We start from the raw sequence: 115,343 nt of genomic DNA, 5'->3' as shown, positions 1-115,343 counted from the left end.
GGGGACAAGGAAGAACTAATTGGAATACTAGTAGTAGCGGAAGGAGCGAGGGATAAACGCATACAAAATAATTTGATTAAGACCCTTTCATCTGTTTTGCAAATAGCTCCACATCGAATAGTGATACAAGAAATGGAAATGGAGGATAAATAATATGAATATAAAAAAGAGATCAGTTTGGTTTTTAACTTTAATCAGTTTAGCAGCGGTAGTGACGGTTTTCTACTTATCAGATCGACCATCCCCTTTTGATGGAATCGCCTTATTTTCCAATGATACATTAGAGGATGTAGAATTAGTGGAAACATCCTCTACGAACGAAGAATCATTTGCGGCTAATAGTAATGCATTCGAAGAGATGAGAATGGAAGTACTAGAAAAACGTAGCCAACTTCGTGAAACTTTAACAACTAAAGTCGGTTCCAATGATTTTACTGCAGAACAAAAAGATGAAGCATTTAACCAAATTGAAGAATTAGTAAAAATTGATTCGACAGAAGCGATGTTAGAGCTAATCATTAAATCGTTAGGTTATGACGATGCGCTCGTACGCATCGAAGACAATGATGTATTAATAGATGTTGTTGCGAACGAACAATCTACTAAAAAAGCTTCAGATATTATTTATGCTGTAAAAAGAGAATGGCCACAAGCATATAATGTGGAAGTAAAATTCAACGGTTTATAATAAAAAAGTGCCTCTAGCAGGCGCTTTTTTCATTCTTTCGTGAAGATTTCCTTCGTAGCTATTTCAAATTATCGTAAAAACGTCTAAAATGGGAAGAGTAAGTATTAATAATGTATATAAAAGGGAGATAAGTCACATGAAAATCCAGGAAATCAGAGAAATTATTAAATTGATTGATCAATCCTCATTAGACGAATTTTTATATGAATCAGATGGTACCAAAATTAAATTAAAGAAGAATGAAAAAGGAACTGTCTCGACTTTTGGACAAACATTTGAAAGTTCTACTGTAGTGGAACAACCGAATATGGTGGAAGTACAGACACAACCAGTAAGCGAAGTGAAAGAGGAAGTAGTGGTAACGGAAGTAAAACCTGTTGCGGTGGATAGCTCGCTACATAAGATTATCTCACCAATGGTTGGTACTTTTTATCAATCTTCTTCCCCGGATACGGAAGCATATGTACAAGTTGGAAGTAAAATAAATGCAGACTCCATCGTTTGTATCGTAGAGGCAATGAAACTATTTAACGAAATTGAAGCGGAAGTAGAGGGTGAAATCGTAGAAATTCTCGTGAAAGACGGTCAACTAGTTGAATATGGTCAACCGTTGTTCCTCGTAAAAGGAATTTAAGTCAAAATATAAACGAGGAAAGGGGTATAAAGAATGAAAAAAGTATTAATCGCCAATCGTGGTGAAATTGCGGTTCGAATCATACGTGCGTGTAAGGAGTTAGGGATTGAAACGGTAGCTGTATACTCCGAGGCAGATCGCGAAGCCCTTCACGTCCAAATTGCAGATGAAGCATATTGTATCGGACCAAGATTATCCAAAGATTCATATTTAAACTTTTCAAATATTATTAGCGTAGCGAAACTTACTGGTTGTGAAGGTATTCACCCTGGTTACGGATTTTTAGCAGAAAACGCAGAATTTGCAGAGCTATGTGAAGAATGTGATATTAAATTCATCGGACCAACTTCTGGGGCAATTAGAAGTATGGGGATTAAAGACGTTGCAAAAGAGACTATGCAAAAAGCAGGTGTACCAACAGTTCCAGGTTCAAAAGGAATTGTGGAAACAGAAGAAGAGGCACTAAATGTGGCGAGAGAAATTGGCTTCCCTGTTATTATTAAAGCAACAGCTGGCGGTGGAGGAAAAGGAATTCGCGTAGCAAAAGACGAAGAAGACCTTATTAAAGGTATTAAAATTACACAAAAAGAAGCAGCCGCAGCATTTGGCAATCCAGGTGTATATTTAGAAAAATACATTGAAGTCTTTCGCCATGTAGAAATTCAAGTACTTGCGGATGGACATGGCAACGCAATTCATCTTGGAGAACGAGATTGCTCTATTCAACGCCGTATGCAAAAACTGGTAGAAGAAGCACCTTCCCCAGCATTATCAGCAGAACTTCGCGCCGAAATGGGAGAAGCTGCTGTAAAAGCAGCACTTGCGGTTGGCTATGAAAGTGCGGGTACGGTAGAATTTATATTTGATCATATCCATCAAAAATTCTACTTCATGGAAATGAATACCCGTATTCAAGTAGAACATCCTGTTACGGAAATGATTACTGGTGTAGACTTGATTAAACAAATGCTACTCGTTGCGTCAGGTGAAAAATTAGCATACAAACAAAGTGATATTAAATTGAGCGGTTGGTCAATTGAATGCCGCATAAATGCGGAAAATCCTGCGAAAAACTTTATGCCATCCCCAGGATTAGTAGAGTTTTACTTACCACCTGGTGGTCTAGGGGTTCGTGTTGACTCGGCTGTTTACCCAGGTTATAACATTCCGCCATTTTATGATTCCATGGTGGCAAAACTAATTACTTACGGGGAAACGCGAGAAGAAGCAATCGCTAAGATGAAGCGTGCACTTTCCGAGTTCGCAATTGAGGGAGTAGAAACAACAATTGCTTTTCATGAAAAACTCATGAATCATGAAGTGTTTGTATCTGGAGATTTTGATACGAAGTTTTTAGAAAAATACGATGTGATGAATTCGTAAAAGGAGTGTTCTAAATGACAGAAAATACCGAACAAAAATTTGTTCAAATGACTCCTGAAGGAAAAGAGAACTTAGGAACAATAGAAATTGCTCCCGAAGTAATTACAGTAATTGCTGGTATTGCAACGAATGAAGTAGAAGGAATTGCTGGAACTCGCGGTAATTTTGCTGCGGGTGTTGTAGAACGACTAGGAAAAAAAGTCCATGGTAAAGGGATTAAGACAGAAATCACAAGTGATGGATTGTTTATCGATGTCTATTGTTTAGTAAAATACGGTGCTTCTGTTCCAGTTGTTGCAAGAGAAGTACAGTCCCAAATTCGTCAGGCAATCGAGAATATGACGAGCCTTACACCTAAAGAAGTGAACGTTCATATTACCGGTGTGCAATTTGAAACAGCAGAATAATAGGAAAAGTGCAAGCGCCTATGTTAGAGGAATACAGTCTAAGTTCGCGTCATCGTGTTGCAACGCCTGCATGACCTGCATCCTGCAGGCCTCCAACAGGCAAATGTGAATGTGGTAGGTCTGCAAAGTACGCCACATCCTGTGGCAAAGCAGACATGACCCGCTTCGTGCGGGCCCGGGAGGTAGTTCCTCAGCCACCACAAGCGATTTTGTTTGCGACGAGCTGTGCGCAGGAGCAACGTTCTTCTGCGACGAGCTGTGCGCAGGAGCAAGGCGCTGAAGCTAGATCAATACTGAGTAAAAAAGATTAAACTTTCTTATCTTTTAAGAAAAGAGTCATCCCAGGGTGGCTCTTTTCATTTTTTCTATCTTCTCCTACGCATTCTGGAGGGAAATATGCTATTATTGTTCTTTAGATAGCTACATTTAAAGGAGAACTTATTCATGAAACGAAGACAAGCAAGAGAGCTAGCATTGCAAGCACTATTTCAGTTAGACAATCACGAAATTTCCATAGAAGAGGCAATTGGCCATATTACTGAAAAACAAGATCCATTTTTAACTCAATTAGTCAGTGGGACAATAGATCATAAAGAAGAAATAGACGCTTCCCTAATAGACAAGTTAGAAAACTGGTCACTCGCTAGATTACCTAAAATTGAACGAACAGTTCTTCGTATTGCGGTATATGAATTATTATATACTGAAGAAACACCAGCGAAAGTAGTTATTAACGAAGCACTAGAAATTTGCAAAGTATTCGGTGACGAAAAATCTAGTCGTTTCGTAAATGGCGTATTATCCAAATATACAGAGCAGTAATCTATTTGAAATGAAGGAGCGTTAATCGTGACAAATCATATAATTGATGGTAAACAAATCGCAAGTCAAGTAACAGAAAAAGTAAAAGAACGTGTCGAACGTTTAAAAGACCAAGGTGTCACACCAGGTTTAGCGGTTGTATTGGTTGGTAATAATCCAGCTTCTCAAACTTACGTTAACAACAAAACAAAAACATGTGAAAGACTAGGCATGTATTCTGTCATGATTGAGTTAGAAGAGAATATTTCAGAAGAAGCACTTCTAGCACATGTAGAGGCATTAAATAATGATAACAAAATACACGGTATTTTAGTCCAATTACCTTTACCAAAACAAATCGACGAGGATCGTGTAATTGCTGCAATCTCTCCTCTTAAGGATGTGGACGGTTTTCATCCAGAAAGCGTTGGTAAAATGATGATTGGCCAACAAACTTTTCTTTCCTGTACGCCATTTGGCATAATGAAGCTGTTAGAATACAGTGATGTAGAAATAGCAGGAAAACATGCGGTTATTATAGGGAGAAGTAACATCGTGGGGAAACCGATGGGACAACTGCTATTACAAAAAGATGCAACCGTAACGTATTGCCATTCCAAAACGAAAGATTTACATACATTTACAAAACAAGCGGATATTTTAGTGGTAGCTACTGGGCATGCGAAAATGATTGATGCAAACTTTATTAAAGAAGGCGCAGTTGTTATCGATGTAGGTATTAATCGTGATGAAAATAACAAACTTTGTGGCGACGTTGATTTTGCATCTGCACAAGAAGTTGCATCTAAAATCACTCCAGTTCCTGGTGGAGTAGGACCAATGACAATTGCTATGCTGATGGAAAATACATGCTTAGCGGCTGAAAATACCCTAAACAACTAATACTAAGAAAGCTGTTTTTCGACAGAAAGACAGCTTTTACATTGTTGAAAGTCTGAGGAGTTGTTTCGTTCGTGACATCACATACATACTTAACTGTAAAAGCATTAACTAAATACATAAAAAGAAAATTCGATGCGGATACCCATTTGCGTGATGTGTACGTAAAAGGAGAGCTTTCCAATGTGAAAGTCCACTCAAGCGGACATATTTATTTTACATTGAAAGACGATGCTGCAAGAGTCACTTCCGTCATGTTTGCGATGAATGCAAGAACGCTCAAATTCACTCCTGAAAGCGGTATGAACGTACTTATTCGCGGTGATATAAACGTCTTTGAAGCAGCAGGGCAATATCAGCTCTATGCATCTAGTATGCAACCAGACGGCATTGGAGAACTTTTCCTCGCTTTTGAACAATTAAAAAAGAAATTGGAAAAAGAAGGATTATTTCATCCCGATCGTAAAAAGCCGATTCCCACTTTTCCTAAAAAAATTGGAGTAGTTACGTCGAAAACCGGAGCAGCTATTCGAGACATTCTAACCACTTTAGAACGTAGATACCCGATTAGCGAAGTAGTAGTGTTTCCGAGTATTGTTCAAGGACCACAAGCAGCACCATCGATTGTAAAATCTATTGAACAAGCAAATAGCCTACTTTCAATCGATGTACTCATTGTGGGACGAGGCGGAGGATCTATTGAGGATTTATGGGCATTCAATGAGGAAGTTGTAGCGAGGGCAATTGCTAATAGTGAGATTCCAGTTATTAGTGCTGTTGGCCATGAAACGGATACAACTATTGCTGACTTTGTTTCCGATTTACGGGCACCAACCCCAACAGCAGCTGCAGAAATGGCAGTACCAAGCAAAGAAAATCTAATGAAAAATATTTTATCTTATCAATCTGCCTGCTTACACTTCGTAACCAAAAAATTAGCAGATGAGAAAAATAGATATAAGCGTGCGATTGAATCTCCTGTGCTTGCAACTCCTGAAAAGTTATATCGTCCTTTTATTGAGAGATATGTACGTGCAGAGCAACAACTACAGAGAGAAACTAGTCGTTTATATAAAGATAAGAATCGTTATTTTACGCAAATGCAAAATAGATTTATCCAACTTTCACCTCAGAAAGTAATAGATCAACATCAAAAATCAGTACAATCAATTACAAACCAACTTAATCAAGTGACGTTATCAATATTTGAAAAAAATCGAGGGCAATTTATCGCCTCTATTCGTACGTTAGAAGCGTTAAATCCATTAAAAATAATGGATCGTGGATATAGTATTACGTATAAAAACGAGAAATTAGTAAAAACAGTGGCTGATGTGCAGCAAGGTGATTCGATCATTGTTACTTTATCAGACGGCCGTCTCGAAGCGATTGTTCAAGAAGTAGATAAAAATGAGAGAGGGGACTAATTTTTATGACTAAAAAAGAAATTCCATTTGATGAAGCAATGCTACAATTGGAAAATATTGTTCGTCAACTAGAACAAGGGGATGTTCCATTAGAAAATGCTATAGAATTGTATCAAAAAGGCATGGAACTATCCAAACTTTGTAGTGATAAACTACAAAGTGCAGAAAAGCAACTTGTCTCTTTCATGGGAGAAACGACAGAAGAAGCTGGTACCGCAAATGAGTGAAGCACTACAAACATTCATCCAAACCAATCAGCCAATTATTGAACAAAAGCTATCTACATTAATAAAAGAGATTAATGCCCCTGAAACATTAAAAGAAGCAATGGAATATTCACTTCAAGCGGGTGGAAAAAGAATTAGACCGCTTTATACACTTGCAGTATTAGAAGAACTGAACATAAATAGTGAAGATGCTGCTACCGTTGCTAGTACGATAGAAATGATTCATACGTATTCCCTTATTCATGACGATCTTCCAGCAATGGATGATGACGATCTTCGAAGAGGAAAACCAACGAATCATGTGGTTTTTGGAGAAGCACTCGCTATTTTAGCAGGGGATGGGCTTCTAACACTTGCGTTTGGTATACTAGCGCGACTTCCTGATTTAACCGCAATTCAGAAAATAGAATTGATCGATCGTCTAAGCTATGCGGCAGGAGCGGAAGGCATGGTTGGTGGACAAGTACTAGATATATTAGGTGAGGGCAAATCGTTAACACTTGATGAACTAGAAAAAGTTCATATAAATAAAACCGGGGCCCTTCTATCCTTTAGCATATTAGCCGGTGGAATTATTGCAAATGCTTCGGAAGAAATTATGAAAGCATTACAAACTTATGCTTTCCATATTGGCTTAGCATTTCAAATTCAAGATGATATTTTAGATATCGAAGGCACTTCAGAGCAACTCGGGAAAACTGCGGGGAAAGATGTATTAAGTGAAAAAAATACGTATCCTTCTATTTTAACGCTTGATGGCGCAAAAGAGCAGTTGCAAAAACAATATGAGTCAGCAGTTGTTGCATTAGAAGAAGTAAATATGCACAAAGGCATTCTTGTTGAATTTGCGAATTATATTACCAAAAGATCGAACTGACAGCGTAAAGCTTTGTTTTAATGGGATTTATTGATATTATATTAAATAGCTGTAAAGAAGGAAATCTTAAAAGAAGGTGTGTGATGGCAATGGATTTAACTTCAATTTCTAGCCCATCCTTTTTAAAAAGTTTAGATAATGAACAATTAAAGGAATTAAGTGAAGATATTCGATCGTTTTTAATAGAGAAATTATCTGTAACGGGTGGTCATATTGGACCAAATCTAGGTGTTGTAGAATTGACAATTGCACTTCATAAATCGTTCAATAGTCCAGAAGATAAGTTTCTTTGGGATGTTGGACATCAAGCATATGTGCATAAAATTTTAACAGGGCGAGCAGATCAGTTTGATACGCTACGTCAATTTAAAGGGCTTTGTGGCTTTCCGAAAAGAATTGAAAGTGAGCATGATGTGTGGGAGGCGGGGCATAGCTCCACATCTCTTTCTGCTGCTATGGGAATGGCAAAAGCGCGCGATTTACAAAACAAAAAGAATTTCGTTGTACCGATTATTGGTGACGGGGCACTAACAGGTGGAATGGCATTAGAGGCGCTCAATCATATTGGGCACGAGAAAACAGATATGGTTGTTATTTTAAATGATAACGAAATGTCAATTGCTCCCAATGTAGGCGCTTTGCATAATGTACTTGGAAAGCTACGTACACACGGCACGTACAATAAAGCAAAAGACGATTTAGAATATTTACTGAAAAAAATCCCAGCTGTTGGTGGAAAACTTGCAGGAACTGCAGAGCGAGTAAAAGATAGTTTAAAATACTTACTTGTATCTGGTGTATTCTTTGAAGAAATGGGTTTCACTTATTTAGGTCCAATTGATGGACATAATTTTGAAGCATTAGAAGAAAACTTAAAAAATGCGAAGAAAATGAAAGGGCCAGTCCTCCTACATGTTATTACGAAAAAAGGTAAAGGGTATAAACCTGCCGAACAAGATAAAATCGGTACTTGGCACGGAACTGGTCCATATAAAACGGAAACAGGTGCTTTTGTTAAATCAGTAACTAATGCACCTTCTTGGAGCGGTCTGATCGCGGAAACTGCTAGGAAACTTGCACGTACAGATAAACGCATAGTTGCCATTACTCCTGCAATGCCTGTTGGATCTAAATTGGAAGGATTTGCTTCCGAGTTTCCAAATCGCATGTTTGATGTAGGAATTGCGGAACAACATGCGACTACTATGGCGGCAGGAATGGCTGCGGATGGAATGAAACCATTTTTAGTTATTTACTCGACGTTTCTACAAAGAGCATATGATCAGGTGCTTCATGATATTTGTCGTCAAAACTTGAATGTAGTGATTGGTATTGACCGTTCTGGGTTAGTAGGAGCAGATGGGGAAACTCACCAAGGAGTTTACGACATTTCCTTTTTACGTCATATGCCTAATATGGTCATCATGATGCCAAAAGATGAAAACGAAGGACAACATATGGTGAAAACGGCATTTGAATATGAAGATGGTCCGATTGCTCTCCGTTATCCAAGAGGAAATGGATTAGGTGTGCCAATGGACGATCAATTGAAATTAATACCTATTGGTTCATGGGAAGTATTAAAAGAAGGCACACAAGCTGTCATCTTAACGTTTGGTACAACGATTACAATGGCAATGAAAGCAGCAGAACAACTGGCAGAAGCGAATATTTCGGTCGAAGTCGTGAATGCCCGTTTTATCAAACCACTGGATGAACAAATGTTAGTGAGTTTACATGAACGTAATATACCAATTATTACAGTGGAAGAAAGTGCACTTCAAGGTGGATTTGGAAGTGCAGTTCTAGAATTTTTCAACGAGCAAAATCTACAACCAAATGTAAAAAGAATTGGAATACCTGACGTATTTATCGAACATGGTGATGTTAACCAATTATTAGAGGAAATTCATATTACGACGGAAGATATCGTAAAGCTAGTGAGCACCTCAGTAAATGAAGGTTCAAGGCATATTACATCATGACAAAAATACCGAAAGAGCGTGTAGATATACTATTAGTGGAACAAGGTTTATTTGAAACGAGAGAAAAAGCAAAGCGTGCTATTATGGCGGGGCTAATATATAACAAAGAAGAACGTGTAGACAAACCAGGAGAAAAATTAGGAATCGATTCTGTTTTAACCGTAAAGGGTCAAGTATTGAAATATGTAAGCAGAGGTGGTCTAAAGCTTGAGAAGGCGTTAGAGCAATTCGATCTTACCGTTCAAGACAAGATTATGTTAGATATCGGTTCCTCTACTGGTGGATTCACAGATTGTGGGTTACAAAATGGTGTAAAGTATGCATATGCACTAGATGTGGGAAGCAACCAATTAGCATGGAAAATTCGGCAAGATCCTCGTGTAACTGTTATGGAGAAAACGAATTTCAGATATTCGACTCCTGCAGATTTTGGAGAAGGTCTACCTTCGTTTGCTTCGATCGATGTATCTTTCATTTCATTGAAATTAATTTTTCCAACGTTAAAAACAATTTTGGTTCCGAACGGCGATGTGATAGCTCTTGTTAAACCGCAGTTCGAAGCAGGGAAAGACCGCGTTGGAAAAAAAGGTATTGTAAGAGATCCAGCGGTACATGTAGATGTATTAAGTGATATTGCGGGCTTTGCGGAAACACAAAATTTCCAATTAAAGAATGTTTCTTTTTCACCGATAACTGGTGGGGAAGGTAATATCGAATTTCTTTTTCATTTAATAAGCGTAGATGAGGGGCAAGTTATCCCTCATGAAATAGATTTTACAAAGCTCGTCAATGTTGCACATAATTCTTTCAAATAATTCGCGACTCTACACGAGAGTCGCGTTTTTTCTTGTGACTTTTAAGTTGAAGTGCTAATGTATAAAGTAAATAGTATAAATATACAATGAGGTGACCTATTTGAATAAAGGGCAAAGGCATATACGGATTCGTGATATTATTGCCAATAATGAAATTGAGACACAAGACGATTTAGTCGACTTTTTAAAGAATACAGGATATAACGTGACACAAGCTACTGTCTCTAGAGATATAAAAGAACTACATTTAGTAAAAGTTCCACTACCAAATGGTAGATACAAATATAGTTTGCCTGCCGACCAACGATTCAATCCTACACAGAAATTACGTCGTGCATTAACGGATGCTTTTGTTAGTATCGATGGAGCAAGTCACTTTTTAGTCATGAAAACGTTACCTGGAAACGCACATGCAATTGGTTCGTTAATTGATTATTTAGATTGGACAGAAATACTTGGAACGATTTGCGGAGATGATACTTGCTTAATCTTATGTCGAGAAGTAGCGGATAGCGAAATCGTCAAAGGCAGACTCTTAGAGATGCTATAACTTCACTCAGCTAACAAAAAATGCTGATCATTTGAAATTTGGCTAAGCCTCGGGCGGATGTCACAGATATTGAAAGGAGTAGAAGCGGACAGTCTAAATTCCCGACGTCCTACTCTTGCGCAAAGCTCGTCACAAAAGAACTTTTGTCAAAACGACTGAATGACCTACATATTTGTAGGCCTTAATTGCAATTCAAAATCTGGACGCAATTACGCCGAGGCGAAATTGATAAAAAGAGGTGAGGTTTGTTGTTAAAGGAATTATCCATTAAAAACTTTGCGATTATTGATGAACTCACGGTTAGTTTTGAAGAGGGATTAACCGTATTGACTGGTGAAACAGGAGCAGGTAAATCTATAATTATAGATGCGGTACATTTATTATGCGGTGGAAGAGGTTCGCAAGAGTTTATTCGCCATGGAGAAAAAAGGGCAGAATTAGAAGGATTGTTTATCATTTCTAACCCAAAGCATGGTGTTTTCAAAAAAATGATGGATGTCGGGATCGACATAGACGAAGAGTCCATTATTTTAAGAAGGGATATAAATGATTCCGGTAAAAGTGTTTGTCGAGTAAATGGGAAACTTGTCACAATAGGTATGCTAAGAGAGATTGGCGCGTCGTTAATCGATATTCATGGCCAACATGAAAGCCAAGAATTGATGGACGACAAAGCGCATATCCATCTGCTGGACCAATTTGCTGGTGAAGATTTAAAACTTGTAAAAGAATCGTATAAAGAATTATTTGTCAAATATAAAAAATGGAAAAAAGAGCTTGCTACTCTAACAGAAAATGAACAACAAATCGCCCATAAAATAGATTTATATACTTTTCAAGTAGATGAAATTGAAGAGGCCGGTCTAGTTATTGGAGAGGAAGAACAGCTTTCAGAAGAGAAAAAGAAGCTGCAAAATTTCCATAAAGTTTTCGATAAAATGGGAAATGCTTACGAAGCTATTTTAGCCGAGTCAAGAGGATTAGATTATATCGGCACAGCAATGGCTGAATTACAAGATATAGCCGATGTCGATAAAAATATGCACGACTTAAGTGAAAACGTATCAACCGCATTTTATATGTTACAAGATGCTGCATACCAGCTAAAAAATGAATTAGATGAAATGGAATACGATAGCAACCAATTACAACTTGTAGAAGATCGGTTAGCCTTAATCCAAACATTGAAAAGGAAATATGGAGCTTCCATTGAAGAAGTTTTACAATATAAGGAACAAATCGAGTATAGTTTAGGACAACTCGTAAATAGAGATGAACAAATCCAAAAAATGGCCGATAAAATTAATCAAATTGAAAAGGACCTGGAATTAGAAGCGACCGATTTAACGCATAAGCGAAAAGTTGCTGCGAAACAACTAAGTAAAGCAATTATGGAACAATTGCAAGAGCTTTATATGGAAAAGGCTACCTTTTCAGTTATGTTTCATGAACCAACGAAAACGGCCTATAATGAAAATGGATTAGATGAATTGTCTTTTTATATTTCCACAAATGTAGGAGAACCACTAAAAGCATTAACCAAAATTGCTTCTGGTGGTGAGCTATCTCGTATGATGCTAGCATTGAAAAGTATTTTCTCCAAACATCAAGGTCTTACGTCGATCATATTTGATGAAGTGGACACAGGGGTAAGCGGAAGAGTAGCACAGGCAATCGCAGAAAAAATTGCAGGAATTGCTACAAATTCACAAGTATTGTGTATCTCCCATTTACCGCAAGTTGCGGCAATGGCAGACCAACATTTAATGATTAAAAAAGAAGTCAATGGCAATCGTACATTTACAGTACTAGAAGAAGTAATAGGTGATAAGCGAGCTGAAGAACTTAGTCGTATGATGTCTGGTGCAGAAATCACAAGTACGACGTTTCAACATTCAAAAGAGCTATTAAAATTAGCAAATGATCGGAAGAAAATATTACGAAATGTACGAAGACCTTAACGCATAGGTCTTCTTTTTTTATGAAAATAAACGGGGCCTTGCCTGAAGGAGATTCGCAGGATGCAAGTAATGCAGTCCTTGCGACAATTTTTTTTGCGAAGAGCTTTGCGCAGGAGCACGATGTTGCGAACTTAGAATGTATTCCTCTAACATAGGCGATTGCGCTTTTGTTATTATCAATTATTTACCTCACATAGAGTTCTTTCTACGGGACATAGTATTTGTATAGGAGGTGAAATATGAAAAAAACCTATCGTAAATGGTCGCTAATGCCAATGCTTTTCATTACTTTATTCTTTGCGAGCAACCCTACTTTTGCAGAGCAAACCTCGGTCGTCCCACTTGGTCAATCAATACAAATTGATCTTCAATACGGCGCTGTATTCCTCAGTCACGATGTTATGCTAACGGATGAAGAATGGTTGCGCGCTGGTGATTCCATTCACCAAATTAATGACCAAAAGATAACAAATGTAGAGGAAGTAAAAACGCACGTAAAAAACAAAGAACAAATTATTATTCAGTATGAGCACAATAAAAAAATGCATACAAAAGAAATTACTTCCGAACAAACACTAAAACTTCTTCCCTTTTTACGTGATGCAACAGAAGGAATTGGCACATTGACTTATTTTGACCCTGCTACAAAAGAATTTGGGGCACTTGGTCATCAAATTGTCGACCATGCGACAGGAGTAACTCCCAAGTTTTCTGAAGGATCTATTTATTTATCTTCGATTGAACAAATAAAGAAAAGTATCCCTGGTCAACCAGGATATAAAATTACCTCGCATGAGGCAAATACTTCGCCAATTGGCGGTGTCGAAGAAAACAATGTGTATGGCATATTTGGTAAGTTAGAGGATAACGCTTTAGTAAATATTCCATTGCAACAAGTAGAAATTGCAGACGTAGAAACAATAATGTCAGGTGAAGCAATTATGCGAACATCGATCGATGGTGAAAAAGTGCAGGACTTTACGATAAATATTTCTTCGGTCGATGGACATCTTTTTCAATTTACTGTTACGGATAAATCACTCATACAAAAAACAGGCGGAATTTTACAAGGTATGAGTGGAAGTCCGATCATCCAAAAAGATAAACTAATCGGTGTAGTAACACATATGTATGTGGACAAACCTAAAAATGGTGCGGCACTTGCAATTACCGAAATGATGAAAAAAAATCCATGAAATTGATTATGCAGGGTAGACCAAAAAATTTGGTCTACCCTTTTTCGGAAGATAAAGTTACAATGGACATATAGAGAAATCGACTAAATTGTCGAAATAATTATTTAATTATCAAAAAAGGTAGAAACTGTAATAGGAAAGACTTATTTTTAGCAAAAATAAAGGAAGTAGTCTAAAAATAGCGAATAGTACAAAAGTCAAAAAATACAAAGGTGGATGAGTATGATGGAAAAAATTAAAATTGCAATTGTAGATGACAATAAGGACTTACTACGGACAATGGGATCTTATTTTGATCAACATCCAGAAATAGAGGTAATAGGTACTGCAAGTAATGGAAAACTTTGCTTAGAGTTATTAGAAACAACAAAACCCGACGTCCTTTTACTAGATATTATTATGCCTCATCTAGATGGGATTGCTGTGTTAGATAGCTTACAAAAAAATAATCAATTGAACGGTATTCAAATTATTATGTTAACTGCCTTCGGTCAAGAAGACGTCATGAAGCAGGCAGTCGATTTAGGGGCATCCTATTTTATGTTAAAGCCGTTTGAATTTGATCGTCTTGTAACGCAAATAAAACAAGTTGCTGGCAAAAAAGAATTTATCCAAGACATTCCTGTCAAGTCAAATCCTGAAAAAGAAGCAGCACAAAGTAAACGAATGATCGATCATACGATTACAAACGTTATCAAAGAAATTGGCGTACCGGCACATATTAAAGGGTATTCTTATTTACGCGAAGCGATTCAAATGGTATATACGGACGTTGAATTGCTTGGCTCCATTACAAAAGTATTATATCCAGAAATCGCTAAAAAATTTCAAACGACTCCATCTCGTGTAGAGCGTGCAATCCGACATGCAATCGAAGTAGCATGGAATCGTGGAAACTACGAAACTATTTCTAAAATGTTTGGTTATACGGTGCATCATCTAAAGTCAAAACCTACCAATAGTGAGTTCATCGCGATGATCGCAGATAAAATTCGTATGGAGAATATGGCTAGCTGAGAGGGTTAGACCGTAGTTTATAGTTGTGTATAAGCCAACCAATTTCTAAAATTTTAACTAGATTCTAATTCAAATCCTATAAACTACTACCAACAAAGCCAACGAATAAGTCGATTCGCTGGTTTTTTTTTGCTTAGAAAATTATTAAATCTATTTGCATGTGTATTATTTCCTCTAAACAACATAACCATTTTATTTGGTATATTTTCAGGTGTATTTTATTGATTTAGCGACATAAAGTCGTAGAAAGAAGTGAAAGTTCTGCCTTTTGTCCTAAAATGAACAATGTTAGATGCAACCAAACGCCTGTATTTTACGATAAGCTTTCAGTATTTTGTAAGTAAGTTAGGTATTAATATGGAAATTCATCTAACCCTCTATTTTTTTCATACGCTAATTTCAATTAGACGTATAATAAAGTTGGAGAGGAAGTGGGAACTTGATGATTATAGAACAGAATGAAGAAATTACATTATCGGAAGAGAATGGACGTGTTTTCATAGCGATAACTAATGATGGATATAACTTAAAGAAATTTGATGAATTGACACGCAAGCATACACGTCTAAAGGTATCAAATTTTTTAGCTTTAAAAAAAGCGTTAGAACATAAATCCCATGATCCTATTGAGGTAGGTAGCTGGATAGAAAGCATGGAGTTAGAAATAAGTGAAGATAAAATGGAAGCACTCCTTACAATTTTTGAATCACAGACATATATCCAGGAAAACTTAGCTGAAATTCATTCAAACATTCAAAAAGTATTACAGGAACAGCGGATTATTTATGGACATAGACCAATCGATTTACTCTCAGTAAAGTCAGGAAAAACATACATAGTTGCAAAAGGATTGCCTCCTGAAAAAGGGGAAAATGCTAAAGTGACATATTTAGACCAAGCAGAAAAAAAGCCTGTCGTTAAAGAGGATGGTAACACTGACTTTTTTGACATGAATTTTATCGTCGAAATAAAAGAAGGGTCATGGTTAGGGGAAAAAATGCCACCTCAAAAAGGTGAGGATGGGATAAATATATTCGGGGAAAGCGTACCTGCTGAACTGGGCGACGATATACAGTTAAAATATGACACGAAAAGTGCATATGAAGTGGAGGAAGACGGAAAAACTGTGCTTCGTTCTAAAACCAATGGAATTATAGGGGTAGTGAATGGGGTGCTATCCGTTCAAAGACATCTCGTTATTGATGGTGATGTTGGGTTAGAAACAGGAAGTCTAACATTTGATGGATCGATTCGAGTCAAAGGGACGGTTATGGCAGGATATTCAGTCATTGCATCAGGGGATATTTCAATCGAAGGAAAAGAAGGAGTAAATGCCGCGGAATTGATAAAATCAACAGAAGGAGATGTCTATATTAAAGGAGGCATTTTCGGTCGTGGTGTAACAAAAGTCGAAGCCTACAAAAATATTTTTATTAAGCATGCGAATGAATGTACTTTAGAAGCAAAAGAGGATATACACATTGGGTTTTATACCCTTGGTTCTATTATTGCAGCCAACCAAATATTAGTTGATGAACATAAAGGGAAAATTATTGGTGGCAAAACGATAGCAGTCAATTCGATTACTGCTGCATATTCTGGTAATAGTTTGGAAAGAAAAACAGAATTGATTGTCCAAGGTATTGATCGAAAAATACTAAAGGAAAATGCAAAAGAGAAAGCGGAAGAAATGATAAAGTTACAAGAAAAAATTTCGAATTTGAACGTCCAAATAAGTCACTTCAATCAATTAAAAAATGCCATGACTGTTCAACAAATAGCAGTATTTGAACAAACAAAGCAAAAATATAACCATTTGCAAGTGGAAATAAAAGAAATAGATGCAGAAATTCAACGAATATTAAGAACGTTACGCCAACCAAAAGATTATCATATTCATATTACAAAAGAAGCGAATGCTGGGACGATTATTCAAATTGGCTATAAATCATCCGTATTATCTAGTCCGACAAAAGGAAAATTTAAAATAGAAAATGGGGAGTTAAATGTCTAATATACCCGTATATGCGCATCGTGGAGCCCCAAATAGGGCTGTCGAAAATTCTATGAAAGCTTTCAAACGTTCGATCTTACTAGGAGTCGATGGGATTGAAATAGATTTACAGCTATCCGCAGACGGTGTTGCTTTCGTTACGCATGATATTGATTTTTTTCGATTAGCTGGAAATAGTCGACGTATTACGGATATGAGAGCAGAAGAAATTTTGCAGCTTAAATTAGGAAGTCCGCTTTATCGAAAATTTTGGTACAGTCGCGTGATGACATTCGACCAATTTTTACAATTAGTAGCACCTACTGGTATAAAATTGAGTATTGAACTAAAGGAATCATTTTTAGGAAAAATAGAAAAAATTATTGAAGTCGTTGAAAAAACAAAAGGTATAGCAGATGTCCATTTTTCTTCGTTCGAATTTAGTATATTGCAAACGATTCATACGATGGGGTTGAATGCAAAAACAGCTTTCATCGGAAGAAAAAACTCCGATTGGGATTATGTTTTATCTATAAAAAAATGGGATGCAATCCATTTAAACAAAAAATTTTATGATTCGGAACTAATGCACAAAATTTGGAGCGCAGGATTTCCGATTCGTTTTTATAATGTAAAAGGAAATGAAAAATACATCGTTCATCCACATGAATCCGTTATTGGCTGGATCACTGACTTTCCAGAAAAAATCATACAGCGACAAAAAAGGAATCTGACTTAAAAAGTCAAGATTCCTTTTTCTTTTGAAATCGTGGAGCTACTTTTCCATTTTTTCGATCCCTGTTCAATAGAAATCCGGCAAAGAAGCCTAGGCCTAGAACAGTGAAAATAATTCCGCTAATAAATTGTACGGCCAAGCCTCCAATAGGAAGAATTTGTAATCCGAAAAACGTATCTCTCATTAATTTAATTCCAAACGCTGCTAAAATACCAGGAATTAATAACACGATTAAAGCCGCTAAACGACCCATTTTCTTCACTCCTGTTCCTACAATTTTAATTTTACATGCAAGAATATGATTGTCAATGAAAGAAACTTACGTTATGATAAATGAGAAGTGCAATAAGTTGCGAAAAAGAAAACGGGGGTGTGCATATTTTTGCAAAACATACTCATTGTAGGTGCAGGTAAAGGTGGATATGCACTTCTGAAGTTGATTGAACAAGCTGATTACTTACAAGTAACAGCAATCGTTGATATCAACGAAGAAGCTCCTGGAATGATTTACGCAAAAGAGCAGCAAATTCCAACGTATTCAGATTGGAAACCTCTTTTATCCGGAAATATTCAAATTATCATTGATGTAACAGGGCAAAAAGAAGTGTTTCAACACCTTCTTGCAGATAGTCCTGCTACAGCAGTTGTTATACCGGGTGAAATTGCAAACTTAATCGTTACTTTGTTAGAAGAAAAAAATGATTACATTCAAATTATTGACCGTAAAAAAATGATGCAAGAGCTGATTTTTAACTCTATCGAAGAAGGTATGATCGGGATTGATCACCGAGGTATCGTCAATTTTTTCAACAAAAGTGCTGAAAGAATGACAAAAATGCCAGTAGTACAAGCAATTGGTAAGCATGTGCATGAAGTAATAAGTTTAAGTGAATTACCGAGAATATTCGAGACTGGTAGTGTCGAATTGAACAAAGAACTCACTCTTGAAAGCGGTACCAAAATTGTTACGTCACGGTATCCGATGGTCAATGAAGAGGGAAAAAGAGTCGGCGCATTTGCAGTATTTAAGGATATTACAGAGGTGCTTAGACTTGCTGAAGAGATTACTAACTTAACTGAAATACAAAAAATGTTAGAGGCAATTATCCATTCGAGTGATGACGCTATTTCTGTAGTGGATGAAGAAGGTAGAGGAATCCTTATTAATCCTGCATATACTCGAATTACTGGTTTCAGCGAAGGAGAAGTGATCGGCCGGCCGGCAACTGCGGATATTTCAGAAGGGGAAAGTATCCATTTAAAAGTGTTGCAAACAAAAAAACCGATTCGTGGGGTGAATCTTCGAGTTGGAAAACAGAAAAAAGAAGTGATTGTAAATGTTGCTCCAATTCTTGTGAATAGCGTGTTAAAAGGGAGTGTCGGTGTCATTCATGACATGACTGAAATGCGCGGACTTATGAAAGAGTTGGATCGTGCAAAAACGCTTATACGTACATTGGAATTATCGTATTCACTAAAAGATATTTCGGGAACATCGAAACAGATAATTTTTGCGATTGATCAAGCAAGACTAGCGGCAAGTGTACCTGTTACCGTCCTCTTAAGGGGAGAGGTTGGTTCGGGGAAGGATTTATTTGCCCATGCAATTCATAGTGAAAGTGACAGAGCGCTTCATCCATTTATCCGTGTAAATTGTAGTGCTTTAGAAGAACAATTATTGGAAAAAGAATTATTTGGCTTTGAAGAGAACGGTTTAAGTCAAGCGGGACTATTCGAGAATGCTGTAAATGGTACTATTCTCTTGGACGAAGTTGGGGAACTTACGAAAAAGACGCAAGCAAAATTGCTCCGCGTTTTGAGGGAAAATGCCATTATTCGGGTTGGAGGAACTTCTTCTATTTCCGTAAATGTACGAATCATTGCATCTAGCAGTTTAAATTTAGAAAAAGCTATGCGTGAAGGCGAGTTTAGAGAAGATCTTTATTTCCAATTAAATCGAATGCCTATTCATATTCCTGCACTAAGGGAGCGAAAAGAAGACATTCCGCTTATTGCGGAACATTTACTTGTGAAGCTTAACCAAGAATTTGGCCGGAATATAGAAGGATTCACGGAGGACGCGATGAAAAGTTTACTTGACTATGATTGGCCAGGAAATGTCCGTGAACTCGAAAATATCATCAGTCGTTCTATGATTTTCTTGCAGCCGAATGATCGATTTGTCGAAGAACAGCATTTACCAAAATCGATGCTTGTTTTAGAAAATAATGGCGACAAGGATGAAGAGCTAATTGGTACGCTTGCAGAACAGATGGATGAGATGGAGAAGAAAGTGTTAGCTCGTGCGCTTAGAGCTTGTGGTGGCAATAAATCGCAAACTGCTAAAAAACTTCAGATTTCGCTACGTACTTTATATTACAAGCTAGAGAAATATCATTTAGTCTAAAATGGGTGTTACGTTCAAGCTACAAGGGGTATTTATTATATAGATTAACAATCATTTAACTACTGGGAGGAATTACACATGAAAATTTTCAAATATATGGAGACTTACGATTATGAGCAATTAGTTTTTTGCCAAGACAAAACATCTGGGTTGAAAGCGATTATTGCAATTCACGACACTACGCTTGGACCAGCACTTGGTGGAACTCGTATGTGGAATTATGCGTCCGAAGAAGAGGCAATTGAAGACGCTCTGCGCTTGGCAAAAGGCATGACATATAAAAATGCTGCTGCAGGTCTAAATCTTGGTGGTGGGAAAACAGTTATTATTGGTGATCCACTTAAAGACAAAAATGAAGAAATGTTCCGTGCTTTTGGTCGTTTCATCCAAGGGTTAAATGGTCGTTATATTACAGCGGAAGATGTAGGTACAACTGTAGCGGACATGGATATTATTCATGAAGAGACGAATTATGTTACAGGTATTTCTGAAGCATTTGGTTCATCGGGTAACCCATCGCCAGTAACTGCTTACGGTGTATATGTAGGAATGAAAGCGGCGGCAAAGGAAGCATTTGGTTCTGATTCACTAGAAGGTAAAACAGTGGCAGTACAAGGTGTAGGAAATGTTGCATACACATTATGCGATTATTTACACAAAGAAGGTGCAAAACTAATAGTAGCGGATATAAACCAAACGTCTGTTGATCGTGCTGTAAATGCATTTGGTGCTATTCAAGTTGGAGTAGATGAAATCTACGCACAAGATGCAGATATTTTCGCACCATGTGCACTAGGTGCAATTATTAATGATAATACAATTCCACAACTAAAAGCAAAAGTAATTGCAGGTTCTGCCAATAACCAATTAAAAGATACAAAACATGGCGATATCATCCATGAGATGGGCATTGTTTATGCACCGGACTATGTTATCAATTCAGGTGGCGTTATTAACGTAGCGGACGAGTTATATGGCTATAATCAAGATCGTGCAATGAAACGTGTTGCTGGAATATATGATACAATTGAAAAGATTTTCGCTATTTCTAAAAGAGATGAGATTCCAACATACGTTGCGGCAGACCGACTTGCGGAAGAACGCATTGAACGTGTAGGAAAATCTCGAAGCCAATTTTTACAAAACGGCAAACATATTATTACAAATCGATAATATCAATTACGCCTCGGAGTAATTGCGTCCAGATTTTGAATCGAGCTTGAGGCCTACAGGATGTAGGTAATACAGTTGTTGCGACAAATGTTCTTTTGCGAAGAGCTTTGCACAGGAGCATAGAACTTTTGCGACGAGCTTTGCACAGAAGCATAGATCTTTTGCGACGAGCTTTGCACAGGAGCATAGAACTTTTGCGACGAGCTTTGCGCAGGAGCATAGAACTTTTGCGACGAGCTTTGCGCAGGAGCAGGACATCGCGAACTTAGACTGCCTACTTTGACTCCTTTCAAAACCTGTGACATCCGCCGGAGGCTTTATCTTCATTCAGCGGGCATTTGAGCGCTAGTGGAACAGTAAACAAAACGTATTCATGAGGTGGGATTCTTCTGCTAAATGAAGAAAAAATAGACGAAATATATGCAAAATAATAGATAACCAAATGATGATGGGCCGACTTTGAAAAAAGCGGCCTTCTTCGTTCAAAATTGGTTCTGTTTAGTATTAAGGAGGCTAATTCGTTGGCAAAAGAATATGATGTAGTCATTATCGGTGGCGGTACAGGCGGGTACGTCGCTGCAATTCGGTCGGCTCAATTAGGGTTGAAAACAGCAATCGTCGAAAAAGGTAATCTTGGAGGTACATGCTTACATAAAGGATGTATTCCGAGTAAGGCATTGCTCCGTAGTGCAGAAGTGTATACAACTACGAAAAATCATGCAGCCGACTTTGGTGTAAACACAGCGGAAGTGACACTGGATTTTCAACGTGTACAAGCACGGAAAGAATCGATAGTGAGTCAATTACACCAAGGTGTACAGGGGCTAATGAAAAAAGGTAAAATAGATGTATATGAAGGTACAGGAAGAATGCTTGGGCCATCTATCTTTTCTCCTTCACCAGGTGGTACAATCTCTGTTGAAATGAATAATGGCGAAGAAAACGAAATGCTCATCCCGAAAAATGTAGTAATCGCTACAGGTTCAAGACCACGTACTTTACCGGGTCTAACAATTGACGGGACATTTGTCATGAGTTCAGATGAAGCTCTTGCAATGACCGAGCTGCCAAAATCAATCCTAATAGTCGGTGGTGGTGTCATTGGAATCGAATGGGCATCCATGTTAAATGACTTCGGAGTCGAAGTGACGGTGGTTGAGTATGCAGATCGTATTATACCTACGGAAGACAAAGATATTTCTAAAGAAATGCAAAAGTTACTAACAAAAAAAGGTATCACCTTTGTTACAAGTGCAGGAGTGCTTCCGGAAACATTGAAAATAGAAGGCGATCAAGTAACAATTTCAGCAGAACTAAATGGGGAAAATAAAACATTCACTGCTGATAAAATGCTCGTATCTGTTGGCCGTCAAGCGAATGTAGAAGGTATTGGCATTGAAAATACCGATATCGTTGTAGAAAAAGGATTTGTCCAAGTATCTGAAACATTCCAAACAAAAGAATCTCATATATATGCTATTGGCGATGTAATCGGTGGGCTTCAGTTAGCGCATGTAGCAAGTCATGAAGGAATTACTGCTATTGAGCATATCGCTGGTAACGACATCTCACCTATTGATTACGCATTAGTTTCTCGTTGTATCTATTCGAATCCCGAAAGCTCTAGCGTCGGGATTACAGAACAGCAAGCAAAAGAACAAGGATTCGATGTAAAGGTTGGTAAATTCTCATTTAAAGCAATCGGAAAAGCGCTTGTTTATGGCGAATCAGATGGTTTTGTAAAAATCGTTGCAGATAAAGCAACGGATGATATTTTAGGTGTTCATATGATTGGACCTCATGTAACGGATATGATTTCGGAAGCAGGTCTAGCTATGGTTCTGGATGCAACTCCTTGGGAAATCGCACATACGATTCATCCACACCCAACACTTAGTGAGGTAATGGGAGAAGCAGCACTTGCTGTAGATGGTAAAGCTATTCATATGTAAAAGGAGGAATTCTATATGACAACAAATCGTCACGCAGAATTAGGGTTAACAAATGAAGATGTGTTGAAAATGTTCGAAACGATGCTAATGGCACGCCGTATCGATGAACGTATGTGGTTATTAAACCGCGCAGGTAAAATTCCTTTTGTTATATCTTGTCAAGGACAAGAAGCAGCACAAGTAGGAGCAGCATTTGCTCTTGATAATACAAAAGACTATATTGCACCATATTACCGTGATATGGGGGTTGTTTTACACTTTGGTATGACGGCAAAAGATCTAATGTTATCCGCTTTTGCAAAAGCGGAAGATCCAAACTCTGGCGGACGCCAGATGCCAGGTCATTTTGGACAAAAGAAAAATAGAATTTTAACTGGCTCTTCACCGGTTACTACACAATTACCACATGCAGTGGGAGTTGCTTTAGCTGCAAAAATTGAAAAGAAAGATTTTATTACATTTGTAACACTCGGAGAAGGTTCTTCTAACCAAGGAGATTTCCACGAAGGACTTAACTTTGCAGGAGTTCATCAATTACCATGTATCACAATGGTTGAAAACAATAATTACGCAATTTCTGTACCATTTGAACGACAAGTAGCGAGTAAAACCGTTGCGGATCGTGCTTCTAGTTACGGAATGCCTGGTGTGAGGGTAGATGGAAAAGATCCAATTGCTGTTTATAAAGTAGTAAAAGAAGCTGCTGATCGTGCTCGTAATGGAGAAGGCCCAAGTTTAATCGAAGCTGTAACCTATCGTTTAACTGCTCACTCCTCTGATGATGATGATCGTCAGTACCGTACAGCGGAAGATATTGCAGAAGGTAAAGCATTAGATCCACTTATTACATTTGCAAAATATTTACGAGAAAATGATATTTTGACGACTGAACTAGAAAAAGAGATAAATGATCGCATTATGAAGGAAGTAAATGAGGCAACTGATTATGCAGAAAACGCACCGTATGCTGCTCCTGAAGATGCATTAAAGCACGTATATGCAGAAAAAGATGGGGGGAACGCATAATGGCAATCATGTCTTATATCGATGCAATAACACTTGCAATGAAAGAAGAAATGACTCGCGATGAGCGCGTGTTCGTTCTAGGTGAAGACGTAGGTCGAAAAGGCGGGGTCTTCAAAGCGACGAATGGCCTTTATGATGAATTCGGTGAATATCGAGTTTTAGACACACCCCTTGCGGAATCTGCCATTGCAGGAGTTGGAATTGGTGCTGCGATGTACGGGCTTCGTCCTATTGCGGAGATGCAGTTTGCGGATTTTATTATGCCTGCAGTGAACCAAATAATTTCAGAAGCGGCGCGTATTCGATACCGTTCGAATAATGACTGGACTTGTCCGATCGTTATTCGTGCCCCGTTCGGTGGTGGTATTCATGGTGCGCTTTATCATTCGCAATCAGTGGAAGCAATTTTTGCGAACCAACCGGGATTGAAAATTGTTATTCCTTCAACTCCTTATGATGCAAAAGGGTTACTAAAAGCGGCAATTCGCGATGAAGATCCTGTAATGTTCTTTGAGCATAAACGAGCTTATCGTCTTATTAAAGGGGAAGTTCCAGAAGAGGATTATACTATTGAAATAGGTAAAGCGGACGTAAAACGTGAAGGCGAAGACATTACTGTTATTACGTATGGTCTTGCTGTTCACTTTGCTTTACAGGCAGCAGAACGTTTAGAAAAAGATGGAATCTCCGCACACATTCTAGATTTACGTACGATATATCCTTTAGATAAAGACGCGATCATTGAAGCAGCATCTAAAACAGGTAAAGTACTTCTTGTTACAGAAGATAACAAAGAAGGCAGCATTATTAGCGAAGTAGCAGCAATCATTGCAGAAAACTGTTTATTTGATCTAGATGCACCTATTATGCGACTTGCTGGTCCCGATATTCCGGCTATGCCATATGCGCCTACTATGGAAAAATTCTTTATGATCAATCCAGATAAAGTTGAAAAAGCGATGCGCGAGCTAGCGGAATATTAACTCCATTCAGCAAAAAAAACACTTTGCCGAATAAAGTTAATAATGCCTCCGGCGGATGTCACAGATTTTGTAAGGAGTTAATCGTGCATACACGATTCAAAATCTGGACGCACTGTTTTCTGCGACGAGCTTTGCGCAGGAGCAATAACTTCTGCGCAGCTGAACGAAGAGAAGCGGAAGCAATACGCCAAGGCGAATTTGATAAGGAGGGACTTACATGGCTTTAGAACAAATCAAAATGCCTCAGCTTGGAGAAAGCGTTACAGAAGGTACAATCGAAAAATGGTTAGTAAAACCAGGCGATCACGTAAACAAGTATGATGCACTTGCTGAAGTAAACACAGACAAAGTTACGGCAGAAGTGCCTTCTTCCTTTACAGGAGTTATTAAAGAACTAGTTGCAAACGAAGGAGATACACTTGCGGTTGGAGAAGTAGTCTGTACTATTGAGACAGAAGGTGGGTCTTCAGTGGAAGTTGTAGAAGCTGCTCCAGAGCAACCAACAGCCGAAACTGTCAAACCAGCGGCGGAAGTACAAAAGAATGCTGTTCCTGTGAACCGGGAAAAAGGTGCAAAAGCTCGTTATTCACCAGCCGTATTAAAACTTTCACAAGAACATGGAATTGACCTTACTTTAGTTAATGGGACTGGCAATGAAGGAAGAATTACACGTAAAGATTTACTGAAAATTATTGAAAGCGGAGAGATTCCTGTTGCCGCACCAGTAGAATCAAAAGTGGAGCAATCACAAGCTACACCACAAGCACAAGTGACAGCTGCACCAAAAGCCGCTCCAGTAAATGTACCTGTTGCAGTCGGAGATATTGAAATTCCAATAACCGGCGTTCGTAAAGCTATCGCGGCAAATATGTTACGTAGTAAACACGAAGCGCCACATGCATGGACAATGATTGAAGTGGATGTAACGAGTATGGTTCAATACAGAGACACTATCAAGAATGACTTCAAACAAAAAGAAGGTTTTAATGTTACGTACTTTGCTTTCTTCGTAAAAGCTGTCTCCCAAGCACTAAAAGAATTCCCTATGATGAATTCGATGTGGGCTGGAGATAAAATCGTACAAAAAAAAGACATCAACATTTCAATCGCTGTAGCAACTGAAGATGCACTTTACGTTCCAGTTATAAAAAATGCGGATGAAAAAACAATTAAGGGTATTGCGCGTGAAGTCAATGAACTTGCTGCAAAAGTTCGCTCTGGTAAATTAAAATCAGACGAAATGCAAGGTGGAACATTCACTGTAAACAACACAGGATCTTTTGGTTCTGTTCAATCCATGGGAATCATCAACTACCCACAAGCAGCGATTTTACAAGTGGAATCAATTGTGAAACGTCCAGTTATTATGGACGGTGGAATGATTGCTGCACGCGACATGGTTAACTTATGTTTATCACTAGACCACCGTGTACTAGATGGGTTAGTTGCAGGTCGTTTCCTAGCTCGCGTGAAAGAGATTTTGGAGAATATAACAAAAGAGAATACGTCCGTATACTAATAAAAGTGACTCAAAATCGTTTTTTAAAACGGTTTTGAGTCTTTTTATTTTCTTAATTGGAAAATTAGTTAGCAAAAACATGTAAATCGGTTGGATCTGGACAATAATCAGACGGTTGAACAAAATCCAAGTGAATTTGAAATTAAAGATTAATGAGAGGAGCAAATAATTATGTTAAAATTATAGGAATATAAACTGAAAACTTTTAATAGAAAGGCAGATTAGTAAAATTGAAGAAGATCCGATTGGGCCTGTTTGGTGCGGAAGATTCTATCGAAATAATGGAATCAGTTGTTATGCAATATCCTGAATTCAGCTGTATTTCTATCTCTTATTGGCGTGATGAAGAGATAATAGAGAAATTGACAATGCATATGAACGACGTAGATATGTGGCTTTTTTCTGGACAGATTCCATATGGTTTTGCAAAGAAGTGGGGGGGCATTACGCAACCAATGTTTTACGTACCTTCTTCCGGCTCCAGCTTGTTTAAAACGTTGTTGCAAATTGCCTATAATCAGAAAATACCATTCGACCAGATAAGCTTTGATATGTTCCATCCTGCTGAACTAGAACGAGTATTTAAAGAATCCAAGATAGCTGTTAAACCTACATATATAAAATATTATGAAGGAGAAGTTCCTACAGATGAAATAGTACACTACCACTATGAACTTTGGAAAACTGGTAAGACTGCAGCTGCAGTCACTTGTCTAAAAAATGCTCAACATGAGCTTAATAAACTTGGTGTTCCCGCATTTCGAGTTCTTCCTACTCAATCTGCCATCGTTTCAACTTTAGCCCTCATTCTCCAAACACATGAGACTATGCATTTTAAGGACACACAAATTGCGGTACAGATGATTGAATTTGATTCCTTTTCTAGTTTAACGAAAGATACCTTTAGCACTGATGAAATTTATAAAATCGAAATTAAAATGACGGAAAAGCTACTAGAATATGCGAAAAAAATAAATGGTTCGCTTAAATCAGCTGGGCCAGGCCGGTTTGTCATATTTACTACTCATGGACTTCTTAGAGAAACTACGAAAGATTTTACCGTTGTCCCGGATTTCGCAATTCTTCAGTTGACTGGTCATGATGCAGTCACATGTGGTATTGGAATTGGACAAACTGTCTATGAGGCCGAGATCAATGCTGGTACCGCCTTATTGCATGCAAAAGAATTCCACAAAGGGTCATCGATGGTTGTATTGGACGACAAAACAATTGTCGGACCTCTTGGACAGCCTGAACAGATAAAATATGGATATGCCACGAAACATCTTCAAACATTAAGTGAACAAACCTCACTAAGTATAGCAACTTTAAGTAAATTGGAATCGATATTAAAGAAAATCGGGAAATTAGAAATAAATGCTTATGATTTGGCACAACATATGCATATTATGCCGAGAAGTGCTCGGAGAATTTTGACTGAGTTGGAGTCAAAAGGATTGGCGCAAGTGGTAGGAGAAGAAAACCCTCATCCTAGGGGGAGACCAAGAAAAATTTATCAAATTATGTTATGACAAGATCATTAAATGGTCTTGTTTTTTATTTTTATATATTTTAGAAAATTAACACTTGATTAAAATGTCTCAATTAATATATAATTTTGGTCATAGCCGAAAATGAACCCAAAATAAAATCTATGTTTTGCAATAAGCTAATACATAGATTGTGAGGAGAAAATATGATGAAAAATACTGCAATTACACAGTTAATAGAGGAGATTAAGGAAGAAGTGATCGCTTGGAGGAGGTATCTTCATGCCTATCCGGAATTGTCCTTCCAAGAAGAAAAGACAGCTAAGTTCATTTATGAAACGCTTCAGTCTTTCGATAATTTAGAAGTTTCACGTCCTACGAAAACAAGTGTGGTGGCGCGCTTGATAGGGGATCAGCCGGGTAAAGTGCTAGCAATTCGTGCGGATATTGATGCCTTGCCTATTCAAGAAGAAACTTCCCTTTCATTTTCCTCTCAAAATCCAGGTGTTATGCATGCTTGTGGTCATGATGGTCATACGGCAATTTTACTTGGCACAGCGAAAATTCTTTCTGCTTTCCAAGGTCAATTGAAAGGCGAGGTCCGTTTTTTATTTCAGCATGCGGAAGAGTTAGCTCCCGGTGGTGCGGAAGAAATGGTGCAGGCTGGGGTTATGGATGGAGTAGATATGGTTATTGGAGCTCATCTTTGGTCTCCGCTAGAAACAGGGAAAATTGGAGTTGCAGCTGGTCCTGTAATGGCATCACCTGATACATTTAACATTACTATTACCGGCCAGGGAGGACATGCAGGGCTTCCGCATCAAACGGTAGATGCCATTGCTGTTGGAGCACAAGTTGTAAGTAACCTGCAGCATATTGTTTCTCGAAATGTGGACCCGTTAGATACGCTAGTCCTTTCTATCACTAAATTTGCAGGTGGAACTGCTATGAATATTATTACAGGATCCGTTGAAATTGCGGGGACTGTTCGTCTTTTTAGTACCGAACTTCGACCTGTTGTCACGGAATTGATGGAACGAGTTGTAAAAGGTATAACGGAAGCTCATGGTGCTACTTATCATTTTGAGTATATGGAAGGTCCTGCACCAGTCGTGAACGATCATGAAGTAACACAAATAATCGAAGAAACAGTGCGTGAACTATGGGGAGAAGAAGCGTTAGTTTTGGTGAAGCCTAATATGGGGGCGGAAGATTTCTCTGCTTTTTTGCAGAAGGCACCAGGTACCTATTTTTTCACAGGTTCGGGTAATAAAGAAAAGGGAACTGACTACCCGCATCACCATCCCCGTTTCGATATAGATGAAAATGCTTTTTCAAAAGGGATTAATATGTTTGTTCATGCAACCTTTAAGCTTTTAGGTTCATAATGTCTAAAAAAAATAGTTTGCTTTTTACAGAAGGGGGAGCCTATGAAAGCTGAAACAAAAAATAAAAAACGATTTTCTTTAAAAATGCCAGATACGTATGTCTTACTATTTGGTATTCTATTAATCGCTGCACTAGCTACTTATCTAGTTCCGGCCGGACAGTTTGAAAGAATTGAAAAAGATGGGTTAACGATGGTCGTGCCTGGTACTTATCAGAGTGTGGATAGTAGTGGGGTCGGAGTGATGGATATTCTCCTATCCTTACAAAAAGGAATGGTGGAATCCGGTAGTATAATATTCCTCGTGCTATTTATCGGTGGATTAATGGAAGTCATTGAATCGACGGGGTCTATTAAAGCAGCAGTGATGAAGGCGATAGATAAAACAAGAGGAAATGAATTTATTTTAATAGCTGTTATTACGATTCTTTTCGCTTTAGGAGGAGCAGTAGGTGCTGTCGCTAACTCGGTCATCGCTTTTGTTTCAATTGGACTTATTATTTCCAAAGCATTACGACTTGATCCGATTATTGCAGTTGCGATTACATTTGGAGCTACTTTCGCAGGGTTTAATGTTGGGTTTATCAACCCATATTCGGTAGGAATAGCGCATAAAATCGCTGAATTGCCACTATTTTCTGGGCTGCTCTTCCGTGTTATTGTTTTTGTAGTAATTGTTTCAATTACGATTTGGTATACATGGCGCTATGCTAAAAAAGTATTGAAGGATCCTAAAAATAGCATCCTTTCTAATTCATTTTTAGAGGAAGATGACCATGATGAAAGTGAACTAGATAGTGAATTTACGAATAAACATAAGGGGATACTAATCTTTGTAGGTCTTGCTTTTGCTTTTATGGTTTTTGGAACGTTACAGTTCAAATGGACACTTGACCACATGTCTGCGTACTTCTTGGGCGTTGCAATTTTAGTTGGTGTAATCGGAAAAATTCACTACAATCAATTTATTGTTCATTTTATGAAGGGTGCTGAAAAATTACTTTATGGAGCACTCATTGTAGGAGCGGCACGTGCCATATTAGTCGTATTGGAGCAGGGGCAAGTATTAGATACAATTGTGTATGCTTTATCGAATTTATTTACCGGTCTATCGCCAATAATGGCTACTATGGCTATGTTTGCTGCAAATACAATTATTAGTATTGTCGTACCATCTGGGAGTGGACAAGCTGTACTAATTATGCCAATCATGACTCCTCTAGCGGATATGCTAGGAGTTACAAGACAGGTTGCTGTTCAAACTTATTTGTTCGGAGACGGGTTCACGAATAGTATCATTCCGACGTCAGGAACATTAATGGCAAGTCTTGCGATAGCTGGAATCCCGTATACAAAGTGGTTCAAATGGATGTTCCCGCTATTCCTAATTTGGATGGTTATCGCTGTAATTACGCTAATTATTGGAGTTTCCATTAATTGGGGACCATTTTAGTATAATTAATTAATACTTTAAAAAAATGTTTGATTGAACTAGCATAGATGTTATGATTTGTTAAGGTAAAAAGAATCCTCTTCTATGAATACTTTTTCAGCAGGTATTCTTCAAGATGGATTTTTTTATTTTTACTAAATCTATCTCCATTTCATCCTTGATATTTGAAGGTTTTTAGACAGCGTGGGAGGTAGATGTGTAATAATAACGAAATAGGAGTTTTCAAATTACATAAAATTGTGGTGCAAAAAAAATAACTAGTGTACTTTCAAGGAGGAGTTACTATTGTTAAAAGATTGGAAGCTTCATATTATCGTTCTGTTTTTTGTCCTGATAGGTGAAGTAATAGGTGTGAAACAGTTCAATTTAGGAGTAGGTACAATTGCTTTGTTTCCAATGTTATATGTTTTATTAATGGGTGGAATTGTAAGTTTTCCAAAGTTGAAATTAATGAATGAAGTACAGATGAAGCGTGCAGCAGGAATACTGGGGATATCTTTTTTGCTTTTTGTAGCAAAGCTTGGATCGATGTTAGGTCCATCATTACCTAAAATTTTCGAGGCAGGAGTGTCATTAGCTGTTCAAGAAGTAGGACATGTATTAGGAACGATTATTATTGGTTTGCCAATTGCATTGCTCATTGGTATGAAAAGAGAGGCAATCGGCGCAACTTTCTCGATAGATCGAGAGCCGAATTTAGCCATTATTTCAGAAAAGTATGGAGCCGATTCACCAGAAGGAAGAGGAGCATTAGGGGTATACATCTGCGGAACAGTATTTGGAGCTATCTATTTGGCTATTTTAGCAGGGTTTTTAGGAAGTCTTGGCATTTTCCATCCAATTTCATTGGCAATGGGAGCTGGGGTCGGATCTGGCAGTATGATGGCGGCTGCTTCAGGGGCACTAGCTGTCACATTTCCAAATGATGCAGAGGATATTGCATTGTTTGCGGCTGCAGCCAACTTGATCTCTACCATATTAGGAACGTATTTATGTGTATTCTTCTCACTACCTGTAACGGCACGTCTTTATGAATGGCTCGAGCCTAAAATTGGACGTACACGTAAGGAGGAGGCAAAATAATGCTGGAAAAAATGAAAGTATTAGTATTAATAGGAATCATTGCAATTCTAGGGAACTGGGTAGGATATGGAGTAGCTCCTGTAAAAGCACTTCCTGGGATGATTCTCATCGTATTGTTTACAGTAATTGGTTTAGGCTTAAACATGCTCATATCTAAAATGCCGGCGGTCGTATGGATTTCGTTGATAGCATTAATCGCGACTACTCCAATTTTCCCTGGGAATGAATGGATAGTTGCCAAAACAGCAGAGATTAATTTTATGGCCTTAGCAACCCCAATACTAGCATATGCAGGTCTATCTCTTGGGAAAGACTTGGAAAGTTTTAAAAAGCTAGGTTGGCGAATTGTTGTAATTTCTCTCGTTGTCTACACAGGAACTTTCTTATTTGCAACATTATTTGCGGAGATTGTTTTTAAATTGCAAGGTAGATTTTAGAATGAGGATAGAAAACCAATCGGTGTATTGCTGATTGGTTTCTTTTATTTAAAGAAAGAATAAGCACACTAACCCCTTCTAAAAAGGAGAAAGTGCACTTCCGAGTAACAAAATATTAGGGTGTGGAGTTTTCAGTGGAATCGGTACCTTCTTCTACCTCTTCCTCATTTTCGTCCTCAGGAACTCCTATGTCATTTTGGCCGTCATCTTCTAATAACGGATCGTTCACCTCGACATCATCCAACTCATCTTCGTTATCTCCACAAGCCCCTAATAATAAGGCGGTGGACAAGGCAAATGGTAAAGCAATCATTTTTCTTTTCATTGAAATTTCCTCCGTTTCAATTTTAAAAGTTTGCTGTGCTCATTGTCTATGTACCTGTTTTTGCATTATGTAAACTTATTTCTATTAATAGAGTTAGAAAGTCACTTTTGTTTACCTTCCAATAGTTAAAGACTACAATTTGATAAAGAGAGAAATTTCTAGCTACTTTGCATATCAAGAAGGGAAGATTATCGAATGAAGTTAAGTGTTCTAGATCAAGCACCTATCACAGTAGGAAATACTGCCGTAGATGCTTTGAAAAAAGCGGAAGAGCTTGCAATTTTAGCCGATCAGTTGGGTTATCACCGTATGTGGATGGCAGAACATCATGGTACTGGGACGATTGCGAGCTCAGCTCCAGAAGTTATTGCAGCACATTTAGCAGCGAAAACTACCAATTTACGTATCGGGACAGGTGGAGTGATGATGATGCATTATTCTCCACTCAAGCTTGCGGAAGTGTTTAAAACATTAAGTGCATTTTCTCCTGGTCGTATAGATTTCGGTGTAGGACGTGCTCCTGGTGGAGATAATTATGCTATGTATGCTCTATCAGAAGGTCGTCAACCAATGCTAAATAACATGTATGAAAAGTTGTCGACTACTTTGCAATTATTGAATGATGAAGTACCAGAGGATAGCTTATACAATCGGACAATTGCAACCCCATCGAATGTCGTTTTACCAGAAGCGTGGCTACTTGGTTCCACTGGAAATAGTGCTATTCAAGCAGGTCGATTAGGACTCGGCTATTCATTTGCGCAGTTTTTCCAAGGTGGTATGACGAAAGAAATTTTCGATGCTTACCGCAGCAATTTCAAGCCTTCTGCATTAATGGAAAAACCAGAAATCAACGTAACATATATGGTAACAGTTGCTGAAACGAAAGAAGAAGCAGAATATGAAGCATTACCGCAAGATATTTCCAGATTATCGCTAATGAGAGGTCAAATTCGTCAAACATTAACACCAGAAGAAGCGCAGAATTATCCTTTATCAGAAATGGATCGTATGGCAATTCAACAAAACCGCAAAATCCACTTAGTTGGAACAGCAAAAGAGGTGGCAGCGATCTTACAAGAAGAACAAACCAAGTATGGTTTTGAGGAAGCGATGATTTGCAGCATACCACACTCTCAAGAAAAAAGGTTAGACGTGTACCGACTGCTCGCGAGTGAATTGTTTTAATAATTTTGGAATGACCATAGAAAAAGAACCAGCTCAATGAGATGGTTCTTTCCTAGTGTCTGATGCATTAAGTAAAATAACCCCACCGATAATAATGGCTAAACCTGAAAGAGTGAGCAAGTTAAACGGATCATCCCAAATTAAAACCCCAATCAGCGCAGTGATCGCAGTACCTACCCCAGACCAAATAGCATATGCAAAGCTTAAGGGAATCGTTTTTAAACAAATGGCCAAACAATAAAATGACAAGCCATAACCGGCAATAACCCCAACTGAAGGACCAAGTTAGTAAACCCTTCTGATAATTTCAACATAGCCGTCCCAAAGATCTCACTGACAATCGAAATACTAAGCAAGCTATAGTCTTTCATATGTAACCTCTCACTTTCTCTAAGCAACAACATCACCAGTTGAAAAAATTAACAAAATAACTCCACTGATTATCAATAAAAGTCCAAAAACCAATTTTGAAGAAGGATTATTGTAGAAGTATGTGGAAGGTACATTGTAAGTAGATATAAGAGGAGGATTTTAGTTGGAAAAAACAATTTTACACCATATGGAAGTCGTACGAGAGATAACTGTTAAATCGATCAATAGAATACCAGAAGACATTGTGGACATTGTGCCGATTGGATTTAACAATAATATTCGCTGGAATTTCGGACATATTGCGTTTATACAAGAGAAACTCGTATATGGTGTTTCCGGTGAAAAGATGAGTTTGCCTAAAGAGTATGAAGACTTTTTTAGTGCTGGTACGAAACCAGCAGATTGGAAAGGTACACCGCCATCACTAGCAGAAATATCTGCTATTCTCACAGAGCAAACAGAAAGAATAAAAGAATTCGTCCCAGGACGCTTTTCAGAAAAACTCTCAAAGCCATTTACGAACCGAGCTGGCATAACATTTGAAACACTTGGTGAAACATTGTTGTTTAGCTTCTATCATGAAGGAATGCATATGGAGACGATTAAAAGAGTATATCGTGCTATTGCTAATTAATTGTAAAAAGTCAACTAGTAGCAACATAATAGTTGGATAATTACCCCGAATGTTCTGTTGGCTTTAAATAAGCAAGAAATAGTATTTGATGAACGAGTCAAACAAATACTTGTTTCTGCTGGTAAAAAAATTAAAATCGCATTTCATTAGAAATGTTTAAATATGCGACTTATGATTAGATATATAATTATTGCTTCCTGGGAGCTTTTTAATGTTGTTCCAGGCTTCAATAGCTTCTTCTCGACTTTTCCCATGGTTATTAGGGTCAGCAAAAAAATCACGAATAAATTGATTGTATTCAAATTGGGGACCAATTTTTTTCTTGTACGAGGGGCCTTTCTTTCGTTCTTCTTCTTTATACCAAGCATCTACAACATCACGATATGTTTTGCCAGCATTTTGCTTAAAATAGTTTTGGATATAAGTAGAAAAATGAAAATTAGGGATAACAGTCTTAAAAAAGGCTCTTACATTTTGACTACAACGATGATTTTCTAAAATGACTGTACTAAGAATCAAATCGAGTTGAGATTGGGTATTCCTATTTTCATTGGATTTTCTTACAGGTTTTATTATCTCTCCTGTACGTAGAAATGTTTCAATTCTGTTGGAAATTTCTATTTTTGAGCCAGAAGGACTTAGTCCGTTTTCTCTACAAAATGTTTGAAGTTCTTCCTTTAACCAATAAAAATCTTTAAAACTTTGTAAGCTAATACTTTTTGTTAGATGAGGTCTCAACTGTAACACTCCTTTTAAATCATTATAGAACAAACGTTCTTATTAATCAAAGTGAATTTATTCAAAAAAATTTAAGTCTAGGTAAATTGCTTAATACCACGAGGTGTGTATTTGGATAACAACGAGAGAGTATATATTATTATTTTAATAATTGCCTATAAAGTCGTTAATATAGCGAACTGTCATACGTTGGAACATTGTTTCTCTAATGAAACAGATTTAATACTTGTAAAATAGTTAGAAATTAGCAATAAGATTGCCGTAGACCCACATGAATTTCCTCAGTTACTATGTTTTTAGAAGAGATAGTAATGCATTATAATACGGTTTGGGGGAAAAGTGAGTGCACTCTAACGCAAACAATGTAACATACAATGAAATTGTAGTATTGGAAGAAATATCAGCGGTTTTTTCCTGAGGAATTGCAAATAAATGAGAATAACCTACCAACTGAAAATGGTGTGATTGGGATGATTATCATATCCAATTTTATCGAATGTCTGTTCCAAGCTCGAAAATTAAAGTTATTTTAATTAATGGAGCAGGTGGAAACGGTAGACTACTCGCACCCTATGTAAGAATGTTACAATTATATCGATATGATGTTGTATCTCCAGATTTCCCTCCTTATGGCCTCAAGGACAGTGAGTCATTAAAATCCATGGATTATGGTGATTGGATAAAAATAATTACAGAATTCATTGATCAGGAATACAATCGGGACAATAAGCCAATTGTTATTAGGAGCCGGTATTGGAGGCATGCTTGCATATCATGCAACTAGTATGAGCAAACATGTTAAAGATTTGATTGTAACGACGTTCGTGGATACTAGTAATAAAAAAGTTCGTGATCAAATTGCCCCAAATAAGGTAATTAGTCGCTTGGGCAAATTAACGATGGATAAAGTATCGAGAATGAAGTTAATTACAAATAACTTGGATCTGACTAAACTAACCTGAGTATTTTGATATTTACCCTATATTACTTATCCATCCTGAAGTAGATCCAATGACGCCATTTAACTTAAGTGAATCCTTTTATAACCGATTACAATGTAAGAAAAGATGAGAAATTTTAGAAGGACTGGCCATTTTCCGATAGAACAACCAGGTGTGGAGCAGATGAAAATAGCCGTAGTGAACTTTCTAATAAAGATAAAAAATAATTTTTAGTCTTAAGTAGACTAGTGGGACAAGTGATTCAGCTGACAAATTGTAGTTGGTTATAGGATAATGGTGATGTATTTGATGGCTAAAGCATTAGAGAAAAACTGCAAAAAGAAGGAAGTGCTAAACGATGAATTTTGAAATAGTTATGCAGGAGCTTGAAGCTCTTGGCAAGGAACGAACTAAAAAAATCTACATATCTAATGGGGCGCATGAGCCGCTTTTTGGTGTGGCTACAGGTGCTATGAAGCCAATAGCTAAGAAAATAAAAATAAATCAGCCTTTAGCGGAAGAGCTTTATGCCACAGGGAACTACGATGCTATGTACTTTGCAGGCATTATTGCAGACCCAAGAGGTATGACGGAGTCGGATTATGATCGTTGGATGGATACGGCGTATTTTTATATGTTGTCCGATTACGTAGTGGCCGTTACTTTATCAGAGTCTGATATTGCACAAGAAGTTGCAGATAAATGGATTGCAAGTGGGGAAGAGCTGAGAATGTCAGCGGGGTGGAGCTGCTACTGTTGGCTTTTAGGAAATCGAAAAGACGTTGAATTTACAGAAAGTAAGATTTCCAATATGCTCGATCTGGTGAAAAATACAATCCATGACTCGCCAGAACGAACGAAATCCGCTATGAATAATTTTTTATACACTGTGGGGATTTCCTATGTGCCGCTCCATGAAAAAGCAATCGAGACCGCAAAAGCAATAGGTGTAGGAGAAATGAAACGGGAAAAGAAAAAAAACAGTTTCCTAAATGCTTATGAAAGTATTCAAAAAGAAGTTGATAAAGGAAAGCTTGGTTTTAAACGTAAATATGTAAGATGTTAGAATTAGATCCTCATCTTGAAATTACCTTCAATTATTAAACTACTTGGAAGTAGGAGTACACCAATAATATAAAACCGCTAGAGAGGAAATATATTTTCTCTCTAGCGGTTTTGAGTTTCCAAGTTAATTCTAATATATCCGGTTATCCGAAAATTATTAGTCTCTTATTTTTATGTGCTTAAAAAGATGAATGATTCAAAGGGGGAGAGCCATATGAAACTCGGGTTAAAGAATAAAAGACTCAGAACAAATCTAGGTCTAAACTTTTTTATTTGTTTAGTAATGCCATTGAACCTTTAAATATTAGGACAAGCGAGAAGATTACAATAGCTAAAATACCTATTAGGTTAGTTATTGGCTGTAAACCTGACAAGAAAGTATCTGCTAAGGGAACCTTTAATAACGCAAAACCAGCAAAAATACTAGCCAACATTAAAAGAATAAATCGATCCATTCTGTTATGCCTCCTCTTTTGTACAATATATGAACAAATGGAAGAAAAGTTGAACCAATTGCATCTCACAAGAGCCAGATGGCTACATCAATGGGCCCATCACTTCTGTGCTCAATCTTAATTAGATGGCCTTTTTCCTTCATACGCATTATTTAACAACTCAGCTATTGCTTCTTTTTTAATTGGTCTTGGATTATAGTATGGATTTTTTGTTGTAAGTTCAGTAGCTTTTGCAAGATCTTGTTGATACATACCAATTTTTTTTAATGAAATTGGCGCTTGTAAAGACAGGATGAAATCAAAAATAACCCCACCTAAATTTTCTTCAGCTGTATTCCATGCACTAGCAATAGCTTTCATTGCGTCAGGAGCAAACTTTTGATTATAAGTTACTACATGTGGAAGAATAACAGTATGGGTAGCCGCATGTGGGAGATTAAAAGTACCGCCTAGCGTATGACATAATTTATGGTGAAGTGCCATGCCAACAGAAGCAAGGGCTGTACTAGCTAGCCAGCAACCATATTGTGCATCAGCCCTTGCGTTTAAGTCAGCCGGATTATCTAAAATTATTGGTAAACTTCGCACTAATTTTCGTATGCCGTCTTCCGCTAGTGTCGAAATAATGGGGTTTGCATTTTCGGCATAGAGTGCTTCTATACAATGGGCAATTGCATTCATACCACTTGTAACAGTAACATCGGCAGGAAGGGTAACGGTTAACTCTGGATCATAAATGACGGTTTTTGGTTTAACAATCGTATTATTGCCTGTCGTTTTGACACCATTTTCTGTAATCCCCCAAATAGGTGTCATTTCGGAGCCGGCATATGTCGTCGGAATTGCGATAATGGGTAAACTTGTATGTAATGCTAGTGCTTTTGCTAAACCAATAGGGGAGCCACCTCCGATTGCAACGAGCCCATCAATATTCAATTGTTTGAGTACTTCTATCGCTTTTTCCACACTGTTATTTGGCACATGTTGAACTGCTTTTGCATGAACAAAGGCATTATCGCCAATTAGATTGGTAACTTTTTGTGCTAATTCTATATGACCTGGTGTAGAGATGACTAATACTTTTGTGAAGTTTAATAGTGTACATTCTTCTTTAATTTGTTGCAGCATACGTGTTCCAAATAGCACGCGACTAGGCTGTACTTCATAAATAAAGTTTTTCATTAGTATCACCTATCCTTATTTAATAGTAAATTCTGCGGTTTATCGGTAATTCTAGTTTCAAGCGAAATTTAACAACATAATGCTAATTAATTTTTATCGTTACTTTGCAAACTGGACGATACTTCTCCCATATGATTAAATCAACTATATCAAATACTATACTCTTCGTTTCTCTGTATCTCAAGATGACAAATCTTGAATTCAAGATAAATATATCATGAAAAGTTTTACGGGTCAATAAATCAAGCTAAAATTAGCCTTATTTATTAGGTGGCTATCATTCACAGTACATATTATATTAGAAATCCTCACTAATATATTTTAACTTAGCAAGGAGATTATAAATAAGAGGTGAGAATATGCGCATAAAAAAAGCCCAATCCATTTATATGGAAGGAAACAATACTGCAGTTCTTTTACTACATTCCTATACAAGCCATACGCGTGACATGAAAGCGTTAGCCGAATCAATCCATCAAACATTAGGGTTTACTTGTTTTGCTCCATTATATAGGGGACATGGTGAGGAAGCAGAGGCATTAATTCCTTATACAATTGATGATTGGTGGGAGGATACACTTGAAAGCTATCAGCAATTAGCAAAGAAATATAAGCAGGTCTTTGTCATTGGATTATCGGTAGGGGGAATTTTTGCTTTAAAATTGGCGCAACAATTTCCGATTGAACGTCTGGTAGTTATGTCTGTACCTGCGGATAAATCTCCTATACAAGTAAAACAACGAATTATTGAATATGCTGTACGCTATAAGAAATTAGAAAATAAATCGGAAGAACAAATACAAGACGAATTAAAGAAATTCGAGCAATTACCAATGGACTCATTTGAGCGTTTTCAACAATTCCTACTTGAGATGATAAGTGACTTATCAGTTATTACATCTCCAATTGCCATTTATTATGGAGGGCGAGATGAGGCTATCTATCAAGAAGGTGCACTTGAAATTGCAGAAAGTGTTTCTTCAGCTTTGATCGATTTAAAAAGATTTGAAAACTCCTCACATCTTATGACATTAAGTAAAGAAAAGGATAGTTTATATAAACAAATCATTCAATTTCTCAGCCCTGTTGTTTGATTAAAATGGAATCAAATGAAACTTCCATCCTTGTGAGTGCGTACATAAGGAAAGGAGGAATGTACGATGTGGCAACACTTACAAGAAAAACAAGCTCAGTTAATCATGAGGAAAAATGAGCGTGATCGGCTGCAAAGAAAGCAGGCATCACTCCAAACACAGTGGATGGAATTAGAAGTTGTTCGTATTGATTTAGAAGAAAAGCGTTCGAAAGAACAGAAAGATGTACTGAAATTAGACAAGTTCTCCTTTTCTAATTTAGTTAGCCAATGGAATGGAACGATGAACGAAAAACGCAAAAAAGAAATTGCCGAAGCAGCAGAAGTTGAATTGAAATATAATGAGGCGGAAAAAACATTACGTGATCTCGAGAAAGATATAGAAATTTTAAAACTAGAACTTCAAAGTGGTGATTATGGCTTAATTGATCAGCATTGGGCGTCATTAATGCATGAAAAGGAACAGTGGATTTACGCTAACACTGTCGATGAACGACAAGAGCTGGAAAACCTATATGAAAACCGAGCAAACTTGGAGTCTATGCTGAAAGAAATAGAAGAAGCACTGAGAGCGGGAAAGAATGCCCAAAGCACACTTGAACAAGCGAACACTGAACTTGATTCAGCATCTGCTATGTCAACTTGGGACACGTTCCTCGGCGGCGGAGTTTTTGTAACAGCTATGAAGCATAATAGTTTAAACAATTCACAAGACTATATCCACTTAGCGCAAATGGCCCTGCGTCGTTTTGAAACCGAATTGATGGATGTGAAAAACATTGTCTCAGAAGTCATTCAAGTAGACCAAAGCAATTTCATGACATTCACCGATTATTTCTTCGATAACATATTTACGGATTGGATGATTCATTCGCAAATTAATACGTCTAAAGACCGCCTAGAAGAAGTCTTGCGCCAAGTAGAAATTGTGTTAGATACATTGAACGTTAAATCGGATGAAGTGAAGTCTGAACTAGAAAATGTCAAAGGTAAATTAAAAAACTTAATAGAAATATGAAACATGTATCGGTTCGTATTGCTTAAAATTTAAAGAAGTAAACCGAAAAGCAATCTTAATTGTTGTGACAATCGAACTTATCATGCAAATTTCATTGAAAACGTCCTATTGAGGGGCGTTTTTTTAATTTTATAAAACCATACTTATTATTTTTTATAAAAATTCTAAAAATACTTTACAAATGATTTTGAATTAGTGTACTATGTAACTAATACACTAATACTTAAGGAGAAGTGCATATGAAACAATTGAAAGGCCTTAATCAAAAAGAATGGATGCTGATGAGGTTTTGGCTCGTCGTACTCTTCATTTTGAATACGTTAGGCATTGTAGGAATTCCACTATTGTTAAACGCATGGATAGACGATGTACCTATTTTTAAAACCGCAATAATATTAGCAGGGATTTGGCTACTTTTTAGTCATCTTATCGCTGCCATTCTTTTCATTACAAGTTTGCAACTAGACATGAAAAGACCTGATATTTGGTTGCATACGGAAAGCTCTATTTATAAACTAATTGGCACTAAGCTTGCATTTGCTACGATCATTACATCCTTGTCTTTACTCTGGATCGAGTTATTATTAGTCATCTTACAAATATTTTATGCTGATCCTGAGTTTATGACATTTGGTCAATTATTGGAAATAAAAGTGTACGTATTTGTTGGTATCTTTTTCTCCATTATCCTTAACTTAATTATCGTGCTTTTCTTTTGGGTCATTTACCATTTAATACGACCCTATGTAAAAGGATTTTCCGTTATTATTACCTTTTTCTTGTATATAGTTAGTTCAATTATTTGGAGTACGAATAGCTCCCTCGAGTTCATTAAAAATTTCCCTCGTTTCGGAGGTATTACTATTCCAGTACCCGGCTTTATTGAGAAGTTTAGTATGAATGAGAATTATAGAGATTTGACATTCTTGATAGAACCGACAATTTACTTAAGTGATATTGTCATCATAACTGCATTTGCTATCATTCTTTTTTGGGGGGCGGCACTGTGGTTCGAAAAGAAAGTGAGGATTTAAGATGAGCATCGATTTTTTGCCGGACAAACCAATATATCAACAACTAATCGACCGAATTACAGGAGAAATTATTCGAGGCAATGTAAAACCAGGCCAAAAATTGCCTTCGGTTCGTGAATATGCAGTGGAAGTCGGTGTTAATGCAAATACAATGCAGCGTGTATACAAGGAGCTGGAAATGATGGGGATTTCAGAAACGAAACGTGGTCAAGGAACTTTTGTAACGGATAACGAATCACGTTTACAGCAATTACGCAACGAAGTAAAAGAAGGTCTTGTACAGTCTTTTCTAACCAGTATCGAAGCATTAGGTTTTTCAAAAAAAGAAATGATTGAGTATATTCAAACGCGGGAGCGAGGTGGAGAACTGTGATCGTATTAGAAAACGTAGGCAAAAACTATGGAAAACATCAAGCATTAACTGAACTCAATCTAACCATTCCAATTGGAAAGATTATTGGGTTAGTGGGAGAAAACGGGAGTGGCAAATCCACACTATTAAAGATAATAGCAGGACTCACAACCCCCACAAGTGGAACTATTCAGGTCAATGGTTTTCAATCGACGAGAAGAATAGCAAGTGAAATAGCCTATATGCCAGATGCTGATGTTTTCTATCCATTCTTTTCGGTTGAGCGGTTATTCCGTTTTTATGAAACGCAGTTCGAAGACTTCCACTATTCGAAAGCTTGTATCGTAGCACAATATTTAAATGTGCCTTTAGAAGCAAAGCTCAAAAACTTATCTAAAGGGAACCGGGGGCGTGCCAAAATGGCGGCAACATTAGGGCGAGAGGCTTCTTACTACTTGTTAGATGAACCATTTTCGGGATTTGATCCTCTCGTTCGTGAGGACATTATTAGAGGGATGATTCAATTTACTGATCCGGAAACACAAACGGTTCTTATGTCCACACATGAAATTAAGGAAGCGGAGCCGTTACTCGATGCCATTATACTATTGAATCACGGGAAAATATTAGCTTATGAGGAGGTTGAAACGATCCGTGATCAATCCGGTGTGGATGCAATAACATGGATGACAAAACTAATAAAGGAAGGTGATTTGAGTGGAAATGAAACCTATCGTCGAATTAAAAAATCTATCTAAAACGATCGGAAAGAAAAAAATCATTGATCAGTTAAATCTATCTCTGTATCCAGGTCAGATTACAGGGTTTTTAGGACCAAATGGGGCGGGGAAAACGACAACGATCCGTATGATGGCTGGCCTGATGAAGCCGACTTCGGGAGAAGTAATAATAGATGGCCTTTCACTGCGTTCCAATTTTGAAGAAGGTATAAGTAAAATGGGCGCTATCGTTGAAAATCCAGAATTGTATAAGTTTATGTCAGGGTACAAAAATTTGGTCCATTTCGCTCGGATGCATAAAAATGTGACGAAAAAACGGATAGATGAAGTTATTAGCCAAGTGGGAATGGAAAAACGCATTCATGAAAAAGTATCGACCTATTCACTTGGTATGCGTCAACGTTTAGGTTTAGCTCAGGCATTGTTAAATAATCCGAAATTTCTCATATTAGATGAACCAACAAACGGCCTAGATCCTGCAGGTATTCGAGAATTTCGTAGATATTTACGGAAGATTGCAGAAGAAGATGGTGTTTCAGTTTTAGTGTCAAGTCACTTATTATCGGAAATCGAACTAATGTGTGATCGGATCGCAGTTATCCAAAACGGAAAACTTGTCGCAATTCGAGAAGTAAACTCAATCGAGCAATCTCAATACTACATCGAGGTTCAACCGGTAGAAAAGGCTCGTAGCATTCTGACAGATAAAGGAGTAATCATAGAAAACTATGATAATGGTTTGTTAATTAACGTTGAACAGTCAGTAATTCCAGCGATTGTTGAACAATTAGTGCAACAAAATATTGCGATTTATGCCGTTTCTCATCATCGTAAAACACTAGAAGAGCAGTTTTTAGAAATGACAGGAGGTGGGCAAATTGTTGAATCTAATTCGAAATGAATGGATGAAGCTGTGGCATAAAAAGTCAACATGGGTAATGGTTGCATTACTAATTGCAATGATTATTGGACTTGTCGCAATCACTAAATGGATAGATAGCAATACGGAGATCCCTGCTTGGGAACAATCAGTCACGGAAGAACTTACGATAGTTAAACAACAGTTGGCCGTACCGGATTTAAATGATGAAACGAAAAAAAGCTTGGAAGATCAGCAAATGTTACTTCAATACCGTTTGGATGAAGGAGTAGCTCCTCTATCCAACAAAGAATTTGAAGGATTTATGATGGATTCATACGGAATGTCTTCAATTATCACATTATTAACGGTCATTGTAGCGGCAGGAATTGTGGCTTCAGAGTTCTCTCAAGGAACCATTAAAATGCTATTGGCGCGACCTGTCCGAAGATGGAAAATTCTCACTTCTAAATTTTTGACGGTCATTGCATTTGCGCTTTTCTTAACTGTGATCTCTTACGTCGTGTCGCTTATTATGGGGATGATTTTTTATGAAGCTTCAGGTGGAAGTCTACTGGAGATTGTGAATGGTCAAGTAACGGAAGTGTCGTATTGGCTAAAATCCATTTGGTTGAATGTATTAGCATTAGGTGACGTAATAATCATTGCAAGCTTTGCCTTTGCAATTGGGACTGTTTTCCGTTCAAGCTCATTAGCAATTGGAATCGCCATTTTCCTTATGTTCACCGGTGCACAATTTGCCTTTTTCTTGCGTAATTACGAAATCGTGAAATATATACTATTCTCACATACATTTACCCAAATAGAAACAGGAGGCTCCTTTATCGAAGGAATGTCGACACCATTTTCAGTTTTCGTATTGGTTGGTTACTTCGTTTTCTTTTTGGCAATTAGCTATTGGACGTTTACAAAGCGTGATGTCACCGCATAAATTAAATAGGTATCAACTAGAAGAGCACTGTGATTAGCAGTGCTCTTCTAGTCATTATTGAAAAACAACAAATACTTCCACATCTTTCATTTGTCTATTAAATTTCAAATAAATTTTGCTTGTAGTATTATATGAAAAATTACTATATTATGTAAATAGAAGTAAGTGTATATATAATTTAAAATATAGAGAATTTTTATATTTGAAAACGGGGGAATAATTATGAAAGCTATCATATTTGATTTTGATGGGACATTGGCGAATACATTACCGATTTGTTTTTATGCTTTTCAACATGTGTTTAAAGTATTTGATAATAAGGATCTTACTTCAAAAGAAATAAAGGAAATGTTTGGTCCTTCGGAAACAGGTATTATTAGAAATAATCTTTCAAATATTAATAAGGAAGACGCAATTGAATATTATTATGAAAAGTATTCAGAATTACATAATGATTTGGTGGAGAGTAATCCAGAAATACTTGATCTATTAAAGTCATTAAAAGAGAAAGATATAAAAATAGGGATTTTTACTGGAAAGGCAAAAAGAAGCTTGGACATCTCTCTAAAAGCGTTGAATATGGTGGGAATGTTTGATGTCATAATAACTGGTGATGATGTAATAAATCCAAAACCTGACCCCGAGGGTTTACTGAAGGCCTTATCCATTATAGAAGTTAAAAATTCTGAGGCAATTTATATTGGAGATAGTGATGCTGATATTGTTGCGGGAGTAAAAGCTAATGTCTTTACTATTGGTGTACAGTGGTTACCAGAATACCAAACATCTACATTTAGCGAAGAACCAAATTTAATCATCAAAAGTGTAAAGGAATTTAAAAGTTCCTTTAAAGTAGGTATTTTATGAGTAATCGATGGTTAGAGTGGGCCAAAAGAATTCAAGCATTGTCACAGTCTGGATTAACCTTCTCTAAAGATGTCTATGATATTGAACGTTACGAAGAGTTACGTAAGATTAGTGTGGAGATTATGGCAGAATACACGGAACTTGAAATGAATAAAGTTAGGGATTTATTTGCGAATGAAACAGGTTACCAAACACCAAAAGTGGATGTTCGTGGTGTAGTTTTTAAAAATAATCAGATTTTAATGGTAAAAGAAAATATTGATGATAAATGGGCTTTGCCGGGTGGGTTTTGTGATATTGGACTATCCCCTTCGGAGAATATAGTTAAGGAAATAAAAGAAGAATCTGGTTTTGATGTAATCCCAATAAGATTAATTGCTTTATTGGATAAAAATAAACACCCACATCCCCCAGAACCTTTTCATTACTACAAGATATTTATTTTATGTGAGATTATTGGAGGGAAACCTACAGTAGGTATTGAAACGAATAACGTTCAATTTTTCTCAGAAGAAAATTTGCCGCAGCTTTCTACAAATAGGAATACCGAGTCTCAAATCAAAACGCTGTTTGAATTTTTGATGAATCCTGGAAAAGAGACAATATTTGATTAGTAATCAGTTATGTCCTTGTGCAAGACCATTCTAATCCGTGCCTTACGCAGGAAACGAACTCAAAGTGGATAAAAAAGATTAAGGAAGGCAATAAATTCCCTTAATCTTATTTTTTTGTCCAAATCCCGCAACAAGCTATTGTTTTGTCTAATTGGCCGAACAAAATATGACATAATAAAGGGGGCTGGCCCTCAGTCAATAATTTTATTGATTGAGGGCCAACCTTTTAAAACAGATATTAACTTGTAAGATCTTTTATAAAACCTAGAGAATCTGTACTAATTCTGAGTGTAAAACTCGTTGAGCAGTAATAATTACACCTGAAGCTGTTCTTCCGTAGACAGAAAACAATCCGCCGGTTTGATCAGGAACAATTTCAACTTCATATTGAGCCGCTCCTCCAAGTCCAAGGGTTAAAAAAGTAGAAGCATTAGCAGCTACGCTAAAGTTAGTAGAGGAAATTTGTCGTCGTGTCCCATTGAGTCTAAAAACTCTAACTACTCCGGTAAGTTGACGTCCAGTAATATTGAGGATTTTAACTCGAACATTAGTTGCATTAGCAGGTTGATTTCCCACGTTTTCAATTGGTCCAGTTGTAAAAGGCATTTAAATACACCTCCTTATAGTGAGAGATTTATAATCTGCAGATTATATATTCATTCTATTCAGTACTCTATTAATTCTCTAAGCGGATTAACTAATTCTCTAAAAGTAATCTAATAAATGTCCCTGTGTATGACACAGTTCAGAAGCAATTCTGAAACATTTTGGAATTGTGTCTTGCACAGGGAACCAATCAAATTATGGCATTGTTCTTAGAAGTCATTTGAAAATAATCAAACCTACCAGTAAGGAATCTCGTCTAATGAGGTAATGTGGAAGAAATGTTTGGGGAAGTATTTGAACTAGAAGATCAGGAAAAGCTAATGAATGAGATGATGAATAGATGATATGGGCAGGATCTATTAAAGCTTGTCTCTTCATATGTAAACAACAAAGAGGTTGCAGATGATTTAACCCAAGATATATTTGTAAAGCTTTATAAGTCGCTCCATACATTCAAATGTAAATCTAAGATAAAAACATGGTTGTGGCGAATTGCTATAAATCATTGCAAGGATTTCCTGAAAAGCTGGTATAACAAGCATGTGTTTATTTCCGAAGATACGCCGTACATAAAAGCAAAGAAAGAAATGGTCGAAGAGGTAGTTATTCAAAAAGAAGCCGTTGATCAATTAGTTTATGACTTAATGACATTACCTATAAAATACCGTGAAGTAATCTATCTCTTTTACTACGAGGAATTACTCATCAAGGAAATAGCAGTACTAACTGAAGTTAGTATTAACACAGTTAAAACAAGGCTCAGACGTGCCAAAGAACTGCTAGAAGAACGATTGGAGGAGCAGTAATGGAGGAGCGTTAAAAAAACTTGGAAAAAGATGGATAAAACAACATTTTCGGAATTTAATTTTATTGAGCAACATCGTAAAAAGATTCAAGAAAAAATGTGTGCAGAAGAAAATGAAGATACTATCTTTTTATCTGTCATGCAGCTGCTAGTACAAGAAAAAACAGGTTATGAATTGGTGAAATTCTTGAGAGGAAGAGGAATCCGTAAAATTGAGGAAAATGAATGGATCGTATATACGTTCTTGCATCAGATGGAACAGGATGGTTACATACATTCATGCTGGAACGACTCAAATATTAAACATTACCAACTAAACAATAAAGGAACAAAACTATACGAAAATGGGAAAAACAGTATACAACTAAACCATTTGCATTCAAAGCATTATTAGGGAGGTAAATTTGAGTAGAAAAAAGTAGTCAATCCTATTTAAATGAAGTGCAAAATCAAATCCGTTCAAAAGAGGCAAAGGAATTTGTTTCAGCTGAACTTGATTATCATATAACAGAAGTTAAAAACGATTGGATTGAAAAAGGGCTTAACGAAGTAGATGCAGAAGTAAAGGCAGTGGAGCAAATGGGAAGTCCTATAACACTTGGACAAAGTCTTAATAAGCTTTATCGGCCGAAAGTAAACTGGTTTACAGTTATATTACTAGTTATCGCATTGGGTTTAAGTTGATATTGCTCTTAAAAGATTAACTGTCAAAAGCGGGCTGGCTTGGGGACCCATTAGTGAATGAATCTTTTCCAGAGGCTCATACAAACTTTGTTTTTGCAAGTCTAACTTCCTACTTTGACTGGCTGTTTGCGATTGTACTTGTATTAATCCTTTACTTGTTTATCATTCGGATTATTATGATTGCTCGGAAAATACATTCTCCTTACGGGAAGCTTCTTCTTTTGGGTGCGGTTGCGCTTTTACTGTTCAGCTAGTTACCAATATCTTAATGACATTAGGCTTTTTTTCTATTATTTCTATGTCATTGCCATTTATCAGCTACGGATTGATGCCTACTTTGTTTAATGCCTTTTTAATTGGAATCGTGCTAAGTGTATATAGACGTAAAGACTTAGTTTCGAGTAGCTTTATAGCAAATGAAGTTCGTGTTAAATAATCTAGTGTTAAGGATAAAGGGAGCAGATGTTTTCCTTCGAGTTGCGTTTATGTATGTTGAGTTATAAGTCAATTTGATATTCAATTATGAACTGTTAGTGGAACTTACCTGAATTGTAAAAGCCTTTTGGTCTATGTGATACTTGATCATCATATCGTATAAAATCTGAGTTATTTCTTTTTGGTGATGTTCTGTAACTTCTCTTATATTATGTAATATGATGTCAAGCCTAATATCATCTGTAGTATATAACATGGCAGCAATCGAAAAGTCGTCGTATCCTGCTTTCTCCATACCGACTCCTACTTGCTCAAAGAACCCTCCCTCTGCGTAAAGATATTCTTGAAAATCATTCAAAGCCTTCTCTTCCTCTTTGGAAATTTGAAAAAGTTGTCCACTAGTTTCTCTTTCAACTCCAAAAGGCTGGGGATAGAAAAACAATACAAAGAGCATCAATACAAAAAATACTGCACCGCCAAAAAGATGCTTGCTTTTTCTCACATTTCTCCTCCTTAGATGTTATTCCAATCATATGTTTATATAGTTGAAATAATAACCTTCTAAAGCTTTTCCAACCTTTCGCAACATACTCGTTATTGCATGAAAATTAGGGAAAAATGCAGAAGTATTGTAAATCAAAGAAAGTATGAATTTTGGAAAAATGCCATATGTTATATTGCACTGAAAATTCTCATGAAGGGTGGGGTCCTGTCATACAAAGGATAAAATTTATGTTAAGGCAATTCTTAAGAGAGCCTTTATGGTTTAAAATACTAATCTGTACAACGTTGCTTATTTCGATTGTTTTTAGTAGTTCATTATTTTCAGATAATAGTTATTTTCAAATGTTTTCCAAAATTTCTGCGGCTATCTTTTTTTGTGCTTATGGTATTAAAATGAGGAGGAATCTCAGAAACTCTCTCTTTTTCTTTACTTTAGCAGGCATATGTATTTTTCTAGCCATTCTGTCAAGATATTAGCGAAGATTATATTTTAGGAGTGAATATTGAACAGGTGAGAGAGTTCGAAATCAATATAGAATATAAAAAAAACAACCTGAGTCCGTTTAAATAACGTACCTAGGTTGTATTTAGATCTCCAAGTTTTAAATTAGTTTCCTATCCAATTACTTATTAAAATGGTATACATCCCAAATATCAAGTGTTTCCGAACCAATATACCAAGCAGCAACACCGCCTAAATTAAATTGGTTTGCCAGGTCGATACGAAGTTTGATCGATTGTTTATCCTCCACCCAGATTTGGTGTTTCTCTCCGTTTGCTGTATATTCAACATAATTTTGCTGAGTTGTTGGATCCCAAACCTTTATTAGACCTTTGGAGGAGATGATTCTCTCCACCTCATCCATTGTGCGATCAATACTATTCACTTTTTTTGTTGTTAAATTAGTGACCCATTCTCTTGTATAGAACGGTACTGCTAAGACGATTTTATGAGATGGGACGTCCTTCATTAAAAGTTCAACACCTTCTTTAACCCATGGAATAGATGCGACAGATCCAGCTACCGGACTCCCTCCCCAATGTTCGTCATAGCCCATCATTACGATATAATCAGCAATCTTGCCTAACTCTTTACGATCAAGGCTTCCTGACCAAAAAGGATCGATGTTTTCACGAGTAACGTCAACAGATACTTTAATACCATGCGGCTGAAGTGCTTTTTTCAGTTCGGTGATGAAAAAAACGAAATCTTGCTTGTTTTTCGGGTCGATGTTTTCAAAGTCTACATTGATTCCGTCGCTTTTTGTTTGAATCAAAGAATTCTTTAGTGCCGATACTAATTTTTGACGATTTGCAGCATTATTTAATACTGTATCAGTCAAAACTGGGTCGAATTTATTCCCAAATAGTGGCCAAACCTTCTTGCCTTTACTATGTGCATCCTTTAGATATTTTGTATCGGATGTGATGGAAACAAAATTACCCGAATTGGTTAAAGTATACCAACGAGGTGATACAACATTTAAGTTCGAATGGTTCAATTGTCGGGCATAATTCTGAGAGCTCCCGTTATATTTCCAACCCATTACGATTCGTTCTTGTGACTTTAGTTGTAAAAGAGAACTCTTAACCCACCCTTTTTTACCGCCAAGCAACTGAAGTTGTACGTAATAGTCAGGAATTAATAATTTCTGTCCGACATCTAGGTATGAAGATCGTAAATTGTTTAATTTGATCATATCACTCATAGATACTCCGTATTTGTTGGAAATTTTCCATATAGTATCACCTTTAATAACAGTGTATACATTGGATTTTTGTGGAATTATTAATTGTTGTCCTATTCGGATTTCTGATGTAGTAAACTTGTTAGCTCTTTGAAGGTCACTCAGTGAGACACCATATTGGTTTGCAATTTTCCATAATGTATTTCCAGAAATCACAGTATGCATGATAAAGGTAGATGAGTCTCCTAAAACTTTAGATAGTACAGGGAATTCATCACTTTTCTTTAATGTTGTGATAACAGTTGAACCTTGTCTAGGTAAACTTAATACTTGAACGTTATCTATTTGAACGGTACCAACGGAAAGTGTATTACCGGCGGCTGTACTTTGTATAGGTCCAACGCTTAAAAATAAAGTAAATATAATAAAAATTGGAAGTATTTTTTCCACTTAACTCCATGCTCCTCTAGTTTGAAAGTAGTATTAGAACTCTACTATATTACTATGGAGTATGATTAATAGATACAGGTACTTTGTGGTAAGGAGACCAGTTAGAGTGTCTTCGTATAACATAGGAAGCTAATAACGGGTAATATTACAATATTGTGGTTATGAGAAGGTTTCTATAGCCAACTAGGATTACCCCTATTTATTTGCTTTTTAAGTCTTTCAAGTTCAATAGTCAGATAGTCAATCTGTTTCTGCATATCTTTATTGTCATTTTGTCCATGCCGTTCTTCTTCCACTTCAAGTGCAGAGGCAATTCTAGATATTACATTACCAAGTGTAGATAATAATTCACCCACGACAGCAAGTTCTGCTGCACGAATCACTGTATTTGAATCTTTATTATTTTGATTATTGCTTTCACTATCTTTCATTAATTAGGCAGCCTCCATTTAAAAAAATAAGATAACCCAACTTAATTGTATGCTTTTAAAGAAATGCTTATGTAAAAAGATACACAGACCAATTTTTGAAGTAGAGGAGATAAGCAATGTCTAAACTGGTAATTGTTTACTGGAAATTTCTAATTGGTTTTTGAATCACTTTACTAAATATTGCAGCAAGTACTTGTTGGAACAGCATTCCAAAAACTACAGGCATTGCGACTTTTGAAGGGAAATACGTCGTTGCCACAATAACACCAACAGCTATATTTCTCATTCCACCGATGAAAACAAATGATGTTAGAATACTGGAATCTTTCCAGATAAATCGGCCAAGCAGCATAGCAAAAATATAACCTGAGATAGAGAGAGAAAATACAACGAATATAACACCGATTAATTCCCAACTAATATCTTTTAGATAAGGTGCTACAGCACTACTATTAATCATTACCACCCCAAAAAGACTTAATTTTGAAAGCGGTGCTAAGTATTTCCCTAAATTTATTTGAATAGAACCTTTTGACACTTCATTAAGTATAACTCCAGCAATTGAAGGCAGTACAATCATCCACAATAAGTCGAAGATAAGTGATGTTGTATCAATAGTAATGCTTTCCCCTACAATTATTTGCAATAAAAAAGGCATAATTAGTGGTGATAATAATGTATCGATTAAAACAATCGATAAACTAAGTGGTACATGACCTTTACACATTTTGACCCAAATGACACTTGTTACTCCAGTTGGGACTGCAACTGAAATAACAAATCCAATCGTTAATAAATGATCATCAAAAATGATGATTGATAAGAAATAAGCCCAAATAGGCATTAGAATATGTAAAAATGCGATACTAACTAAAATTATTTTATGGTATTTGGTAAAAACCTTAATATCGTTAAGCTTCATACTCAGACTACTAGAAAAAGTCATGAACGCAAATAACCATGGTACTAAGAATAAAAGATGCTTACCCACATCTTCAAGTAATACACCCAGTACTAAACTTAAAGGAGTTAAAACAGCCATCCATCTTTGAATAAAGAAATTAAACTTTTGTAGCAAAGGGTCTTCCTACCTTCTAATAAATAGTGTGTATTTATTATACACCTGGAAAATTAATAATAGGGGTACTATTATACCGAAAAAGGGTTTTAAGCAGGGTGCGGTGAATAAATAGATTAATTCAAATAGATGGGGTGTTATTTTATGAGTAAGATAATAAGCTATTACGATCAATTCGATGAGTGGGGAAGGCTTGATAGAGAACCAATAGAATTCCAAGTAAATTGGCACTATATAAAGAAATATTTGCCCAAAATAGGACATGTGTTAGATAACGGAGCTGGACCTGGAAAATACTCAATGAGGCTCGCTAAAGAAGGATATCGGGTAACATTAACAGATTTAACTCCTAGATTAGTTGAAATTGCAAAAAATAAAGCAGAAGAACTTGGTTTAGAAGCACAATTTGAAGGTTTATATTCGGTAAATGCTAGAGAACTTAAAATGCTAGACGCTGAACAGTTCGATGCATCATTAATGCTTGGACCAATGTATCATTTACAAGAAGAAAAAGATCGTATAAAAGCAGTTCAAGAATTATATAGAGTTACTAAACAGAATGGGTTTGTTTTTGTTGCCTTTATGCCAAGAATTAGACATATCCTTACTTCACTTCTATCTCCTGAAAATTGGAAACCGAATAATAACATGGATACGATTGTTCAATTCTCTCAATCAGGTTGCTTTAACCATGCAGATGAAGGTCGTTTTACAGGAGCCTATTATTTTAATATAGAAGATATTAACCCTTTTATGGAAGCGCAAGGGTTTGAAAATATACAATTGATCGGTTCAAATGTAGGCACAATTTTAAACGGTGATAGTTGGAATTATTGGAAAGATCAAGGGGAGCGAGAGCTACAAAAAGTAATTGATTTAATTATTGAAAAAGGAACTGATCCATATATTCTTGGGATTTCTTCTCACTTGCTTTACATTGGAAGGAAAAAGTAAGAATAATAGTATTGAGTATTCTACTAACATCCGAGTAAATAACTTTATGAAAATTTATCTATTACTATCAATAGAGTATTTTTAGGAACAGGATTTTAGTGAGTGGATGGTGAATACTCAATAAATTGATAGAAATTTGGTAATTAATGAATACATATTTGCATCCAACTCAATATTATTGACTGAGGCTATTATTATGGGAATATTTTTTGAAAAAGTGGAAGGAAAGAAAAGTTCAAAACCGGTTTTTATTGTTAGAATCTTGCTATTTATTGTGATGATTTTCTGTTTGCTAATGGCAGTTATGAATGAATTAGATATTTTTTATATTAGAATTGTTTTGATTGCAGCAGGTGTGGGATCGTTAATGGGGGGAATTGAAAGTTACTTTCAAAAACTAGATAGAAAAGTCTATCTATCTGAATTTAGTATTGCGACTGTATGGTTACTGGTCTCGTTTTCATATTGAATGTTATATAGAAGGGGGAAGGGCTATGGGGTATATTGCATGGCTAGCATTTGCTGTTGCTGTTGGAGCGATGTTTGAAGCTAGCACGACAAGAAAAAAGCTAGAGAAAAGACTAAATGAATTAGAAGTTGAAGTAGAGCTACTAAAATATGATAAAAAACATAAAGAATTTTAGTGGGCATACGTAGATTACGTTATAAAGGATATATTTAAAAGTTTCCGAAGCCATTAAAACAGAACAAACAGGCCATCTTAAAGCTTTTTTCCATCAAGAGTAATTGAATACGCTTATAAATTGTAGAAATCATATCAAGTTAAATAGAGTTAATGCTGAAAGGAGGAAATAAAATAGTGAAAAGAGTAGACGTTGCATATGTCCTACTGTTTGATGAACTTGAACAGAATGTATTAATGGTAAGAAACATAGGCACCGGTCCCTCTTACTTTACGCTACCAGGAGGAGCAGTAGAAAAGGGCGAAACCCTTAAGGAGGCTGCTGTACGAGAAGTGAAAGAGGAAACGGGATTAGATGTACATGTTGATGGTGTTTTCTCTGTGGGTGAAGCATTTTTGGAAGAAAGGGGACATCACGTTATCTTCTTTACTTTTGTCGGAAAAATAATCGGTGGAGAAATTAACATATCATTTCCGGAAGAAATTGAGGAAGTGACTTGGATGGATCTAAAACATGCTGAAAAATATATACATATTTCAAGTGGATTTGAAGGGTTGATAATGGATAGAAATACGATTCCATATATTCTGAGAGAAAAGAGGTAGGCTTTTGATGACTGATATTCAAATGATAGAGTTAAACAGTGAATTATTAGAAGGTATTGGTAGCTACTGTCTTTGGGAGGAGAGGACTCGAAGATTTCAAGAACTAACAATCCTACGTTCTTTCAATGCCCATATGTAGAAGTTGCTACTGAAAGTATTATTGCTGGGGCTAATAAACTTGGCATTGAAGTTGAAATCATTGATTTAAAAAAACAGAGATGAATTACTGGAATTATCACCAACTCCATATGGAATATATTCTGTTGTTTATAAAGGGCAACTTATCTCATTTCATAGATTAACTGTCCATTCTGTCGTTAAAAGATTGAAAGAGCTGATGTAGTTAAGTATTATTATGCAGTATTTTATCGCTTCTATGGGGAACCTTAAGTCTAAAAGGATTGAGGGTGATATCTTATCCTTATCTCAGTGGCAGACACAAGGAACTATACTGGAAAGGCGTGAAGTAAATGAAAAAGGCGGTATTTTTAGATCGTGATGGAGTAATTAATGAGGTGCTAACGGATCGCGTTAAATTTGTGAACAAGCCGCATGAACTATATTTTTTACCGGGTGTGCCAGAAGCAGTAAAAAAATTAAATGCCTTTTTTGATTACATATTCGTTGTAACGAATCAAGGTGGAGTGGGACTCGGATTTATGAAGGAATCGCAGCTCCAAAAAATTCATGACCATATGATTGCTGAACTCAACAAAGAAGGAGCAATTATTCATGAGGCGGTTTATTGTCCACATAAACCCAAAGCCGGGTGTTCTTGCCGCAAGCCAAACAGCAAGTTAATCGTAGATCTCGGTAAAAAATACGATATTGATTTATCTCAGTCTTACATGGTCGGCGATACAGATACGGATATTATTGCAGGGAAAAAGGCAGGTACAAAAGGAGTATTTTTAGGTAAGAGTGACCCAATTGCAGATGCTGTATTTCCTGACCTGTTAAGTGCTGTTGACTGGATAATAGAAGATGCAACAAAAATGTAAGATTGATGATTATTTTCGCTAAAAGGGTATAATAAATGGATGATAAAAATGAATGAAGACAAGGAGACAAGATGACACAAAAAAACGAAACGATAGAAACAGGATGGAATTTCGATAATAGTTATGCTCGTCTGCCAGAGATATTTTTCACTAAACATGACCTAAACACCGTTCGCTCGCCGAAGTTAATAGTACTAAATGAACCGCTCGCCAAATCTCTGGGGCTGAACGCTGGGGCATTTAAAAGCGAAGAAGATTTAGCAACGCTTGCGGGTAACCGTGTTCCAGAAGGTGCTTCGCCGCTTGCTCAAGCTTATGCGGGACATCAGTTCGGACATTTTAATATGCTAGGTGATGGGCGGGCTATTCTGATTGGTGAGCAAATTACTCCTAACGATACGCGGGTCGATATTCAACTGAAAGGTTCAGGGAGGACGATTTATTCTCGGGGAGGAGATGGTCGTGCGGCAATTGGACCGATGCTTCGTGAGTACATTATGAGTGAAGCAATGCACGCACTAGGGATTCCTACTACACGTAGCCTAGCGGTAGTGACAACAGGTGAAACAATAGTTCGTGAAACGATTTTGCCAGGGGCCATTTTAACCCGAGTGGCTGCTAGTCATTTGCGTGTTGGTACTTTTCAATACGCTGCGAGATGGGGAGCGCAAGAGGATCTTCGTGCACTAGCTGATTATACATTGCAACGACATTTTCCGGAAGTTGATTCTGATTCGAATCGCTATCTTTCCTTGCTCCAAGAAGTGATTAAGCGGCAAGCGGAGCTGATTGCAAAGTGGCAACTTGTTGGTTTTATTCACGGGGTGATGAACACGGACAATATGGCCATTAGTGGAGAAACAATTGATTATGGCCCTTGTGCATTTATGGATGTGTATGACCCAAAAACGGTGTTTAGTTCCATTGATAAACAAGGACGATATGCCTATGGCAATCAACCGAATATTGGTGGGTGGAATTTAGCACGATTTGCCGAAAGCTTATTGCCAATAATTGATGAAAATCTGGAGGAATCGTATAAACTGGCAGAAAAAGCACTTCAAGCGTTTCCTGAATTGTATTACGCTAATTGGTTATCAGGGATGCGAGCTAAACTAGGATTATTTGATGAAGAGGCAGAGGATGAAGCTCTTATTGAGGAACTCCTCGGTATGATGCAAAAGTATCGTGTAGACTACACAAATACTTTCCGTGCACTTACTTTGGATAAACCGGGAGATATAGCTTTGTACGGCAAAAAAGAATTTGATCAATGGTATGAAAAATGGCAAGCAAGACTAAACAGACAGCAGGAATCAAAAGACGCCGCAAATCAATTGATGCGTAATAGTAATCCAGCGGTAATACCACGCAACCATCGTGTAGAAGAGGCATTAGGTGCAGCTGAGCAAGGAGATTTAACTGTAATGGAACAGCTTCTGAAGGCTCTTTCCAGTCCCTTTGCGTACACACTAGAACAAGAAGATTATACTACTTTACCTGCGCAATCTGATTGTAAGTATCAAACCTTTTGTGGAACATAACATGAGCTACCCTTATTTTCCATGTAAGAAACATCATAGCTCAATCGTTTAAAAATGAAGATAATGGTGTTAAACAATGAAGAATGCCTATATACAAAGGCATTCTTTTTTATGACTAAAAAAGAACGTACATTCCTATTTTTATGATATAATAATTGCAAAAATAATTGGAGGTTTCACATGAATCTGACTAATTTAGACATTAAAGGCCGTATGGAAGATTTTCAAGTTGCTGGTTTAAGCATTACTGTTATTGAAAAAGGTCAAATTAGTATGACAGAATGTTACGGTTTACTTGAAGCAGGAACCAGTAAGAATGTAGACAGTAATTCTATTTTTAGTGCAGCTTCAATTAGTAAATTTGTTACGTCCACTCTAGTGATGAAACTCTCTGAAAAGGGCATTCTTGATTTAGATGAAGATGTAAATAAGAAGCTTTACTCATGGAAGATATCAGAAAATGAATTAACAAAAAATAAAAAAGTTACATTACGAAATTTGCTAAGTCATCAATCAGGAATTCTAGATCCTGAGGGGAGTTTTGCGGAACTTTATTTAGGTCAGGAACATCCTTTTATGGTTGAACTTTTAGAAGGTAGAACATCGTATTGCTCACAACCTATTGAAGTGAGGTATGAACCAGAGAGCAGTTTTCATTATTCAGATGCAGGTTTTTGTATCATTCAACTATTAATTGAAGATGTTATTGGGTTACCTTTTAAACAAGTCGTGGACGAACATATATTTCAGCCATTAAACATGAAAAATAGCATATTAGCAACAACAATACCAGAAGAAAAAAGAGAATTATTTTCCTGTGGTCATAATAAAAATGGAAAGTCAATAGATGGAAAATATCCGATATATCCTTATCCAGCAGCTGCTGGATTATGGACAACACCGAAAGATTTAGCTATTTTGGTTATTGAATTAATGAATTCTTTAAAAGGTGAAAGTAGTATTGGACTTTCTGCTAGTAGTGCGCTTGAGATGATAAGCCCACAAGGTGGTAAAAAATGGACTGGGCTTGGTTTGTTTTTAGATGGATCAGTTCAAGAACTTGAAATTTCTTCACTTGGTTGGGGTGTAGGTTTCCAATGTATGATGGTAGCCTATCCTTATTTCGAAAAAGGTGTAGTCATTATGACAAATACAGACTTAGGAGTTCATCAATTGAAAGGAATTATAGGGGAAATATATAATTCTCTTACCATCTGAATTCCTGTAAAAACTAACTTCCCAAAAATGAGAAATACATAGTAATACACCGACATATCATGGTAAGGAAATCTGTTACAAATTTCTTTCATGAGTAACTTGGTTGCTTCCTTGACACATTTATTGTTCTTCGCCATTTTCCGATTTTTTTCTGTGAGATTTAACGAGGCAAGTGACTCCTGTATGAAAGCGAATAGAACAAGCGTTAAAGCCTAGCGGAACAATGATGATTGGTACTGATTGGTATTTAAACAGAATGTAAAATAGGGTTAAAACACTCATTTTTAATAATTCTAAATATGATATAATTTTTTCATAATTAGAGGGACATAGCATCTGGATTACTTAAATTTGATTATATCGAACGTGACTATTTACGTAGTAATAAGCAAAAAGAATCTTCCAGTTCCGGCAAACCTTTATGTGTAGAGGATAGGAGGATTATACATGTTAGAAATTTTTTTGGTCAACATTTTCTTTATCATTTTACCAGTATTGCTCCTTGTCGTTTTTTTTGAGAACACTGAGATGAAGTATCAGCGCATGATATTCATGATCTTTTCCACGATTTCTATGGTATTGTGTATGAATTATCCGTTTATACTGGAATCTGGGGTTATTTATGATTTACGATATACTCCATTTGTATTAATAGCTTTGTATGGGGGCTATAAAGGAGTATTTCCGCTATATATTCTATTAAATATCCAACGACTTATAATAGGTGAGGAAGGTTCATTTCAGTCGATTCTTTTTTCCACGGGAATTTTCATTCTGCTGCCACTTATGTCTAAGCGTTTTAAAGAATTCCAACCTGAGAAGCGGATTATGATAGGTGTTTATAGCACCGTAATAGTAGTGATTGTTTATTTTTTTACTTTATCCATATATTTGGAAAAGCTAACTGCTGAGTTTTGGACTCTTGCTTTTTATGCATTGATTATTCAGGCAAGTGTAATGTTGGTAAATTTAATATTGATTGAAAAAGTGATTTCCAATAATCAAAACAGAGAAAATAATATTTGGACAGAGCAACTTCATGTGATGGGTGAGCTTTCGGCAAGCGTTTCACATGAGTTACGCAATCCTTTAACCGTAGCGAAAGGATTTTTACAATTATTAGCTAATTCTAAAACTAGTACGAACGAGGAAAAGCTATATATCGAGCATTCTTTAAAAGAAGTGATGATAGCGGAAACAATCTTGAATGATTATTTGACGTTTGCCAAGCCGCAGTTAGAGCATATGGTCTACTCTGATTTAAAGCAAGAAATAGAGTATGTTCAAGATGTTTTGGTGCCAATTGCAGCTATGTATAATGTCGAAATACGTTGTCATTTCTCTAATTCACTGAAAAAAGAATATGATCAAAATCAGATGAAGCAATGTTTGCTTAATTTACTGAAAAACGCAATCACGTCTATGAAAAACGAAGGTGGAATTCTTTCTATTTCTGTTATGGAAGAAGAAAAGAATATCGTTATTCGAATAGAGGATACAGGAATTGGTATGACAAAAGAGGAGATTTATCAACTAGGAAAGCCTATTTATTCCTATCAAAAAGATGGAACTGGATTAGGTATGCTAATGGTATATGGTACGATTGTGAAACTAAATGGTAATATTGATGTACAAAGTAAAGTAGGAGAAGGAACAACTTTTACAATCATCATACCTACCTAAAGCTAACGATTTGTTGTTCATTGAAGAGGGGAAAGTAGAGAGAAATATTAGTATTTTAGTATGTTAAGAAGGATGTAGCTGTGTGCACATCCTTCTTTTTATTTTTTGGTTAGCACAGGGTGCTCCCAGTAAATATCGGCAACTGTGCTAAGATTGCCTACTTTAAAATGTTGGAAGTTTATCTTTTCTAATGTCTCTCTGCTCATTAGCACAATCATCACATCTCCAACTTCTACATTCCCGAATGGGTCCGTGAGTGGTGCTTGGACAATGAAGGTCGCCTGGTTTACATTTGGGTGAGATTTCATCGATTTCATATAGTCAAAAGCAGTGGTTAAGGAAGCGTGTTTGAGTGTTTTAGCCGATGAAACTTTTTTAGCGGAAATAATAACTTCCACAACACCACTTTCATATTCAGCAGATACCACCATATTTTCTTTTTCTTCCTTAGTTGAACCGAATCTTTTTTTGATTAAATGAGCTGCAATTATATCTGGTGTAGACTTATTCTCTACTATTTCTTTCATTACTGCTTCTTCCTGAAAAGCGGATGTAATCGCTTCTGCTCTTTCCTCTCTAGCTTGATCGCTATCATCAAATACATTTTCAATAATGCCTACCGCTAAAATAATGATTAATATAATGAACCACCATTGTTGATAAAAAGGATCCTTCGTATTTTCTGCCAAAGTAAATCTCCTTTCTTACTGGGACAAGTCTTTTATTCTATGCAAAGAGAAGAGAAAATATTTTTACTAAGTTTGTAACAAGTTATTACTGTGAGATTTTGTCATATTCCGTAAGAGAATTTTTATATAAAAAAATTAAAACAAAAATACCTATCACCCAAGTAGGGTGAGGTAGGTATTTTTGTAGAGTGGGTGATAATATATTAAAAAGAACTCGATTAATAAATAGTGCAAATGGGTACATAGAGGAAAGTGAATGGGGTGGGATTCATGGTTTATGTGAAAATATTCATTCAAGTGCTTGTCATAGCAATGTTTATTTTTTATGTTAGTGGCCGATTGATGGGCTCGCAAATTAACTTAATGAAACGGATTATGTCTGTTTTTATTAGTGTAGCGTTTACTTCCATTGTATATTGGTATTCGTATTTGCGTGGAACAGATTTTTTGGAAGATGTTTATGTATTTATGGATGTTCGGACGATTATTTGGATCGGGAGTATGTTACTTATTTCTATGCTGCTATACCTATTCTTTGAATTGTTTGATCCAATGGCCATCGGAGAAAAGGGAGAGCGTATACCGAGGCAAAAGTCGCTGTTATTAAGATTGCGAAACCAGTGGAGAAGTCAGAAAAGATTGCGCCAAGTTGTACAAATAGCTGTAAAAAACGGAATTTCTCGGACATTAAAATATGCTAGACATAGAGAAAACGACCATGAGTTAGCGATTGCATTTCGAGATACTCTAGAGGAGTCTGGCGGAATTTTCATCAAATTTGGTCAAGTACTGTCTACTCGTAATGATATTTTCCCAAAAGCTTTTGTTCAAGAATTGGGGACACTTCAACAAAATGTACGTCCGCTTTCTAGTGAGCAAGTGAAAACGATATTGGAAAAGTCATTACCTTATAAAATGGATGAAGTGTTTTCACAGTTTGATATGACCCCCATCGCGGCTGCTTCAATCGGACAAGTACATAGAGCAGTATTGCGAAAAAGCGATGAACAAGTGGTTGTCAAATTACTGCGCCCAGACGTAAAAGATATGATGCGTGATGATTTAACTATATTAGTAGAATTTGCGCAATGGGTATCGGATAAATCTACATGGGCAGAAAACTTAGGCTTTCGAGAATTGGCGATTGGATTTGCATCCAGTCTGCGCGAAGAAGTAAATTTTGATATTGAAATGCGTAATACGATGCAGGTGAAGACAGCCTTAAGGAATAGTCCATATAAAATGAAAATCCCTCATGTCTATTCGGAATTTAGCAACAATCAATTAATCGTTTCGGAATTTGTTCATGGACAAAGCGTTGCGAGTGGAGATGCATTGTTTTATTCATTACATGTAGATAGAGAAGAATTTGCTCGTACCGTATTATTTTCTTTCTTTGAGCAAATGTTGTTTTCAGGAATTTTTCATGCAGATCCGCACCCGGGAAATATATTTATTGATGAGACAGACGGAACCCCTATCTTATTGGATTTTGGAGCTGTTGGTCGTCTAGCAGAGCCTCAGCAAGAGGGCATTAAGTTATTCCTCATGGGGATTCAGCAAAATGACGCTAATATTTTATACGATGCTATTACACTACTTGTAGAAGACCATGAACATATAGATCGAGTCAGAATGGAGCAGGCGATGGCTCAAATTTTGTTACGTATCTCGTATGTACCACGTATAGAAACGGATGAGCTAATTCATTCTTTTTTTGAAGTTATTCGAGATTTTGGTCTATCGTTCTATCCATCGGTCGGTATAGCATTACGCTCGTTTATTACATTAGATGGAACATTAAGTTTGATAAAGAAGGATTTTAATTTATTTAATGAGGCGAAAGAATTCTCCAGACACTATATAACTTCCATGATTAAAAGGCCATTTAAAGAACCTATTGCTACAAAAGAGAGATTGGAAGAAGAGTTAGCATTGTTACTACCTGCCCTTCGTAAAATCCCAAGACGTGTCGATAAGCTGATGCAACGAGTAGAAAGTGGGAAAATTACTTTGCATCATGATGTGTTTTCTGATAAAAAGAATGCGATGTTCGTAACCCAACTGTTTTCCCGGTTCGTGTTGTTGCTTGTTGGTATTACATTTGGTATCATTTCGGTTTCACTATTAGCAATAGCTCAATTCATCGATGCACCGTATGCTGTGTACTTAAATAGTGCTGCGTATGTAGGGTTGTTCTTATGTTCCGTATTGCTCGTTCGTTTATCGATTCAGGCAATTCGATTGATGAAGCGAGGGTAGAGAAAAACGCAAGAGGGAAAAGAACTCCTTCTTGCGTTTTTATTTGTTTGTATTTCCTAAGTTATTTAAAGTTGGGAGATCAGCGGACTATATTGCGTTTGCCTCAAGATGGCAGTGATAACTTATAAAATGCGTATTAGAAAACCACGTGAAACACTGCACTTAGAAGATATCCCATTACGATAAAGGTTGAAGCTGACCTAATCGACATCACATGGATGTTATGTAGAATGAATTCTTTTATACTCGTAACAGCAATCAGTCCAATGGAAACACCCAAAAGTACACTTTGCTCTTTCATACCGAGATGTAAGTGATTACCAATCCAAATAAACATACTAAACCAAATTGATAAACTAATAAAACATAGTAATAAGCCTATTAGTTTCTGTCCTTGTGAGAGAAATATAGAAGTAAGTGCGAATCCTTCGGGAATATGGTGCAAAATGGTAGAGGTTGTTATGGAGAGAGCGAAGGTAGAGTATCCTAGCAAATTCCCGATAGTTAAGCTTAAAGGGATGGTATGAATGAAAAGTGCGATAGTTAACAAATAGACAGACGGTTTATATTGGTGGGAGGAGTGAATCAATTTGTTTGCTAGTAGTAGAAACATAAATCCGATGAGAATACCTAGAACTATACCAGGTGATTTGTATGAATTTAATGCAGATGGGATGATATCAAGTGCCAGTAAGCCTACTAAGAATCCACCGCATAAAAGAGCCAAACGTTCAATGGAATGATGAAATATTTTAGCGACCAACCAAGCAATACCTGCTCCTATAATTAAACTAATAAAAAGAAATACCCCAAGAACTAATGCATGCAATCTTATCATTCCCTTACCTAAAATAAATTGGATCTCTGTTTACAAAATATATGCATATTGTGTTTGCATATGTGTTTGCCCTAATAAATTTTCTTCAATTATATATGAATATTTCTTGACAGTAGGATCGAATGGCGTTCATTCGGTTAACCTATGCGATTGAAGATACTCTTTACTGGAGGTTTGTATATGAATTGAATAAAAAAGAAGAAACCTCTTTCGCTATTGAATTATTATGTGTCCATTAAATAGTAAGAGGTTTTTCCATTTCATAAGGATTCTTAAGAAGTTTCCCTTTCTAATGCAATGGTAGTCAGTTAAAATATAATTAAGATAATTCTATTTACTTAGGGGGAAGCGAAAGCGTTCATATGACAATAGATAAAATGAGAGAAACGACGTTTAATAAAGCAACAATGGATGAATGGGAGCAAGTAGCCCTCAAATCATTAAAGGGGAAGACATTGGAATCGCTATCTATGAAAACATTAGAAGACATCATTTTGAAACCGCTTTATTCACTAGAAGATGTAGCAAATCTTCCGGCATCATCACAAACGGCTATTGTACGACAAGCAAAAAATTCTTCTGAGTGGCAAGTAGCACAAGTTGCGGAAGGTTCTACAAGTGAAGTGATTCTTGTGGAAATAACAGAAACTCTTTCAAAAGGGAATGATGTTATCCATTTCACATTAGAAAAAGAACAAACTTGGAATGCGAGCCAAATTGAAGAGTTGGCGGCTCTTTTGGCGAAGCATCCAGCTATACTAGATGTCACCAATGATCCAGATTTTTTAAATCATTTCCCTGATCTAAAAGGATTAATAAAAGGAGCAGGTAACGCAGAACTGCCGAATGCTAGGACGTATTTCTTAAATGGATCTTCCATCCATCAAGCAGGAGGAGATGCAGTTAGTGAGCTGGCAAGCGTGCTAGTGCAAGCAGATGCGCTTGCAAGGAATACAAGCATCGAGGAACTTGTATCAAAAGCATTTGTACAATTTTCGGTGGAAAATAATTTCTTTATGGAAATAGCGAAAATTCGCGCTTTCCGTGTTCTATGGGAAGCTTTCGGACAAAGCTATGGGAATACGAACATAGCGACTATCCCTGTACACACAGAAACTTCTTTGCGATCTTACTCCGTGTTAGATGCAAATGTTAATATACTGCGTGGGGGTAATAGTGCGCTAGCTGCCGTTCTTGGTGGAGCGGATAGTTTGACGACGTACCCACATAATTATTTAACTGGGGTTACACCAACATCCAATCGAATTGCCCGCAATATGCAACTTGTTTTAAAAGAAGAAACGCATATAGGGCGAGTTATTGATGCAGCAGGTGGTTCTTACTATGTGGACACATTGACGAATGGGCTTGTCGAAAAAACGTGGTCATACTTTTTAACATTAATGAAAGAGGCGACTATAGAAGAAAGAGAAGCGAAACTTTTGAAACGGGCAGAAGTAAAGTGGGAGGAGCAGCTTACTGCGCTCTCTACTCGTAAGAAATCGTTGATTGGAACGAATACTTATGCAAATCCAAATGATGTAATTGGCGACTCTATTAAACTTACTAATTATAAACGGCTTGCTGAACCTTTTGAGCAATTACGAAAAGCATTCCAAGAAAGTCCATTAAACACGGCTATTATTCCTTATGGTATTTTAAAAGAATACAAAGCTCGCATGGATTTTGTTAGTGGCTATTTAATCGCACTTGGAATTTCACCAATTGTAGCACCAGAAAACTTGAAACCATTCGACCTTCGAAAGTGGATAGCCGAACAAGGTATCGACTACGTTGTGTTTGTTGGAAATGACGAGCAAACGGCTGGCTTAGTACCAGCATTATTAAACGAACAATTACCAGTTCCAATGGATATTGCAGGGAAGTTCGAAGAGTACGAAGACTGGTTAGATGCTGGACTATCAGGATGTATTTTTGCCGGACAATCTCTTCTTGAAAAGGGACAAGATTTGCTAGCACTCGTAAAAAAGGGGGATTCACATGTCAACGCCTAATTATGCAGCAGTTTCTATTGAACGTTTGTTAGAAAGTACAAATAAAAAATCCCAAGAGCAATCCACTTCTTTTCTAACGAATGAAGGAATTATGTTAAAAAAAGTATATGAGGAATCTGATCGATGTAATGTGCAGCATTTAAATGATTTACCTGGAATTGCACCAAATACACGTGGACCTTATCCGACGATGTATGTAGCGAAACCTTGGACAGTTCGTCAATATGCGGGATTTTCTACTGCCGAAGAAAGTAATGCTTTCTATAGAAGAAACTTAGCAATGGGGCAAAAAGGTTTATCGGTTGCATTCGATTTGCCTACCCATAGAGGCTATGATTCCGATCATGAACGTGTGACAGGAGATGTAGGGAAAGCGGGAGTTGCCATTGATTCGGTGGAGGACATGAAAATTCTTTTTGAAGGTATCCCGCTTGACCAAATGTCTGTTTCCATGACAATGAATGGAGCTGTTTTACCGATTTTAGCATTTTATATTGTGACTGCAGAAGAACAAGGAGTCACACCTGAGCAACTAGCTGGAACGATTCAAAATGATATTTTAAAAGAATATATGGTGCGTAACACATATATTTACACACCGGATATGTCGATGAAAATAATAGCAGATATTTTTGCGTATACTGCGAAATATATGCCGAAGTTCAACTCTATTTCAATTTCTGGATATCATATGCAAGAAGCCGGAGCTACTGCCGATATAGAGCTTGCGTATACACTAGCAGATGGCCTGGAGTATGTACGTACAGGGTTGAAGGCAGGTATTGAAATAGATTCCTTCGCACCAAGGCTTTCATTTTTCTGGGCAATTGGTATGAACTATTTTATGGAAGTAGCGAAAATGCGTGCTGCCCGAAGAATGTGGGCGCAAATGATGGCTAGTTTCGATCCGAAAAACCCTAAGACATTGGCTTTACGTACACATTCCCAAACGTCTGGATGGAGTTTAACTGAGCAAGATCCATTTAACAACGTAACGAGAACATTAGTGGAAGCAAATGCTGCTGCAATGGGGCATACACAATCACTTCATACAAACGCGCTCGACGAAGCCATTGCACTTCCAACCGATTTCTCAGCTCGGATAGCGCGTAATACGCAGTTGTTTTTGCAAGAAGAAACGAATATGACGAGCGTCATCGATCCATGGGGTGGTTCGTATTATGTAGAAACTCTTACGAACGAACTTATGGGAAAAGCCTGGGCACTCATTGAGGAAATAGAAGAACTTGGTGGGATGGCTAATGCAATAGAAACAGGTTTACCGAAGATGAAAATCGAAGAGGCAGCTGCAAAAAAACAAGCACAAATTGATTCTTCGAAAGAAATTATAATCGGAGTAAATAAATACCGTCTCGAACAAGAAGATGCGATTGATATATTGAATATTGACAATACTGTTGTGCGTCAAAAACAAATGGAACGCATAGCTGCAGTAAAAGCTAATCGAGACGAACAAGCTGTACAAGAAGCACTTAATGCATTAACAGAAGCAGCCAAAACGGGAAATGAAAATCTACTTGCTGTTGCAGTTGAAGCGGCAAGAAAGCGTGCAACCATTGGAGAAATTTCAGATGCGATTGAATATGTTGCGGGAAGACATAAGGCGGTGATTCGGTCTGTGAGTGGTGTATATAGTGCGAACTTTAGTGATGCCGAAGAAATCGAGGCAGTTAAACAAATGGCGGAAGACTTCCGGGATAATGAAGGAAGACGACCACGTATTCTAATAGCAAAAATGGGTCAAGATGGACATGACCGAGGTGCGAAAGTGATTGCGACAGCATTCGCCGATTTAGGATTTGATGTTGATATTAGTCCCTTATTTCAAACGCCTGCAGAAACTGCGCAACAAGCAGTGGAAAATGATGTCCATGTTGTTGGAGTAAGTTCATTAGCGGCTGGCCATATGACGCTTGTTCCCGCTTTAAGAGAAGAGCTAGCAAAGCTAGGTCGGGAAGACATTTTAATCGTTGTTGGTGGAGTAATCCCTGCACAAGATTATGCATTTCTAAGAGAAAACGGAGCTTCTGCAATTTTTGGACCAGGTACAGTGATTCCTGTAGCAGCGCAAAAAGTCATAGAAGAAGTGTATAAACGATTAGGTTATGAGGAAGTAGAAGGCTAATGGCTGCGGATAAAACAAACGAAACCTCGATGCATGTCATGAGTGGCATTAAATCACAACATGATGGAATGGGTAAGGCAACTATTAAAAAATTTACTAAAAAGAAATCACTTAAAATTGATGAGGAAGTATATTTCCGAGAAATTCGAAATGGTTCGAGATTACATTTAGCAAAAGCAATAACATTTATCGAAAGTACAGTGATGGATCAGCAAACGATCGGTCAGCAATTATTAAAAAGCCTTCTTCCTCATACAGGAAATAGTATCCGCATAGGAATCACTGGTGTTCCTGGAGCGGGGAAAAGTACATTTATCGAAGCGTTTGGCAAAATGCTATGCGATCAAGGTTACAAAGTAGCGGTACTAGCAATCGACCCGAGTTCCTCCCTTACAGGAGGCAGTATTCTCGGAGATAAAACAAGAATGGAAGAACTGGCTAAGCATCCAAGTGCTTTTATTAGACCTTCTCCCACTGCTGGAACACTAGGTGGAGTGCATAAAAAATCTCGCGAAACGATGCTTTTATGTGAAGCAGCTGGATACGATGTCATTTTAGTGGAGACGGTCGGTGTTGGACAAAGTGAAACCATCGTTCGTGGAATGGTCGATTTCTTCCTACTTCTAGCACTAACTGGTGCTGGTGATGAATTACAAGGCATGAAAAAAGGAATTATGGAACTAGCAGACGCCATAGTTGTCAATAAAGCAGATGGAACGAATGAAAAACTGGCGAAAAAAACAGTGGCAGAATATAAACAAATTCTTCACTTTTTAGCACCTTCTACGCCTAACTGGACAACACCAGCTCTCGCTGTTTCGTCGCTTTATAAAAAAGGACTAGATGTCGTGTGGGATACGATATTGTCTTTTCAAAAAAGTATGCTAGAAAATGGCGTTTGGGAAAATAGAAGAAAAGAACAAACGGTTGACTGGTATAAAACGATGATCATCGACCGATTGTATGATGACTTTTTTTCTTCTACTGATAAGAAACAATCGATGAATGAATTAGAGCAATTAGTAAGGTCCGAACAGATGACTGTTTCACAGGCAGTGGATGAGTTATTTTCCTCGAATTCTAAACAGTAATCTGCTAAGATAAAAATAGTTTGAAAAGGAGTGGTGAACAATGAATATGGATTTTAATTTATTGATGAATGATATGATTATGCAAGCACGCGGAGAAATGGATGCAAGTGGTTATGAGCAACTAACAACTCCAGAAGAAGTAGACGCTGCATTTGCTCGTAAAGGTACTACACTAGTTATGGTGAACTCTGTTTGTGGATGTGCAGGTGGTATCGCTCGTCCAGCAGCAGCTAACGCGGTGCATTACGATAAACGCCCGGAACATCTTGTAACGGTATTTGCTGGACAAGATAAATTGGCAACACAGCAAGCACGTAATCTTTTTGGAGATGACCATTTACCATCTTCACCATCTTTTGTTCTTCTAAAAGATGGTCAACCAATTGCTGAAGTCGGTCGCCACGAAATCGAAGGACATGCTCCAACATCAGTTATCACACATCTTCAAGGACTATTTGAAGAACATTGCGAAGAAGTTTAAAAATAAAAAACAGCGGAAGTCATGTATTTGCTTCCGCTGTTTTTTTATATTGATGGGTATTTTAGATTGGTTTTTATTGATAATTTTAGATAAAATCATCTACTATAAAAAATAGTGTTTTTCAACTTAATTAAAATCTATTGGGTTTACATCGTCATTATTTTCTATGTTATTTTCTATGTTATTTTTTATGATTGAAACATCTGTTTCTTAGTAGGCACATTCTATGGATATATGATGTTTAGTATTTGGAATTAAAATAGTGTTTGCAAATCTATCAATTGAGTAAAGATTGATTTTCTAATCAACAAAAAAACAGCGGAAGCATAATAGCTTCCGCTGTTTTTTATCCATTATTGTAAGACGAAGCTTAATCCAAATAATAATGAAGACATTATCATTACAAAAATCATTAGATAAACAACAATTTTACGGAATTTTTGATTGCCCATGAAATTCTCTCCTTTAGTATGTACTACTAGTTTAACAAAAACGAAAAAAATCACAAGAGGTAGCCAATTATTTTAGAAATCTGTACAATAGAATAGAGAATAGTCAAACAGTAAGGGGTGTATAAGGATGGAAAAGGTCGATCATATTGGGATTGCAGTAAAAAGTATAGAAGAGTCGCTTCCATATTACACGGAAACACTAGGTTTAAAACTATTAAATATTGAAGAAGTTGCTTCAGAAAAGGTGCGAGTTGCTTTTATCGATAGTGGAAATGTAAAACTGGAATTACTTGAACCTATCGATGAATCGAGTGCGGTTCATTCTTTCATTGAAAAAAAAGGAGAAGGCATCCATCATGTTGCCTTTGGTGTAACAAATATTCAAGAACGTTTAAATGAGCTAAAAGAAAAAGGGGTAAAGCTCATTCAAGAAACGCCAAAAGTTGGGGCTGGTGGTGCACAAGTAGCATTTATTCATCCGAAAGCATCCGGAGGCGTTTTATATGAACTTTGTGATAAATCAGGGGGAGCGAAGTAAACAAATGGATATTTATGAGAAAATCAATGATTTATATGATCGTAAGCGCAAAATCGAATTAGGTGGCGGAGATGAGCGTATTGAAAAGCAACATGAAAAAGGAAAGCTTACTGCTCGAGAGCGAATAGCATTGCTCGTAGATAAGGATTCTTTTGTAGAGTTAAATCCGTTTATCCAGCATCGTACAGTTGACTTTGGGATGGACAAGCAAGAAGGACCTGGTGACGGTGTAGTAACCGGATATGGAAAAGTAAATGGTCGACCTATTTATTTATTCTCACAGGATTTTACGGTGTTTGGTGGAGCTCTAGGAGAAATGCACGCGCTAAAAATAGCAAATGTCATGGATTTAGCTGCAAAAAATGGTGCGCCGTTTATTGGACTAAACGATTCAGGTGGGGCTCGTATTCAAGAAGGTGTAGTGTCACTTGATGGATACGGACAAATTTTTTATCGCAATGCGATCTACTCTGGGGTTATTCCACAAATTTCGGTTATTTTAGGACCGTGTGCTGGTGGGGCGGTTTATTCACCTGCTATTACAGATTTCGTTTTTATGACAGATGAGACAAGTCAAATGTTTATCACAGGACCGAAAGTGATTGAAACCGTAACTGGTGAAAAGATTTCCGCGGAAGACTTAGGTGGATCTAAAGTACATAACACCATTAGTGGGAACGCCCATTTCCGTGGCAAAACGGAGGAAGAAGTGTTAGAGAGTGTACGTTTACTTCTGAGCTATTTACCTCAAAACTTTGAAGAAAAACCGGAAATTGCAAATGTAGTTGCGGAAAATGATGACCGTCCAGATTTAGCGGACATTGTACCATTTGAAGCTGTTCGTCCTTACGATATTCGCAAAGTGATTGAGCAAGTAGTCGATGCGGATTCTTTCTTAGAAGTACAAAAAGAATTTGCTAGAAACATTGTCATTGGTTTAGCGCGTATTAAAGGTGAAGTCGTTGGACTTGTTTGTAATCAGCCTAAGGTGATGGCCGGTGGACTGGATATCGACTCAAGTGATAAAGCAGCTCGTTTTATCCGTTTTTGTGACGCCTTTAATATACCGATTATTACATTTGAAGACGTGACGGGCTTCTTCCCAGGTATTAAACAAGAACATGGGGGTATTATTCGTCATGGGGCAAAGATCTTGTTTGCCTATTCAGAAGCTACTGTTCCTAAAATGACGGTTATTTTACGGAAAGCATATGGTGGTGCATATGTAGCACTGAACTCAAAATCAATCGGAGCTGACGTAGTATTCGCATGGCCAAATGCCGAAATTGCCGTAATGGGACCTCAAGGTGCTGCGAATATTATTTTTGCACGAGAAATTGCAAATAGCGATAATCCTGAAAAAGTACGAGCGGAGAAAATAGAAGAATACCGTGAAAAATTTGCAAACCCTTATGTAGCAGCTTCGATGGGGATGGTAGATGATGTAATCGATCCTCGTGAAACACGTATTAAGTTAATACAAGCATTAGATATGATGCGCAACAAGAAAGAAACAAGACCAAATAAAAAACATGGAAATATTCCATTGTAAAAGGAGTCTTCATAAGATGAACGGATTAGTAGAAGAATTTTTTGAATTAGTAAAAATAGATTCCGAAACGAAGCATGAGGAAGTAATCGCACCGATTTTAAAGAATAAATTAGAGCAATTAGGTTTTTCGGTTATCGAAGACGATTCTGCAGAGCGAACTGGACATGGTGCAGGTAATTTAATAGCAACTTTAAAAGGAACTAAAGCAGATGCAGATGCGATTTATTTCACTGTTCATATGGATACAGTTGTTCCTGGAAAAGGGATCCAACCTATTTTAAAAGAAGATGGTTATATCTATTCGGACGGTACGACTATTTTAGGAGCGGATGATAAAGCAGGTATTGCTGCATTATTTGAAGCCATTCGTCGTTTGAACGAACAGAATGTCCCGCACGGTGATATCCAAGTCGTCATTACAGCTGGGGAAGAAAGTGGTTTAGTTGGTGCGAAAGAAATGGATCCTTCACTACTTACAGCTAAATACGGCTATGCGATTGATAGCGATGGTCCCGTTGGTGGGATCGTTACTGCAGCTCCGTTCCAGTCCAAACTGTGGACCACAATTACTGGGAAAACAGCACATGCAGGTGTTGCACCTGAAAAAGGAATTTCTGCTATTACATTAGCATCTAAAGCAATTTCTGCGATGAAACTAGGTCGTATCGACGCGGAGACGACTGCAAATATCGGACGCTTTGAAGGTGGACAAGCAACTAATATTGTGTGCGATGAAGTGCATATCTTATCTGAAGCACGTTCGATCAATAAAGAAAAATTAGATGCACAAGTAGCACATATGGTAGCTACTTTCGCAGAAATTGCGGAAAAACTAGGTGGTACAGCTAGAACGGAAACAGAATTGATGTATCCTGGCTTCCATTTTGAAGACGACCACGAAGTCGTACAGGTAGCGAAAAAAGCAGTTGAAAAAATCGGTCGAACTGCCGATATAAAAAGAAGTGGCGGAGGCAGTGATGCAAATGTCATTGCTGGATTTGGTATTCCAACGGTTATATTATCTGTTGGCTATGAGGAAATTCATACGACAAATGAACGCATGCCCGTAGTAGAGCTAGAAAAATTGGCTGATTTACTTGTAGAAATTGTAAAAGTAGCAGCAGAATAACGTATTTAGGAGGCGCTGTTTATTGTCTAGTGAAAAAGTAGTTGTTTTTCAATGTGGAAATGAAGAATATGCGGTTCCTATTGAACATGTCATATCGATCGAAAAATTAGAACAAGTCAACCCAATCCCACATTTACCGAATTATTTAATCGGACTAATGAAAATCCGTGGTGAACTCGTTCCAATTATCGACTTTGAGGAAATCTTGTATTATCGAAGTGGTTTAAACTTTGAGAACGCCCGAGTAGTAACGATGCATACGCAAGATATGTCAATCGGAATTTTGGTAAAAGAAGCAAAGGAAATTCTTGATATTGCATCGGAAGACTTAAAGCAAATTGGATTAGTAAATTATACGAAGACGCAATACTTTACTGCGGTCGCGAATTTAGAAAACCGTATGATTACAATAGTCGATCCGTCTATTTTAGTTCGTTCATTGGAAGGAATTAAAGATATCCAGTCTTATTTAGAAAATGTGAAGAAAGAAGAATTAGGTAGCTTTTAAAAGCTACCTTTTTTTTGTGTAAAAATTGAAAAACAGTAGCAGAGGGCAACCAACTGAAAGCAACCGCATGCAATTCAAGTAAACTTCGAGCGGAACATCATATCCCTTCATAACTCAAATACCACTAAAATTGCTATAATAGAGTAATACAAAGTGGAGGTGAGGTACGTGGAGCGTAAAGCAAGAATAATATTTCACCTAGATATGAATAGTTTTTATGCTTCTGTCGAGCAAGCGCACGATCCTTCACTGAAAGGGAAAGCGATTGCAGTTGCCGGTGATCCGAAACAAAGACGAGGAATTTTAGTCACTTGTTCATACGAGGCTCGTGCTAAAGGTGTGTATACGACAATGTCTGTTTGGGAAGCTAAGAGAAAATGTCCGGAGTTAATCTTATTGCCACCAAACTTTGAACGATACCGAGCTGCATCGAAAGCAATGTTTGATATATTGCGTTCATATACGCCGCTTGTGGAACCGGTGTCGATTGACGAAGGATATATGGACGTGAGTGATGTAGAAATGGGACTAGATGCAGTTGCGTTTGCAGAATCTATTCAACAGCGAATTATTCGGGAGTTGGATTTACCGAGTTCTATTGGAATCGCTCCGAATAAATTTTTAGCAAAAACCGCATCGAATATGAAGAAACCTATGGGCATTACGGTCTTGCGTAAACGAGAGGTAGCGGAAAAACTTTGGCCGCTTCCCGTTATTGAAATGCATGGTGTAGGCGAGAGTACATCCAAAAAGTTTGCTGAATTTGGTATTCATACAATTGGAGACTTAGCAAATGCCGCTCCTAGTCTTCTAAAAGAAAAGCTTGGGAAAATAGGAGTTCGACTTTCCGAGCGTGCAAATGGCATCGACAATCGGGCAGTCGACCCTGAATCGGTTTTCGATACGAAAAGTGTTGGGAACTCAACAACACTACCATATGATGTAACGGATGTGGAGGAAATTGAAAAAGTATTACGCTTACTTTCGAAAAAAGTAGCATCTCGTTTGGATTCCAAAAACTTGGCGGGACGTTCCATTACGATTCATATTCGAGATGCCAGTTGGAAAAATAAAACGAGAAGTAAAACTGTGACGAATCGACTTTTTGAAGAAAAAGAAATATACCGGCTTGCGACAAAATTGTTCCATGCAACTTGGAAAGATGAGCCAATTAGATTACTCGGTGTTACGGTAAACAATGTATATGATAAAGGAGAATCCGTGGAGCAGCTTTCAATCTTTAACTTTGAAGAGCATGCAAAAGAAGAACCTATTTTAAAACTTGTCGAACAGTTACAAACTAAGTTCGGAAAAGATACGATTAAACGGGGAATGAAAGTAAAAAAGAAAGCCTCATTAGAATCCAAAACGAGTTTTAGTAAAGATTTTCTCGATGATCATGAAAAAAAATAAACGAATTCATTCTGCTTTACATACCCTACTAGGGTACTGTATTATGAATATAGGATAGGAGGTTGGATACTTGGACAATATTACAGAAGATAATACAGTCTCATCTAATATTTCTTGCCGGAAAAGTCACCATCCTGAACATGTAAAAAAAGATTTAACGAATCGGTTGAACCGAATAGAAGGTCAAATCCGTGGAATAAAAGGAATGGTAGATAAAGACGTTTATTGTGACGATATAATTACCCAGCTTTCCGCAACTCAATCGGCTTTGAACAGCGTAGCAAAAGTTCTTTTACAAGGACATTTAAAAGGCTGTGTAGTAGATAGATTAGCTGAAGGTGACGATGAAATACTGGACGAATTATTAATTACGATACAAAAATTAATGAGAAAATAAAAGGAGATTGTTAAATATGGAAAACATAACATTGAGCGTACAAGGAATGTCCTGTGGTCATTGTGTGAATGCTGTTGAAAGTAGCGTTTTTCAACTAAATGGTGTAGAACAAGTAAAGGTTCACTTAGAATCAGGAAAAGTAGATATTTCATTTGATGACGAGAAAGTAACGCTGAGCGAGATTAAAGAAACGATTGATGATCAAGGATACAATGTCGAATAATTCAGTAAGAGTGCTGTTTTAGCACTCTCTTTCTTACATATAAACATACCCCATAGCGGTATGCGGGAGGTGGAGATGAAATGAGCAATGAGCTAAAAGAAGCAAGTCTTCAAATTACAGGGATGACTTGCGCAGCCTGTGCAGCAAGAATAGAAAAAGGTTTAACTAAAATGGACGGTGTAGAGATAGCAAATGTCAATCTGGCTCTTGAAAAGTCATTAATCAAATACAATCCTGAAAAGTTGAGTGAACAAGACTTTGAGAAGAAAATTCAAGATCTTGGATACGGGGTTGCAAAAGAGAAAAAAGAGATTGCAATTACAGGAATGACTTGTGCAGCATGTGCTACAAGAATTGAAAAAGGGCTAAACAAACTGGTAGGTGTATCCAGTGCAAACGTCAACTTGGCACTGGAGAATGCAACAATCGAATACAATCCTTCTGAAGTTTCTGTTGGAGATATTATCGCTCGTGTAGAAAAGTTAGGGTACGGAGCACTTAACAAGGATAACGAGAAAGATACAGTAGATTTCCGTGAGTTGGCAATACAAAAGCAAAAAAGAAAATTTATCATCGCTGCGATTTTGTCACTTCCATTATTGTGGACAATGGTTGGTCATTTTTCATTTACTTCTTTTATTTACATGCCCGAAATATTAATGAACCCATGGGTACAAATGGCGCTAGCAACTCCTGTCCAATTTATCATTGGTTGGCAGTTTTATGTAAGTGCTTATAAAGCCCTACGAAATGGTAGTGCCAATATGGATGTACTAGTCGTTATGGGCACATCCGCAGCTTACTTTTATAGTGTATATCAAGCAATCGTTACGATAGGTGAGCATCATGCTGCACAATTGTATTTTGAAACAAGCGCCGTTTTAATTACACTTATTATATTAGGAAAACTTTTTGAAGCAAAAGCAAAAGGGCGTTCATCTGAAGCAATCAAGAAGCTTATGGGGCTTCAGGCTAAAACAGCGTTGGTTGTTAGAAATGGTGCTGAATTAGAAATACCACTAGAGGAAGTAGTTACTGGGGATACGATTTTAGTAAAACCAGGTGAGAAAATACCTGTGGATGGCGAAGTGTTAGAAGGGAATACGGCTATAGATGAATCTATGCTAACAGGTGAAAGTATTCCGGTCGATAAAACGATTGGGGATTCTGTGTTTGGTTCTACGATCAATAAGAATGGTTTTCTGAAAATGAAAGCTACGAAAATTGGACAAGACACTGTACTTTCTCAAATAATTAAAGTGGTGGAAGATGCGCAAGGCTCTAAAGCACCTATTCAAAGACTCGCTGACAAAATCTCTGGTGTCTTTGTACCGATCGTCATCGGTATTGCCGTAATTACATTTTTAGTTTGGATCATTTGGGTCAAGCCAGGAGAGATTACTCCGGCACTGGAAGCATTGATTGCAGTGCTTGTTATTGCATGTCCATGCGCATTAGGACTTGCAACCCCTACTTCAATAATGGCTGGATCAGGTCGTTCCGCGGAGTTTGGAATTTTGTTTAAAGGTGGCGAACATTTGGAGACGACTCACCATATTGACACGGTCATTGTAGATAAAACAGGAACCGTTACAAATGGTAAACCAGAGTTGACGGATGTTATTGTAGCTCAAGGAGTATTGGAAGGGGAATTCCTTTCACTCATTGGAGCAGCGGAAAAACAATCGGAACATCCACTTGCAGCAGCAATTGTACAAGGAATTCAAGATAAGGGAATATCCCTTCGTGAAGTACAAAAATTTGAAGCGGTCCCGGGTTATGGGGTTAAAACAATCGTTGATCAAAAAGATATTCTTGTCGGAACTAGAAAGCTGATGAATCAACACAATATTGACATTTCAAATATCCTGCCGATGATGGAAACGTTAGAAGCGAATGGGAAAACGGCCATGTTAGCAAGTATCGATGGGGAATATGCGGGTCTAATTGCAGTAGCAGATACGATAAAGGAAACATCAAAAAAAGCGATAAAACGATTAAAAGAGATGAATATCGATGTCATTATGATGACAGGTGATAATAAACGTACTGCAACTGCAATCGGTAAAGAAGTTGGAATCGCCCATGTGATTGCGGAAGTTCTTCCGGAAGGAAAAGCGGAAGAGGTGAAAAAGCTTCAGGCTTCTGGTAAGAAGGTGGCAATGGTCGGAGATGGTATTAATGACGCACCTGCGCTTGCAGTCGCTGATATCGGTATGGCAATTGGTACTGGAACGGATGTCGCAATGGAAGCAGCGGATATTACATTGATTCGCGGGGACTTAAATAGTATTGCTGATGCAATCATTATGAGTCATAAAACGATGGGAAATATTAAGCAAAATCTCTTTTGGGCTTTCGCCTATAACACGCTAGGCATACCAATCGCAGCTGTAGGCTTATTGGCTCCATGGGTTGCAGGAGCAGCTATGGCATTTAGTTCCGTATCGGTAGTATTAAATGCTTTACGATTACAAAGAGTAAAACTAGACAAGGATATACTGTAACATTTAAAAAGTACCTACTGATGTTATACTAACATTAGTAAGTACTTTTTGGATGCACACGAAAGCAGGGGAATAGATGCAATTATTATTTTTAGGTACTGGTGCAGGGATGCCTTCTAAACAGCGTAATACGACTGCCACCGTATTAAAATTACTCGATGAACGGGGAACATTTTGGATGTTTGACTGTGGAGAAGCAACGCAACATCAAATTCTACACACCACACTGAAACCGCGTAAACTAGAGAAGTTATTTATCACGCATCTTCATGGAGATCATATATACGGACTGCCTGGTTTACTCGGCTCTCGTTCTTTTTTAGGTGGGGATGAACCACTGACGATTTATGGTCCGGTTGGTATTAAGGCGTGGATTGAGTTGACACTTGCTACATCAAAAACACATATTAAATATGCGCTGAACTTTATCGAAATTGAAGAAGGGATTATTTTTGAAGATGATCAGTTTCTGGTCGAAGCAAAATTGCTAGAGCATGTAATCCCTTGTTTCGGGTATAAAGTGATGCAAAAACCACTTCCTCCTGAACTATTGATTGAAAAAACAGATGCTCTTGGTGTCCCAAGAGGTCCATTGTTGAGACAGTTAAAAGAAGGGCATGACGTAGAGTTAGCAGATGGTAGAATCGTCAGGAGCATTCAAGTAACAGGGGAAGCAAAAGATGGATTCCAAGTAACAATCTTAGGCGATACTAAATTTTGCGAGAACTCTATTTTGTTAAGTAAAGGATCCGATATTATCGTGCATGAAGGAACGTTTGATCAAGAAACGGCTGACCTTGCTGGTTTGTATGGGCATTCGACCATTGTAGACGCTGCAAACGTATGTAAAGAAGCAAATGCAAAGCACTTAATAGTGAATCATATTAGTAGCAGGTTTATGCCTTCCGATATTAAGGGAATGATCGCTCAAGTGGAACATTATGAGTTTCCGATTTATGTAGCGCATGATTTTGCTGAATATGATTGGGCAAACGGACAATTAAAAAAGATTCCGAGTGAATAATTGATCACTCGGAATCTTTTTAGGTAAGAAATGCTTATGCAGGTAGAAAAGATCTTAACCGGTAATAAGATTATTTACAGTCTAAAACTATGAACTTTCTTGCTTTTTCTCAATTATTACTAAGCTAAGTGTTGCAATTGGACCGATTACTAATGAAAGTAGAAACCAATTCAATCCGCTTCTATTTTTTCCTTGTGCAATTCCTGCATTAATGAGGGCAAGTGTACCCCAACCGACAAAGTATGAATTATCCATACAATCTTACACACCTTTCTAGTTGTTGGTTCTCTAAGTTGGAGATGGTTACTTATCTATCTCAATTGTTTCTCTATGCTAAATTTCACCACAATTACTACTCGTATTGCTTGCCAAGAATACGCGATTTGTTTTGGGCAGCGTCGATACAGGCAAATATTGCTTCGTTTACTTTATGCTGAACTAACTGTTCAACTCCCGCTTCTGTTGTACCGCCTGGACTTGTTACTTTTCTTCGAAGTTCTGATGGCTCGACATCGCCTTTTTTCAGCATTTGTGCTGCACCTTCCATCGTTTGGATAAACAGTTGGCGGGCATCTCCTGAAGACAAACCATGCTGTACAGCTGCTGCTTCAAAATGCTCTGCAAAATAGTAAAAGTAAGCAGGACCGCTTCCTGCAAGTGCCGTCACGACATGTAAATCTTCTTCGTCTACTACTTTCACTGAACCAATCGCTTCTAGTATATGAATGATTTCAAGCTTTGAGCGGTCTGATACGAGTTCATTCCAACATACTGCAGAAGCACTTAATCCAACTGCTGCAGAAGTGTTTGGCATCACACGGGCTATAGGTCGAGTTCCTAAATGAGATGCGATTGTTTGAATGGACACACCTGCAATAACAGAAATGATCGTTGCTTCTTTATTTATATATGGAGCAATACCGTTGCACGCTTCTATTGCATCTTTTGGTTTCATTGCCAAAACGATGATATCTGCAACCGTTAACGCTATTTTCTCTTCGCAAACAATCTGTACGTTATACGAACGTTTTAAATGTTCCAACTGTTCAACATCTGATTTATTCATCACATGAATATGTGTAGGAGAAACTTTTTCCTCTTTCGTCAAGCCATGAATAATCGCCTCAGCCATTGCTCCAGCCCCAACAAATACAATCTTCGACATGTACAATCCACTCCTTTTGGTCATATAAAAAAGCGCTCCCGTCCTATATAAATAAGGACGAAAACGCTTGTCTCCGCGGTACCACCTAAATTTGTCGAAAAAATCGACACAACTTAATCCCCCCTTATCGCGGGAGGCACGACTATGTTTGCATAGTAGCTCCGAAGTAGGTTCGACATATGAGCGGGAGGTGAAACTTGCAGCGGATCATTTCACTCTCTAGTACTCCATCATATATGTACTATTCTTCATCTTGGCTTTTATTATCTGAATTAATGAAATTATATGTGTGTTCCAATAAAAAGTCAACTTCATTTTCGTGACGTCTCATAGAAAAAGCTGTACAATGGAATGAATAACCATTCAGAACAAAGGGGAACTGAGATAATGATACATAAAATTAGTGTACCAACTCCGTTTGCAGTAGGAGATGTTAATTCGTATTTATTAAAAGGGGATGTATTAACGTTAGTAGATGTAGGACCAAAAACGGAAGAAGCACTTGTAGCACTTAAAAAGGGGATACAAGAGGCTGGCTATGCATTATCAGATATAGAACAAGTATTACTCACGCACCATCACCCGGATCATGCCGGTTGGGTGGATGCCTTCGAACAAGCTACCACCCTAGGTCATGCGTATAATCAACCTTGGCTAACAAAAGACAAAGATTTTTTCCAATTTCACGATGAATTCTACTTACAAAGTTTAATAGAAGAAGGGGTTCCAGAAAATTATTTACGTTGGGTGGAAAAAATGAAAAGACCACTCCACTTTATTGGAAACCGTCCAGTTGAAAAAATTCTACAAGATGGAGATATACTTCCTGGTCATCCTGAATTTACTGTACTTGAAACACTTGGCCACGCACAAAGTCATCTCTCGTTTTGGTCAGAGAAAGAGAAAGTACTAATCGGGGGAGATCTGATTATTGATAAAATTTCATCCAACCCATTAATTGAACCACCATTAAATAAAGAAAAAAGAGCTAAATCAATGCTTCAATATAATGCTTCATTGAAAAGAATTCAATCGCTGCCAGTAGAAAAGATATATAGTGGGCATGGAGAAGAAGTTTATAACGTGTATGAACTTCTCGCGATCAGACTTGAAAAGCAAAGGGAACGAGCTTTGAGGGTATTAGACATGATGAAAGATGGAGAGAAAACGATTTTTGAGCTTACGCAAGAGCTATTTCCAAAAGTGTATGAAAAAGAACTTGGATTAACGCTTTCGGAAACAATAGGGCAAGTCGATTATTTAATAGATAATGGCTATATTACGGAACATCGCAATGAGAAAGGAATTCTATTGTATGAGCAAGCATAAAAAAATTTGCATTACCGGCGCTACAAGTGGCGTCGGGCTTTTGCTTGCCAAAAGATTGCAAACAGATGGTAATGAGGTTTGGGCTATAGGAAGGAATATAGAAGTTTTAAATGAATTAAGACAGTTAGGTATACAGACGATCCAAGCAGATTTAACAGTGGAGCAATCTTTCGAAAAACTATTCGAAGAAATGGGCACACCAGACGTAGTCGTGCATTGTGCAGGAGTCGGTACATTTGCTTATTTAACAGATTTAGAAGAAATACAGATGGATCGAATGATGCAAGTGAATGTACTTGCTCCGATAAAGCTTACAAAATATTTTGCATTGAAAATGAAAGATAAAAGAAGAGGGCATATCATTTTTGTCGCTTCACAAGCTGGGAAAGTTGCAACACCAAAAGCTTCTGTATACGCTGCTTCTAAACATGCAATTCTAGGCTTTGCCAATGCTATTCGAATGGAACTAAAAGTGTATAATATTCAAGTGACAACTATTAATCCTGGCCCAATTGATACGCCATTTTTAGATTTAGCAGATCAGACTGGTAATTATCGAGAGAGGCTAAGCAAGCATCTCCTTTCGCCACAAACAGTTGTAACTTCTATCGCCAAAGCAATCAAGCAACCAGTTCGTGAGGTAGATCTGCCAGTATATATGAGTATCACAAGTAAATTATATGCTGTTTTTCCGAAAGCCGTTGAAACATTTGGAAAAGGATTTTTTAATAAAAAGTAAGCTAATAGAACTTTAGCATTTTCCTTTTGTTTGTTAATATTTTCACCATATTTAAACCGATTAGTGGATTATCAAGGCAAGCTAATCGGTTTTTTATGGTGATTCCGGTCTGTCTAGTTAAGATACTTCATTTTGATAACGATTTAATAAATGATCTAGTTCTTGGCTGACTGAGACGACAATTGGATGTGTATAACCTAATTCTTTTGCCTTCCTGTACATATCTTGCCTCTTGATTCCAATTAGAATCAATAACGTGTTTTGGTACAAAAAACTTATCACAACAAACTTCCTCCATACAGTGTATTTAGCTTCAGTTTATGAGTACATATTCTAGAAGTGAGGGAAGCAACCCATCCATTATATGACATGAAAAGCGCAAACTTTGTCAAATTGCGTACGGTATTATGTGTTTTATAAAAATGTATCAAAAGAACTAAAATCAAGTCGAAATGATGGAAATATGAGGTTGTTTTATCGTGGTCACCTAGTGAGTTTTTTCCACTGCTTTCTTAAATTCCAACAAAGCTTATTCTTTACTAAAGTCCAAGATTCTTATTAGATTGCCAGAGTTGTCTTGGAAAATAGCTTAACGTCCAGGTGGAATATCGGTAGGTTCCTTAATGAACTTTAACGAGTCTTTATTCTCCAAAAAGTATTGATCTACATCATCAACTAAAAAAACTGCTCCTGGAGTTAAGCCCATCTCATCATTCCATGTTTTTTCTATTGTGGGGAGAACTTTATGGGAGGCTCCTTTTTAAAGCGGCAACTATTTGTTCACAAAATATTCCTTCATTAACTAATTCAAATTGTAGAGGCTGGATAAAATTCGTTTCATTTGAATACATTAATAATAGCCCTTCCAATTTTTGTGAAAGCTTTTACACCATAATACGAAACATACATTGTATTTTCTCCTAATTATTACAATCCAGTGAATTTCTCACCATAAAAAAACCAAGTACTGTGTTCTTGTGTTTCAGAGGAAATACAATTCTTGGTCAAACACAAGATCTAATAAGAATTAATTTGCTAAAGTTATTCTAAAACGTGTATTCATTTTTAAAAAATCCCATTACTTTATTTGACTATAATCGATTGTAATAATATACTAACTTACGTTATGTAAGTTAAAATGATTTATTGAAGAAATTTTGGTTAGTCAAACTTGTAAAGTTATCGATTATCCACTCAGGAGGATAAGAAGTGAATTATAAAGTAGATGTATGTATTGTTGGAGCAGGGCCTGGAGGGGCACTGCTTGCTTATTTACTAGCAAAGAAAAATGTTTCGGTTATCCTACTGGAACAACATGCGGCTGTAGGAAAGGCTTTTCGTGGTGAACATTTAAACGAAGAAGGCGAAACGATTTTAAAGGAGCATGGACTTTTTGATGCCATTGAACAATTAGGACTACTTCGTATGGAAAAACTAGAATATTGGCATAAGGGAAAGCCTTTTAAAACAATACTACCAGATCCACAAGTAGGACATTTAGGCATACATGTTCCACAGAAGCATTTATTATCGATATTACTAGAAGCAGCGGAAGAGTATCCAACTTTTAGGTCAATGATGAACACGAGGGTAGTAGAGTTATTAGAAGATGAATCGGGCTATTATAACGGAGTTCGAGCAGTAAAAGATGGTGAAGAAATGCTAATTGAAAGTCAGCTGATTATCGGTGCAGATGGTCGTTATTCTACTGTTCGAAAAAAAGCAGAAATTGATGTAACAATTCGTAAACATGGATTTGATCTACTTTGGGCGAGAATTCCTTCGCCGGATGATTGGGAACCATCGATAAGAATGGCACTTATTGACGGGAAACAATTATCACTGTTCACCCAAGCTCAAGGTTATATCCAAATTGGCTGGAATATAGAAGAAGGGGCATTTCCACAGTTAAGAAAGCAACCGTTTACCCCTTTTATCGACCAACTCACTGAAGCATTCCCGCAGTTGGAAGAAACGGTTCGAAATAATATTCAAACGTGGAAAGATTTCGTATTGCTCGATGTATATAGTTCAACAAGTGAAAGCTGGGGGAAAAACGGTGTAGCATTAATTGGGGATGCAGTGCATACGATGACCCCAACCGGAGCTTTCGGTTTAAACAGTGCATTGAAAGATGCAGATTATCTATCATCCCTTATTGATAAAAATTATATCTCCCAACTTAATTATATTGAATGTGCTAATTCAAGAAAAAGGGAAGTAGAAAAGTTACAAGAGATTCAAGTAGAAAAAGAGCAGACATTTGCTTCGAATTTTGTCGTTGTTGTCTAAACATATAACGCACTTCTATACAAATATGGCTAAATTAATTAGCCGATTGTATAGAAGTGCGTTATATTATCCCGGTTTAACAGGCTGTAATTACCCCTACCTCAACTTTTATGGCTCAATTTCCCCGTCAGAGGTGGATGAAGAATCCGCATTGATGGAAGTTGCACTTTATTTCTCAGGGAAAAGCTATATGCTCCAATCTCATTTATTCAAATTTTTGCGTGTTCACCGTTTGGGTCAGCAATCCATAAGTCGGATGTATTATCTGGAAGTTCTTTTTGTCTCGACCACGTAATTTTGTTAATAGTAGGCTCCTTTTGGAGGGGAGTTAGCTTTACTTGTTCATTTCCTGAAAGCGGAACAAAATATAAAGAAGGATTTGGACGTTTTTCGGGGTCATTCGACCATTCAGTTTCCGCTACTCTAGAGAAACTACTAACGAATCATCATCGCCCCATGTAAAGCCCATATCTGCATATTTTTCGGAATAAGAGTTAGTGTAAGAAAAGAGGGAAGCTCTGTTACTTTTAAGTTTTTGTTTTTTTAACCATATACTATTCTTCTACCGCTAGCGATATAGCCAAGGAAGTTTTGGTTAAATGCCCATTTTTAGTCGAATCCTAGAACCATTTCATCGATCACTTTAAATTGTTTTTTATCCACAGATAGAACGCAAAGCATATCACTATCCATTGCCCAAGAAGCAGTTGGTGACACTCTAAAGGATACCCATTGACCGTTAGGGGAATATTGAAATGAACTAGCGTTTATGGAAATTATTTTCGCACTATCTGTACTTATCTCTTTTGGAATGACATACAGTTTCTTTACATTTTTCGTCAAATCTCTATTATTCATATAATTATTACCTAGCGCAATCGTATAAAGGACTGGATTTATCCAGCCATCCGGTCGAGGAACCGCTCCAGAAGAGGTATGAAATCATCACCTTATTCCTTAACTTCCCTTATTATTAACCCATCCAAAAAAAAAACCGACCACTTTCCCGTATAAGGAAGGTAAATCGGTTTTGTATGTAAGTCTAAGAAGCTATTTTTTGATATTTATTTAGTAATACATCTAGTTCTTGGCTGCACTCTACAACTGCAGGATGTGTAAAACCGTAGTTTTTTGCTTTTTTGTACATGATTTTTCTTTTTATTGCAATTTGAAACAATAATGCTTTCTCATTTGTTAAATTAATCACGGTATTTCCTCCAAACAATATTTTAGCTATCGAATCGATATCCGTTTTTTGTGTGGTATCCGAACCAACTTTTATATTGTATAACATGAAAAATGCAAATCTTGTCGTATGGTGACAAAAAACGATAAATTCATAAAATAGTCACAAATAGTATGAATATTTAAAATAACGAGCAAAAATGAATCGTTATGGCTATACTAAGTGATATGAAATATATTGACTTTTTTGGGGAAATTCGATTTCTTTACTTAGGTAGAGATTCACTTTAAGGTATTAGTATATTGATAGTACGTCTTTTCGACATATTAAAAGGAGAAAAAATATGAATGACTATGTAGTAAAAGCAATTGCACTTCAAGATCAAGTTCGAGCGTATGCTATTCGCTCAACTGAAACAGTTAGAGAAGCGCAGCGACGTCATGACACGCTTCCAACTTCATCTGTAGCTCTTGGACGTTCGATGACGGCAGGTGCCATCCTAGGAGCTATGATGAAAGGAGAAGAAAAACTGACAATTAAAATTGACGGTGGCGGTCCAATTGGTACAATTCTAGTCGATGCAAATGCTAAAGGGGAAGTGCGTGGCTATGTATCTAATCCACGAACCCATTTTGAATTGAAAGAGTCAGGTAAATTAGATGTTAAACGTGCGGTTGGAACGAACGGAACTTTTTCTGTATCAAAGGATGTCGGGATGAATCAGCCATTCGTTGGTCAAGTTCCTATTGAAACAGGGGAAATCGGAGAAGATTTTACATCTTATATTATGAATTCAGAGCAGACACCTTCCTCCGTTGGTGTAGGAGTGCTTGTAAATGCGGACGATACAATTCAAGCAGCAGGAGGCTTTATTATCCAATTATTGCCTGGAACATCGGAGGAAACGATTCAGTTTTTAGAAGACCGTTTACAGCAAATTCCGTCTATTTCCTCGATGGTCGAAGATGGACTTACACCAGAAAAAATGCTAGAAGAAGTGCTTGGCGCAGGAAATATAAGTATACTTGAAATAATGCCAATCCATTTTCAATGTCAATGCTCAAGAGAAAGAATCGCCAGTGCAATTATTAGTTTAGGACAACAAGAAATCCAAGATATGATTGAAGAAGATGGGAAAGCAGAAGCCCAATGCCATTTTTGTAATGAGTATTATTTATTTACGAAAGATGATTTGGAGCAGCTTTTAGAGAAAACGATTTAAGAAGATACCTTATTGGGCTGTATTGATGTTCTTTCATCAGACAGTCTTTTTTATAAGGAGTTTTTCAATTATTTGTCTTTTGTTTACTTTCTGAGCTTGGAAAAAAGTTTAACTAGTTGGATGATTATATGGCATGTATTGTTGCAACGAATACTCTTGACTACAGTAAGGATGCATATAATTTGGATAGCATCCTGTGTTTTCTCCAGTTATTTTGGGGCAATTTTTAGGTGGACCGATATAAGTCGAAGGTGTAACCGGTGCAATCGCCTGTTCCCATTGATTTTCATCCATACAATAAGTGTGTGCCATAATGTTCGATGGGGTTAGTTTAATAATATCGGAACCAAGAATTACTTCCGGGGTTGATGCATTGAAGATAGCAAGAGCATGTGTCCGATCTTCTGTAGCCATTTGGTAATGCCACCAGCCCTGCGGTATATTTGCTACTTGGCCAGGTGTAATTGTGTAATGTTGATATTCCTTTGTAAACGGATTCAGCATCGAAACTGCCATAGATCCGGAAAAACAATATACTAACTCAGAAGCATTCGGATGGTAATGTGGTTCAATATTGTTGCCTCTACTTAGAAAAATATCAATCAATGATAAATTGTTTAATGTATTTAACTGTCCGACACCTAGAATATTCATAAAGTTAAAATTGTCTTTTGTAAAGAAAGGATTTTTATTGACATTAAAAGTGAACTGAGCGGATGGGGAATTGTAGTCGATAGAAGATTCCATTACTCTGCCTGCCTTTTTGCAAATTGTAATGTGATTGATAAGCACATTCTCTGCATAATATGTATTTACCCAATTATTTGTGCAATCCGAACTATTCGTTGTTATCATTTTAGTCGCTTGTATTTCTTCCAATTATCGTGGAATGGCGTAAATTAAACGCTACTTCTGCCGTCTGCATTTATAGAAAATAATGTAATACTAAATACATAAGTACCGTTCAATTCAATAATAGCGTCGATAATATTCATCATGATACCTACTCCTATGATTTTGGCAGATTTCATTTTAAGTATAATAAGGGGAAGTATATTTAGAAAGGGGTTGAATTTAGTGATTGTTAGGCTTGCTGAAAGGGCAGATATTGATCAGTTAGTTCAAATGAGATGGGATTTTACGATGGAGGATTATGAAGAAAAGGTGTTTGATGAAAGTAATTTTGAAGGATTTCACATAGAATGCAGCTATTTTCTTAAAAGTGCTATTGAAAGTGGCAATTGGTTTATATGGGTTGCTGAGGAAGAAGGCAGAATCGTGTCGCATATTTACATAGAGTTAATACAAAAAGTGCCACGACCTGGCAGAATAACATACCCATTTGCTTTTATGACTAATGTATATACAATCAAAGAATTTAGAAACAAAGGAATTGGAAGCAATTTAATCACTACAATAAACGAATGGGCAAAAGGTAAGAAGTATGAATTTATTATCGTTTGGCCGAGTGAGGATAGTATTGATTATTATAAAAAGAATGGATACAGTCATTGTAGAGAACCAATGGAATTTTTTCCTTCATAAAGTGTGATAATGAAAAAAGTTTAGGAGGTTTACATGAGGCTTTTCCATGTATTTGCAGAAATTGATATTAAGCTGATTGCACCACTAATACCTACCCCGTACAGATATAGACACTACAATGGGCCTTGTTTGGGTATTAAATTAAAAGTGTTTGCCGAGTTTTTTAACCCCAAGAAATTGTCCTTGTGGTTTTTATCACGTTGAGAGCGTACATCGTAGGCAGACGAGCTAAACTATCTTTCATTTAAATCTTGCTCTCATTGGTGTTAATGGGGAAATAATAGAATAACGTGTTCATGGGCGGTCGACATTTCCGATTTTCTATTCATTTATTTGGATGGGAAGAGGAAGAATTGCTATATGTCGACTTTTGAAGCCTTAATGTTTGCGGGTTTGATCGTTTCGATCTTTATTTTATAAAATAAAAGTAAACCATTCCCGAGTCTAGCAAGCATGGGAAGGTTTACTCATCCTAAATGCTGATCGCCTTTGAAGCGGTAACTATTTTATTGCAAGACTGCTTAGTGTAGACACACTAAGCAGTCTTTATTATATATTTTTTTTAGTCCCATTATAACAAAATGTTACTAAAATCCTCTTTTATACTGCTCTGGGGGAGTGACTTTTCCTGTAATTACTTCTTCCGCATGGAGTGACCAGTACGGGTCTTTTAGCATACCACGACCAACTGCCACAAGCTCTGCATGGCCATTTGCAATAGTTTGTTCTGCCAAAGTAGCATCCTCCAAAATACCAACTGCAATCACAGGTACCTCCAAGGCTTCTTTATATGCACGTGCAAATGAAACCTGATATCCTGGCGTGTTCGCAGGTTTTATCTTTCCAGCAGGACCTTCACCGCCACTTGAAACATGGAATACATCGACGCCAGCTTGTTTATATTTTTTCGCAATTTCTAATGAATGCTCTAAATCATATCCGCCATCCATATATTCAATCGCTGATATACGAAAAAGAAGCGGCATTTCTTCCGGCATGACACTGCGCACTGCTTGAATAATTTCTACGCCGAATTTGGATAAGTCTTTTCCGTATTCATCTGTGCGATTATTAATATTAGGAGAATGGAATTGATGGATTAAATAACCGTGCGCGCCGTGGAGTTCAATTGTATCGAATCCAGCAGCAACTGCTCGCTTTGTTGCCTCTTTATACTTGATAACCATTTCTTTTACTTCTTGTGTTGAAAGGGCTCTAGGCACTTTCCAATTTTCAGCAACCGGGATGCTAGATGAGCTTACAGGGGGATTTGCATCTGTTGCTTTTCTTCCAGCATGTGCAATTTGTATGCCTGCTTTAGACCCGTGTTTATGCACTTCTTTCACAATTCTTTCATACGCTGGAATTTGCTCGTCTGTCCATAACCCCAAGTCGAAATCCGTTATTCTGCCATCGGGTTCGACATCGGTCATTTCCACAATAATTAGACCAGTCCCTCCAATTGCTCTAGTTGCATAATGCACAAAATGCCAATCCGTTGGGATACCGTCTTTTGCTTCTACTGAATATTGACACATTGGAGGCATCACAATTCGATTTTTTAACTCTAACCCTTTTAGTTTAATGGGTGAAAATAAATGACTCATTACACACACTCCTTTCTTCCATTATCTTTGTTTCATATCTCCGAATCAATTAATCTGTCTGTCAACTAAAAATATTCCTCATAATCATAAATTATTGGTTGTATTTATACATTTCTCATGATACATTAATGTATATTAATACTAAAATTACGCATAAACATACATCGGGGGAATATAAAATGAATAAAAAAGTTGTATTAGCATATTCAGGTGGATTAGATACATCAGTTGCAATTACATGGTTAAAAGAACAAGGGTATGACGTAGTGGCAGTCTGCCTCGACGTTGGTGAAGGAAAAGATTTAGAATTTGTTAAAAATAAGGCGCTACAAGTTGGTGCAGTAGAAAGCTATATGATTGATGCAAGAGAAGAATTTGCGAATGAATATGCATTAATTTCGTTACAAGCACATACTTGGTATGAAAATAAATACCCGCTTGTTTCCGCATTATCTCGTCCGTTAATTTCGAAAAAATTAGTGGAAATTGCTGAACAAACAGGAGCAACTGCAGTAGCACATGGTTGTACGGGTAAAGGGAATGACCAAGTTCGTTTCGAAGTTTCTATTAATGCATTAAATCCTAGTTTAGAAGTTATTGCTCCGGTTCGTGAGTGGAGCTGGAGCCGTGAAGAAGAAATTGCTTACGCAAAAGAGAAAAACATCCCGATTCCGATTAACTTAGATAGCCCATTCTCGATCGACCAAAACCTTTGGGGGCGTGCGAATGAATGTGGTATTTTAGAAGATCCATGGGCAGCACCACCAGAAGAGGCATACGATTTAACTGTTTCAATCGAAGACGCTCCAGATGTTCCGGATATTATTGAAATCGAGTTTAAAAATGGCGTTCCTGTTGCGCTTGATGGCGTGGAATATAAACTATATGAATTAATCTTAAAACTAAATGATTTAGCTGGTAAACACGGAGTTGGACGTATCGATCACGTAGAAAACCGTCTTGTAGGTATCAAATCCCGTGAAGTATATGAAATTCCAGGTGCCCACACGCTATTACTTGCTCATAAAGAATTAGAAGATATTACACTAGTAAAAGAATTGGCGCATTTCAAACCAGTTATGGAGAAAAAACTAACAGAGCTTATTTATGAAGGACTTTGGTTTTCTCCACTAAGAACTGCTTTAGAAGCATTCTTAAAAGAAACACAAGTGTATGTAAACGGTACAGTTCGTGTGAAATTATTTAAAGGGCATGCCATTGTCGAAGGACGTAAATCTCCGAACTCTTTATACAACGAAAAACTTGCTACTTACACAGCAGATGACGAGTTTAACCATGCTTCAGCAGTTGGATTTATCGAACTTTGGGGTCTTCCAACAAAAGTTCACGCTATGGTGAACAAGGGAGCAGAGAAGGTGAAAGCATGACAAAACTTTGGGGAGGAAGATTCCAAAAGTCTGCTGAACAATGGGTAGATGAATTTGGAGCTTCCATCAGTTTTGACCAAACATTAGTAATGGAAGATTTAGATGGTAGTATTGCGCACGTTAAAATGCTTGGGGCATGTCAAATTTTGCCCCAAGAAGACGTGCAACAAATTCTCAGTGGTTTGGAGCAATTAAAAAAACTAGCAGAAGATAATGCATTAGAATTTTTAGTTGCAAATGAAGACATTCATTTAAATTTAGAAAAAATGCTCATTGATTTGATTGGACCAGTTGGCGGAAAGCTGCACACTGGGCGTAGTCGTAACGATCAAGTAGCAACGGATATGCATTTATATTTGAAAAATAGAGTAGGGGAAATCATTGAGTTGATCGAGACATTCCAAAAAACACTCGTCTCACAAGCAGAAGTACATGTGGAAACACTTGCACCAGGATACACGCACTTGCAACGAGCGCAGCCAATCTCTTTTGCGCATCATTTAATGGCGTATTTCTGGATGCTTGACCGGGATAAGGATCGTTTTAAAGATTCTATTAAACGTATCGATATTTCTCCACTTGGAGCAGGTGCGCTTGCAGGGACTACTTTCCCGATTGATCGAAAGTTGTCGGCGGAGTATCTAGGATTTGCAAATGTTTATGCAAATAGTATGGATGCAGTAAGTGATCGTGATTTTATTGTAGAATTCCTAAGCAACTCTTCAATGTTAATGGCACACTTATCACGATTCGCAGAAGAAATCATTTTATGGTCAAGTGCTGAGTTTAACTTTATCGAACTAGATGATTCATTTTCAACTGGCTCAAGTATTATGCCGCAAAAGAAAAACCCGGATATGGCAGAGTTAATCCGCGGAAAAACTGGCCGTGTATACGGAAACTTGATGGGCTTACTAACTGTCATTAAAGGATTGCCACTTGCTTACAATAAAGACATGCAAGAAGACAAAGAAGGCATGTTCGATACTGTACATACAATCGTCGGATCACTGAAAATATTTGAAGGTATGGTTCGTACGATGACTGTTCACAAAGACCGTCTGCATGATACTGTACACAAGGACTTTTCGAACGCGACGGAACTTGCAGACTACCTTGCTGCAAAAGGACTTCCATTCCGTGAAGCTCATGAAGTCACTGGGAAACTTGTATTCTTATGCATCCAAAGAGGGTATTTCTTATTAGATCTTCCGTTAGAAGATTTACAAGACGCAAGTAGCTTAATAGAGTCTGATATTTATGATGTTTTATCACCACTTGTTGCTGTGCGAAGAAGAAATTCTTTAGGTGGAACGGGCTTTGACCAAGTTGCCATTCAGATCAAAGAAGCTAAGAAGCGTTTAGCATAATAAAAACTGTAGACACTCAGATTTTGATGAGCTGTCTGCAGTTTTTTTAGTTTTAGGAACAATTATAGGCTCTAAAAAAGAGTTAGTTGAAAATTTTAGCGGGTTAGTTGGAATACCTTCAAACTCGGCAAAGTATCTAGTGTTCATGCTTACCTTTTCTATGATATTATTCCAGTTATGTATATAGTTTACTAAGTTCAATTATTTTATTCGCGACTGTATGAGTATTACTTTCAACAACCATCGTAGCAACTTGTTGTAATTCCTCATGAGTACCCACACATACTGCTTCTTTTGCAGCCAGAAACATCGGGATATCATTTGCATCGTTACCAAATGCGATGAAATCTTGTTCTTTCACTTTTAATTTTCGTAAGCCGTACCATTTATCGATACCAACTGGGCTAATATCAAAAATATTTTCTTGCCCATGTATGTATATCCGAGCGGGAAGCGATTCAAGTCGAGATAATATAGCATCGGCATGTTCGTTTGGGAAAAGCACTACCTTTATCATTTGATCAATTTCTTTAATAGAGATGTTTTTTGCTAACCTTTCCGGATCGAGATTTCGATAAATTGGATGTTTTGCGCTACCAGTATACGCGTAATCCCACGTACTATCGATTAAATAAGATAGCTGAAAATCTTCAATGATTTGTATTATTTGTTTTCTTGTTTGATTATCAAATGATGATAGATGCGTGCTTTGCCCATTCTTTGCAACAAACGCACCATTTCCACCAATCATAGGGTATATATGCATATCATTCGGTAGCACGGGAAGTAAGTCACGAATGGGTCTAGCGGATGCAAAAATAACTTCATGTCCCATTAGTCGACAAAACTGTAGAGCTTCCACTATTTCTGCACATAAAGGCTGCCCTTTAAAACAAATCGTCCCATCTAGATCAAAAACAAATTTCATATTTCTTCATCCTTTCATTCTCTTAATAGTAGCGATTTTTCGATATAATGAAAAGAACACATATGTCCGGATAAGGAGTAATACGATGCAAATTATGAAGATCATTTACTTTCAACAGATTATTTGAACTACGAAGAGTCCGTCAAGATTTTGGTTTAATCCAAACCCCGAAGGAGATTCCTATATCATGTTAGGATTTGTGGTGGATTATCAATGGAAGAAATTGAAAAGGGAATTAAGTTACTTGCTAGATGTCACCCTCACAAAGCCTAGTTTGCTATAGTAGGTTAGGGCTTTTAAGGTACACAGAATGGAAGGAGAATACCCATTAAAGTGGATATTCTCCTCATTATATTAAAAAAGGGTTCTTAGTAATTCATGTATATAAAAGTTAAATATTAATTAGATGACATCATGCATCTATGCAAAAACACAATTGAAGTAAGAAAGGATTAGCATACATTTACCTAATATTTAATTCTTTTAACTTCCTATATAAAGTGGTTCTTCCGATTCCAAGTTCTTCGGCTAAGGCTGTTCGATCGCCATTTTGGATGTCGAAGTATTTTTGAATAATGGATCTTTCCGCCTCTGCTAAACTATCTTTATAGTTATCCTTTAGCGCAAATTCAATTTTCTCATTTTCCGCTAGATGATGTAGTTGAATTTCTTCGATACATTCCGCTAAAAGCAGTCTATAGTAATCTAACTCGTTTCTGTTCGTTTCAGCTAAAATGGTAAATCGTTCAAGGATATTGTAAAGTTCCCTCACATTCCCGGCAAATCGATACGTCAGCAAATCCGCGCAAATGTCCTCGATTAAATGGTCAATTTGGCTAAAAAGTTCTTTTCGATGTTTCCATATAAAGTGTTTGGTAAGGGGAACAATATCTTCCGGCCGCTGTCTTAAAGGAGGAAGATTAATTTTTAAAACATTTAGACGATAGTATAAGTCAGCGCGGAATTTGTTTTCTTGTACTAAGCTAATTAAATTCTCATTGGATGTAGCGATAATTCTAATATTAACTGGAATGACCTTAAGACCGCCAATCCGAACGATTTCTTTTTCTTGTAGCGCCCTTAATAGTCTGGCTTGAAAGTGAATGGAAATGGAATTGATTTCGTCTAAGAAAAGAGTTCCATGATGAGCCAGCTCAAAAAGTCCCTTTTTTCCATCTTTCGCTGCACCTGTAAATGCCCCTTTTTCATAGCCAAAAAGTTCACTTTCCAAGAGTGTTTCAGGTAATGCTGCACAATTGATGGCGACGAAAGGATATGCTTTCCTGTAGCTATGATTATGGATGCTCTGGGCAATTATTTCTTTTCCTGTACCAGATTCTCCAGTTATTAAAATGGTAGAATCGGTTTTCGCGAACTTTTTAGCCTTTTCAATTGTGTGATGAATGATTTCACTTTTATAAATCAAGTTACTAAATTCATTTTTGGCAACTAATCCTTTTGATTCAATCTCGACCCTATAATTCTGTTCGATTTGTTGAATTTCCGAAATATCTTGCAAAGTGATGATATTACCAATTTTTGTTCCTTTTTGAGTAACAGCCACTTTACTAGTGTTCAAAGTAATGTGATCAAATTTTATAATTTTGTTTTGAAAAGCTTCATCTTGCGTAATTTCTCGAATAGAGCGATTTGGTATGATTTTTAACAGGCGATCGCCAATAATATTATTTTTTTGTATATTAAGATGATTCCAGGCTGATTCGTTAATAATCGTAATCTTATCTTGCTCATCTGTTGCGATAATACCATCTCGTACCGAATCAATAACAGCTTTAAGCTGCTGTCTTTGTTTTTCTTCTGCTCTTTTAAAGTGGATAATTTCAATTGCACGTTCAATGGATGCAATGATACTGACTTCGGAATAAATTAATGTCCCCGAGAGTCCATATTCTTTCGCATTAATAACCCCAAGCCCTGTACTGATGACTGTTCCTTTTGTATTTGAATAGGTTTCAATTTTCTGTCGTAACTCAGCCTTTGTGTTGTAACTAATGTAGTGAAGTTGAACTTGCAAAAGCTCTTCTAGAATCGAATAATCATATTTAAGCTCTTCAAGGTCAGGCAATGCTATGGCAATTTTGTTTGAAAAGGGCAAAGATTTCTGAACAGCAAATAACATATCGATTGGTGTTACTTTTAATTTTATGACGGGGATACTCGTCCGTTTTTCAAGAAATATTTTGAAAAAATGCCCTGTGATAATTATATCTGTTTCATTTTCTTCTAATTTAGTCAAGATCCTAGGGAGTGTAATAGACAAGTCCCCTCCACAATCGAAGACGGTGATTTCAATATCACTATTTTTAAACTTCATTGTTGAGTTTCTTGCTAAATTCACGAATTCCCCTCTTCCCACAACCGCAATTTTTGTTTTCATATAGCCCTCCAACTAAAAGTTTTTATTCGTATATCTGAATATTTCGACAAAAAATAAAAAATACCTTTTTTAAAACACTTGTTTCATTTTTGGAACACTGATTAGTTAAGTTTTGAAAAAATAACTGATAAATCAGCGAATTGAAAGTTGGCACGGAAGTTGCATTAATAGTTACAAGAATATTTTCTGAATGTTCTTAATTTAGAAAGGGGGATGTTTGTGTTTACTGTTAAACCAAGAGTTCAAGGGGTTACTCCAGAATTAGTCGATTTATTTCAAGAGGTTGGTACATCCACGATTGGCCATCTTACTGATTTTGGATTTTTAAAAGGGCTAAAACCATTATTTAGACCAATCCATTTCGTAGGTAATGCTGTAACAGTTCGTATTCCGCATATGGATTCAACGGCTGTCCATAAGGCTTTGGATTTTGTTGAACCTGGTGATGTCCTTGTCATTGATATGTCGGGGGATGTGGAAAGATCTTGTTTTGGGGGGATAGTATCCTACGCTGCAAAAGCCAAAAAAGTGGCAGGTGTCATTGTTGCTGGATGCATTAATGATGTTGAGGAAATAAAGGAGATTCAATTACCGGTATTTTCACTAGGGGTGAGCCCAATCACTACACGCATTCTCGGCATTGAAGGGGAAATTAATACAACGGTAAGTGTATGTGGGGTAAGTATTCATCCAGGTGACCTAGTGGTAGCTGATAATGATGGTGTGTTCGTTATAAATCCAGAATCTGCAGCTAAATATGCGGAAATTGCGATAGAAAAGCAGTTAAGAGAGCCTGAAACAAAAAGGAAGATTGATTCTGGTATTTCGCTTGCTTCTATAAGTAAAGCTGATCGATTTTTTACGACTGAAGGGCAACCAGAGAGCAAGGAACCAACAAAAGTAATATAAAAAAACATTCTGATTTTGCAAAATCAGCCAAGAGTATGTACAAAGTAATCATCGGTTTCATTTCACTGCACTGGTGATTACTTTGTACATTAAGACTTATTCAACATAATTAACGACAATTTAATTTTATACAAAAAATAAAACCATAAAGGTGGGAAAGAAGAATGAGGAGAACGAAAACTTTTAAATTTTGCTCTATCATGCTGTTGTTAGTATTTCTAGTCATTATGAGCGCATGTGAGTCAGATGAGTCATCTGCATCGAGCGCAACAAGCGATAAGAGTATAGTTGTTGCATTAACTGGGGAAGCGAATAGCTTAGATCCCCATAACACGACAGATACAGCTTCTAAGCAAATATATTCAGTAATGACGGAAACATTAGTAGGTTTGAATGAAAATGGAGAAGTAGTACCACTTTTAGCGAAGAGTTGGGAAAATTCTGAGGATGGGAAGACTTGGACATTCCAACTTGAAGAAGGGGTAGAATTTACGGATGGTACTCCGTTTAATGCAGAAGCGGTAAAAATTAACTTTGAACGTGTGACAAACGAAGAGAACAAATTAGCAAGATATCCAATGTTAGGTCCATATCTTGATAGTATTACGACTAATGGTGATTACGAAGTTGTATTTCATTTGAATAGTCCTGTAGGTCCTTTTTTGAACATTCTTGCTTTCCCTTCTGGGAGCAATATTATTAGCCCTAAAACAATCGAAGAAGGTATAGAGGCAGTTAGAACAAACCCAATTGGAACAGGACCTTATAAAATTAAAAACTGGTCACCTGGAACTGATACCGTTTTTGAAGCAAATCCTAATTATTGGGGTGGAACTCCACAATTAGACCAGATTACTTTTAAGGTTGTTCCTGAAAATGCTTCACGTGTACTGATGCTAGAAACTGGTGAGGTAGATATCATTGCAGACGTTCCAGCTACAGATATTGAAAGAATAAACAATAGTGAAGAGACAAAAGTAAATTCAATCGAAATCAACCGTACTTTGTATGTTGGAATTAATAACTCAGTAGCTCCTTTTGACAAGGTGGAAGTTCGCCAAGCATTAAACTATGCGATTGATAAAGTTGCGCTGACAAATGATTTATATGAAGGTCGAGTGAAAGAGAGTTCTGCCATCGTATCTTCTAAGGACCAAATGTATAGTAATGCGGGTACTTATCCATATGATTTAGAAAAGGCAAAGGAAATGTTAAAGAAGGCGGGGGTCAAGGAAGGTACGAAAGTAAGACTCGTAGCTGCGGGTAACGCTGTTCGAGATCATAAGGCTGGACAATATGTTCAAACTAGTTTGCAACTACTAGGATTTGATGTTGAGTTTCAAATGTTGGAGCTGAATGATTATTTAAATACTTTAGATGATCCAAGTAAATATGAACTCTATTTAAGAGGTGGGATTGCAAATACAAATGATGCCTATGACATCCTAAGGGATAGTTTTTATTCTGATAGTAAATATAATTATGCCCGTTATATAAATCCAAACATTGATCAGGCTATAGAAAAAGGTGCTATTGAGCCTATTATAGAAAATCGTAAGAAGATTTATGAAGAAGCATTTAAGGAAATTAAAGAGGATGCTCCGTGGATTTTCCTTTATGAGGATACTGTGCACATCGGGATGAGGTCAAACATAGAAGGTCTGATTGTACCACCAACACATCTTTGGAATTACACAGAGGTACGCAAATCAAACTAGATTTATAGAGATATTATGTAAGCAACTTTAAAAAATAGGAGTGAATAAAATGTCTTTTCAAATTGTAATGGCTCAGTTAGGTTCTTCAGAAAATAAACAAGAGAATTTAGAAAAAGCTGAAAAAGCATTGAGGGATTCAACAAATCTTTATGGGGCTGATATGGTTGTCTTCCCAGAAGCGTTCATGAGTTATTTCGAAGTGGGAACACCAACAGAAGTAAAAATAAACGATGCTGAACCAATCGAAGGACCATTTGTATCTGCGATGAGTGAATTAGCAAGTAAATATGGGGTCTGGGTTGTATTTGGCATGCGTGAGAGTACGGAAGATGTAGATGATAAGAGAGTTTATAATTCAACAGTAGTTATAAATTCATCTGGCTTAATTGAAAGTGTTTATCGTAAAACGCATTTATATGATGCGTTTGGTGGAAAAGAGTCAGATACTATTAAACCAGGTGATGCCTTATTTGAGCCGATTGATACGCCTTTCGGAAAAATTGGATTGTTTGTTTGTTATGAATTACGATTCCCTGAAATCGCTCGTCATCAAGCTCTAAACGGGGCTGATATCCTTATTGTTCCTTCAGGTTGGGTAAAAGGACCGTTAAAAGAACACCATTGGGAAAATCTTGTAACGACACGTGCGATAGAAAATACTGTTTATGTAGTCGCTTGTGACCATGTTAATGATTACTATATGGGACAGAGTATGGTCGTTGATCCTATGGGAGTGGTAATAGCAAAAGGAAATGAAAATGAGTGTTTGATTCCCTGTCGAATCGATTTAAAGCGTGTTCAGGAAGTTCGAAAAAAACTCCCTTCTTATATACACCGTCAACCAAGCTTATATAAGAATGCAGGGATTTATACATCTTGAAGTTTAATTGTCCGATCCTATTTAGCGTTTTTAAATGAGTGTTAATTTCGAAGAGTTTAACTAGGTTTACCAACTTTTTGTAACGGAAATTGGGGACTCATTTTGAACTAGTCCCCAATTTACTTGGCTGCATTAGTTTTTGCTCACTCTAAAATACAATGAAAAAGTGCCATAGATTGAGAGGTGGATATATTGTCAATATATATTGTTAAACGTTTATTGCATTTAATACCTACTTTAATTGGTGTTACATTATTTGCTTTTTTACTAGTAGCTGCTGTGCCCGGGGATCCAGCGCAAATCATTGCTGGGGAATCGGCATCTGAAGAAGAGGTGCAGATTATCAGGGATCAATTAGGCGTTGACAAACCTTTATACCAGCAATATATAAGCTATGTCACAAATATCTTCAAGGGGGATTTAGGAACATCCTTGCGATCCAGCAAGCCCGTCTTAGATGAAATTTTATTGCGTTTTCCTACAACCCTCATTCTTACTGTCATGTCCCTGGTAGTGATGATTATCGTAGGGCTAATTGCAGGAATTGCTTCTGCCACAAAGCCAAATAGTCTAAGGGATAACGTATCCATGATGGTTTCATTATTTGGAATTTCAATGCCGGTTTTCTGGATGGGGATCATGTTTATTCTTCTCTTTTCCTATTACTTGCCGTGGTTTCCTTCAGGTGGAAGTAGCGAATTCAAACACTTTGTCCTACCTTCGCTTGTCTTAGGGCTTTCTGCCTCTGGAATTTTAGCGAGACTTACAAGGTCAAGTATTCTTGAAATTGTTAATCAGGATTTCGTCCGAACGGCTAGAGCGAAAGGGGTTAAAGAAAAGTATGTCATCTACAAGCATACTTTGAAAAATGCTTTAATTCCGATTATCACCATTGTTGGTATGGAATTTGGCGTTTTACTAGGTGGAGCGGTGATTACAGAGACGGTATTTTCAATGAATGGCATTGGAAGATATGTTGTTGAATCCATTCAATTTAGAGATTTCCCAGCTATTCAAGGAAGTATTCTATTCATTTCAACGATTTTTGTTTTTGTTATTCTGCTTGTTGATCTTTCTTATAGTATTGTAGATCCAAGAATTCGATACGAAAATTAGAAAGGAGCTCTTAGATGCAAATAATAGAAGATGTGGTGTCACAAAAGGAAGTTGCTGCACCTGCATATGAACCACGTTCTCCATGGAAAATGATGATTCAACGTTTTAAAAAGAATAAGCGTGCGATGATAGGGTTGTACATTACCTCATTATTTGTCATTGTGGCCATATTTGCTCCGTGGATCTCTCCATACGATCCTTTTGAGTACAATATGAAAGCGCTTCTACAGGCACCTAGTTTAAGTCATCCGTTTGGAACAGATCAATTTGGTCGCGATGTTTTATCTCGAATTATTCATGGTTCCCGTATTTCCTTAATGATTGGAATTGTTGGGGTAGGGATTTCTATCATAGTCGGGGTGACATTAGGAACAATAGCCGGCTATTTTGGCGGGATTTTAGATTCGATTATTATGAGAATCATGGATATCCTTTTGGCGTTTCCTGGATTTCTTTTGGCACTAGCTATCATTAGCATTCTAGGACCAAGTATGGTGAATGTTATGATTGCGATTGGTATTTTCTCTATTCCTACCTTTGCTCGAATTATGCGCAGCTCGGTCATTTCTATTAAATATAAAGAATTTATAGAAGCGACTAAATCGCTAGGGGGCAGTCACTTGTTTATCATCATCAAACACGTGATACCAAATTGTATTGCCCCAATCATTGTATTATCTACGATGAGAATTGCGACAGCTATTTTAACAGCTGCAGGTTTAAGCTTCCTAGGATTGGGAGCTCAGCCACCTTCACCTGAATGGGGAGCAATGTTAAACGAGGGTAGGGAATATATTAGAGCTGCATCTCATTTAAGTACAATCCCAGGATTAATAATTATGTTAGTTGTATTAGGTTTTAATATGCTAGGGGATGGTCTGCGTGATGCTCTAGATCCACAAATGAAGATTTAAGGGGATAGTTGGTAAAAGTCTGATGTAAGGGGGAGTGACTTTGGAAAGTTTATTAGAGATTAATAATCTTAAAACTTACTTTTATTCCGAAAACGGTGAAGTTCCAGCTGTAGATGGAGTCAGTATTACAGTTAAAAAAGGGGAAACATTAGGAATTGTAGGAGAATCTGGTTCAGGAAAAAGTGTCACGGCATTAACAGCTATGAGATTAAGTCAAGGAAAAGTAATGGGCGGCTCCGTTACATTTAAAGGAATCGATCTCCTGTCCTTATCTGATGAAGAGATGAGAAAAATCCGTGGAAAGGAAATAGCGATGATTTTTCAGGAGCCCATGACATCGCTAAATCCAGTATTTACAGTAGGGAATCAAATTATGGAAGCCATTCAAACCCATATGGACGTTGGTAAATCTAAAGCCAAGGAGAGAGCAGTTGAACTACTAGCTCTAGTAGGGATTCCACGGCCAGAACAAATTGTGAACGAATATCCTCACCGGCTGTCGGGGGGCATGCGGCAGCGTGTCATGATTGCTATGGCAATGGCCTGTAATCCAAGTCTATTAATTGCGGATGAACCGACAACGGCCCTGGATGTAACAATCCAAGCACAAATATTAGATTTAATGAGAGACCTTAAGGAAAAACATAATACTGCAATCATGATGATTACCCATGATCTAGGTGTAGTAGCCGAAACGTGTGATCGTGTTTGTGTTATGTATGGAGGAAAAGTAGTAGAAGAAAGTGATGTTCAGGAGATTTTTAACAACCCAAAACATCCTTATACACAAGGTTTGCTGAAATCTGTACCTACTTTAATAGATTCCGAACAACAGACAAGACTTTATTCAATAGAAGGAAATGTGCCGATTCCTGGGTCATTGCGTGAAGGTTGTTATTTTGCCCCTCGCTGTGAATTTGCAATGGAAATATGTAGAACAAAAGCCCCTGCTTTTAAAGAGGTGGAACCGGGGCATTTCAGTCGCTGCTGGCTTCATGAATTGGACGAAAGGGGGGAATTCGATGTTAAACGTTTGGTTGAATCAAATTGAAAACATGTTTGACCCAATGGTGGAGTGGCGAAGGTATATACATCAACATCCAGAGCTTTCCTTTCAAGAAGTAGAGACGCCAAAAATGATTGCTTCGATTCTTGAAAGTTTTGGAATCGAAGTTCGTAGAAATGTGGGTGGAAGAGGAGTTGTTGGGATTATATATGGGGGTAAACCAGGAAAAACAATTGCTCTTCGTGCTGATTTTGATGCACTTCCTATCCAAGATGAAAAGGATGTTCCTTATAAGTCTAAAGTAAACGGAGTAATGCATGCTTGTGGACATGACGGACACACGGCCACTCTTTTAGCTGTAGCAAAAGTTTTACAAGATAACCGAGATCAACTTGAGGGTAATGTAGTCCTCCTTCATCAACATGCCGAAGAAAAGTGCCCAGGCGGTGCGATTGCTATGATTGAAGATGGGTGTTTAGAGGGAGTTGACGTGGTATTTGGAACACATCTATTGACTAAAGTACCCACAGGCTTTTATGGGTACAGAAAAGGCTATACCATGGCTGCAAGTGACCAATTTGTCATTAAAATTCATGGAAAAGGCGGCCACGGGGCATCTCCACACGAAACGGTTGATGCGATTGCTATTGGTAGCCAAGTAGTCAATCAATTACAGCATATTGTGAGCCGACAAGTAAATCCTTTAAAATCTGCTGTTGTATCAGTAGGATCCTTCCACGCGGGAAAGGCCCCGAATGTAATTGCGGATTCCGCTGAACTATCTGGAACAGTTCGTACCTTTGACGAAGATGTGCGAGATCAGATTAAGAGGGAAATGGAAGTGATTGTAAATGGTATTTGTTCAGCCTTTCATGCTACCTACACAATCACTTATGAGAGTGGATATCCTGCTGTATATAACCATGCAGAAGAGACGGAAATTTTTGTACAGGCAGTTAAGAAAAACATAGGAGAAGATACTCTTATTGAAATTGATCCTTCAATGGGAGGAGAAGATTTTGCATATTATTTAAAACAAAAACCCGGTATGTTCTTCTATACTGGGGCTCGAAATGAAAGTATCAAAGCAAATTATCCTCATCATCATCCGAAATTTACTTTTGATGAACAAGCTATGGTAATGGCTGGCAAGGGATTAATAAGCATTGTTCATCATTATCTAGTTTCGGAAGCTTCGAAGGAAGAGAAAAAGTCTGATACTGAAGCGGAGAAATCTTTCATATAAGAAAGGCATCGATGTTTGAATTTTTGTTCAAGCGTCCTATACATTTACTTTGGATAAAAAGGGGGCTTAAAATGAAGCAATCATTAGTGGAGATTAAGAATTTTAAAAAATATTATTCAAGCAAAAAGAGCTTTCTCAATCGAAATGTCAGTTATGTAAAGGCAGTTGATGGCTTGAACTTCACTATTTATAAAGGGGAAACTTTAGGGTTAGTAGGCGAAAGTGGTTGTGGAAAATCGACAACTGGGAGAGCAATTTTACAGCTTCAACCACCGACTGAAGGTGAAGTGTTATACGAGGGAGAAAACCTTGTCGGAATGAACACAAAGGATTTGAGAAGGGTTCGAAAGGAAATGCAAATGGTTTTCCAAGATCCATACGCTTCTCTTGATCCTCGGATGACAGTCGGGGAAATTATTTCAGAACCTCTTGAAATTCATAAAATAGCTTCAGGTAAAGAAAAAAACATTCGTGTGGATGAATTACTCGATACGGTAGGCTTAAGCAGCTACCATGCTAAACGTTATCCTCATGAATTTAGTGGAGGACAGCGCCAAAGGGTAGGTATTGCGCGAGCGTTAGCGCTAAATCCAAAATTTATTGTGGCTGATGAGCCAGTATCGGCACTCGATGTTTCTATTCAATCACAAATTGTGAATCTCTTTCAGGATTTGCAAGAGCGGTTTGATTTAACATATTTATTTATTGCACATGATTTAAGCGTTGTGAAACATATCAGCGATCGCGTGGCTGTAATGTATTTAGGTCGAATTGTTGAGATGGGGGATAAAAAAACTTTATTTAGTCAACCTATGCACCCATATACACAGGCGTTGTTATCGGCCGTTCCATTGCCGAATCCAAATGTAAAAAAAGAAAGAATCATGCTTCGTGGGGATGTTCCAAGCCCTTCAAACCCACCAAATGGATGTACGTTCCATACTCGTTGTAGTCAATGTATGGAAATTTGTAAGACAATTCAACCAGAGTTTAAGGAAGTAGATGGGCGTATGATTGCATGCCATTTATATAACTAAATAAGGTTTACTTTTAACTTCATTCAGCAGAAGTCTCCCACTTCTTTAAGTGGCGAGATGAATGCAAATAGTAAAACCATTCAGTGGTGGTTCAATCTCTGAATGAATGAAGTTAAAGCCTCCGGAGGATATCACAGATTTTACCGAGCAAGCTTGATAAAATCTGGGCGCAAATACGGAAAAGGCACATTTGATTGTAGGAGATTGGATTACTAGTAAATTTTTATATCTGAATATTAATAATATTGTAAAGGATGGGTTGAAAATGACATTTAAAAAATCAAATTTTCTAAAAGAAATGAGCTGGACTCGATTTGAAGGAAGAAAAAAAGATACGGACCTTGTAATTATTCCTTCGGGTGCATTTGAAGTATATGGCTACCATTTACCGTTGGGAACAGATACACTCGTTTCCGTAAAGATTGCAGAAATTCTTGCTGAACGTGTTAATGCTATTATTGGACCTACGCTAGAGGTTGGTGATTCAACAGCCTTAGAGGAATTCCCAGGAACAATGGTAATTAAGGCAGAAAATTTTAAACAATATTTATGGGACACAGTAAAAAGCTTAGAAAAATGGGGATTTAAAAAATTCCTTTTTATTAATTCTCACGCGGGAAATGTACCTATTATTAATCAAGTAGCTAGGGATTTACAGTCTAATTCGGAAATTCAATGCGCTCAAATTGATTATTGGCGTTTTATAAAAAATCATGATAATGGGATTATTGAATCCGGAGAGTTAGCACATACACATGCGAGTGAAGCAGGTACTTCCGTGATGATGTATCTATATCCTGAACTTTGTGATTTAGAAAAATGGGTAAACGAACCACCGAAAACAGGAGACGATTATCCAGACATTATTAAATACATTCCTTTTTCTGAAAAAACGGACTCTGGCACAATAGGAGATGCAACATTAGGAACGAAGGAAAAAGGGGAGAAACTTGTCAATCGCTCGGTCAATCGAATTGTTGAATTTTTAGTAGAAAGCTGGGAGATTAAAGAGCTTGAGGAGAAAGTTTTAGAAGTGTAAATTTTGAAGTGTTGACTCTAGAATGGAGACAAAAATGGAGTTTTCTTTAATTTTTGAATCAATCTTTATTATTAGTATTATGATTGCTTTAGGATCTGTGATATCGAGAACATTTCCATTTAATAGTGACACACGTAAACTATTAGTTAGTCTCATTGTCAATATTGCAATGCCGTCTATTATTCTTTCAAGTATATTAAATGTAGAAATTAATAGAGAAACCTTTAAAATGATTACAAATGTTTTTGTTTTATCTGTCATCATTAATCTGCTTGGAATTCTTATTGGTTGGTTATTTTCGAACACCTTTTATCGTCATTCAACCAAGAAAAGAGAAATTGCCTTATTGTCTGGTCTAGGGAATACGGGGTTTATTGGAATTCCTTTGTGTGCAGCGCTTATTGGTCCAGAAGGAGCACTATTCGCTGCAATCTTTGATGCGGGAGTAGACATTACTCTTTGGACGATTGGCGTGCTAATTATTCAGAAAAACAGGCAATTTTCGTTCAAGTCATTAAAGGAATTAATAAATGTTCCAACTCTAGCAATTGTATTTGGTCTTTTTATTGCATATTTCAACATGAAACCACCTGCAGTTTTCATCGAATTAGCGAATCAGCTAGCGAATCTAGCAGCTCCTCTAGCCATGTTTTACATTGGTGTTCTTGTTATGAATTTATACCGTAAAAAGACTCAAGATTCAGGTCAGGAGATTTGGATTCCTATTGTTGTAAAGCTAATTGTTTTACCTGCGTGTGTTGCATTAATGGTTACCTATTTAAATCTTAAAAGTGATATCTCACAAACGATACTAATTCAATCTATGATGCCGTCACTCACACTTGCATCCATACTATTTGCCAAATACTCTGCAGATGAGAACATGGGGGCATTTACGACTGTGCTATCGACTATAGTTGCTTTAATTACGATTCCGCTTTTGCTTTATTTATTTTTGTGAGATATGAGATTGGATTAATAGAAAAATGACAATTACCTCATACCTGATCTTAACGATTTAGTATTTGATCCATAATATTAATTTGTAATTTTGAGGTTCTTGTCATCTATTCGTTTCAATAGTTAAAACAGGTTTCAGTCCATAGTGATAATAGATATTTTATTATTGAGATAGCGATAAGTGGTGTTGACCTTCAATTCTACATTTATGAAAAAAGATTCAGAAAGTTATATTACTCGCTTATTTAATTAAGAAAAATAAATAATTTCACAACTGAGTTATATAGTTTAAAGACTGTGACAGCGAAAACTTTGAAATAGATTAAAAGAGTATATTAGTTATGCTTTTAAAAATAAAATGCTTCTTTTTATGTATTTTGGGATATGCATTATATTAATAGTATTTAAATATTTAAACGGACTAAATAGTATTGATGAAAATTAATAATAGTTTTTTTATGAATCGTAGTCAAAACCGTTCAAAGAACTTTTATATTATCAAAAAAGGTCATTAAAACTTGATATAACAATGTTTCTAACAATAGGGGATTCAAGTCCCGCGTCTCTATAAAATGAAATCATATTATTTCATACAGTGTGTTACTTAAAGCATAAAGTTGAGTGACAAACATTTGCATAATAGGGTACACGCTTGATTGTTTGAAAGATTTCTTTGGTGTTTTCTTTTCAAAAGAAGATGAATCAAAGAAATTGTTAGTTCATAAAAGGATGATCAAAGTTCCGTTACATGAAGGATATATCGTAGAGATTGATATACTGGATGAAGGATATGAAATTAACGACTTGAAAGATGAAAAAGAAGATGCGAGGAATAAAGTTAATTCTTTGCTCGGAAGATTGGAGTATATGAAATACTAATACCATTACATGCCCTTCTCTTCGGAGTGGGGATTTTTTTATTTGTCCAAAAATTAGCAGATTATTTTAGTTGTAAAATCAAACAAACGTTCGTATACCAAGAAGACAAGTGGGAACATTCGTTTGTATATTGTTAGAAAAAAACTATAGTCGTGGTCAGATTGTAGAATTGATATATCTATGAAAATCAGGTGAAATCAATAAAAGGAGAGTGACGGTCATTAATATTCAAGGGTATTCATTTGAGGCTTTTTGCTTAAAAAGAAATGTGAAGCGAACGTTACTAATAGACAATGTACTCGCATATGTTCCAGCTATTCGAAAAGAAAGAGGCGTTATTTAATCAGTGATTGTCAAAAGCGAATTTATGATTACATTAAAAGTTTCATTTTAGAAAATAAATACTCTCCTTCAATTAGAGAAATTGGGGAAGCTGTGGGTCTAAAATCATCATCGACCGTACATGGTCACTTGATAAGGTGCGAGAAGAAGGTGATGTCGATTCTGCGAACGCGCTTCCACGAACTTTGAGAATCGTCTCATGATGGATTACGGTAAACTTCCAAATCGCTCTATTGCTTACATTGATATGATGAGCTTTTATGCCTCCTGTATTGCTGCATTACATGATTTAGATGTAAGAACTGTTCCGATTGCTGTAGTGGGTAATTTTGAACAGATAGGGTAGTTGTTTTAGCTGCATGTTGCTATGGGAGAACCACATTATAAATTTGGATGACTTATACATCTATTGGAATTGAGAAAGATGATTTAACAATCCGTGCGGTTAACACAAGTAATCGGTCAAATACGAAACGGCTGATTACTTTTTGTGTTTTTACGCGAAAACCACTTCATTCGACAGTCTTTAATCTATAGTTGTCATGAAAAAATATTTATAACTAGTTTTTTTGATATAATCTTCTTAAGATTATAATATTTTGGAGTTGAGTTAATGATTCAAGTAAGAAGACTACAATTAGACAAAACAAAACGTGCAATAGTCATTTCAGATATACATGCAAATCTAGGGCTATTCAAAAATCTATTACAAAAAGTAGATTATACAGGGGATGATTATTTATTCATTAACGGTGATCTTAGCGAAAAAGGACAAAATAGTTTAGAAGTAGTGGAGTTTGTAAAGAATTTATCCGAACAATCTACTAATGTCTATGTTACAAAAGGAAATTGTGATGTCGTCCATCGTTATGTTTTTAATGAAAGTGAGGGGGTCATACCGTACATGAATAGACAAAAAAATTCCATTTTAAATGAAATGCTTGCTCAGCATTGTAAAACACTATATGATTTTACCAATTTAGAAGAATTGGCTCATTTTTATCGTCAAAATTTTCATGATGAAATTGAATGGTTGGAATCACTTCCAATTGCTTATGAAACAGATGATTATATTATTATCCATGCAGGCATTGAAAACAGAGTTGATTGGCACCAAACAGAAGAAAATTTTGCTTTATATACACAAGCATTTTATGAACAAGCGCACCAATCAAATAAACTGGTTATCGTCGGACATTGGCCAGTAGTTAATTATCGTGCTAGTCAAGCTAGTTCTCATAATCCGATCATTGACCTAGATAAAAAAATCATTGCACTAGATGGTGGAAATCAGATTAAGGAAGACGGTCAACTAAATGCGCTAATTATTCAAAATGGAAAGTATACATATACATATGTTGATGAGTTAACAAGCGAAATGATTGTGCAAAAAGAACATAATGATCAGACGAGAAGAGTAGGAACTCTGACATATCCTAATTACGACATGCAAATAATTCGACAGGAGAAATACTTTACGCTGTGTAAAAATATAAATCTCGGTATAGAACAATGGATTAAAAATGAATATCTACTAATTGATCATGAAACGGTGAGTGCCAAAACGGACGTGAGTACAACTTTTCTTTCTGTTAAAAAAGGTGAAAAAGTATGGATGGTTGAATATGAATGTGATGGATATATTCTGGTGAAGCGGGAAAATGGAGAGGTTGGCTGGTTGCCAAAAGATTGCTTATAAAGTCAGTCCAGCAAAGGAATAAAGATAGATGCTTTAAAAAGGGGGAAGTGAAATGTTAACAGAAGTAGCAGATGGTATACATAAACTAATTATCAATTTTCCAAAGGGAATGGGAGAGGTTAACTGCTATTTAATAGAAGGGGAAAAAGGGTATACAGTGATTGATACGGGAACTGATTCTATAGAAGCGAAGGATGGCTGGAAAAAAGTATTATCTTCTGGGATCGTGATAGAGAAAGTAGTTCTAACACACACTCATCAAGATCATATCGGCCTTGCGAAATGGTTTCAACAGGAGGTTGGAGTACCTGTTATCGTTTCCAATTTGGGTTACGAAGAAATGAGGAAAACTCGGGTTTCCCATGGTACAGACCGATTAAACAGTTTGATTATCAGACATGGGGGACGTTCACTTCCTCCTAAAATGAATGAAGATCCTCCCATTTACGATTTCGACCCGGATGGTTTTTTTGAAAATCATCAGCATATCCAATTAGGAGAAGAATTGTATGAGGCCATTTGGACACCGGGTCACGCACCGGACCATTTTTGTTTTTATAACGAAAATAAGAAGATAATGATCATTGGAGATCATGTATTAAACGGGATCAATCCAGTAATTGGTCTATGGTCGGGAGAAGAAGGAAATGCATTGAAAGATTACTTTTTATCATTGACGGAATTGGAAAAATATCCAGCTGACATTACTTTACCAGGTCATGGCGACTTGATTTATAATCTACATGCAAGAATAAACGAACTGACTGCAAACCATGAATATCGCCTACAACAAGTTTTACAGTCGGTGACGAGTGAAGGTAAAACCGCTAATCAAATCTGCCACGAAGTTTACGGAAACGTGAATATTATCCTCAATTTAAGTTCTTTTATGGCTACACTTACTCGATTATTGTATTTGGAATCGATTGGAAAAGTGGAGCGTCGGAAACTGGATGAGGTAATAACGTTCAAGGCGATATAATAGATAACGAAGATTGGAATCCATAACAAATGAAAAGTGGACAATGCAAAAAAATAATGTGCTAGTAGGAAACTGTAGACAAAAGGGTTAAAGCCATTTGCTTACGGTTTTTTATTGGAGAAAAAACCTCTATTGATTCAAAAACCTCCGAATATTATATTCTGAATATATAGAACAGTTGGAGCAATGAAGTATTGGATATCTTAAAACTAACAAGTGGGAAGAAAGAAACGTATAAAGTTCAATTAAAATACTCCGTTTTATGGGAATGGGCATTGGTAATCGGTGGTCTAACATTTATCGCTTTAGGATTTAACCATAGTATTATTTAATGACCGAGGTGATTGCTGGAATTGCGATGGCTTTCTTTGGTGTCCACAACATAACGATATTTCAGCAAACCGTTCCTAACGAATTGATGGGTAAAGTAGCATCTGTACGACTTTTTATCATTCGAGAGGCAATGCCGCTAGGTGTAATTGTTGGAGGAGTTTTAAGCGAACAGTGGGGAATACGACCACTTTACTTTTTGATTGGATCTATAATATGTATCGTATCACTCCTTGGAATATTTCTTCCTTATTTTAGGTTTATGGATGGTTTGTCTGGTAGGAAGACTGAATAGTTTAGCGAACACTCACCCGAATTTTCGTCCATTTTCATAATTTCTCACTTTTAAGACAAGCTATATTAAAAAGAGAAAGGTGATGTTCGCAGTATGAATAAACCCTTCACACCACAGTTAGTCTATTTTGAGCCCAATGCACTTGATTATCCGCTTGGAAAAGAACTGAAGGAAAAGTTCGAGAAAATGGGGATTGAAACGCGCTTTACGACTTCACATAATCAAATTCGGGATTTGCCGGGTGATACGGACGCTCAAAAATATCGTATCGCAAAATCTACCTTAGTTGTAGGCATTCGAAAAACGTTAAAATTCGATACTTCCAAGCCTTCAGCTGAATATGCAATCCCCCTTGCGACAGGATGTATGGGGCATTGTCATTATTGTTATTTGCAAACGACGATGGGCAGCAAACCATATATTCGAACTTACGTAAACGTGGAGGAGATTTTTGAAGCGGCTGATCGCTACATTGAAGAACGAGCTCCTGAGATTACCCGGTTCGAAGCTGCGTGTACATCCGATATTGTGGGAATTGACCATTTGACGCATTCATTAAAAAGAGCAATTGAACACATAGGTCAAACAGAACTAGGTAGGCTACGTTTTGTGACGAAATTCCATTTTGTCGACCATTTACTGGATGCCAAGCATAATGGCAAAACGCGATTCAGATTTAGTGTAAACGCTGATTATGTCATTAAAAATTTTGAGCCCGGCACTTCTCCCCTAAATAAAAGAATCGAGGCTGCAGGAAAAGTGGCAAGAGCAGGCTACCCACTAGGCTTTATCATCGCCCCCATTTACCTTCATGAAGGCTGGGAGGAAGGCTACCGCCAAATGTTTGAGCGACTTGACGAGGAACTGCCTCAAGATGCAAGAGAGGATATTACATTTGAATTCATTCAACACCGGTTTACGAAGCCCGCGAAAAAAGTGATTGAAAAGAACTACCCGAAGACAAAATTGGAGTTAGATGAAGAAAAAAGACGCTACAAATGGGGCAAGTATGGAATCGGTAAATATATTTACCAAAAAGACGAAGAGGATGAAATAAAATCTCATCTATATGGCTATATGGAAAAGTACTTTCCCAATGCCAAGTTAGAGTATTTTACTTGAGCAATCATAAAAAGCGTAAGGCCCCGGGGAACTGGGGCTATTTTTAGTGTGTAACAAACTAGAAGTAGTAGAGCAACATCATGCAAGTATACGGGTTAATTGTTTGGATGTAGAAACTAAGGTCTTTCATGAAAAAGTTAAAGCAATATATATAGAAGTTTCTACATAAAATTTACGTTAGATACTTACGTGCATGTGTTACTAAATAATAAATTTAACAATATTAACAGCCATAACCCTTATATTTAAGGGTTGTGGAATATAAATAATGCTGGTTCGGACTGGTTTCGAACCAGCGACCCCACCTTGTCGATTTTACGAACAATCTTTTATACAGTACTTTTGCATAAATACATTCCATTAAGTCAAGTAATTCAAGTACTCAATAATTATTTATTCAAATAGATTCTCATAATTCCATTGCCTCTAGAAATTCGGTGCAATCTATAAAATTAATCTCGAGATGAGAATAGAGTGTAGTCCATGTATTCTCTTGCTTTTAATAACTGTACGATGACCTGTCTAATACAAATAGCAGGTGCGTTCATCCCTCTTCTCTCTAAATCTTGTAAGTGAAAGTCAGGTTCATATTCTCTAAGTGGAGAAGTGTATGTTAAAAATAACCTTAGAATAAAAGGGTCACTACTAGCTTTTACTTGAGAAAGGTAGTGAAGGTCCTCTAAACGCGGCCTCAATTATGAAAAATTACTTGATTGAAACTTCCCGGTATTTTCCTGATTTTTTATTTTCAATGGAGAGAAAATACGTAAAATGAGTTTCTTCTATATAATTGACTTTGGTGAAAGGGTGATCCAATATTTTTATTTAGAAAATACGATAATAGACTTGCTATATGATTTAAAGGATGGTATGATTATCACCTGTCGTTTTAACAACTTAATTCCATTAAAACGAAATTAAAAAATTATTGACAACGACAATTGAATTTGTTATGATATAAAAGTTGCTCCGAAAAACGGCGGCAAAAAATGAACATTGAAAACTGAACATGCAAAACGTTAAGAAATATAGCTTGAAAGACTAACTTTGGTTAGTCCGATAGCAAAACAATTTTGACATCATTTAATGATGATGCCAGCAAAACAAAATGAGCTTTTTAAGTTCTCTATTATGGAGAGTTTGATCCTGGCTCAGGACGAACGCTGGCG

110 protein-coding genes, 6 pseudogenes and 1 other annotated feature (1 of these 117 running past the window's edge) are annotated in these 115,343 nt (G+C 37.0%); of the genes and pseudogenes, 92 read left to right on the top strand and 24 right to left on the bottom strand.

Features of this window, described 5'->3' with window-relative positions; translation table 11 throughout:
* From BMZ04_RS04140 to BMZ04_RS04055, 18 genes are all read left to right on the top strand, one after another.
* Positions 1–153: the 3' end of a hypothetical protein gene (locus tag BMZ04_RS04140; RefSeq protein WP_143128269.1), read on the top strand. It extends 192 nt beyond the left edge of the window; only the last 153 of its 345 coding nucleotides appear in the window; the start codon falls outside the window, past its left edge; the stop codon is at positions 151–153.
* A gap of 1 nt (position 154) precedes the next feature.
* A complete protein-coding gene (locus tag BMZ04_RS04135) occupies positions 155–688 on the top strand; it encodes a SpoIIIAH-like family protein (RefSeq protein ID WP_093265776.1) in 534 nt (177 codons plus the stop codon).
* A gap of 136 nt (positions 689–824) precedes the next feature.
* Positions 825–1,322, top strand: a complete 498-nt coding sequence (accB, locus tag BMZ04_RS04130; RefSeq protein WP_093265773.1) for an acetyl-CoA carboxylase biotin carboxyl carrier protein — start codon at positions 825–827, stop codon at positions 1,320–1,322.
* A 33-nt stretch (positions 1,323–1,355) separates the two neighbouring features.
* Positions 1,356–2,705 carry an acetyl-CoA carboxylase biotin carboxylase subunit gene (gene accC / locus BMZ04_RS04125; RefSeq protein ID WP_093265770.1) on the top strand — a complete coding sequence of 450 codons (1,350 nt, stop codon included), beginning with the start codon at positions 1,356–1,358 and terminating at the stop codon, positions 2,703–2,705.
* 14 nt (positions 2,706–2,719) lie between these two features.
* Positions 2,720–3,112 carry an Asp23/Gls24 family envelope stress response protein gene (locus BMZ04_RS04120; RefSeq protein ID WP_093265767.1) on the top strand — a complete coding sequence of 131 codons (393 nt, stop codon included), beginning with the start codon at positions 2,720–2,722 and terminating at the stop codon, positions 3,110–3,112.
* Between the two features lie 444 nt (positions 3,113–3,556).
* Positions 3,557–3,934, top strand: coding sequence for a transcription antitermination factor NusB (gene nusB, locus BMZ04_RS04115; protein ID WP_093265764.1), 378 nt, complete (start codon positions 3,557–3,559; stop codon positions 3,932–3,934).
* A gap of 27 nt (positions 3,935–3,961) precedes the next feature.
* A complete protein-coding gene (gene folD / locus BMZ04_RS04110) occupies positions 3,962–4,816 on the top strand; it encodes a bifunctional methylenetetrahydrofolate dehydrogenase/methenyltetrahydrofolate cyclohydrolase FolD (protein WP_093265761.1) in 855 nt (284 codons plus the stop codon).
* A 71-nt stretch (positions 4,817–4,887) separates the two neighbouring features.
* Positions 4,888–6,240, top strand: a complete 1,353-nt coding sequence (gene xseA, locus BMZ04_RS04105) for an exodeoxyribonuclease VII large subunit (RefSeq protein ID WP_093265759.1) — start codon at positions 4,888–4,890, stop codon at positions 6,238–6,240.
* A gap of 5 nt (positions 6,241–6,245) precedes the next feature.
* On the top strand, positions 6,246–6,467 hold the full coding sequence (xseB, locus tag BMZ04_RS04100; protein WP_093265756.1) for an exodeoxyribonuclease VII small subunit: 222 nt from the start codon (positions 6,246–6,248) through the stop codon (positions 6,465–6,467).
* Positions 6,460–7,344 carry a polyprenyl synthetase family protein gene (locus tag BMZ04_RS04095; protein WP_093265754.1) on the top strand — a complete coding sequence of 295 codons (885 nt, stop codon included), beginning with the start codon at positions 6,460–6,462 and terminating at the stop codon, positions 7,342–7,344. Before xseB ends, BMZ04_RS04095 begins: the two co-directional genes overlap by 8 nt.
* Before the next feature lie 89 nt (positions 7,345–7,433).
* Positions 7,434–9,329: a 1-deoxy-D-xylulose-5-phosphate synthase gene (dxs, locus tag BMZ04_RS04090; RefSeq protein ID WP_093267121.1), complete on the top strand. Its 1,896-nt coding sequence runs from the start codon at positions 7,434–7,436 to the stop codon at positions 9,327–9,329.
* The gene (locus BMZ04_RS04085) at positions 9,326–10,144 is read left to right on the top strand and encodes a TlyA family RNA methyltransferase (RefSeq protein WP_093265752.1); all 819 of its coding nucleotides are present in this window, start codon (positions 9,326–9,328) and stop codon (positions 10,142–10,144) included. The genes dxs and BMZ04_RS04085 overlap by 4 nt, the downstream gene beginning before the upstream one ends.
* A 100-nt stretch (positions 10,145–10,244) precedes the next feature.
* Positions 10,245–10,694 (top strand): transcriptional regulator AhrC/ArgR, encoded by a 450-nt coding sequence (gene ahrC, locus BMZ04_RS04080; RefSeq protein WP_093265748.1) that lies wholly within the window; start codon positions 10,245–10,247, stop codon positions 10,692–10,694.
* 248 nt (positions 10,695–10,942) lie between these two features.
* Complete coding sequence (recN, locus tag BMZ04_RS04075; protein WP_093265745.1) at positions 10,943–12,655, top strand: DNA repair protein RecN; 1,713 nt, start codon at positions 10,943–10,945, stop codon at positions 12,653–12,655.
* A 239-nt stretch (positions 12,656–12,894) separates the two neighbouring features.
* Positions 12,895–13,851: a SpoIVB peptidase S55 domain-containing protein gene (locus BMZ04_RS04070; RefSeq protein WP_093265742.1), complete on the top strand. Its 957-nt coding sequence runs from the start codon at positions 12,895–12,897 to the stop codon at positions 13,849–13,851.
* Between the two features lie 225 nt (positions 13,852–14,076).
* Entirely contained in the window at positions 14,077–14,868 is a 792-nt protein-coding gene (gene spo0A / locus BMZ04_RS04065) for a sporulation transcription factor Spo0A (protein WP_093267118.1), read from the top strand.
* A 442-nt stretch (positions 14,869–15,310) separates the two neighbouring features.
* Positions 15,311–16,882 (top strand): DUF342 domain-containing protein, encoded by a 1,572-nt coding sequence (locus tag BMZ04_RS04060; RefSeq protein WP_093265739.1) that lies wholly within the window; start codon positions 15,311–15,313, stop codon positions 16,880–16,882.
* Positions 16,875–17,600: a glycerophosphodiester phosphodiesterase gene (locus tag BMZ04_RS04055; RefSeq protein WP_093265736.1), complete on the top strand. Its 726-nt coding sequence runs from the start codon at positions 16,875–16,877 to the stop codon at positions 17,598–17,600. The genes BMZ04_RS04060 and BMZ04_RS04055 overlap by 8 nt, the downstream gene beginning before the upstream one ends.
* A gap of 4 nt (positions 17,601–17,604) precedes the next feature.
* On the opposite strand, the gene BMZ04_RS04050 is transcribed toward BMZ04_RS04055, so the two are convergent.
* Positions 17,605–17,850, bottom strand: coding sequence for a DUF2627 domain-containing protein (locus tag BMZ04_RS04050; protein ID WP_093265733.1), 246 nt, complete (start codon positions 17,848–17,850; stop codon positions 17,605–17,607).
* A gap of 129 nt (positions 17,851–17,979) precedes the next feature.
* Here BMZ04_RS04050 and BMZ04_RS04045 point away from each other — a divergent pair, with 129 nt between their 5' ends.
* The 11 genes from BMZ04_RS04045 to BMZ04_RS03995 all read left to right on the top strand — a co-directional run bounded on the left by BMZ04_RS04045 (position 17,980) and on the right by BMZ04_RS03995 (position 32,507).
* Positions 17,980–20,004: a sigma 54-interacting transcriptional regulator gene (locus BMZ04_RS04045; RefSeq protein ID WP_093265730.1), complete on the top strand. Its 2,025-nt coding sequence runs from the start codon at positions 17,980–17,982 to the stop codon at positions 20,002–20,004.
* Between the two features lie 78 nt (positions 20,005–20,082).
* Positions 20,083–21,177, top strand: a complete 1,095-nt coding sequence (gene bcd, locus BMZ04_RS04040; RefSeq protein ID WP_093265727.1) for a branched-chain amino acid dehydrogenase — start codon at positions 20,083–20,085, stop codon at positions 21,175–21,177.
* Positions 21,178–21,698: 521 nt separating this feature from the next.
* Positions 21,699–23,129, top strand: a complete 1,431-nt coding sequence (gene lpdA, locus BMZ04_RS04035) for a dihydrolipoyl dehydrogenase (protein ID WP_093265725.1) — start codon at positions 21,699–21,701, stop codon at positions 23,127–23,129.
* Between the two features lie 15 nt (positions 23,130–23,144).
* Positions 23,145–24,155: a thiamine pyrophosphate-dependent dehydrogenase E1 component subunit alpha gene (locus BMZ04_RS04030; protein ID WP_093265722.1), complete on the top strand. Its 1,011-nt coding sequence runs from the start codon at positions 23,145–23,147 to the stop codon at positions 24,153–24,155.
* Positions 24,155–25,138: an alpha-ketoacid dehydrogenase subunit beta gene (locus BMZ04_RS04025; protein ID WP_093265719.1), complete on the top strand. Its 984-nt coding sequence runs from the start codon at positions 24,155–24,157 to the stop codon at positions 25,136–25,138. Before BMZ04_RS04030 ends, BMZ04_RS04025 begins: the two co-directional genes overlap by 1 nt.
* Positions 25,139–25,355: 217 nt before the next feature.
* Positions 25,356–26,657: a dihydrolipoamide acetyltransferase family protein gene (locus BMZ04_RS04020; RefSeq protein ID WP_093265716.1), complete on the top strand. Its 1,302-nt coding sequence runs from the start codon at positions 25,356–25,358 to the stop codon at positions 26,655–26,657.
* A 230-nt stretch (positions 26,658–26,887) separates the two neighbouring features.
* Entirely contained in the window at positions 26,888–28,189 is a 1,302-nt protein-coding gene (locus tag BMZ04_RS04015; protein WP_255367794.1) for a helix-turn-helix domain-containing protein, read from the top strand.
* Positions 28,190–28,356: 167 nt separating this feature from the next.
* Complete coding sequence (locus tag BMZ04_RS04010) at positions 28,357–29,535, top strand: M20 family metallopeptidase (RefSeq protein WP_093265713.1); 1,179 nt, start codon at positions 28,357–28,359, stop codon at positions 29,533–29,535.
* A 42-nt stretch (positions 29,536–29,577) separates the two neighbouring features.
* Entirely contained in the window at positions 29,578–30,987 is a 1,410-nt protein-coding gene (locus BMZ04_RS04005) for a YfcC family protein (RefSeq protein WP_255367793.1), read from the top strand.
* A 285-nt stretch (positions 30,988–31,272) separates the two neighbouring features.
* Positions 31,273–32,070, top strand: a complete 798-nt coding sequence (locus BMZ04_RS04000; protein ID WP_093265710.1) for a DUF3100 domain-containing protein — start codon at positions 31,273–31,275, stop codon at positions 32,068–32,070.
* On the top strand, positions 32,070–32,507 hold the full coding sequence (locus BMZ04_RS03995; RefSeq protein WP_255367792.1) for a hypothetical protein: 438 nt from the start codon (positions 32,070–32,072) through the stop codon (positions 32,505–32,507). The genes BMZ04_RS04000 and BMZ04_RS03995 overlap by 1 nt, the downstream gene beginning before the upstream one ends.
* 115 nt (positions 32,508–32,622) lie before the next feature.
* Here BMZ04_RS03995 and BMZ04_RS03990 read toward each other — a convergent pair whose 3' ends face one another.
* The gene (locus BMZ04_RS03990; protein WP_093265705.1) at positions 32,623–32,832 is read right to left on the bottom strand and encodes a hypothetical protein; all 210 of its coding nucleotides are present in this window, start codon (positions 32,830–32,832) and stop codon (positions 32,623–32,625) included.
* A 195-nt stretch (positions 32,833–33,027) separates the two neighbouring features.
* On the opposite strand from BMZ04_RS03990, the gene BMZ04_RS03985 reads away from it, so the two are divergent.
* The gene (locus tag BMZ04_RS03985) at positions 33,028–34,020 is read left to right on the top strand and encodes an LLM class flavin-dependent oxidoreductase (RefSeq protein ID WP_093265699.1); all 993 of its coding nucleotides are present in this window, start codon (positions 33,028–33,030) and stop codon (positions 34,018–34,020) included.
* A 33-nt stretch (positions 34,021–34,053) separates the two neighbouring features.
* On the opposite strand, the pseudogene BMZ04_RS03980 reads toward BMZ04_RS03985, so the two are convergent.
* Positions 34,054–34,391 (bottom strand): annotated as a pseudogene (locus BMZ04_RS03980) (multidrug efflux SMR transporter).
* Positions 34,392–34,555: 164 nt separating this feature from the next.
* Here BMZ04_RS03980 and BMZ04_RS03975 point away from each other — a divergent pair.
* Positions 34,556–35,026 carry a DinB family protein gene (locus tag BMZ04_RS03975; RefSeq protein ID WP_093265695.1) on the top strand — a complete coding sequence of 157 codons (471 nt, stop codon included), beginning with the start codon at positions 34,556–34,558 and terminating at the stop codon, positions 35,024–35,026.
* A gap of 156 nt (positions 35,027–35,182) precedes the next feature.
* Here BMZ04_RS03975 and BMZ04_RS03970 read toward each other — a convergent pair whose 3' ends face one another.
* Positions 35,183–35,764, bottom strand: a complete 582-nt coding sequence (locus BMZ04_RS03970; protein ID WP_093265692.1) for a DUF6434 domain-containing protein — start codon at positions 35,762–35,764, stop codon at positions 35,183–35,185.
* Positions 35,765–36,465: 701 nt separating this feature from the next.
* Here BMZ04_RS03970 and BMZ04_RS22225 point away from each other — a divergent pair.
* Positions 36,466–36,726 (top strand): hypothetical protein, encoded by a 261-nt coding sequence (locus BMZ04_RS22225; RefSeq protein ID WP_177184320.1) that lies wholly within the window; start codon positions 36,466–36,468, stop codon positions 36,724–36,726.
* Positions 36,727–37,063: 337 nt separating this feature from the next.
* Complete coding sequence (locus BMZ04_RS03960; RefSeq protein WP_093265689.1) at positions 37,064–37,771, top strand: DNA alkylation repair protein; 708 nt, start codon at positions 37,064–37,066, stop codon at positions 37,769–37,771.
* A 268-nt stretch (positions 37,772–38,039) separates the two neighbouring features.
* Here BMZ04_RS03960 and BMZ04_RS03955 read toward each other — a convergent pair whose 3' ends face one another.
* Both BMZ04_RS03955 and BMZ04_RS03950 read right to left on the bottom strand, forming a co-directional pair.
* Positions 38,040–38,225 (bottom strand): hypothetical protein, encoded by a 186-nt coding sequence (locus BMZ04_RS03955; protein ID WP_093265687.1) that lies wholly within the window; start codon positions 38,223–38,225, stop codon positions 38,040–38,042.
* A 117-nt stretch (positions 38,226–38,342) separates the two neighbouring features.
* Positions 38,343–39,407 carry a maleylacetate reductase gene (locus BMZ04_RS03950; RefSeq protein ID WP_093265686.1) on the bottom strand — a complete coding sequence of 355 codons (1,065 nt, stop codon included), beginning with the start codon at positions 39,405–39,407 and terminating at the stop codon, positions 38,343–38,345.
* A 359-nt stretch (positions 39,408–39,766) separates the two neighbouring features.
* Here BMZ04_RS03950 and BMZ04_RS03945 point away from each other — a divergent pair, with 359 nt between their 5' ends.
* The 9 genes from BMZ04_RS03945 (at position 39,767) to BMZ04_RS03905 (ending at position 46,936) form a co-directional block, all read left to right on the top strand.
* Positions 39,767–40,501, top strand: a complete 735-nt coding sequence (locus BMZ04_RS03945) for an alpha/beta hydrolase (protein WP_093265685.1) — start codon at positions 39,767–39,769, stop codon at positions 40,499–40,501.
* A 66-nt stretch (positions 40,502–40,567) separates the two neighbouring features.
* Positions 40,568–41,518, top strand: a complete 951-nt coding sequence (locus BMZ04_RS03940) for a hypothetical protein (protein ID WP_093265684.1) — start codon at positions 40,568–40,570, stop codon at positions 41,516–41,518.
* 239 nt (positions 41,519–41,757) lie between these two features.
* Entirely contained in the window at positions 41,758–42,552 is a 795-nt protein-coding gene (locus BMZ04_RS03935; RefSeq protein WP_093265682.1) for a hypothetical protein, read from the top strand.
* Position 42,553: 1 nt separating this feature from the next.
* Positions 42,554–42,925, top strand: a complete 372-nt coding sequence (locus BMZ04_RS03930; RefSeq protein WP_093265679.1) for a GntR family transcriptional regulator — start codon at positions 42,554–42,556, stop codon at positions 42,923–42,925.
* Positions 42,922–43,662 carry an ABC transporter ATP-binding protein gene (locus BMZ04_RS03925; protein WP_093265676.1) on the top strand — a complete coding sequence of 247 codons (741 nt, stop codon included), beginning with the start codon at positions 42,922–42,924 and terminating at the stop codon, positions 43,660–43,662. Before BMZ04_RS03930 ends, BMZ04_RS03925 begins: the two co-directional genes overlap by 4 nt.
* Complete coding sequence (locus BMZ04_RS03920; protein WP_177184353.1) at positions 43,628–44,545, top strand: ABC transporter ATP-binding protein; 918 nt, start codon at positions 43,628–43,630, stop codon at positions 44,543–44,545. The genes BMZ04_RS03925 and BMZ04_RS03920 overlap by 35 nt, the downstream gene beginning before the upstream one ends.
* Positions 44,523–45,455, top strand: coding sequence for an ABC transporter permease (locus BMZ04_RS03915; protein WP_093265671.1), 933 nt, complete (start codon positions 44,523–44,525; stop codon positions 45,453–45,455). The genes BMZ04_RS03920 and BMZ04_RS03915 overlap by 23 nt, the downstream gene beginning before the upstream one ends.
* Positions 45,456–45,674: 219 nt before the next feature.
* Entirely contained in the window at positions 45,675–46,322 is a 648-nt protein-coding gene (locus BMZ04_RS03910) for an HAD family hydrolase (protein ID WP_177184352.1), read from the top strand.
* Positions 46,319–46,936, top strand: coding sequence for an NUDIX hydrolase (locus BMZ04_RS03905; RefSeq protein ID WP_093265667.1), 618 nt, complete (start codon positions 46,319–46,321; stop codon positions 46,934–46,936). Before BMZ04_RS03910 ends, BMZ04_RS03905 begins: the two co-directional genes overlap by 4 nt.
* A 264-nt stretch (positions 46,937–47,200) precedes the next feature.
* On the opposite strand, the gene BMZ04_RS03900 is transcribed toward BMZ04_RS03905, so the two are convergent.
* Entirely contained in the window at positions 47,201–47,542 is a 342-nt protein-coding gene (locus tag BMZ04_RS03900; protein WP_093265665.1) for an ATPase, read from the bottom strand.
* Between the two features lie 269 nt (positions 47,543–47,811).
* On the opposite strand from BMZ04_RS03900, the pseudogene BMZ04_RS03895 reads away from it, so the two are divergent.
* The 3 pseudogenes from BMZ04_RS03895 to BMZ04_RS03885 all read left to right on the top strand — a co-directional run bounded on the left by BMZ04_RS03895 (position 47,812) and on the right by BMZ04_RS03885 (position 49,467).
* Positions 47,812–48,348: pseudogene (locus BMZ04_RS03895) on the top strand (sigma-70 family RNA polymerase sigma factor).
* Between the two features lie 30 nt (positions 48,349–48,378).
* A pseudogene (locus BMZ04_RS03890) lies at positions 48,379–48,749 on the top strand (PadR family transcriptional regulator).
* A 39-nt stretch (positions 48,750–48,788) separates the two neighbouring features.
* Positions 48,789–49,467 (top strand): annotated as a pseudogene (locus tag BMZ04_RS03885) (FtsW/RodA/SpoVE family cell cycle protein).
* A gap of 84 nt (positions 49,468–49,551) precedes the next feature.
* Here BMZ04_RS03885 and BMZ04_RS03880 read toward each other — a convergent pair.
* The 4 genes from BMZ04_RS03880 to BMZ04_RS03865 all read right to left on the bottom strand — a co-directional run bounded on the left by BMZ04_RS03880 (position 49,552) and on the right by BMZ04_RS03865 (position 53,617).
* Positions 49,552–49,968 carry a hypothetical protein gene (locus BMZ04_RS03880; protein WP_093265663.1) on the bottom strand — a complete coding sequence of 139 codons (417 nt, stop codon included), beginning with the start codon at positions 49,966–49,968 and terminating at the stop codon, positions 49,552–49,554.
* 625 nt (positions 49,969–50,593) lie between these two features.
* Positions 50,594–52,108 carry a LysM peptidoglycan-binding domain-containing protein gene (locus BMZ04_RS03875; RefSeq protein WP_255367791.1) on the bottom strand — a complete coding sequence of 505 codons (1,515 nt, stop codon included), beginning with the start codon at positions 52,106–52,108 and terminating at the stop codon, positions 50,594–50,596.
* A gap of 173 nt (positions 52,109–52,281) precedes the next feature.
* Positions 52,282–52,539, bottom strand: coding sequence for a hypothetical protein (locus BMZ04_RS03870; RefSeq protein WP_093265661.1), 258 nt, complete (start codon positions 52,537–52,539; stop codon positions 52,282–52,284).
* A 136-nt stretch (positions 52,540–52,675) separates the two neighbouring features.
* Positions 52,676–53,617, bottom strand: a complete 942-nt coding sequence (locus BMZ04_RS03865) for a bile acid:sodium symporter family protein (protein ID WP_093265659.1) — start codon at positions 53,615–53,617, stop codon at positions 52,676–52,678.
* A gap of 144 nt (positions 53,618–53,761) precedes the next feature.
* Between BMZ04_RS03865 and BMZ04_RS03860 the strand changes: the two genes are divergently transcribed.
* From BMZ04_RS03860 to BMZ04_RS03825, 8 genes are all read left to right on the top strand, one after another.
* Positions 53,762–54,571 (top strand): class I SAM-dependent methyltransferase, encoded by an 810-nt coding sequence (locus BMZ04_RS03860; protein ID WP_093265656.1) that lies wholly within the window; start codon positions 53,762–53,764, stop codon positions 54,569–54,571.
* A 178-nt stretch (positions 54,572–54,749) separates the two neighbouring features.
* Positions 54,750–55,040, top strand: coding sequence for a hypothetical protein (locus BMZ04_RS03855; RefSeq protein ID WP_143128268.1), 291 nt, complete (start codon positions 54,750–54,752; stop codon positions 55,038–55,040).
* A gap of 25 nt (positions 55,041–55,065) precedes the next feature.
* Complete coding sequence (locus BMZ04_RS22220) at positions 55,066–55,215, top strand: hypothetical protein (protein ID WP_177184319.1); 150 nt, start codon at positions 55,066–55,068, stop codon at positions 55,213–55,215.
* Between the two features lie 176 nt (positions 55,216–55,391).
* On the top strand, positions 55,392–55,820 hold the full coding sequence (locus BMZ04_RS03850; RefSeq protein ID WP_093265651.1) for an NUDIX hydrolase: 429 nt from the start codon (positions 55,392–55,394) through the stop codon (positions 55,818–55,820).
* Positions 55,821–56,290: 470 nt separating this feature from the next.
* Positions 56,291–56,821 carry a D-glycero-alpha-D-manno-heptose-1,7-bisphosphate 7-phosphatase gene (locus BMZ04_RS03840; RefSeq protein ID WP_093265648.1) on the top strand — a complete coding sequence of 177 codons (531 nt, stop codon included), beginning with the start codon at positions 56,291–56,293 and terminating at the stop codon, positions 56,819–56,821.
* Positions 56,822–56,892: 71 nt separating this feature from the next.
* Entirely contained in the window at positions 56,893–58,365 is a 1,473-nt protein-coding gene (locus BMZ04_RS03835) for a protein adenylyltransferase SelO (protein ID WP_093265645.1), read from the top strand.
* Between the two features lie 180 nt (positions 58,366–58,545).
* Positions 58,546–59,583 carry a serine hydrolase domain-containing protein gene (locus BMZ04_RS03830; protein WP_093265643.1) on the top strand — a complete coding sequence of 346 codons (1,038 nt, stop codon included), beginning with the start codon at positions 58,546–58,548 and terminating at the stop codon, positions 59,581–59,583.
* 447 nt (positions 59,584–60,030) lie between these two features.
* Positions 60,031–61,266 (top strand): sensor histidine kinase, encoded by a 1,236-nt coding sequence (locus BMZ04_RS03825; protein ID WP_093265640.1) that lies wholly within the window; start codon positions 60,031–60,033, stop codon positions 61,264–61,266.
* 98 nt (positions 61,267–61,364) lie between these two features.
* Here BMZ04_RS03825 and BMZ04_RS03820 read toward each other — a convergent pair whose 3' ends face one another.
* Complete coding sequence (locus tag BMZ04_RS03820) at positions 61,365–61,955, bottom strand: hypothetical protein (RefSeq protein ID WP_093265637.1); 591 nt, start codon at positions 61,953–61,955, stop codon at positions 61,365–61,367.
* Positions 61,956–62,225: 270 nt separating this feature from the next.
* On the opposite strand from BMZ04_RS03820, the gene BMZ04_RS03815 reads away from it, so the two are divergent.
* Positions 62,226–64,217: an ABC1 kinase family protein gene (locus BMZ04_RS03815; RefSeq protein ID WP_093265634.1), complete on the top strand. Its 1,992-nt coding sequence runs from the start codon at positions 62,226–62,228 to the stop codon at positions 64,215–64,217.
* Between the two features lie 136 nt (positions 64,218–64,353).
* Here BMZ04_RS03815 and BMZ04_RS03810 read toward each other — a convergent pair whose 3' ends face one another.
* Positions 64,354–65,055 (bottom strand): ZIP family metal transporter, encoded by a 702-nt coding sequence (locus BMZ04_RS03810; protein WP_255367790.1) that lies wholly within the window; start codon positions 65,053–65,055, stop codon positions 64,354–64,356.
* A 362-nt stretch (positions 65,056–65,417) separates the two neighbouring features.
* Here BMZ04_RS03810 and BMZ04_RS03805 point away from each other — a divergent pair, with 362 nt between their 5' ends.
* The 4 genes from BMZ04_RS03805 to BMZ04_RS03790 are packed head-to-tail and all read left to right on the top strand — an operon-like array spanning position 65,418 to position 70,788.
* Positions 65,418–67,070, top strand: coding sequence for a methylmalonyl-CoA mutase family protein (locus BMZ04_RS03805; protein WP_093265629.1), 1,653 nt, complete (start codon positions 65,418–65,420; stop codon positions 67,068–67,070).
* Positions 67,057–69,216, top strand: a complete 2,160-nt coding sequence (gene scpA / locus BMZ04_RS03800; RefSeq protein WP_093265626.1) for a methylmalonyl-CoA mutase — start codon at positions 67,057–67,059, stop codon at positions 69,214–69,216. The genes BMZ04_RS03805 and scpA overlap by 14 nt, the downstream gene beginning before the upstream one ends.
* Positions 69,216–70,307: a methylmalonyl Co-A mutase-associated GTPase MeaB gene (meaB, locus tag BMZ04_RS03795; RefSeq protein ID WP_093265623.1), complete on the top strand. Its 1,092-nt coding sequence runs from the start codon at positions 69,216–69,218 to the stop codon at positions 70,305–70,307. Before scpA ends, meaB begins: the two co-directional genes overlap by 1 nt.
* 40 nt (positions 70,308–70,347) lie before the next feature.
* Positions 70,348–70,788: a BrxA/BrxB family bacilliredoxin gene (locus BMZ04_RS03790; protein ID WP_093265621.1), complete on the top strand. Its 441-nt coding sequence runs from the start codon at positions 70,348–70,350 to the stop codon at positions 70,786–70,788.
* 353 nt (positions 70,789–71,141) lie between these two features.
* On the opposite strand, the gene prli42 is transcribed toward BMZ04_RS03790, so the two are convergent.
* Complete coding sequence (prli42, locus tag BMZ04_RS22215) at positions 71,142–71,240, bottom strand: stressosome-associated protein Prli42 (RefSeq protein WP_177184318.1); 99 nt, start codon at positions 71,238–71,240, stop codon at positions 71,142–71,144.
* Positions 71,241–71,367: 127 nt separating this feature from the next.
* Between prli42 and mce the strand changes: the two genes are divergently transcribed.
* The 9 genes from mce (at position 71,368) to rnz (ending at position 80,531) form a co-directional block, all read left to right on the top strand.
* The gene (gene mce, locus BMZ04_RS03785; protein ID WP_093265618.1) at positions 71,368–71,778 is read left to right on the top strand and encodes a methylmalonyl-CoA epimerase; all 411 of its coding nucleotides are present in this window, start codon (positions 71,368–71,370) and stop codon (positions 71,776–71,778) included.
* Between the two features lie 4 nt (positions 71,779–71,782).
* The gene (locus tag BMZ04_RS03780; RefSeq protein WP_093267104.1) at positions 71,783–73,330 is read left to right on the top strand and encodes an acyl-CoA carboxylase subunit beta; all 1,548 of its coding nucleotides are present in this window, start codon (positions 71,783–71,785) and stop codon (positions 73,328–73,330) included.
* Between the two features lie 16 nt (positions 73,331–73,346).
* Positions 73,347–74,459, top strand: a complete 1,113-nt coding sequence (locus BMZ04_RS03775) for a M20/M25/M40 family metallo-hydrolase (RefSeq protein ID WP_093265615.1) — start codon at positions 73,347–73,349, stop codon at positions 74,457–74,459.
* A 22-nt stretch (positions 74,460–74,481) separates the two neighbouring features.
* On the top strand, positions 74,482–74,967 hold the full coding sequence (locus BMZ04_RS03770; RefSeq protein WP_093265612.1) for a chemotaxis protein CheW: 486 nt from the start codon (positions 74,482–74,484) through the stop codon (positions 74,965–74,967).
* 168 nt (positions 74,968–75,135) lie between these two features.
* Positions 75,136–76,380, top strand: coding sequence for a DNA polymerase IV (locus BMZ04_RS03765; RefSeq protein WP_093265609.1), 1,245 nt, complete (start codon positions 75,136–75,138; stop codon positions 76,378–76,380).
* Between the two features lie 70 nt (positions 76,381–76,450).
* Positions 76,451–76,777: a metal-sensing transcriptional repressor gene (locus BMZ04_RS03760; protein ID WP_177184317.1), complete on the top strand. Its 327-nt coding sequence runs from the start codon at positions 76,451–76,453 to the stop codon at positions 76,775–76,777.
* Positions 76,778–76,793: 16 nt separating this feature from the next.
* Positions 76,794–77,000 carry a copper chaperone CopZ gene (copZ, locus tag BMZ04_RS03755; protein WP_093265606.1) on the top strand — a complete coding sequence of 69 codons (207 nt, stop codon included), beginning with the start codon at positions 76,794–76,796 and terminating at the stop codon, positions 76,998–77,000.
* An 80-nt stretch (positions 77,001–77,080) separates the two neighbouring features.
* Positions 77,081–79,507 carry a heavy metal translocating P-type ATPase gene (locus BMZ04_RS03750; protein ID WP_093265603.1) on the top strand — a complete coding sequence of 809 codons (2,427 nt, stop codon included), beginning with the start codon at positions 77,081–77,083 and terminating at the stop codon, positions 79,505–79,507.
* Between the two features lie 76 nt (positions 79,508–79,583).
* Positions 79,584–80,531: a ribonuclease Z gene (rnz, locus tag BMZ04_RS03745; RefSeq protein WP_093265600.1), complete on the top strand. Its 948-nt coding sequence runs from the start codon at positions 79,584–79,586 to the stop codon at positions 80,529–80,531.
* Positions 80,532–80,618: 87 nt separating this feature from the next.
* Here the strand turns inward: rnz and BMZ04_RS22210 are convergent, their stop codons facing one another.
* Positions 80,619–80,786: a hypothetical protein gene (locus BMZ04_RS22210; protein ID WP_177184316.1), complete on the bottom strand. Its 168-nt coding sequence runs from the start codon at positions 80,784–80,786 to the stop codon at positions 80,619–80,621.
* 97 nt (positions 80,787–80,883) lie between these two features.
* Positions 80,884–81,696 (bottom strand): pyrroline-5-carboxylate reductase, encoded by an 813-nt coding sequence (gene proC / locus BMZ04_RS03740; protein WP_093265597.1) that lies wholly within the window; start codon positions 81,694–81,696, stop codon positions 80,884–80,886.
* 50 nt (positions 81,697–81,746) lie between these two features.
* Positions 81,747–81,960, bottom strand: a binding site (T-box leader).
* A 123-nt stretch (positions 81,961–82,083) separates the two neighbouring features.
* On the opposite strand from proC, the gene BMZ04_RS03735 reads away from it, so the two are divergent.
* A complete protein-coding gene (locus BMZ04_RS03735; protein WP_177184315.1) occupies positions 82,084–83,025 on the top strand; it encodes an MBL fold metallo-hydrolase in 942 nt (313 codons plus the stop codon).
* Positions 83,012–83,764: an SDR family NAD(P)-dependent oxidoreductase gene (locus BMZ04_RS03730; RefSeq protein WP_093265595.1), complete on the top strand. Its 753-nt coding sequence runs from the start codon at positions 83,012–83,014 to the stop codon at positions 83,762–83,764. Before BMZ04_RS03735 ends, BMZ04_RS03730 begins: the two co-directional genes overlap by 14 nt.
* 117 nt (positions 83,765–83,881) lie before the next feature.
* Here the strand turns inward: BMZ04_RS03730 and BMZ04_RS03725 are convergent, their stop codons facing one another.
* A complete protein-coding gene (locus BMZ04_RS03725; protein ID WP_369802631.1) occupies positions 83,882–84,043 on the bottom strand; it encodes a Spo0E family sporulation regulatory protein-aspartic acid phosphatase in 162 nt (53 codons plus the stop codon).
* A gap of 930 nt (positions 84,044–84,973) precedes the next feature.
* Here BMZ04_RS03725 and BMZ04_RS03720 point away from each other — a divergent pair.
* Positions 84,974–86,056: an FAD-dependent monooxygenase gene (locus BMZ04_RS03720; protein ID WP_093265589.1), complete on the top strand. Its 1,083-nt coding sequence runs from the start codon at positions 84,974–84,976 to the stop codon at positions 86,054–86,056.
* A gap of 609 nt (positions 86,057–86,665) precedes the next feature.
* Here the strand turns inward: BMZ04_RS03720 and BMZ04_RS03715 are convergent.
* Both BMZ04_RS03715 and BMZ04_RS03710 read right to left on the bottom strand, forming a co-directional pair.
* Positions 86,666–86,914 carry a hypothetical protein gene (locus BMZ04_RS03715; protein ID WP_093265586.1) on the bottom strand — a complete coding sequence of 83 codons (249 nt, stop codon included), beginning with the start codon at positions 86,912–86,914 and terminating at the stop codon, positions 86,666–86,668.
* A gap of 184 nt (positions 86,915–87,098) precedes the next feature.
* Positions 87,099–87,263, bottom strand: a complete 165-nt coding sequence (locus BMZ04_RS03710) for an aspartyl-phosphate phosphatase Spo0E family protein (protein WP_093265583.1) — start codon at positions 87,261–87,263, stop codon at positions 87,099–87,101.
* 322 nt (positions 87,264–87,585) lie between these two features.
* Between BMZ04_RS03710 and hslO the strand changes: the two genes are divergently transcribed.
* Positions 87,586–88,464 carry an Hsp33 family molecular chaperone HslO gene (gene hslO / locus BMZ04_RS03705; RefSeq protein ID WP_093265580.1) on the top strand — a complete coding sequence of 293 codons (879 nt, stop codon included), beginning with the start codon at positions 87,586–87,588 and terminating at the stop codon, positions 88,462–88,464.
* Positions 88,465–88,572: 108 nt separating this feature from the next.
* Here the strand turns inward: hslO and BMZ04_RS03700 are convergent, their stop codons facing one another.
* The gene (locus tag BMZ04_RS03700; protein ID WP_093265577.1) at positions 88,573–89,211 is read right to left on the bottom strand and encodes a cupin domain-containing protein; all 639 of its coding nucleotides are present in this window, start codon (positions 89,209–89,211) and stop codon (positions 88,573–88,575) included.
* 330 nt (positions 89,212–89,541) lie between these two features.
* Here BMZ04_RS03700 and BMZ04_RS03695 point away from each other — a divergent pair, with 330 nt between their 5' ends.
* Positions 89,542–90,009 (top strand): GNAT family N-acetyltransferase, encoded by a 468-nt coding sequence (locus tag BMZ04_RS03695; RefSeq protein WP_093265574.1) that lies wholly within the window; start codon positions 89,542–89,544, stop codon positions 90,007–90,009.
* Between the two features lie 587 nt (positions 90,010–90,596).
* Here BMZ04_RS03695 and BMZ04_RS03690 read toward each other — a convergent pair.
* Positions 90,597–91,616, bottom strand: coding sequence for an NADH:flavin oxidoreductase/NADH oxidase (locus BMZ04_RS03690; RefSeq protein ID WP_093265572.1), 1,020 nt, complete (start codon positions 91,614–91,616; stop codon positions 90,597–90,599).
* Between the two features lie 179 nt (positions 91,617–91,795).
* On the opposite strand from BMZ04_RS03690, the gene BMZ04_RS03685 reads away from it, so the two are divergent.
* The gene (locus tag BMZ04_RS03685; RefSeq protein WP_093265569.1) at positions 91,796–93,004 is read left to right on the top strand and encodes an argininosuccinate synthase; all 1,209 of its coding nucleotides are present in this window, start codon (positions 91,796–91,798) and stop codon (positions 93,002–93,004) included.
* Positions 93,001–94,374, top strand: a complete 1,374-nt coding sequence (gene argH / locus BMZ04_RS03680) for an argininosuccinate lyase (RefSeq protein WP_093265566.1) — start codon at positions 93,001–93,003, stop codon at positions 94,372–94,374. The genes BMZ04_RS03685 and argH overlap by 4 nt, the downstream gene beginning before the upstream one ends.
* Before the next feature lie 175 nt (positions 94,375–94,549).
* Here the strand turns inward: argH and BMZ04_RS03675 are convergent, their stop codons facing one another.
* Both BMZ04_RS03675 and BMZ04_RS03670 read right to left on the bottom strand, forming a co-directional pair.
* On the bottom strand, positions 94,550–95,302 hold the full coding sequence (locus BMZ04_RS03675; protein ID WP_093265564.1) for an HAD-IIB family hydrolase: 753 nt from the start codon (positions 95,300–95,302) through the stop codon (positions 94,550–94,552).
* Between the two features lie 463 nt (positions 95,303–95,765).
* Positions 95,766–97,700 carry a sigma 54-interacting transcriptional regulator gene (locus BMZ04_RS03670; protein WP_093265561.1) on the bottom strand — a complete coding sequence of 645 codons (1,935 nt, stop codon included), beginning with the start codon at positions 97,698–97,700 and terminating at the stop codon, positions 95,766–95,768.
* 219 nt (positions 97,701–97,919) lie between these two features.
* Between BMZ04_RS03670 and BMZ04_RS03665 the strand changes: the two genes are divergently transcribed.
* The 18 genes and pseudogenes from BMZ04_RS03665 (at position 97,920) to splB (ending at position 114,174) form a co-directional block, all read left to right on the top strand.
* A complete protein-coding gene (locus BMZ04_RS03665; RefSeq protein WP_218145513.1) occupies positions 97,920–98,609 on the top strand; it encodes an RraA family protein in 690 nt (229 codons plus the stop codon).
* A gap of 164 nt (positions 98,610–98,773) precedes the next feature.
* On the top strand, positions 98,774–100,327 hold the full coding sequence (locus tag BMZ04_RS03660; RefSeq protein WP_093265556.1) for an ABC transporter substrate-binding protein: 1,554 nt from the start codon (positions 98,774–98,776) through the stop codon (positions 100,325–100,327).
* Between the two features lie 49 nt (positions 100,328–100,376).
* Positions 100,377–101,207 (top strand): carbon-nitrogen hydrolase family protein, encoded by an 831-nt coding sequence (locus tag BMZ04_RS03655; RefSeq protein ID WP_093265553.1) that lies wholly within the window; start codon positions 100,377–100,379, stop codon positions 101,205–101,207.
* Between the two features lie 192 nt (positions 101,208–101,399).
* Complete coding sequence (locus tag BMZ04_RS03650) at positions 101,400–102,323, top strand: ABC transporter permease (protein ID WP_093265550.1); 924 nt, start codon at positions 101,400–101,402, stop codon at positions 102,321–102,323.
* Between the two features lie 14 nt (positions 102,324–102,337).
* Entirely contained in the window at positions 102,338–103,237 is a 900-nt protein-coding gene (nikC, locus tag BMZ04_RS03645) for a nickel transporter permease (protein WP_093265547.1), read from the top strand.
* A 40-nt stretch (positions 103,238–103,277) separates the two neighbouring features.
* Positions 103,278–104,288, top strand: coding sequence for an ABC transporter ATP-binding protein (locus tag BMZ04_RS03640; RefSeq protein WP_093265544.1), 1,011 nt, complete (start codon positions 103,278–103,280; stop codon positions 104,286–104,288).
* The gene (locus tag BMZ04_RS03635; protein ID WP_093265541.1) at positions 104,260–105,489 is read left to right on the top strand and encodes a M20 metallopeptidase family protein; all 1,230 of its coding nucleotides are present in this window, start codon (positions 104,260–104,262) and stop codon (positions 105,487–105,489) included. The genes BMZ04_RS03640 and BMZ04_RS03635 overlap by 29 nt, the downstream gene beginning before the upstream one ends.
* A gap of 71 nt (positions 105,490–105,560) precedes the next feature.
* Complete coding sequence (locus BMZ04_RS03630) at positions 105,561–106,526, top strand: ABC transporter ATP-binding protein (protein ID WP_093265538.1); 966 nt, start codon at positions 105,561–105,563, stop codon at positions 106,524–106,526.
* Between the two features lie 265 nt (positions 106,527–106,791).
* On the top strand, positions 106,792–107,565 hold the full coding sequence (locus tag BMZ04_RS03625; RefSeq protein ID WP_093265535.1) for a creatininase family protein: 774 nt from the start codon (positions 106,792–106,794) through the stop codon (positions 107,563–107,565).
* A 34-nt stretch (positions 107,566–107,599) separates the two neighbouring features.
* The gene (locus BMZ04_RS03620) at positions 107,600–108,526 is read left to right on the top strand and encodes an AEC family transporter (protein ID WP_093265532.1); all 927 of its coding nucleotides are present in this window, start codon (positions 107,600–107,602) and stop codon (positions 108,524–108,526) included.
* A 728-nt stretch (positions 108,527–109,254) separates the two neighbouring features.
* Positions 109,255–109,404, top strand: coding sequence for a hypothetical protein (locus BMZ04_RS22205; protein ID WP_177184313.1), 150 nt, complete (start codon positions 109,255–109,257; stop codon positions 109,402–109,404).
* Between the two features lie 211 nt (positions 109,405–109,615).
* Positions 109,616–109,747: a hypothetical protein gene (locus tag BMZ04_RS22695; RefSeq protein ID WP_255367834.1), complete on the top strand. Its 132-nt coding sequence runs from the start codon at positions 109,616–109,618 to the stop codon at positions 109,745–109,747.
* A pseudogene (locus BMZ04_RS03605) lies at positions 109,747–109,896 on the top strand (hypothetical protein); the annotation flags it as partial. The gene BMZ04_RS22695 and the pseudogene BMZ04_RS03605, both read left to right, overlap by 1 nt.
* A gap of 52 nt (positions 109,897–109,948) precedes the next feature.
* Positions 109,949–110,092, top strand: a complete 144-nt coding sequence (locus tag BMZ04_RS21945) for a hypothetical protein (protein WP_177184312.1) — start codon at positions 109,949–109,951, stop codon at positions 110,090–110,092.
* 267 nt (positions 110,093–110,359) lie between these two features.
* Positions 110,360–111,445: a metallophosphoesterase gene (locus tag BMZ04_RS03600; protein WP_093265526.1), complete on the top strand. Its 1,086-nt coding sequence runs from the start codon at positions 110,360–110,362 to the stop codon at positions 111,443–111,445.
* A 52-nt stretch (positions 111,446–111,497) separates the two neighbouring features.
* Positions 111,498–112,427 carry an MBL fold metallo-hydrolase gene (locus tag BMZ04_RS03595; RefSeq protein ID WP_093265523.1) on the top strand — a complete coding sequence of 310 codons (930 nt, stop codon included), beginning with the start codon at positions 111,498–111,500 and terminating at the stop codon, positions 112,425–112,427.
* A gap of 275 nt (positions 112,428–112,702) precedes the next feature.
* Positions 112,703–113,052: pseudogene (locus tag BMZ04_RS03590) on the top strand (MFS transporter); the annotation flags it as partial.
* 93 nt (positions 113,053–113,145) lie between these two features.
* The gene (splB, locus tag BMZ04_RS03585; RefSeq protein WP_093265520.1) at positions 113,146–114,174 is read left to right on the top strand and encodes a spore photoproduct lyase; all 1,029 of its coding nucleotides are present in this window, start codon (positions 113,146–113,148) and stop codon (positions 114,172–114,174) included.
* 452 nt (positions 114,175–114,626) lie between these two features.
* Here the strand turns inward: splB and BMZ04_RS22200 are convergent, their stop codons facing one another.
* Complete coding sequence (locus tag BMZ04_RS22200) at positions 114,627–114,869, bottom strand: hypothetical protein (protein WP_177184311.1); 243 nt, start codon at positions 114,867–114,869, stop codon at positions 114,627–114,629.
* Positions 114,870–115,343 lie beyond the last annotated feature (474 nt).

The sequence above is a fragment of the Psychrobacillus sp. OK032 genome, from assembly GCF_900111345.1.
Lineage (GTDB): Bacteria > Bacillota > Bacilli > Bacillales_A > Planococcaceae > Psychrobacillus.
Note: the sequence above shows the minus strand (reverse complement) of the source record. Positions and strands in the feature narration are given on the sequence as shown.

Excerpts from the sequence above, each read along its gene's own strand:
- BMZ04_RS04135 (WP_093265776.1), top strand. The coding sequence starts at position 155 with ATGAATATAAAAAAGAGATCAGTTTGGTTTTTAACTTTAATCAGTTTA.
- accB (WP_093265773.1), top strand. The coding sequence starts at position 825 with ATGAAAATCCAGGAAATCAGAGAAATTATTAAATTGATTGATCAATCC.
- accC (WP_093265770.1), top strand. The coding sequence starts at position 1,356 with ATGAAAAAAGTATTAATCGCCAATCGTGGTGAAATTGCGGTTCGAATC.
- BMZ04_RS04120 (WP_093265767.1), top strand. The coding sequence starts at position 2,720 with ATGACAGAAAATACCGAACAAAAATTTGTTCAAATGACTCCTGAAGGA.
- nusB (WP_093265764.1), top strand. The coding sequence starts at position 3,557 with ATGAAACGAAGACAAGCAAGAGAGCTAGCATTGCAAGCACTATTTCAG.
- xseB (WP_093265756.1), top strand. The coding sequence starts at position 6,246 with ATGACTAAAAAAGAAATTCCATTTGATGAAGCAATGCTACAATTGGAA.
- BMZ04_RS04095 (WP_093265754.1), top strand. The coding sequence starts at position 6,460 with ATGAGTGAAGCACTACAAACATTCATCCAAACCAATCAGCCAATTATT.
- dxs (WP_093267121.1), top strand. The coding sequence starts at position 7,434 with ATGGATTTAACTTCAATTTCTAGCCCATCCTTTTTAAAAAGTTTAGAT.
- BMZ04_RS04085 (WP_093265752.1), top strand. The coding sequence starts at position 9,326 with ATGACAAAAATACCGAAAGAGCGTGTAGATATACTATTAGTGGAACAA.
- BMZ04_RS04070 (WP_093265742.1), top strand. The coding sequence starts at position 12,895 with ATGAAAAAAACCTATCGTAAATGGTCGCTAATGCCAATGCTTTTCATT.
- spo0A (WP_093267118.1), top strand. The coding sequence starts at position 14,077 with ATGGAAAAAATTAAAATTGCAATTGTAGATGACAATAAGGACTTACTA.
- BMZ04_RS04060 (WP_093265739.1), top strand. The coding sequence starts at position 15,311 with ATGATTATAGAACAGAATGAAGAAATTACATTATCGGAAGAGAATGGA.
- BMZ04_RS04055 (WP_093265736.1), top strand. The coding sequence starts at position 16,875 with ATGTCTAATATACCCGTATATGCGCATCGTGGAGCCCCAAATAGGGCT.
- BMZ04_RS04050 (WP_093265733.1), bottom strand. The coding sequence starts at position 17,850 with ATGGGTCGTTTAGCGGCTTTAATCGTGTTATTAATTCCTGGTATTTTA.
- bcd (WP_093265727.1), top strand. The coding sequence starts at position 20,083 with ATGAAAATTTTCAAATATATGGAGACTTACGATTATGAGCAATTAGTT.
- BMZ04_RS04030 (WP_093265722.1), top strand. The coding sequence starts at position 23,145 with ATGACAACAAATCGTCACGCAGAATTAGGGTTAACAAATGAAGATGTG.
- BMZ04_RS04025 (WP_093265719.1), top strand. The coding sequence starts at position 24,155 with ATGGCAATCATGTCTTATATCGATGCAATAACACTTGCAATGAAAGAA.
- BMZ04_RS04020 (WP_093265716.1), top strand. The coding sequence starts at position 25,356 with ATGGCTTTAGAACAAATCAAAATGCCTCAGCTTGGAGAAAGCGTTACA.
- BMZ04_RS04010 (WP_093265713.1), top strand. The coding sequence starts at position 28,357 with ATGAAAAATACTGCAATTACACAGTTAATAGAGGAGATTAAGGAAGAA.
- BMZ04_RS04005 (WP_255367793.1), top strand. The coding sequence starts at position 29,578 with ATGAAAGCTGAAACAAAAAATAAAAAACGATTTTCTTTAAAAATGCCA.
- BMZ04_RS03995 (WP_255367792.1), top strand. The coding sequence starts at position 32,070 with ATGCTGGAAAAAATGAAAGTATTAGTATTAATAGGAATCATTGCAATT.
- BMZ04_RS03990 (WP_093265705.1), bottom strand. The coding sequence starts at position 32,832 with ATGAAAAGAAAAATGATTGCTTTACCATTTGCCTTGTCCACCGCCTTA.
- BMZ04_RS03985 (WP_093265699.1), top strand. The coding sequence starts at position 33,028 with ATGAAGTTAAGTGTTCTAGATCAAGCACCTATCACAGTAGGAAATACT.
- BMZ04_RS03960 (WP_093265689.1), top strand. The coding sequence starts at position 37,064 with ATGAATTTTGAAATAGTTATGCAGGAGCTTGAAGCTCTTGGCAAGGAA.
- BMZ04_RS03955 (WP_093265687.1), bottom strand. The coding sequence starts at position 38,225 with ATGGATCGATTTATTCTTTTAATGTTGGCTAGTATTTTTGCTGGTTTT.
- BMZ04_RS03950 (WP_093265686.1), bottom strand. The coding sequence starts at position 39,407 with ATGAAAAACTTTATTTATGAAGTACAGCCTAGTCGCGTGCTATTTGGA.
- BMZ04_RS03945 (WP_093265685.1), top strand. The coding sequence starts at position 39,767 with ATGCGCATAAAAAAAGCCCAATCCATTTATATGGAAGGAAACAATACT.
- BMZ04_RS03940 (WP_093265684.1), top strand. The coding sequence starts at position 40,568 with ATGTGGCAACACTTACAAGAAAAACAAGCTCAGTTAATCATGAGGAAA.
- BMZ04_RS03935 (WP_093265682.1), top strand. The coding sequence starts at position 41,758 with ATGAAACAATTGAAAGGCCTTAATCAAAAAGAATGGATGCTGATGAGG.
- BMZ04_RS03930 (WP_093265679.1), top strand. The coding sequence starts at position 42,554 with ATGAGCATCGATTTTTTGCCGGACAAACCAATATATCAACAACTAATC.
- BMZ04_RS03920 (WP_177184353.1), top strand. The coding sequence starts at position 43,628 with ATGAAACCTATCGTCGAATTAAAAAATCTATCTAAAACGATCGGAAAG.
- BMZ04_RS03905 (WP_093265667.1), top strand. The coding sequence starts at position 46,319 with ATGAGTAATCGATGGTTAGAGTGGGCCAAAAGAATTCAAGCATTGTCA.
- BMZ04_RS03900 (WP_093265665.1), bottom strand. The coding sequence starts at position 47,542 with ATGCCTTTTACAACTGGACCAATTGAAAACGTGGGAAATCAACCTGCT.
- BMZ04_RS03870 (WP_093265661.1), bottom strand. The coding sequence starts at position 52,539 with ATGAAAGATAGTGAAAGCAATAATCAAAATAATAAAGATTCAAATACA.
- BMZ04_RS03860 (WP_093265656.1), top strand. The coding sequence starts at position 53,762 with ATGAGTAAGATAATAAGCTATTACGATCAATTCGATGAGTGGGGAAGG.
- BMZ04_RS22220 (WP_177184319.1), top strand. The coding sequence starts at position 55,066 with ATGGGGTATATTGCATGGCTAGCATTTGCTGTTGCTGTTGGAGCGATG.
- BMZ04_RS03840 (WP_093265648.1), top strand. The coding sequence starts at position 56,291 with ATGAAAAAGGCGGTATTTTTAGATCGTGATGGAGTAATTAATGAGGTG.
- BMZ04_RS03835 (WP_093265645.1), top strand. The coding sequence starts at position 56,893 with ATGACACAAAAAAACGAAACGATAGAAACAGGATGGAATTTCGATAAT.
- BMZ04_RS03830 (WP_093265643.1), top strand. The coding sequence starts at position 58,546 with ATGAATCTGACTAATTTAGACATTAAAGGCCGTATGGAAGATTTTCAA.
- BMZ04_RS03825 (WP_093265640.1), top strand. The coding sequence starts at position 60,031 with ATGTTAGAAATTTTTTTGGTCAACATTTTCTTTATCATTTTACCAGTA.
- BMZ04_RS03815 (WP_093265634.1), top strand. The coding sequence starts at position 62,226 with ATGGTTTATGTGAAAATATTCATTCAAGTGCTTGTCATAGCAATGTTT.
- BMZ04_RS03810 (WP_255367790.1), bottom strand. The coding sequence starts at position 65,055 with ATGATAAGATTGCATGCATTAGTTCTTGGGGTATTTCTTTTTATTAGT.
- BMZ04_RS03805 (WP_093265629.1), top strand. The coding sequence starts at position 65,418 with ATGACAATAGATAAAATGAGAGAAACGACGTTTAATAAAGCAACAATG.
- scpA (WP_093265626.1), top strand. The coding sequence starts at position 67,057 with ATGTCAACGCCTAATTATGCAGCAGTTTCTATTGAACGTTTGTTAGAA.
- meaB (WP_093265623.1), top strand. The coding sequence starts at position 69,216 with ATGGCTGCGGATAAAACAAACGAAACCTCGATGCATGTCATGAGTGGC.
- BMZ04_RS03790 (WP_093265621.1), top strand. The coding sequence starts at position 70,348 with ATGAATATGGATTTTAATTTATTGATGAATGATATGATTATGCAAGCA.
- prli42 (WP_177184318.1), bottom strand. The coding sequence starts at position 71,240 with ATGGGCAATCAAAAATTCCGTAAAATTGTTGTTTATCTAATGATTTTT.
- mce (WP_093265618.1), top strand. The coding sequence starts at position 71,368 with ATGGAAAAGGTCGATCATATTGGGATTGCAGTAAAAAGTATAGAAGAG.
- BMZ04_RS03780 (WP_093267104.1), top strand. The coding sequence starts at position 71,783 with ATGGATATTTATGAGAAAATCAATGATTTATATGATCGTAAGCGCAAA.
- BMZ04_RS03775 (WP_093265615.1), top strand. The coding sequence starts at position 73,347 with ATGAACGGATTAGTAGAAGAATTTTTTGAATTAGTAAAAATAGATTCC.
- copZ (WP_093265606.1), top strand. The coding sequence starts at position 76,794 with ATGGAAAACATAACATTGAGCGTACAAGGAATGTCCTGTGGTCATTGT.
- BMZ04_RS03750 (WP_093265603.1), top strand. The coding sequence starts at position 77,081 with ATGAGCAATGAGCTAAAAGAAGCAAGTCTTCAAATTACAGGGATGACT.
- rnz (WP_093265600.1), top strand. The coding sequence starts at position 79,584 with ATGCAATTATTATTTTTAGGTACTGGTGCAGGGATGCCTTCTAAACAG.
- BMZ04_RS22210 (WP_177184316.1), bottom strand. The coding sequence starts at position 80,786 with ATGGATAATTCATACTTTGTCGGTTGGGGTACACTTGCCCTCATTAAT.
- proC (WP_093265597.1), bottom strand. The coding sequence starts at position 81,696 with ATGTCGAAGATTGTATTTGTTGGGGCTGGAGCAATGGCTGAGGCGATT.
- BMZ04_RS03735 (WP_177184315.1), top strand. The coding sequence starts at position 82,084 with ATGATACATAAAATTAGTGTACCAACTCCGTTTGCAGTAGGAGATGTT.
- BMZ04_RS03730 (WP_093265595.1), top strand. The coding sequence starts at position 83,012 with ATGAGCAAGCATAAAAAAATTTGCATTACCGGCGCTACAAGTGGCGTC.
- BMZ04_RS03715 (WP_093265586.1), bottom strand. The coding sequence starts at position 86,914 with ATGAATAATAGAGATTTGACGAAAAATGTAAAGAAACTGTATGTCATT.
- hslO (WP_093265580.1), top strand. The coding sequence starts at position 87,586 with ATGAATGACTATGTAGTAAAAGCAATTGCACTTCAAGATCAAGTTCGA.
- BMZ04_RS03700 (WP_093265577.1), bottom strand. The coding sequence starts at position 89,211 with ATGGAATCTTCTATCGACTACAATTCCCCATCCGCTCAGTTCACTTTT.
- BMZ04_RS03690 (WP_093265572.1), bottom strand. The coding sequence starts at position 91,616 with ATGAGTCATTTATTTTCACCCATTAAACTAAAAGGGTTAGAGTTAAAA.
- BMZ04_RS03685 (WP_093265569.1), top strand. The coding sequence starts at position 91,796 with ATGAATAAAAAAGTTGTATTAGCATATTCAGGTGGATTAGATACATCA.
- argH (WP_093265566.1), top strand. The coding sequence starts at position 93,001 with ATGACAAAACTTTGGGGAGGAAGATTCCAAAAGTCTGCTGAACAATGG.
- BMZ04_RS03675 (WP_093265564.1), bottom strand. The coding sequence starts at position 95,302 with ATGAAATTTGTTTTTGATCTAGATGGGACGATTTGTTTTAAAGGGCAG.
- BMZ04_RS03670 (WP_093265561.1), bottom strand. The coding sequence starts at position 97,700 with ATGAAAACAAAAATTGCGGTTGTGGGAAGAGGGGAATTCGTGAATTTA.
- BMZ04_RS03660 (WP_093265556.1), top strand. The coding sequence starts at position 98,774 with ATGAGGAGAACGAAAACTTTTAAATTTTGCTCTATCATGCTGTTGTTA.
- BMZ04_RS03655 (WP_093265553.1), top strand. The coding sequence starts at position 100,377 with ATGTCTTTTCAAATTGTAATGGCTCAGTTAGGTTCTTCAGAAAATAAA.
- nikC (WP_093265547.1), top strand. The coding sequence starts at position 102,338 with ATGCAAATAATAGAAGATGTGGTGTCACAAAAGGAAGTTGCTGCACCT.
- BMZ04_RS03635 (WP_093265541.1), top strand. The coding sequence starts at position 104,260 with ATGTTAAACGTTTGGTTGAATCAAATTGAAAACATGTTTGACCCAATG.
- BMZ04_RS03630 (WP_093265538.1), top strand. The coding sequence starts at position 105,561 with ATGAAGCAATCATTAGTGGAGATTAAGAATTTTAAAAAATATTATTCA.
- BMZ04_RS03625 (WP_093265535.1), top strand. The coding sequence starts at position 106,792 with ATGACATTTAAAAAATCAAATTTTCTAAAAGAAATGAGCTGGACTCGA.
- BMZ04_RS03620 (WP_093265532.1), top strand. The coding sequence starts at position 107,600 with ATGGAGTTTTCTTTAATTTTTGAATCAATCTTTATTATTAGTATTATG.
- BMZ04_RS22205 (WP_177184313.1), top strand. The coding sequence starts at position 109,255 with ATGATCAAAGTTCCGTTACATGAAGGATATATCGTAGAGATTGATATA.
- BMZ04_RS21945 (WP_177184312.1), top strand. The coding sequence starts at position 109,949 with ATGGATTACGGTAAACTTCCAAATCGCTCTATTGCTTACATTGATATG.
- BMZ04_RS03600 (WP_093265526.1), top strand. The coding sequence starts at position 110,360 with ATGATTCAAGTAAGAAGACTACAATTAGACAAAACAAAACGTGCAATA.
- BMZ04_RS03595 (WP_093265523.1), top strand. The coding sequence starts at position 111,498 with ATGTTAACAGAAGTAGCAGATGGTATACATAAACTAATTATCAATTTT.
- splB (WP_093265520.1), top strand. The coding sequence starts at position 113,146 with ATGAATAAACCCTTCACACCACAGTTAGTCTATTTTGAGCCCAATGCA.